Here is a 110,643-nt window from a genome sequence, read left to right as displayed (position 1 = left end):
TCGCAGGGATCATCTACGTCTCCGGGCTGCACGCCGACACCACCGCCGACATGCAGCGCTACGAGCGGCTGCGGGCGCAGGGCGTGCCGTTCGTGCTGGTGGACGGGTTCTCCCCGAGGGTGCAGGCGCCGTTCATCTCCCCCGACGACCGGGCCGCGATGACCCTGGCGGTCACGCACCTGGCGTCGCTGGGCCACACCCGGATCGGTCTCGCGCTCGGGCCGAAGCGGTTCGTGCCGGTGCAGCGCAAGATCGAGGGCTTCGTGCGCGCCATGCAGGACCAGCTGGGGCTGAGCGCGGAGACCGTCGAGAAGGAGCTGGTCCAGCACTCGCTGTACACCCTGGAGGGTGGTCAGGCGGCGGCGACCGCGCTGATCGAGCGGAAGTGCACGGCCGTGGTGTGCGCCAGCGACATGATGGCGCTCGGCGCGATACGGGCCGCCCGGCAGCTGGGCCTGGAGGTCCCCCGGGACGTCTCGGTCGTCGGTTTCGACGACTCCCCGCTGATCGCGTTCACCGACCCGCCGCTGACCACGGTCCGCAAGCCGGTCCCGGCGATGGGGCAGGCGGCGGTGCGCACGCTGCTGGAGGAGATCGGCGGGACGCCCGCGCCGCACAGCGAGTTCGTGTTCATGCCGGAGCTGGTGGTGCGCGGTTCGACGGCTTCGGCGCCGGGTGACCGTCAACGCGGCTGACCGTCGTCGCGGGCCGTCGCGGGCCTCGCGGGTGACCGTAATCGCGGGTGATCGTCGTGAAGGCGGTCCGTGCAGGTCACCGCGTGTGATCACCGGGGGCGTCCTCCGTATGTCGTAGGACATGCGCGGTGAACCCGACCTTGGGATGATCTGTCGAGGAAGCCCTGTCTGGCAGACTTGGTGCCTATGAGTGACTGGACCGTGACAGATTCGGAAGGTCGCGAGGAGGTGGCCGTTCCGCGGGCCGTCACGGGCGAAGGCAGTCAGGGCGTACTGGGCAGGTTGCGCCGGCCGCGGCGGCCCCGGCTGTGGTTCGAAGTCCTGCTGATCGCGGTGAGTTACTGGACGTACTCCCTCATCCGCAACGCCGTCCCGGAGCAGCGGGCCGACGCCCTGCGCAACGCGGACTGGATCTGGCGCCTGGAGCACCATCTGGGCATCGCCGTCGAGGAGTCGGTCAACCACACCGCGAATACGGTGACTTGGCTGATCATCGGCATGAACTACTACTACGCCACGCTGCACTTCGTCATCACGCTCGGCGTGCTGGTGTGGCTGTACCGCCGGCATCCGGGCCGCTACGCGGCGTCCCGGCTGGTGCTGTTCGCCACCACCGGTGTAGCCCTCGTCGGTTACTACCTGTATCCACTCGCGCCGCCCCGGTTGATGCGCGGCGGGGGTTTCGTCGACACGGTCATGGCGCACCACACCTGGGGATCGATGGCCTCGGGCGACCTGAAGCACATGTCGAACCAGTACGCCGCCATGCCGTCGATGCACATCGGCTGGTCGCTGTGGTGCGGGCTGACGATCTTCGCGCTGGCCTCGGTGCCGTGGGTGCGGGTGCTGGGGCTGCTGTATCCGGCGGCGACCCTGCTGGTGATCGTCGGCACGGCCAACCACTTCTGGCTGGACGCGGTGGGGGGCGTTCTGTGCCTGTGCTTCGGGTTCACGCTGGCCCGGGTCTGGTACGGCAGCCTGCCGTACGCGATGCCGAGAGTGGTGGCGGCTCCGGTGGGCGAGCCGGAGCCGGTCGCGGTCAGGTCGTCGTAGCGCGGTCGCTGCGCGTCAGCCCTGGTAGAACAGCTCCTCCACGACCGTGCGCGCCCTGCGCGTGGTGCGGCGGTAGGCGTCCAGCATGTCGCCGACGTGTCCGGCGCCGTAGCCCAGGTAGCGGCCGACGGCGGCCAGCTCGCGGGGCTCGGTGGGGAAGGTGTCCCCGGCCCGGCCCCGGACCAGCATGACCGCGTTGCGCACCCGGCCGGCCAGCACCCACGCCTCGTCCAGGACGTCCGCGTCCTCCGCGGACAGCAGCCCGGCCGCGCGGGCGGCGGCCAGGGCGTCCCGGGTGCGTGTGGTGCGCAGTCCGGGCTCCTGCCAGCCGTGCCTCAGCTGGAGCAGCTGCACGGTCCACTCGACGTCGGAGAGACCGCCGGGGCCCAGCTTGGCGTGCAGTTTGGGGTCGGCGCCGCGCGGGAGGCGCTCCGACTCCATGCGGGCCTTCAGGCGGCGGATCTCGCGGACCGCGTCGTCGCCGAGCCCCTGGCGCGGGTAGCGCAGCGGGTCGATCAGCTCCATGAAGCGGCGGCCCAGATCCTCGTCGCCGGCCACCGGTTCGGCGCGCAGCAGCGCCTGCGACTCCCAGACCAGGGACCAGCGGCGGTAGTACGCCTCGTACGACTTCAGGGTGCGCACCAGCGGGCCCGACTTGCCCTCGGGGCGCAGGTCGGCGTCGATCAGCAGCGGCGGGTCGGCGCTCGGCAGCTGCAGCAGGCGGCGCATCTCGGCGACGACCTTGTTCGCGGCGGCCGCGGCCTCCTGCTCGTCCACGCCCTCGCGCGGCTCGTGCACGAACAGCACGTCGGCGTCGGAGCCGTAGCCCAGCTCGTGGCCGCCGAAGCGGCCCATCCCTATGATCGCGAACCGGGTCGGCAGGGTGTCGCCCCAGCCCTCGCGGACCACCGCGCGCAGCGTGCCGGCGAGGGTCGCGGCGGTGAGGTCGGAGACGGCGGCGCCGACCCTGTCCATCAGGGCGCCCTGGTCCGCCTCGGCGGAGGCGGCCTCGGTGCCGTAGGAGCCGACGATGTCCCCGGCGGCCGTGCGGAACAGCTCGCGGCGGCGCACGCCACGGGCCGCGGTGACGCCCTGCTCGGCGTTCTCGGCGCGGCCCACGGCGGCGAGGATCTCCTGCTCCAGCTGGGCCCGACCGACCGGTTCGAGGCCGCCGGCGCGGCCGACCGTGCCGTCGCCCTCGCCGAGCAGTGCCACCGCCTCCGGGGCGCGCATCAGCAGGTCCGGGGCGAGGCGGCCGGCCGACAGGACGCGGGCGAGGTTCTCGGCCGCCGCGCCCTCGTCGCGCAGCAGGCGCAGGTACCAGGGGGTCTTGCCGAGCGCGTCGGAGACCTTGCGGAAGTTGAGCAGGCCGGCGTCCGGGTCGGCGGAGTCGGCGAACCAGCCGAGCAGGACGGGCAGGAGCGTGCGCTGGATCGCCGCCTTGCGGGTCACGCCCGAGGCCAGCGCCTCCAGGTGGCGCAGGGCGGAGGCGGGGTCGGCGTAGCCGAGGGCGACGAGGCGTTCGCGGGCCGCCTCGGCGCTCAGCCTGGCTTCGCCGGGGGCGAGTTGGGCGACGGCGTCGAGCAGCGGGCGGTAGAAGAGCTTCTCGTGCAGGCGGCGTACGACACCGGTGTGCCGCTTCCACTCGCGCAGCAGCTCGGCCGCCGGGTCGACGCGCAGGCCCAGCGAGCGGCCGAGGCGGCGCAGGTCGGCGTCGGCCTTGGGGACGAGGTGGGTGCGGCGCAGCCGGTACAGCTGGATGCGGTGTTCCATGGAGCGCAGGAAGCGGTACGCCTCGTCGAGGCGGGCGGCGTCCTCGCGGCCCACGTAGCCTCCCGCGGCGAGTTCCTGGAGGGCGTCCAGAGTGGTGCCGCTGCGCAGGGCCGGGTCGGTGCGGCCGTGCACCAACTGGAGGAGCTGGACCGCGAATTCGACGTCCCTGAGGCCGCCCGGGCCGAGTTTGAGTTCGCGGTCGATCTCGGACGCGGGGATGTTCTCCACGACCCTGCGGCGCATCTTCTGCACGTCGGCCACGAAGTTCTCGCGCTCGGCCGCCATCCAGACGAGGGGTTCGAGGGCCTCGACGTAGGCCCGGCCGAGGTCGGCGTCCCCTGCCACCGGGCGGGCCTTGAGCAGGGCCTGGAACTCCCAGGTCTTGGCCCAGCGCTGGTAGTAGACGACGTGGCTGCTGAGGGTGCGGACGAGGGGGCCGTTGCGGCCCTCGGGGCGGAGGTTGGCGTCCACGGGCCAGATGGAGCCCTCGACGGTCGTCTCCGAGCAGATCCGCATCATGTGCGAGGCGAGTTTGGTGGCCGATCCGAGGGCCTTGGCCTCGTCCGCGCCGTCGGCCGCCTCCGCCACGAAGATCACGTCCACGTCGGAGACGTAGTTCAGCTCGTGGCCGCCGCACTTGCCCATCGCGATCACCGCGAGCCGGCAGGCGGCCGCGTCGTCGGGGGCGGCGGCGCTCGCCAGGGCCAGGGCGGCGCGGAGGGTGGCGGTGGCGAGGTCGGCCAGTTCGGCGGCGGTCTGCGCGACGTCCGTGGTGCCGCACACGTCCCGGGCGGCGATGGAGAGCAGGCAGCGGCGGTAGGCGATACGGAGGGTGACGGGGTCGGTGGCCTCGGCGAGGCCCCGCTCGAACTCCGCCACGCCCGGGTGCAGGTCCCGGGGCTCGTAGGTGACCAGGGCCTGCCAGTCGCTGGGGTGGCGGGCGAGGTGGTCGGCGAGTGCGGCGGAGGCGCCGAGGACGCCGAGGAGGCGGTCGCGCAGGGGCTTGGCCGCGATGAGGGTGTCCAGCAGTTCGCGGTGGGCGGTCGCGTCGGGCTGGGCCTCCAGGAGGCGTACCAGGCCGTGCAGGGCGAGGTCGGGGTCGGCGGTGGCGCCGAGGGCCTCCAGGAGGACGGGGTCGTCGCGGACGGCGGACAGCTCGACGCCGTCCAGGAGCCGTTCGGCGGCGGAGGGGTCGGTGAAGCCGTGCCGAAGCAGTCGGGTGAAGGTGCTGCTCCTGCGCCCCGGCGTCATCCGCGGCCTCCCCTGGGATCTCGGTCGTCCTGGCCAGAGCGTAACCGGAATGGGCGGGGAAGGGGGTGCCGGCGGGTGCGGGTACGGGGTCGGCGCGAGTAGTTCACCTGCGAGTAGTTCATCTGCTCTTCATTCGCGAGGTTCACTTCCGTGGGGTGCGGGAATGTTGGCGTGCGCATGCTCTGTCCGCACCGCCAGCCCCGTCCTTCCCCATCGGAGGTTGATGTGTCAGGCAGTTCCGTGTACCGCCGTACGCGCGCCGCAGTGGCGTCCGCCGCGGCTTTCGCGGCCGTCGCGGTCGGTCTGTGGACCGGTCTCGGCAGCGAGGCCGCGCACGCCGCGGGCTCCGTCCCCAGCCCGGACCACGTGGTCGTCGTGGTCTTCGAGAATCACGCGTACAACCAGGTCATCGGTTCTTCCAGTGCCCCGTACATCAACTCGCTCGCCACCGGCGGCGCCAACCTCACGCAGTCGTACGGCATCACCCACCCCAGCCAGCCCAACTACCTCCAGCTGTTCTCCGGCTCCAACCAGGGCGTCACGGACGACAGCTGCTACACCCCCGGCTTCTCCTCCGCCAGGAACCTGGCCTCCGAGCAGCTCGCCGCCGGCCGCACCTGGGCCAGCTACAACGAGACACTGCCCAGCCAGGGTTCGACCACGTGCAGCAGCGGCAAGTACGCCCGCAAGCACAACCCGTGGTTCGCCTTCAGCAACGTGCCGACGTCCAGCGCGAAGACCTTCGCCCAGTTCCCGACGGACTACACGACGCTTCCCCAGATGTCGTTCGTGGTCCCGAACCTGTGCAGCGACATGCACGACTGCTCGGTGTCGACCGGTGACACCTGGCTGAAGAACAACCTGGGTGCCTACGCCACCTGGGCCAAGACCCACAACAGCCTCCTCGTCGTCACCTTCGACGAGGACAACCGGCTCAGCGGCAACCGGATCACGACCGTGTTCTACGGCCAGCCGGTGGCCGCCGGGTCCAGCACCTCGACCACCTACAACCACTACGACGTGCTGCGCACCCTGGAGGACACCCAGGGTCTGACCACGCACGCGGGCAACGCGGCCGGCGCCAAGGACATCACCGGCATCTGGGCGCCCTGACGTGTACGTAGCGGACAGTCGCGCGAGTACGCCGGCGTCCGCGGACGGCGCCGCCCGGCCCCTCGCCGGGCGGCGCCGTGCCGCGCTCGCCCCGACGGTGCTCGCCCTCGGCACGGTCAGTCTGGTCACCGACGTCTCGTCCGAGATGGTCACGGCGGTACTGCCGCTGTACCTGGTGACGGGACTGGGTCTCTCCCCGCTGGGCTTCGGTCTCCTCGACGGCGTCTACAACGGTTTCTCGGCGCTGGTCCGGCTGGTGGGCGGCCACCTGGCGGACCGGGGCGGCGGGCGGCACAAGTGGGTGGCCGGGTTCGGGTACGGCGTCTCGGCGCTGTGCAAGCCGTTGCTGCTGGTCGCGCACTCGCTCACCCCGATCGGGCTGATCCTGGCCGCCGACCGCACCGGCAAGGGGCTGCGTACGGCTCCGCGGGACGCCCTCATCTCGCTGTCCAGCGCCCCGGAGGACCGTGGGCGTGCCTTCGGGGTGCACCGGGCCATGGACACGGCCGGGGCGCTGCTCGGGCCGCTGGTGGCCTTCCTGATCCTGCGGGCCACCGTGGACGGGTACGACGCGGTGTTCACCGTCAGCTTCTGCGTGGCGGTCGTGGGCGTGCTGGTGCTGGTGCTGTTCGTGCCGGGTGGGACAAAGCCGGGCACGCCGAAGGGGAAGGGGCCGGCGGCAACGGACGAACCGTCCGAGCGGCCCACCCTGCGCGCCGCCGTGGGGCTGCTGCGGCGGCGTGATCTGCGCCGGATCACCGTCTGCGCACTGCTGCTGGGCCTCGCCACGGTCAGCGACTCCTTCGTCTATCTGCTGCTGCAGCGCCGGCTCGGGGTCCCGGACCGCTGGTTCGCGCTGCTGCCGCTCGGCACCGCCGCCGCGTTCCTGCTGCTCGCGGTCCCGCTCGGCCGGCTCGCCGACCGGGTGGGCCGGTGGACCGTGTTCCTGGCCGGACACGGCGCGCTGCTGCTGGCGTACGCCCTGCTGCTCACCTCGTGGCACGGCAGCGGACTGCCGTACCTCGTGCTCGTCCTGCACGGCGGCTTCTACGCGGCCACCGACGGCGTGCTGATGGCGGTGGCCTCGGCGGGCGTGCCGGAGGCGCTGCGCTCCTCCGGGCTGGCCGTCGTACAGACGGGGCAGGCGGTGGCCCGGTTCGCCTGCTCGCTGCTGTTCGGCGCGGCCTGGACGGCGTGGGGCGCGCGTTCGGCGCTGGCCGGGGCGGCGGTGGCGCTGGCGGTGTGTGCCGCGTACGCCCTCACCCTGCGCCCCCGGGACGAACGCGACACTCCCCGACCCCGAGACGAACGGGAAGGCACCTCGACCGCATGACCGTACGCACCCGCATCCTCGTGCTGCTCTCGGCCGTCGTCGCGCTGGCGGCGGTCGGGGTGGCGTCCGTGCTGCACGCCTCGGCACGGGCCGACCGCCGCGACCACACCCAGGCGGGCGGCCCGCGGATCACCCCCGGCACGGTGACCCTGACCGGACACGGGCGGATGGTGTTCCGGAACATGGCGTGGGGTCCGCACCGCGACGAGCTGACCAGTGTCCCGGCGTCCGACCCGGCCGGCCCGCGCACCTCCTCCGGCGTGAAGTGCCTGCGCTTCTACGCCGCCGCGGGCACCGGAGTCTGCCTCCAGGCGGTGCACGGCCCGGTGTCGGACACCTACCGCGCCCTGATCCTGGACGCGCGCCTGAAGGAGCGGGACCGCTACGACGTCCCCGGCATCCCCTCCCGCGCCCGGGTCTCCCCCACCGGGCACTTCGCCGCGTGGACGGCGTTCGTGGGCGGTGACTCGTACGCCGGTACGAACTTCTCCACGCGCGCCGCGATCGTGGACACCCGCACGGGTGAGCTGATCCCGTCCCTGGAGACCTTCCGGATCGTCAGGGACGGGCACCCGTACCGGGCGGCGGACGTGAACTTCTGGGGGGTGACGTTCGCGGCGGACGACCGCACCTTCTACGCGACGATGGCGACCAAGGGGACGACGTACCTGGTCCGCGGCGACCTGCGCACGCGCACGGTCACCACCGTGCGCACCAACGTCGAGTGCCCCTCCCTCTCCCCCGACGGCACCCGCGTCGCGTTCAAGAAACGCGTGAAGGGCCTGTCCAAGGACGCCCCCTGGCGCCTGTACGTCCTCGATCTGCGGACGCTGCGGGAGACCCCGCTCGCGGTGTCCCGCAGCGTGGACGACCAGGCCGTGTGGAAGGACGACCGGACGCTCGTCTACGCCCTGCCCGGGGACTTCGGCGCGGACCTGTACGAGGTTCCGGCCGACGGCACGGGCACACCTCGGCGGATCAGCACGGCGGCGGTGTCGCCCGCGTATCTGCGCTGAACGGGGCGGCGGACGGGTCACAGTGGGGGCATGGACGAGATGAACCTTCTGGCCCGGGGGCGGGTGGCGACCAGGCTGCCCGCCCAGGACCTGGTCCGCGCGCGCCGCTTCTACTCCGAGGTGCTCGGCCTGGAGCCCGCCGACGAGCGGCCCGGTGGGCTGCTGTACCGGTGCGGGGGCACGGACTTCGCCCTGTTCCAGTCGACGGGGGCGTCCCCCGGCACCTTCACGCAGATGGGCTGGGAGGTCGAGGACCTCGACGCCGTCGTGACGGAGCTGCGGCGGCGCGGCGTCGTCTTCGAGGACGTCGACGCCCCCGGCTTCCGCACCCGGGACGGCATCGCCGAGATCGAAGGCAACTACCCCAGCAAGGGCGCCCGAGGCGAACGCGCCGCCTGGTTCCACGACAGCGAAGGCAACCTGATCGGCATCGGCCAACCGATCCGCTGACCCGGCGAACGGCAAGGGGCCGGTGTCCTGACCGTCAGTAGTCCAGGCCTGAGTACCAGTCGCCGCGCCCGCCCGGTGTCAGGTCCAGGAGGTGCCAGACGGGGTTGAGCAGGTCGATGCCGCGCTGGTCGATGTCCTCGGCCATGCGTGGGTGAGCGGAGTAGAAGTGGCGGACCGTGCCGTCGGCGTCCCGGGTGAAGACCGAGACGGTGGAGTCCTGTACGCCGTCCTCGTCCTCGCTGCCGAGGTCGTACTTGAAGGTGCTGTCACCGCAGCTCAGCAGACGGAGCCGGGACCAGCCCCGGTCGCGGGCGTGCCGGCGCAGGGCGGGCGGGTCGGCCGCCGCGGCGATGGCGAAGTCGGCGTTCTGGGCGATGTGGTGGGCAACGCCGTTGAAGCCGTCGATCCACAGGGTGCACATCGGGCAGGGGCTGGTCTGCTGCTTGCCGTACATGAGGTGATAGACGATCAGCGGCCGGTCCGGCCCGGTGAACAGCTCGCTCAGGGTGACCTCGCGGACGGGAGTGTCGCCCGCGTCGAGGTCGGCCGGGCCTTCGAGGAAGCGGTAGTCGTCGACGGCGGGACCCTGGGGCAGCGCCCGGCGCTGGTCCGCGACCCTCTCGCGGTGCCGCATGAGCTCGATCTCGGCGAGCCGGAGTTCCTCGCGGGCGGCGAGCTGCTCCTCGGTCTCGCCGGGCAGTCGGGTCTGCCGCAGCATCATGTCCTCCTGGGTGGGAAGCGCCCTACGCCTCCACGGTGTGCCCAGGGGCGAGCGAGCGCCACCGCACCGCCCGGGTGACACACGCGGGGGCCGACGGTCCACGACCACCGGCCCCGTGCGAGGAGAGGCGCCGGCTAGAGCACCGGCAGGTTCTTCCGCAGTTCGAAGGCCGTGACCTCGGAGCGGTACTCCTCCCACTCCTGGCGCTTGTTCCGGAGGAAGAAGTCGAAGACGTGTTCGCCCAGGGTCTCGGCGACCAGGTCGCTGCGTTCCATCAGGGAGAGGGCCTCGCCGAGGTTCTGCGGGAGGGGTTCGATGCCGAGGGCGCGGCGCTCGGCGTTGGAGAGGGCCCAGACGTCGTCCTCGGCGCCCGGGGGAAGCTCGTAGCCCTCTTCGATGCCCTTGAGGCCGGCGGCGAGGAGGAGGGCGTAGGCCAGGTAGGGGTTGGCTCCGGAGTCGAGGGAGCGGACCTCCACGCGCGCGGAGCCGGTTTTGCCGGGCTTGTACATCGGGACGCGGACGAGGGCGCTGCGGTTGTTGTGGCCCCAGCAGATGTAGGACGGGGCCTCGCCGCCGGCGCCGGCGGTGCGCTCGGCGCCGCCCCAGATGCGCTTGTAGGAGTTGACCCACTGGTTGGTGACCGCGGAGATCTCCGCCGCGTGCTTGAGCAGGCCCGCGATGAAGGAGCGGCCGACCTTGGAGAGCTGGTACTCGGCGCCGGACTCGTAGAACGCGTTGCGGTCGCCCTCGAAGAGGGAGAGGTGGGTGTGCATGCCGGAGCCGGGGTGCTCGGAGAAGGGCTTCGGCATGAAGGTCGCGTGGACCCCCTGCTCCAGTGCCACCTGCTTCATGACCAGGCGGAACGTCATGATGTTGTCGGCCGTGGAGAGGGCGTCGGCGTAGCGCAGGTCGATCTCCTGCTGGCCGGGGGCGCCCTCGTGGTGGGAGAACTCGACCGAGATGCCCATCGACTCCAGCATGGTGATCGCCTGGCGGCGGAAGTCCATGCCGACGTTGGTCGGGGTGTGGTCGAAGTAGCCCGAGTTGTCGGCCGGGACGGGACGGGAGCCGTCCAGCGGGCGGTCCTTCAGCAGGAAGAACTCGATCTCGGGGTGGGTGTAGAAGGTGAAGCCCAGGTCGGAGGTGCGGGCCAGGGCGCGCTTGAGCACGTAGCGCGGGTCCGCGAAGGACGGGGAGCCGTCCGGCATGAGGATGTCGCAGAACATGCGGGCGGTGCCGGGGGTCTCCGCGCGCCACGGCAGGACCTGGAAGGTGGAGGGGTCCGGCTTGGCGATCATGTCGGACTCGTAGACCCGGGCGAAGCCCTCGATGGCGGAGCCGTCGAAGCCGATGCCCTCGTCGAAGGCCTGCTCCAGCTCGGCCGGGGCCACGGCGACGGACTTGAGGAAGCCCAGCACGTCCGTGAACCACAGCCGTACGAACCGGATGTCGCGCTCCTCCAAGGTCCGGAGCACGAACTCCTGCTGCTTGTCCATCTTCCGCTTCCCCATCCTTGCTGGTCAGGCCGCCTGTGCCCCCGCGTGGCGGGAGGCGGTCGGGCACCTGAGCATCCCACCACAACACCATTTCATGCGCGTTGCGGACCTTGATCGCGTGAGCGTCCGTGGCCTGAACGCGCCTCGTACGGCAGGTGCACTGCTCTGCCGCCCATCTTGCCTGCTCGCACCGACATCCGTAATGGCCGGTCCGTTTCCACCGTGATCCAGACCACGCCCCGTTAATTTGCATCTCAGATGCCAATTTTCATACGGTGCCGATCAGTCGAGTCGTGAGGAGTCCCGATGCTGTCCGACCAGTCCGCGGCCACCGTCCGCGCCACCCTTCCCGCCGTCGGCGCGGCCCTCGGCGAGATCACCGAGCGTTTCTACGCCCGGCTCTTCGCCGCCCACCCCGCACTGCTGCGGGACCTCTTCAACCGCGGAAACCAGGCCTCCGGTACCCAGAAGCAGGCCCTCGCCGGTTCCATCGCCGCCTTCGCCACGTACCTGCTGGAGCACCCGGACCAGCGGCCCGACGCCATGCTCGGCCGGATCGCCCACAAGCACGCCTCCCTCGGGGTGGCGCCCGAGCAGTACGCGGTCGTCCACGAGCACCTCTTCGCCGCCATCGTCGAGGTCCTCGGCGAGGCCGTCACGCCGGAGGTCGCGGCCGCCTGGGACGAGGTCTACTGGCTGATGGCGAACGCGCTCATCGCCATCGAGAAGCGGCTGTACGAGGAGAGCGGCAGCCGGGGCCCCCGGCGGTGGGAGGTCATCGAGCGCGTCCCCGAGACCGCGGACGTCGTCTCGCTCCGGCTGCGGCCGCTCGACGAGGGCCCGGTGGCCGGCTTCCGCGCCGGGCAGTACGTCTCCGTCCAGGTCGAGCTGCCGGACGGGGCCCGGCAGATACGGCAGTACAGCCTCTCGGGGGCACCGGACTCGACGGTGCGGCAGATCAGCGTCAAGCGTGTGCAGGGCGACGACGCCGCGCCCGACGGCGAGGTCTCGAACCACCTCCACGCGCGCGTGCGGCCCGGTGACGTCCTCGCGCTGTCCGAGCCGTACGGCGACCTCGTCCTCGGCGACGGCGACGACCGGCCCCTCCTGCTCGCCTCCGCGGGCATCGGCGTGACCCCGATGGTCGCGATGCTCGCCGCGCTCGCCGCCGACGGGCACACCGGCCCGGTCACCGTCGTGCACGGCGACCGCTCCCCCGCCGACCACGCCCTGCTCGCCGACCACGAGGCGTACGCCGGCAAGCTCCCGGACGCGTCCGTGCACTTCTTCTACGAGCGCGACGCCGCGCCGGGCACCCGCACCGGCCTGGTCGAGCTCGCCGACGTCACCGTGGCCCTGGGCACGCGCGCGTACCTGTGCGGCCCGCTGCCCTTCATGCGCGCGGTGCGCTCGCAGCTGATCGGCAAGGGCGTGGCCCCGGCCGACATCCACTACGAGGTGTTCGGCCCGGACCTCTGGCTGACGCAGGTCTGAGGAGAGGGGCGGGGGCCCCGTCCGGCCCGGCGGGGACCCCCACCCGACCCCCACGCGACCCCGCATCCGACCCCCACACCCGCTCCCCCACCCGCCCCCGCTCCCGCTGAGCCGCGCTGGTAGAACTCGGCCATGACTTTCCGGTTCGTGGCCCGTGCGGCGGGCGCAGAGATCGATCCCGACGGCGACTTCGTCGAAGCCGGGGTCTCGGAGCGCGAGGACGGCAGCGGCTTCGCCCTGCTCTTCATGTGCGACGGCGGGGAGCCCGACGACCAGGACATTCCCCTGGGGCTCGACACGCACTGCCTGGTCACGGCCGGCCAGGGCACCGCGTACGGGTGTGTCCGGGAGGTGGTGCTGACCGGCAACGTCCTGCGCGTCTCCCTCGACCCTTCCGCGCTGGCGGCGCTGAGGCTGGAGGACCCGGACATCGAGGTGATCCTGGAGGCGCCGGCCGCGGACACGGCCCGGTTCCGCGAGGTCCTCCCCCAGGTGCTGGCATACGGCCGGGAAGAGGCGCGGCCGGTATGCGTCGCCCTTTGACGGATCCCGGGTGCGCTCAGCCGCCCGGAGCCCGGTGCTCTCAGCCGCTCTGCGGGCCTCTGGAGATGTCCAGCAGCAGGGGGCCCGTCGGGTCGGCGACCATGTCCCGCACCGTGACCGGGTCCAGCGCGGCGTAGAACGCCTCCTGGGCCCGGCGCAGGGCGCCCCGCAGGCGGCAGGCGGAGTTCAGGGGGCAGGGGGTCGGGCCCTCGCAGTCGACCACGTCGCCGTCACCCTCGAAGGTGCGGACCACCATGCCCACCGACGCCGAGCGGCCCCGTTCCGTCAGCGACAGCCCGCCGCCCCTGCCGCGCCGGGCGTCGACCAGGCCCAGGTGCTGGAGTTCGGCCACGACCTTCGCGGCGTGCGTGTAGGGCACGTCCATGTCCTCCGCGACCAGGCGGGTCGCGGGGCTGGCGTCGCCTGCGACGGCGAGCCGCATGAGGATCCGCAGAGCCAGGTCGGTGGAGCGCAGCAGCCGCATACCGCGAGGGTAGGTAATACGCATCCACGGTTCAAATTTTCCGGTCGCCCCGCCCCGCTCTTCGGCAGAGACCACCTCGCCCACTACGATCGGTGAGCCCCACCGTTCCCGTCTCTTTCCCCCAGAAGGACACGCCTCATGGGTTCCGGCAACAACAGCAGCAACGCGGCGCGCAAGGCGCGCATCGAGGAGATGCGGCGCGCCGAGCGTGCCCGCGAGCGCCGCAACCGGGTGCTGACCGTCGCGGCGAGCGTGGTGGTCGTCGCCGGTCTCGTCGTCGGCGGCGTGGTCCTCGTGAACTCGCAGTCGGACAAGTCGGACACGAAGATCGAGACCGCGAGCGGCGACGCGAAGAACTCCGGGGACTCCGGGCACTTCACCCTCGGCCCGGACCGCGTGAAGACCTGGTCCGGCAAGCTGTCGCGGACGCACGTGACGACCCGGGTGTCGTACCCGATGCACCCGCCGGTCGGCGGCAACCACAGCCCGGTGTGGCTCAACTGCAACGGCGATGTCTACACCACGCCGGTGCAGGACGAGAACGCCGTGCACGCGCTGGAGCACGGCGCGGTCTGGGTGACGTACACCGGCAAGGCGAGCAAGGCCGACGTGGACGCGCTCGCGGCCAAGGTGAAGAAGACGCCGTACTCGCTGATGAGCCCGTACGAGAACCAGGACGCCCCGCTGGTCCTGTCGGCCTGGGGCCACCAGGTGAACGTGAAGAGCGCGAGCGACCCGGCGGTGAACAAGTTCTTCTCCACCTATGTGCAGGGCCGGCAGACGCCCGAGCCGGGCGCCTCGTGCACCGGCGGGGTCATGAAGTGAGGCGACAGCACGTCGGCTGGGTCGCGGGCGCCGCGGCGGCGGTGCTCGTCGCGGCCGGCGCGATCACGTACGCGGTAGCCGAGGACACCGGCGGACCGGACGGCACGAAGACGCCGGGCGCCGAGTCCGCGGACGCGGGCTTCGCGCGGGACATGGCCGTCCATCACCAGCAGGCCGTCGAGATGTCGTACATCGTGCGGGACCGCACGAAGAACGAGGAGGTGCGGCGGCTCGCGTACGACATCGCGCAGACGCAGGCCAACCAGCGCGGGATGCTGCTGGGCTGGCTGGACCTGTGGGAGCTGCCGAAGGTGTCGGCCGAGCCGCCGATGACCTGGATGGGCATGGGCGACATGGCCTCCGGCAAGGACGGCGCGCTGATGCCCGGCATGGCGACCAACACGGAGCTGAGGAAGCTCCAGTCGCTGAGCGGGAAGCAGGCGGAGGTCTTCTACCTGCAGTTGATGACGGACCATCACAAGGGCGGTATCCACATGGCCGAGGGGTGTGTGGCCAAGTGCACCGTGGGGGTGGAGAAGCGGCTCGCGCAGGGCATGGTCGACGCCCAGCAGTCGGAGATCCAGCTGATGGCCGACATGCTCAAGGCGCGGGGCGCGCAGGCCCGTTGAGAGGCGCGCAAGCCCGCCGGGAAGGCGCGCAGGCCCGTTGAGGGGCGCGCGCAAGCGCGCTCGTAACAGCACCGCCAGGACGAAAACCCCCGTAATCCCTCAAATCTCCCTGGATGACGGTTCCTTGAGCTTCTCTTGACCTTTGCGTTCCCCTGGCATGAACGGTTCATCGTAAGAGTGGCCCCCATCGTGTGATCGCTTCGCCGGCCGCTGCCGCCGCGGGCCGGCTCCCGGATCCACGACGTACCGACCACTACATGCATGCGAACCGCATCGCAGGGGGTTCTATGAGATCCAACCGCGCCACCGTGCGCGCCGGCGTGAGCATGGCAGCGACACTGCCGATGATCGCCGGTGCGCTGGCGCTCGGCATACCCGCGGCGCACGCCGCGGACACCCCGGCCCGTGACTCGCTGGTGGGCACCAAGCCCGCGTGGGCCACGGCCAAGGCGGACAAGGGTGCCACCGCCGACACCGCGCAGGTCACGGCCCGGGTCTACCTGGCCGGCCGGGACCGCGCCGGACTCGCCGCCTACGCCAAGGCCGTGTCCGACCCCAGCTCGCCGCTGTACGGCAAGTACCTGAGCGCCAAGAAGGTGCAGGCCCGCTTCGGGGCCACCAAGGCCCAGGTGGCCGCCGTCAAGTCCTGGCTGACCTCGGCCGGGCTGAAGGTCACCCAGGTCACCCCGCACTACGTCGCCGTCTCCGGTGACGTCGCCGCCGCCGAGAAGGCGTTCGGCACCCAGCTGCACAACTTCACCAAGGGCTCGAAGACCTACCGCGCCCCGGCGAAGACCGCGTCGGCGCCGGCCGGCCTGCGGGGCGCCGTCCTGACCGTGACCGGTCTGGACAACGCCCCGCACAAGTCGACCCACGACGAGCAGCTGCCGCCCCCGGACGCCGTGTTCAAGAACTCCGGGCCGTTCTCCTCGTACTTCGGCTCGAACATCGCGAGCACGCTGCCGGACGCGTACGGCCAGAAGATCCCGTACGCGATCAAGGGCTACACCGGCAAGCAGCTGCGCGCCGCCTACGGCGCGGGCACCTACACCGGCAAGAACGTCCGCATCGCCATCACGGACGCCTACGCCTCGCCGACCATCGCCTTCGACGCCGGCAAGTACGCGGTGAAGAACGGTGACGCGGCCTGGAAGACCGGCCAGCTGCACCAGGTGCTGCCGAAGAACTACACCAAGACCAAGGAGTGCGGCGCGGCCGGCTGGTACGGCGAGGAGACCCTCGACGTCGAGGCCGTGCACGCGGTCGCGCCGAACGCCGACGTCACCTACGTCGGTGCGGCCTCCTGCTACGACGACGACCTGCTGGACTCGCTCAGCAAGATCGTCGACAGCCACCTGGCCGACATCGTCTCCAACTCCTGGGGCGACATCGAGGCCAACCAGACGCCGGACCTCGCGGCCGCCTACGACCAGGTCTTCCAGCTGGGCGCGGTCCAGGGCATCGGCTTCTACTTCTCCTCCGGTGACAACGGCGACGAGGTCGCCAACACCGGTACGAAGCAGGTCGACACCCCGGCCAACTCGGCGTGGGTGACCGCGGTCGGCGGCACCTCGCTGGCCGTCGGCAAGGGCGACACGTACCAGTGGGAGACCGGCTGGGGCACCGAGAAGGCGACCCTCGCGGCCGACGGCAAGAGCTGGACGAACTTCCCCGGCGCGTTCACCTCGGGCGCGGGCGGCGGCACCAGCAAGACCGTGCCGCAGCCGTACTACCAGAAGAACGTCGTCCCGAAGGCGCTGGCCACGGCCAACAACGCCGCCGGCAACCGCGTCGTCCCGGACATCGCGGCCATCGCCGACCCGAACACCGGCTTCCTGGTCGGTCAGACCCAGACCTTCCCGGACGGCACCGAGCAGTACAGCGAGTACCGCATCGGCGGCACCTCGCTGGCCGCCCCGGTGATCGCGGCGGTCCAGGCCCTGGCCCAGGAGGCGCGCGGCGGCAAGGCGATCGGCTTCGCCAACCCGTCGATCTACGCCAAGTACGGCAAGGCGGGCGTCTACCACGACGTCGTGGACAAGCCGACCGGCACCGACCTGGCCGTGGCCCGGATCGACTTCGTGAACGGCTTCGACGCCGCCGGCGGCCTCGCGACCTCGGTCCGCAGCCTCGGCAAGGACAGCTCGCTGTCCGCGGTGAAGGGCTACGACGACGTCACCGGCGTGGGCTCGCCCGCGAACGGCTACGTGCAGTCGTTCCGCCGCCACTGATCGCGCCGGTGACCGGCTGACGCCGGTCCGCTGACGCGGTAGGCGCTCCAGGGGGGCGTGGGGTACGCAACAACACCCCACGCCCCCTATTGCGTCTCTCTGACGATTACACTGACCGCGTGCCTCCGTTGAACTTCTGGTCGATCTATCAGCATGGCTTCGCACGCGTCGCCGCCTGCACGGGCCACACCGTCATCGCCGACCCGCACGCCAACGCCGAAGCGGTCCTGCGCCACGCACGCCGGTGCGCCGAGGACGGGGTCGCCGTCGCCGTCTTCCCGGAGATGGTGCTGTGCGGCTACTCCATCGAGGACCTGCTCCTGCAGGACGCGCTCCTCGACCAGGTCGAGGAGGCGGTCCAGGAGGTGGTGACCGGGTCGGCGGACCTGCTGCCCGTCCTGGTCGTCGGCGCCCCGCTGCGCCACCGCAACCGGATCTACAACTGCGCGGTCGTCGTGCACCGCGGCCGGATCCTCGGCGTGGTCCCCAAGTCGTACCCGCCGAACTACCGGGAGTTCTACGAGCGCCGGCAGATCGGCGACGGCGCCGACGAGCGCGGCGGCTCGATCCGCGTCGGCGGCGAGTCGGTCCCCTTCGGCGTGGACCTGCTGTTCGCGGCCGAGGACGTCCCCGGTCTCGTCCTCCATGCGGAGATCTGCGAGGACATGTGGGTGCCGGTGCCGCCCAGCGCCGAGGCGGCGCTGGCCGGTGCGACGGTGCTGGTCAACCTCTCCGGCAGCCCGATCACGGTCGGCCGGGCCGAGGACCGCAAGCTGCTGTGCCGCTCGGCGTCCTCCCGCTGCCTCGCCGCGTACGTCTACGCGGCGGCCGGCCTGGGCGAGTCGACCACCGACCTGTCCTGGGACGGCCAGACCATGATCTACGAGAACGGCGTGCTGCTCGCCGAGACCGAGCGGTTCCCGCTCGGCGACGAGTACGCCGTGGCCGACGTGGACCTCGACCTGCTGCGGCAGGAACGGCAGCGGCAGGGCACGTTCGACGACAACCGCCGTACGCATCACGCGCGGACGAGTGACTTCCGGACGGTCGCCTTCGAGCTCGACCCGCCGCTCACCGACCTGGGGCTGCGCCGCCGCCTGGAGCGCTTCCCGTTCGTGCCGGCCGACCCCGACCGCCTCGCCCTGGACTGCTACGAGGCGTACAACATCCAGGTCGAAGGCCTCCAGCAGCGACTGGCGGCGATCGGCGGCCCGAAGGTCGTCATCGGGGTCTCCGGCGGCCTGGACTCCACGCACGCGCTGATCGTCGCCGCCCGCGCGATGGACCGCGCCGGCCGCCCGCGCAGCGACATCCTGGCCTGGACCCTGCCCGGCTTCGCCACCAGCGACCACACCAAGGACAACGCACATGCGCTGATGCGTTCCCTGGGCGTCACCGCGGCAGAGCTGGACATCACGCCGACCGCACGGCTGATGCTGAAGGAGATGGACCACCCGTTCGCCTCCGGCGAGCCGGTGTACGACGTCACCTTCGAGAACGTGCAGGCGGGCCTGCGCACCGACTACCTCTTCCGCCTCGCCAACCAGCGCGGCGGCATCGTCCTCGGCACCGGCGACCTGTCGGAGCTGGCTCTCGGCTGGTCCACGTACGGCGTCGGCGACCAGATGAGCCACTACAACGTCAACGGCGGCGTGCCGAAGACCCTGATCCAGCACCTCATCCGCTGGGTCATCAGCAGCGGCCAGTTCGACGAGGAGACCGGCAAGACGCTCGCCGCGATCCTCGACACCGAGATCAGCCCGGAGCTGGTGCCGGGCGAGGAGATGCAGTCGACGGAGTCGAAGATCGGCCCGTACGCCCTGCACGACTTCACGCTGTTCCACGTGCTCCGGTACGGCTTCCGTCCCTCCAAGATCGCCTTCCTGGCCTGGCACGCCTGGCACGACGCCGAGGCCGGCGCCTGGCCCCCGAACTTCCCCGAGGCCAAGCGGGTTGCGTACGACCTGCCGGAGATCCGGCGCTGGCTGGAGGTCTTCTGCCGCCGCTTCTTCGGCTTCGCTCAGTTCAAGCGCTCGGCCATGCCGAACGGCCCGAAGGTCTCGGCGGGCGGTTCACTGTCGCCGCGGGGTGACTGGCGTGCGCCGTCGGACAGCTCGGCGCGGACGTGGCTGCGGGACCTTGAGCGGTTCGATTTGTGAGCAGTCCCGGGGGCCCCGGTTCAGCCCTTGAGTGCGGCGACGAAGGGGGCCCAGGCGGCGGCCGTCACGATGAGGGCGGGCCCGTGGGGGACCTTGGAGTCACGGACGGGGACGAGTCCGGGGAAGTCGCTCGCGATTTCAACGCAGTCGCCTCCGCTTTCATTGCTGTAGCTACTCTTGAACCAGAGAGCGTCACTCAAGTCGATCCGGTTGCTTGCCATTTCGGTAATCCTCTGCCGCTGCCTTGATCATGGCGAGGGACGTGTCTGGTGACAGCGCGACGGCCCTGAGCCGATCGTATGCCTTGCGGTACTGCCCCACGAGGGCTGGATCATCGATGGTGCCTCCGCTGTAGGACGCCTCGGTGTACACCAGCGGCGGGGCATCCGGAAACGTCATGGTCATGATGGAGGCGGCCATCAGGGGGTACGCCTTTTGCTTCCGCGGAACGATCTGCGGAGTGATTCGGCGTCGGTCCGCCAACTCCGTGATGCGGTCCAACTGTGTGGTCATGCCCTCGGCGTCCAGGAGCGGTTGGGTGATCAGCGACTCATGCAGGATCACCCAGTACTCCGGAGTGCGGTGGTCAGACTCGAAGATGTCGGCACGCGCCATCCGGGCACTGACCTTCTCTTCCACCTCGGCGTCGAGAGACAGCGGGAGACCTGCCAGGACCACGGCCCGCGCATAGGCTGGAGTTTGCAGCAGCCCGGGGAAGAGCATCGGGCACCATGCCTCAATGGTCGTAGCACGCTTCTCCGCCTCAAGGACCTTCTCGAAGTACTCAGCGTGCCCTGCTCTCCGCGCCTTCCGCACATCCTCGCAATGTCGCTCGAAGAAGCCGTCGGTGTTGAGCACCCGATCCGCATGCCGAGCCAGGTCGAGCGGCATCCTCCGTTCCCCGCGCTCGATGTCGCTGAGGTAGGTCTTGCCGTAGAAGCTGCCCTCAAGGAAGGCCTCCAACGACATCCCCGCCGACTCCCTCTTCCACCGCAACTCCTTGCCGTAGAAGGTCGGGACGCTCATCGAGCCGTCAATGTCCCTGCGCCGTGCCATGGTTCACCTTCCGCTGTCCCGGTCGCGAACGCGAAACTCCTTTCACGGTAGCGATCCCGACGACACTCTGTGAGGCATTCATCACACACCGCACAGGATGAGAAAGACGCCACCCATGCCTGACCCCTCCCCCTCCCCCACCGCCTACGACGTCTCCTTCAGCGTCGAGGACCTCCGCTCCGCCCTCGCCCTGCACGACATCACGCTGCCCTCCCTCCGCGTGGACCTGCCGAGCTTCGCGGGCAGATACGCACCGCCCGCCAGCCTCGTCGCGCTCGGGAACTGCAACACCGCGACAGCGCGTGCGCTGGCCACCGCCCTCCGGAAGACGGCGGCCGGACAATGACCTTCGCACTCACCTTCCTCGCCACCCCGAAGGCCGTACCGGAACTCCGCCACCACCTCCGCACTCACGACTTCGAAGTCCGCCTGTGCGCAACGGAGTTACTGACGAACGTCATCGACCACCTCGGCGAGGGCACGCTCGTGACGATCCGCGTCACCAGCACGCCCCACGGCCACACCCGCATCGAGGTCACCGACCCCGACCCGAGCGCCCTACCCGCTCCCCTCTCCGCCACCGACACGGCCGAATCCGGCCGAGGCCTGACCCTCGTAGACGCCCTCTCCAGCCGCTGGGGCGTGGACCAGGCCGCGGACCGGAAGACGGTCTGGTGCGAGCTGGCAGCGCCGTCGTGAACAGTGCTACTCGCCCAAGTGGTCTACGGCGCCACGGGATCGCCGTTCCCCAGCTGCAGCCACCACACGTCGTCGTGGTCGCGGCTGAGCTGGAGCGTCTGCCGCTGTCCGTCGCCGAAGTGGAGTTCGACGCCGGCCAGGTTCGGCACGGCGGGGTCCTGCACGATCGCCTCGACCGGTTCACCGGCGTGCGCACCGTAGCGGGCGATCAGCTTCTGTGCGGCCTGGTCCCGTCCCGTGTACCAGGGGGCGCCGAGGTGGGCGAGGTCGGTGGGGTCACCGGCCTCGAGACGCTGGACGTACGCCTTGAGGAGCAGGTCGACGTCGTCGGCGACCTCCGCGGCCTCGGGATAGTCGGACTTCACGGCGTGGACGGTGACCTTCACTTCCGGCGTCTTGCCCAATGCATAGGGGGCAGGCTCGCGAAGCAGCCACCAGGTGAGCACCGCGGTCGCCAGGACGGCCAGCGCCGAAGCCCCCGACCACAGCTTCTTCTTGTACGGGGCGGGCATCAGTACCACCCCGGTACGACGTGGATGATGTCCGCCCAGATGCCCCTGGAACTTCGGAGGTACTCATCCAGAGGCTTGTCCACACGAGTGTGGCTGTGCGCGGTCACCATGGCCTTTCCGTGGACCATCATCCTTCTCCGTTGCCGATCCACCACTCGGCCCCATCGGTACCCGCGATCCAGGCGTCCATGACCTGCTCGATCGCGGGCAGGCCTACCGCGCGGCCGATCGTGACGACGATGAAGCGCAGATCCTGCGGTGCTTCGGCCATGCCCCCGAGATCCCCGACCGCCTTGCTAAGCTCCGCGAACGACTCAGGGCTGAAGTGGCCGTGGCCGGCTGCCTGAATGCACAGGTTCTCTCCCCGCTCGACCACGTCGAACCGACCGTCATCGGCGACCCGCAGCACATCACCTGCCGCGCATCCGAGCACCATGCCGGGACTGCCCGCCAGTTCGAACACGTCCGACCCCACCAACCGCGCCGGCAGCACCTCGAACACCGGGTGCCCGGACGCGGCATGACCAGCCAGAAGTCGTATGTGGGTGCCAGACGGCGGGTGAGGATCGAGTGTCATGCGTGTGATCGTCCCACAGGCCACGTTGACTACCACCTGTGGACGGATGTCAGACGGTAGACCGTGACCCAGACATCCCACTGATCGCTGGGAGAAACTTCAGCGGTGACGCGGTGCCTTGGGCGATGACCCTCCGGGCCACCCGTGACACGCCTCGTCCAGCGCGGGTAAGAAGCGAGCGAGCAGCCCGCCAAATTCAAGCTCAGCGGCCCTCTCTAATCACCATGAATGCATCGTATGGTGGCTCGCCGAGCGCGTGAATGAGACGATTGACCACTTCACCGACAGTGAAGTCCCATCCGGTTAGACGCTGTCCGCTCCAGTTGATCCCTACCCGGAAGTCATCCTTGGCCAGATCCGGCAAAGCCGCGCTTCGCCAATGGTCCAGCGGCATTGATACAGGTCGAAATTGAGGACCCCATAGCTGAGCGGCGCGCTGCGCGCGGGTCTTCGACGACCAATAAGGGAAAGCTGGTTGCCCAGAACTTGAGACCGGGGTGGGACTGCCGTCGTCGTCTCGAACCCACCAAACGGTACGAGTCCGAGCAATCTCACGGAAGAAGGCCGCTGCCTGAGCCCCGCTTGTGCTCACCCGAATGCTCCTGATCGTCCCGTCTTCAGCATCACGCTTGAGCGCGGCACCAGTCGGGCCCAGTCTCCCGCTGGCAGGCCCAGACCGGTACCGCCCGCGCATCGGGCCCGTCTCGGACGCCGTCCGGCGCTTTGCACGGCCCGCAACCGCGCGCCGCGCGTCCTGGCCTTCCTCCCCGCTGCGCTGTAAGCAGCTGACGCCACCGGCAGCCCCCAGGCCCTGAAGGCCGCGAGGGGGTGACGGTCGGGGTTTCAGTTCGCGGTGCCGTCGGTGTAGTCCGCGTCGGCCAGGGCTTGCTGCACGAGATCGGGGCGGTTGCTGATGAACCCGTCGGCGCCACCACGGGCGAACTCGACCGCGCTCCTCGGGTCGTCCACAGTCCAGAGGAAGACCTTCAGCCGCTGCCCGTGCGGGCCCTTCAGGGCGTGGGCCGCCTGGAAGTACGCGGGAGTGACCTTCAGGTACTTCATGTTGATCTGGTCGGCCACCTCAGCCAGCCGCGCCAGGTCCTTCGCCGTCGGTTCGCGCGACAGCAGGGCGGTGCGCACCTCGGGGGCGCGGGCGCGCACGGTCCGCAGGGTGCCGGTGTCGAAGGCCTGGACGATCAGCCGGTCGGTGACCCGGTCGCCCTCGAGCCAGCCCAGCCTGCCGAGTTCCTTCACGGTGTCCTCGGCGAGTCCCGGATAGATCTCCGGCCACTTGATCTCCAGCACCAGCTTCTGGCCGTTGCGGTCCACGCGGCGCATGTACTGCTGAAGAGTCGGTATCTTCTCCCCCGCCCACTGCCGGCCCTTCCAGCTGCCGGCGTCCAGCGTGGATATCTCCGCCCAGGTGAAGTCCCCCACCTTCCATGGCGCACGCTTCGGGAACTTCGCCTCGACATCGGTGGTGCGGGCCAAGGTCTTGTCGTGAATGACGACCAGCTTGCCGTCCTTGGTGCGCTGGACGTCGTTCTCCAGCCACTCGATGCCCTGCGCTCGCGTCGTGTCCATCGCGACCAAGGTGTTCTCCGGGGCCGCGTCGGCGCCGGCCCGGTGGGCGACACTCACCACACCCCCGCGGTCCGTCGCGTCCGTCGCCGTGGAAGTCACCAACAGCACCGCGACCAGGCTCAGGACCATCCCTGCCACGCATATGGAGATGCGCGCGAGCATCCACTCTCCTCATGGGTCGATGACACAGATGCTCACGGAGCAGCTGAGACAGCCGGTAGTCCTGGGACAGGAGAGAATACCTACGGCAGGCGGTGGGCTCGCGGGACCGGTTGGGACACGCCGGGCAGGTTCGGCGGGCGGGGACGCAGGGCGAGCACCCCCCGAGTGCACCTCCTGCGTCACAGGTGACACAAGCACCTCACCCGTTCCCCACTCAGGCAGCAATTGGAGGAATTGGGCCGGGGAGCCGAGGGAAGTCCGAGGTCAGGCACATGCCGGGAGCCGCACCTCTTTGCCCGTTCCTTCCAATCACCGACGCGCACCCCCGCACCCACCGGCCGCACGCCGCCAAACCCAGCCGGCGTGCAGGCGAGACGCGACCGCGTCCCCTCCGCAAGGGGCCGCCACACAGCGCGCCCAAGGGCCCAACCCCGGCAAGACGCCCACTGCTCCCCCGGCCGCCCGCTCGCTTCTCACCCGTGCTGGAGCGAGCCGAGTCAAGGGTGGCCCGGAGGGCCATCGCCGAAGGCGACGCGACCGCAGGGAGCGCCCTTTACTCGGCTCGCGGAAGCACGACCATCGCCAAGAAGCGGGCGGCCCCACGGCAACTGGTCAGCTCCTGGCTCCGCGAAGCTCAGTGGCCTGCCGCGCCTCCACCCGGCCTACTTGACCAGTCGGAAGCCCGGCCGGCCGACCCAGGCTCGCAGGAATTCCGCCGTGCCCAGTGCCGTCCCGTCTTCGTCCGCGAGCCCCAGCAGCCCTGGAAGGCCGGCGACGACCGAGGCCTGGCCGTCCAGCAGTTCGGCCTTGGCCACGCCTCCGATGACGTCCATGACGGTTGCGGTCAGCAAGGCCGTGGCCACGTGGTCGATCTCCCGGTTGCAGCAGGCACTGACATTGACGGCATGGGTCGGCCTGAAGCCGAGGACAGCTTCCACCTCGGGCTCGTCCGCGTGCTCGGCCTCGAAGATGTCCTCGTCACCGACGCCCGGGCCCATCAGGTAGACCAGGAAGGGCCGGCGCCAGTCCTCGCGCTGTGGATTGAAGCCGACCAGGGCCTTGAGTTCCTCGTCCACGCAGGTGGTGCCGAGGAGGGGAAGCGGGTACGGCTTCCGCCAGTCCGCTTCTCGCCTGTCCTCGACGCCCAGTCGCTCAGCGGGCACGTTGACGTCGAAGGAACCCGGTCGCTCCTCCTTGAAGTGGGAGGAGAGCCCCACCATCAGCGCGCGGAACTCCCCCATGGTGGACGGGGGTACAGGCTCCGGCAGATCGATCACCAGCGTCGGACCAGACATGCCGGGAGCCTAGACGAGTAAGGCCGAAGCGCTGGTCAGCGGTGCAGGGCGCCGCGGCGGGTTTCGACCGGGATCTGGTCGCCAAGAGCCTGGGCATGGTTGACGCCGCCGAGTACGAGCGGCGTTCGGGAACACGCCAGCGGATGAGCTTCCGTCAGGGATGGACGCCTGCTTCGTAGCATGAGCGGATGATCACGTCCGACGGACAGCGCCCCCGGCAGCCGGGCGAGCGGCAGAAGGCGATGCGCCGGCATCGCCCGTTCGCCCTCGGCCTGGCCGGGACCGGCGTGGCGGTCGTTGCGGCGTTCGGGTGCAGCGCCGGCCCCGAGAAGTCAGCCTCCATCGGCTCCGCCCCGACCCCTCTGCGCACGACCCGGACCACGGTGTCCGGTGCGCCGGCGCCACCGCATCCTGCCGGCAATGTACGGATCGCCGCCGTGGGAGACATCGTGATGGGCTCGCTGCCGGACGCCCTGCCGCCGGATGACGGCGCCTCGTTCTTCGACCCTGTCGACGACCTGCTCACCGGCGATGTGGTGCTCGGGAACCTGGAGACCACACTCGCCACCGACGGCTCCAGCAAGTGCGACGACATCGACGGCCCGAACTGCTTCGCGTTCCACGCCCCGCCGTCCTACGGCCGCCGGCTCAAGAAGGCCGGGTTCACGGTCATGAACGTGGCGAACAATCACATCGACGACTTCGGGGCGGACGGGCGGCGCGAGACGTTCGCCGCCCTGCGCTCCGCGAACCTGCCGTACACCGGCCGCCTGGGCCAGATCACCGTCCAGCGGGTACACGGCCTCCGGGTCGCAGTGGTCGGGTTCGCTCCCGACCGAGGGTCGAACGACCTCACGGACATCCCTGCCGCACAGCGACTCACCGCCCGCGCCGCGGCGATGGCGGACATCGTGATCGTCACGATGCACGCCGGCGCGGAGGGCTCGGACCGCACCCATGTGGAGCCCGGCACCGAGTACTTCCTCGGCGAGGACCGCGGCGACAGCTACCGATTCAGCCGTGCGGTGATCGACGCCGGCGCCGACCTGGTCGTGGGCAGCGGACCGCACGTGATGCGGGGAATGGAGTTCTACAAGGGGCGGCTGATCGCCTACAGCCTGGGCAACTTCTCGGGCTACAAGGTGCTCGGCCTCGGCGGCACGCTCTCCACCAGCGGCGTGCTACAAGTGACCCTCCGCGCCGACGGCACCTATGTGTCCGGGCGCCTGCGCCCGACCCAGATCGTGGCGCCCGGTACGCCGGAGCCGGGCGGCGACGCGATCGACCTCGTCTCCAGCATGTCGGAGGAGGACTTCGGCTCACACGCCGCCCAGATCTCGGCGGACGGTACGATCCAGCGCCCCTAGGGCCTGCGGCTGGAGGGCTGTCCGATCCCCACCAGCGGAGCCCCTGCACCCCCGCCCCAGGGAACGGAGCCCCCTACGTCAGGAGTGCAGGACGCCGGACTGCTCCGGTACGTGAGCAGCGACGACGCGGCCCACACGGGCAACCTCCCGGCGCCGGTCCACCCCGTACGCCACACCGGCCACTCCGAGCCCCAGCACCGCCAGCGCAGCCCCGGCAACCGCAGGAGACGTGACCCCGAAGCCTGCCGCCAGCGCCAATCCCCCGATCCACGCGCCGCCCGCGTTCGCCAGGTTGAAGGCGGCCTGGTTGGCCGAGGAGGCCAAGGACGGGGCAGCCGAGGCCTTCTCCATCACCATCAGCTGCAGCGGGGAGCCGGTGACGAACGCCGCCATGCCGAGCAGGGCCACCGCGAGGGCCGCGCTCCACTCGGCGCGCATCAGCAAGGGGAAGAGCAGGAGCACCGCGCCCAGCGAGGCCAGTCCGGCGAACAGGGTGCCCCGCATCGACACGTCCGCGAGCCGGCCACCCAGCAGGTTGCCGGCCGTCGCGCCGACGCCGAACAGCGCCAGCAGCACCGTCACGCTGCCCTCGGCGAAACCGGCGGAGTCCGTCAGCATCGGGGTGACGTAGCTGTAGGCCGCGAAGAGCGCGCCGAAGCCCGCCACCGTCGTACCCAGAGCCAGCCAGACCGGCACCGACCTCAGCGCGGCAAGCTCGCCGCGCAGGCCCGTCGTGGGGGCGGAGACTCGGGCGTGCGGGATCAGGAGGGCCAGCGACGCTATCGCCGCCAAACCGATTGCGCTCACGCCCAGAAACGTCGCCCGCCAGCCGAGGTGCTGGCCCATGAGCGTGGCGACGGGGACGCCCGCGACGTTGGCGACAGTCAGGCCGAGGAACATCAGGGAGACCGAGCGGGCCTTGCGCTCCGGCGGGACCATCGCCGTGGCGACGACCGCGCCCACGCCGAAGAACGCGCCGTGCGGCAGGCCGCTGAGGAAGCGGGCGGCGAGGAGGGAGTCGTAGCCGGGGGCGAGGGCCGAGAGGGCGTTGCCCGCCACGAACAGGGCCATCAGGCCGATCAGGACCGTGCGGCGGGACATGCGGGCCGTGAGCGCGGCCAGCAGCGGGGCGCCGATGACGACGCCCAGCGCGTACGCCGAGACCAGGTGTCCGGCGGTGGGGATGGAGATGTGCAGGTCGTCCGCGACGTCGGGCAGCAGGCCCATCATCACGAACTCGGTGGTACCGATACCGAAAGCGCCGACGGCCAGGGTGAGCAGGGCCAGAGGCATGAAGGGCCTGTGCCTTTCGAAGTCAAGGAGAGGAGAGAGCGGAGTTCCGTCACCAGTGTATGTTCAGGTGCGGAACAAAGTCTCCCAGGCCCAGTATTCCGGCCGGTTACGAGGACGTGTCCACCTTCACACGGGCAGCCACCGGAAGGTGGTCGCTGTCGGTGCGCGGCAGGGTCCAGGAGCTCTGCGGATCGACGCCCCTGACCATGATCTGGTCGATCCGTGCCATCGGGAACGACGCCGGCCAGCTGAACCCGAAGCCGTTGCCCGCCGCGCCCTGCGTGGAGCGCAGCTGCGAGGTGACGGCCTTGAGGGAGCGGTCGTTCATCGTGCCGTTGAGGTCGCCCAGCAGGACGACCCGCGGCAGCGGCTCGTCGGCGATCGCCTCGCCGAGCGCGTCGGCGCTCTTGTCGCGCTGCCGCGCGGTGAAACCGGCCTCGACCTTCACCCGCACCGAGGGGAGATGGGCGACGTAGACGGCGAGCGGACCCTTGGGGGTCGTCACGGTCGCACGCATCGCGCGCTTCCAGCCGAGCTTGATGTCGACGTCCTTGACGTCGGTCATCGGGTACTTGCTCCACAGGCCGACGGTGCCGACGACCGCGTGGTGCTTGTACGTCGTCCCGAGCGCCTTCTCGTACACCGGGACGGCGGACGCGGGCAGTTCCTCCAGGGCGAGCAGGTCGGCGCCGGAGGAGGCGACGTCCCGGGCGGTCGCGGCCGGGTCGGGGTTGTCGGCGTTGACGTTGTGGGTGGCCACCATGAGGTCGCCGCCGCCGCCCGTCTTGTCGGTGAGCAGTCCGCCGAAGAGGTTCAGCCACACGATCGCCGGGAGGAGGACCGCGATCAGCGCGGTCGCCGACTTGCGCAGCACGCCGAGGAGCAGCAGCACCGGGATGGCCAGGCCCAGCCAGGGCAGGAAGGTCTCCGTGAGGCTGCCGAGGTTGCCGATCCGGTTGGGGATGCGCGAGTGCAGCAGCATCACCAGGGCGAGGAGCAGGCCGAGCGCCGCGAGAATGATGCCGCGGCGCCAGATGCGTGGATCGCCGCGCCAGCCGGCGAGCAGGCGGTGCGCCAGGCGCCGAAGCCGGGATCCCGGTCGCTCGGGCCCCGAGCCGCCGTTGTCCGTCTCCGTCATGTACGCCTGCTGCGCCATACCGTCTGCCTCACTGCCTGCCGTGCACTCCGTCGTCCCCCCGTGTTCATCCGACCCTAGGGGATGATCGGCTCCGATCCCGCCGTCCCATGACGGCCGTACGGAAGTCGAGGACGAACGAGGTGGGGCCGGGGGTTCCGGTTACCCCCGGGACGGGCGGCGTCTGTGACGAAACGCGCACATACGGGCTACGAGACTGTCGAGCTGACGGGGCGTAGGCCGGCGAGGACCGTGTCGACGATCTCCTCGGGCAGCCCCTCGGGCAGGTCGGCGTCGGGGCGCATCACGGAGCGGACGAGCATGGGGCCCATGAACATGTCGTTGGCCAGCTCCAGGTCGACGTCCGGCCGCAGTTCGCCGTCGCGCTGCCCGCGCCGCAGCACCTCCAGGGCGAGGGCGCGCCGGGGCGCTATGACGCAGGTGTGGTAGGCCGACCAGACCTTGGGGCTGCTCTTCATCTGGGCGTAGACGTTGTGCAGGATCGCCGACGAGCGGCTGGCGAGGCCGCGCCGGCGCAGGGACTCCAGCAGGACGACGAGGTCGTCGCGCATGGAGGTGCCGGGGAGGACCGGGTCGGGGGGTTCGGCGGCGCGCATGACGTCGACGAACAGCTCCTCCTTGCCGCTCCAGCGGCGGTAGATGGTCGCCTTGCCGACTCCGGCCGTGCGCGCGACGCGCTCGATGGAGAGTTCGGCGAGGGGTACGCCGTCCTCCAGGAGCTTCATCACGCCTTCCATGATGGCGCGTTCCACGGCCTCGCTGCGGGGCCGGCCCCTGGCGGGACCGTCCGGGCGCGGCCGGCTTTCGGCAAGGCTCACGGCAATCCGTCCTCTCGGTGTGCTGCGGGAATTGTCCCGCAGCAGCCTCCTTCCCCCGTGCTGACGCCTACGGTCTTCAATCAGCCTTCAGTCGTCCTTCAGTCGGCCGCCGCCACCAACTCCTTCTCCTTCTTCTCCTCCTGACTGGCCGGCGGCTTGCCCGGCAGGAAGAGGGCCGTCACCACGGCGCCGACGAGCGCGACGCCCGTTCCGCACAGGGCGGTGATGTGCATGGCGTGCAGGAAGGCGTCGTGGGCGGGGGTGACCAGGCCCTGGCCGCGCGGCCCGAGCTTGTCGGCGATGCCGAGGGTGGCCTCGATGGACTCGCCGGCCGTGTCGCGCAGGCCGGGCGGCAGCAGGCCGAGCTTGTCCTCGATGCCGTTGCGGTACGACGTGGAGAGCACCGAGCCGAGGACGGCGATGCCGAGGGCGCCGCCGACCTGGCGGAAGGTGTTGCTGAGCGCGGAGGCGGAACCGGCCTTCTCGCGCGGCAGCGCCTGCATGATGACGACGGAGGTCGGCGTCATGATGTGCGCCATGCCGGTGCCCATGAGGAAGAAGACGACCTCGAGCAGCCAGATCGGCGTGTCGGCCTCGAAGCCGGCGAACGCGGCCAGGGTGGCGGCGATCAGCACCAGGCCGGCCGTGGTGGTGGCCTTGTTGCCGAACCGGTCGACCAGCAGCCGGGCACGCGGCGCGAAGATCATCTGTGCGGCGGCCAGCGGCAGCATCAGCACGCCGGACTCCAGCGGCGAGTAGCCGCGCACGCTCTGGGTGTAGAAGACACCGAAGAACGTGACGCCCATCAGCGCGAAGAAGACCAGCGCGATGGCGCTCATGGCGGCCGAGAAGACCTTGTTCTTGAAGTAGGTGACGTCCAGGGACGGGTGGTCGCTGCGCTTCTCGAAGACGACGAACGCGGCCAGGACGACGAGCCCGGCGAGGATGGTCGCCAGCACCTTGGCGTCGGTGAAGTCGGCCAGCTCGCCGCCCTTGATGATGCCGTAGACGAGCAGGACCAGGCCGACCACGGACAGCACGACGCCGACGGGGTCGAGGCGGCCGGGGTTCGGGTCGCGGGAGTCGGGCACCAGCCACACCATCAGGGCGACCGCGAGGATCACGATCGGGACGTTGATGAGGAAGACCGAGCCCCACCAGAAGTGGTCGAGGAGCGCGCCGCCGGTGATCGGGCCGATGGCGATGGCGAGGCCGACGCCGCCCGCCCAGATGCCGATGGCCTTGGGCTGCTCCTCGCGCTCGAAGACGTTCATGAGGACGGCGAGGGTGGCCGGCATGACGAACGCGGCGCCGAGGGCCATCAGCGCGCGGTAGGCGATCAGCTCGCCCGGGGAGCCGGACTCGGCGGCCAGGGCCGAGCCGATGCCGAAGACGACGAGACCGCCGAGCAGGACCTTCTTGCGGCCCAGGCGGTCGCCGATGAGGCCGGCGGTGAAGAGCAGGCCGGCGAAGACGAGGGTGTAGGCGTTGATCGCCCACTCGATCTCGCTCTGCGTGGCGCCGATGCCGGTGGGCGCCGGGGTGGAGATCGTCTTGATGGCGACGTTCAGGATCGAGTTGTCGAGCACCACGATGAGCAGGCTCAGCATCAGCACGCCGAGGATCGCCCAGCGGCGCCGGTGCACCGCTTCCGGTATCCGGGGGGCAGGGACGGGACTTGTCATGTGTTCGATCGTAGGACCATTTCAATACGGCACCGTCTCGTATCTGAATACCTTTACCGAGGCATTACACAGCCGGGCCACAAGCGCAAGCGGAGACCCTTCTGAGGGGTCCCGGAGGAGTCCCAGAGGGATCACAGGGGTCCCCCCTGGCCGTCGGTGGCACGAGGTGCCACCATGGAGACGATCCGGGGACGCCGTCAGGGCGCCTCGAGATGACTGAAGGAGCCGTTGCCATGACGCAGCTTTCGGCTGCCCAGACCAAGCCTTCCGACGGCAGCAAGGCGCTGTACGGAGGGAAGGGCACCCGCCGCATCACCGTCCGCGACATCGCCCTCGCCAAGGAGCGGGGCGAGAAGTGGCCCATGCTCACCGCCTACGACGCGATGACCGCGTCCGTCTTCGACGAGGCCGGGATCCCGGTGCTCCTCGTCGGCGACTCGGCGGGCAACTGTCACCTCGGGTACGAGTCGACCGTGCCCGTCACCCTCGACGAGATGACCATGCTGTCGGCGGCCGTCGTACGCGGCACGCAGCGCGCGCTCATCGTCGGCGACCTGCCGTTCGGCTCGTACCAGGAGGGCCCCGTGCAGGCGCTGCGCTCGGCGACCCGGCTGGTGAAGGAGGCCGGGGTCGGCGCGGTCAAGCTGGAGGGCGGCGAGCGCTCGCACGAGCAGATCCGGCTGCTGGTGGAGTCCGGCATCCCGGTCATGGCCCACATCGGGCTGACCCCGCAGTCCGTCAACGCGATGGGGTACCGCGTGCAGGGCCGGGGCGAGGAAGCGGCGGCCCAGCTGCTGCGGGACGCGAAGTCCGTGCAGGACGCGGGCGCGTTCGCGGTGGTGCTGGAGCTGGTTCCGGCGGAGCTGGCGGCCGAGGTGACACGGGTGCTGCACATCCCCACGGTCGGTATCGGCGCGGGGCCGGAGACGGACGCACAGGTGCTCGTGTGGACCGACATGCTCGGGCTGACGTCGGGGCGGGTGCCGAAGTTCGTGAAGAAGTACGCGAACCTGCGTGAGGTCATGGGGAACGCGGTGAAGGAGTTCGCGGAGGACGTCGTCGGCGGGGCGTTCCCGCTGGAGGAGCACTCCGTCCACTAGCCATTGCGGAAACACCCCGGGCAGCCCGCCGATCTTCCCCCGTCGGCGGGCTGGCCCTTTTTTGCGCCTAAACCGGCGCCGCTCTCGCGGAGATGGTTGCTCGCCGTCGTGGTTGCTCAATTGATGGTTGCGGTGGTCGTCGGGGATTTGTCGGTGGTGTCGGTCGCCTGTCGGTGGTTTGTCGGTGGGGCCTGGCACCTTCATGGGCATGACGCGAATCGATGACAACCCCGTCGGCGGACGCTCCGCCGTGACCGTGCGGGGGCTGGTCAAGCACTACGGCGAGACCAAGGCGCTCGACGGTGTCGACCTGGACGTGCGCGAGGGCACCGTGATGGGTGTCCTCGGGCCGAACGGCGCCGGCAAGACCACCCTCGTACGGATCCTGTCCACCCTGATCACGCCGGACGCCGGCCAGGCCACCGTGGCCGGGTACGACGTCGTACGGCAGCCCCGCCAGCTGCGCCGGGTCATCGGCCTGACCGGGCAGTACGCCTCGGTGGACGAGAAGCTCCCGGGCTGGGAGAACCTGTACATGATCGGGCGACTGCTGGACCTGTCCCGCAAGGACGCCCGGGCCCGCGCCGACGAGCTGCTGGAGCGGTTCTCGCTGACGGAGGCCGCCAAGCGGCCGGCGAGCACCTACTCCGGTGGCATGCGGCGGCGCCTCGACCTGGCCGCCTCGATGATCGGCCGCCCGGCGGTGCTGTTCCTGGACGAGCCGACCACCGGACTCGACCCGCGCACCCGCAACGAGGTGTGGGACGAGGTCAAGGCCATGGTCGGCGACGGGGTCACCGTGCTGCTCACCACCCAGTACATGGAGGAGGCCGAGCAGCTCGCCTCGGAGCTGACCGTCGTGGACCGCGGCAAGGTCATCGCGAACGGCGGCATCGAGGAGCTGAAGGCCAGGGTCGGCGGGCGCACGCTGCGGGTCCGGCCGGTGGACCCGCTGCAGCTGCGGCCGCTCGCCGCGATGCTGGACGAGCTGGGCATCACCGGGCTCGCGACCACCACCGTGGACACCGAGACCGGGACGCTGCTGGTGCCGATCCTCAGCGACGAGCAGCTGACCGCCGTGGTCGGCGCGGTCACCGCGCACGGCATCACCATCTCCTCCATCACCACCGAACTGCCCAGCCTGGACGAGGTGTTCCTGTCCCTCACCGGCCACCGTGCCAGTGCCCCGCAGGACGCCACGCCCGCCGACACCCTGGAAGAGGTCGCCGTATGAGCGCCGTCACCCTCACTCCGGCCGCAGCCGCTGCCAAGGGCGACGCGCCCATCCCGCTGCGCGCCCACCTGCGCCACACCGGGGCGCTCATCCGCCGCAACCTGCTGTGGATCCGGCAGGACCCGGAGTCGATGTTCGACGCCATCCTGTTCCCGGTCATCTTCACCCTGCTGTTCGTGTACGTCTTCGGCGGCTCCATCGGGCAGTCCCTGGGCGGCGGCCAGGACCAGTACGTGCAGTACGTCGTGCCCGGCCTGATGGCCATGATGGGCATGAACATGGCCCAGGGCGTCGGAACCGGCTTCAACCAGGACTTCAACTCCGGTGTCATGGACCGTTTCCGGTCCCTGCCGATCGGGCGCGGCTCCGTGCTGTTCGCCAAGATCGCGGTGGAGCTGATGCGCATGCTGTTCGCGACGGTCGTGCTCGTGATCGTCGGCGTTCTGGTGGGCTTCGACATCACCAGTTGGCCGGGGCTGCTCGCCTCGGTGGGCCTGTCCGCGCTGTTCGGCTCGGCCCTGATGTGGGTGTTCCTCACCCTCGGCGTGGTGATGAAGAACGCGCAGTCCGTGCAGGCCATGGGCTTCCTGGTGCTGATGCCGCTGCAGTTCGGCTCGTCGATCTTCGCGCCGACCGCCTCGATGCCGGGATGGCTGCAGAACTTCACCGACTACAACCCGCTGTCCGCCCTGGCGGACGCCGCGCGCGGCCTGATGGTCGGCGGACCGGTCGCGCACGGCCTGTGGGTGACCCTGATCTGGTCGGCGGCCCTCACCGCGGTGATGGCCCCGGTCGCCATCCACAAGTTCCGTACGAAGAGCTGACGTTCCGTACGAAGAGCCGGCGTCGGCCGGCTCAGACGAGGGCGGTGGCCTCCGCGAGGGAGAGGTCACCGCCCTCGGCGTACGCGGCCTCGTACGCCGGCCCGTCGAGGGTCTCCCGGATGCGGGCCTCCGTGAGGTCCTGGACGCGGCGCTCCAGGCCGGAGGTGACGTGCTGGGGCGGCAGCAGGGCCTGGGCGGCCCCCATGCAGCGGGCGGCGTCCGCGGCGCGGCGGCCGCCGTCGAGTCCGGCCAGGGCCATGGCGGCGACGGTGAGGCAGATGGAGGGCATGTGCGGGGTGATCGCCTCGGACAGCGGGTCGCCGGAGAGCCGCATCGCCGTGCGCACGCGGGCCAGGGCCTCCTCCGAGCGGCGGTCCAGGGCCTCGAGCCAGGCCTCCTGGCTGAGAATCATGGCGTCGAACACGACGAAGTGCGCGATCTCGAACTCCTCGCGCAGCATCCGCAGTTGCTCGCGCGCCTCGGGGATGCGGTCGGTCACGGAGAGCCAGCCGGCGAGGAAGAGCCGGGCCGCGGGCATGGCCTCGTTGCCGATGCGGTCCTGGCCGGCGAGGACCTCGCGCAGCAGGCTCTCGCCGCGGTCCGCCTCGCCCGCTTCCATGAGGATGTTGCCCAGCCGGGCGCCGAGCACGGCCATCTGGGCGCGGGCGCCGAGGCGTTCGGCGTGCACGGTCGCGGCCTCGTAGTCGGCGGCGGCCTCGCGGTAGGCGCCCTTGCGCTCGTGGGCCTCGCCCCGGGCGGACAGGGCCTCGGCGGTGCCCCACTCGTCGCCGAGCCTGCGGTAGATCTCCAGCGCCTCGTCGGCGTCGCGGGAGGCGTCGCCCGCCCAGGCGGCGCGGTTGGCGAGGAGGTTGGCGCGCAACTGCAGGGCGCCGGCCAGCTCCCACTCGAAGCCGGGCGTCTCCCGACAGGTCGTCACGGTGGCGTCGATGATCGTGCGCAGCCGGCCCATGCCGTGAGTCAGCATCTCGGCGAAGAACCACAGCATGCCCGGCGGCCGGCAGGTCTGCGGCATGCCCGGCTCGTAGACCTCGGTGATGACCCGCAGCTTGGCCTTGGCCTCGGGGGTCTGCCAGGCATCCAGCTCGGTGTCCATGGAGGCGACATGGGCGAGGTGGAGGCCGCGCCGGGCCTCGAGGAGGACGTCGCCGGAGTACGGGGGCGGGGTGTCGGTGCAGCGACGCCACACCGGGCGGGCCCGCTCGGCCGGCTCGGCGAACGGGTCCGGGCCGAGCGCCATGACCTCCCGGCACCAGGTGCGGATCTCCATACGCTGGTCGCGCATCTGCCAGAACCACTGCAGGGACAGCACCAGGCAGATCGCCTCCTGCTCCTCGCGCAGGGCGACGGCGTGCCGCAGGGCGGTGCGCAGGTTCTCGTACTCCAGCTGGATCCGGTCGATGGCGGCGCGCTGGCCGGGGCCGCGCAGCAACGGGTCGGTGGTGCGGGCGAGTTCGCGGTAGTACGTCAGATGGGCGCGCTCGGCCTCGGCCCGGCGCCCGGCCTCGTCCAGCCGTTCGGCGGCGTATTCGGCGACGGTCTCCAGCAGCCGGTAGCGCATCCCGCCGTCCGCCGACGGGGAGGCCACCACCAGGGACTTGTCGACCAGGGAGCCGAGCGCGTCCAGGGCGGCCGGGCCGCACACGGCCTCGGCGGCGGCGAGGTCGCAGCCGCCCGCGAAGAGCGACAGCCGGGACAGGACGTCCCGTTCGTCCGCGTCGAGCAGGTCCCAGGACCAGTCCACGACGGCGCGCAGGGTCTGCTGGCGGGGCAGCACGGTGCGGCTGCCGCTGGTGAGCAGCCGGAAGCGGTCGTCGAGCCGGTGGGCTATCTGCCGGGGTGTGAGCATGCGCAGCCGGGCGGCGGCCAGCTCGATCGCGAGGGGCAGTCCGTCGAGCCGCCGGCAGATCTCGGCGCACGCCTCGGGGTCGTCCTCGACCCGGAAGCCGGGCCGGGCGGCCGTGCCCCGGTCGGCGAGCAGCCGCAGCGCGACCGGCTCGGGCAGCGGCTCCACGGGCCGCAGCAGCTCCCCCGGCACGCCGAGCGGTTCGCGGCTGGTGGCGAGCACGGTCAGCTGCGGGCACCGCGCGAGCAGCCGCTCGGCCAGCTGGGCGGCGGCCTCGATGACGTGCTCGCAGTTGTCGAGGATCAGCAGCATCCGGCGGCGGTGACAGTGCTCCACGAGCCGGTCGACGGGGTCGTGCACCTCGGTGATCGCGCGGATGGTCTCGGCGCCGGCGCCGTGCAGCACGGTCTCGCGGCCGCCGATCGCCGTCAGCACGGCCTGCGGCACGGCGTCCGGGTCGTCCACGGGCGCCAGCTCGGCCAGCCACACCCCGTCCCGGGCGGTGTGCCGTACCGCCTCGGCGGCCTCCTGGGAGAGCCGGGTCTTGCCGGCCCCGCCGGGCCCCAGCAGGGTGACCAGCCGGGCCGCCGCGAGGTCGGCGCCGATGGCCGCGATGTCGGACTCGCGGCCGACGAAGGAGGTGAGCCGGGCGGGCAGGTTGCCGGGGACGGGAGCGCCTGGCGCGGCGGGCACGGTCCGCGGCCGCGGCGGGACCTCGACCGCGGCCTCGGTCTCGGTGAGCAACTCGGTGTGCAGGGCGCGCAGTTCGGGTCCCGGGTCGGAGCCGAGCCGGTCCGCGAGGTGCCGGCGTACGTCCTCGTAGGCGGCCAGCGCCTGGGCGGGGCGGCCCGCGTCGCGCAGGGCGCGCAGCCGCAGCGCCTGGAGCGGCTCGTCCAGCGGGTGGGCGTCGCAGAGGGCGGCCAGCTCGGGCAGGGACTGCTCGGCGTGGCCGAGGGCGAGGGCGGCGGTGTGCCGGGCGCGCAGGGCGTCCAGGCGGCGGGTCTCCCAGCGGGCGGCCTCGGCGGTGTGGTCGGGCAGGTCGGCGAGGGCGGGGCCGTGCCACAGGGCGAGCGCGTCGTCCAGGACGGCCGCCGCCTTGGCCGGGTCGCCGTCGGCCAGGGCGCCCAGGCCCTCGCCGGTCAGCCGGTCGAAGCGGGTGAGGTCGACGTCGTCGGGGGCGGCGGCGAGCCGGTAGCCGCCGTCGGCGGAGGCGACCGCGTCGGCGCCGAGCGCCCGGCGCAGCCGGCCGACCAGCGCCTGCAGCGCGCCCGTGGCGTCGGCGGGCGGGTCGGCGCCCCACACCTCGTCCACCAGCAGATCCGTCGGCACGGTCCGGCCGGCCCGCAGCGCGAGCACGCTCAGCAGCGCGCGCAGCCGCGCCCCGCCGACCGGGACGGGCGTGCCGTCGGGGCGGAGTGCCTGGGTGGGACCGAGGAGGCGATAGCGCACGGGGTCCATTGTCACCGGAGCGGTCACCGGAGCGATCAGGAGGCGGCGCCGGGTCGCGGCGGCGTGGCGTCCGGGACCTCCAGGGTGACGAGGGCGCCGACGGTACGGCGGACGCGGTGCGGACCCCGCTGCGGCACGGGCTCCTCCCCGAACCACTTCGGGCAGCGGTCGACGGACTCCAGAGTCCGCGTCCCGGGAACCGGTTCGAGACCTCGCCCGGTCGAGACGATCGTCACCTTCCCGGGGACGGGCTCGACGGGCTCGGGAACGTGCGTGGCCGTGTATTCCTGGTGCACCAGGTCGATGGCGCGGACCCGGCCGGCGGTCGTGTGCCTGCTGTCGCCGTGGTTCTCCACCCACGCCTCGGCGCCGTACCACTGGCCGTTACGGGCTTCCTCCCCGTCGACGGCGACCAGCGGCCAGTCGACTTCCTGGCCCACGCCGAACCGCGTGCCGCAGCACCCCATCTGCCAGTCCTCGTAGAACACCCTCATCAGTGTCATTCCCCCACCCTTCAGGAACCGGACGGCCACCGCGAGACGTTTTCCTGGCGAGTCCCGGCCGGTACGGTCGGCCTTCCGACCGTACTCGCCCACAGGAGCCGCTCATGACGACCGCCACCACCAGCCGCGGCGACCGCCGGATCAGTCCCGTGTTCCTCGGGATCGCGGCCGTCACGGCGGTGACCGGATGGGCGACCTGGACGGGGTTCGCGGCGCAGCCGGGTGTCGCGGTGTTCCTGTTCGTGACGGCCGCCTGGATCGTCTCGCTGTGTCTGCACGAGTACGCGCACGCGCGCACCGCCCTGCACAGCGGGGACATCACGGTCGGTGCGAAGGGCTACCTCACGCTGAACCCGCTGAAGTACACGCACGCGCTGCTGAGCATCGTGCTCCCGGTGGTGTTCGTGATCATGGGCGGGATCGGCCTGCCGGGCGGTGCGGTCTTCATCGAGCGGGGCCGCATCCGGGGCCGCTGGCGGCACAGCCTGGTCTCGGCGGCGGGCCCGCTGACGAACGTGCTGTTCGCGGCGGTGTGCACGGCGCCCTTCTGGCTGCACGCGCTGGACGGCGTCCCCCTCGTCTTCCGGTACGCGCTGGCGTTCCTCGCCCTGCTCCAGGTGACGGCGGCGATCCTGAACTTCCTGCCGGTGCCGGGCCTGGACGGGTACGGGGTGATCGAGCCGTGGCTGTCGTACCAGGTGAAGCGGCAGGTGGAGCCGTTCGCACCGTTCGGGCTGCTGTTCGTGTTCGCGCTGCTGTGGGTGCCGGCGGTCAACATCGCGTTCTTCGACGCGATCGACGCGATCCTGCGCGGGCTGGGTGTCGACGACTTCTCCCGCGCCTGCGGGCACGAGCTCTACCGCTTCTGGCGCGACACCCCGGAGGTCTGCACGCTCAGCGCATGACGGAGCCGGTCCGCATGCTCAGCCCGTGACGGAGTCGCGGCGCGCCGCGGCGGCCCGGCCGCGCCTGGCGTAGTACCAGCACATGTTGGACGCCAGGCCCGCCAGCAGCACCCAGACGATCCCCAGCCAGCTGCCCTGGGCGAACGAGACGACCGCCGCGGCCACGGCGAGGACGCAGACGACGAGGGCGTAGAGGGCGATGCGGGGCATGGGGTCGGCTCCTGTCGGGGACACTGCTCGGAACTGCTTCGCCGACCAGTGTCCCCCATGGCCACCGCGCGTGGCCCCCGTGGTCTCACACGTCGGTGACGCGCAGCCCCGCGTGTGCCTTGTAGCGGCGGTTGACCGAGATCAGGTTCGCGACCAGGGACTCCACCTGGTGGGCGTTGCGCAGGCGGCCCGCGAAGATGCCGCGCATGCCGGGGATGCGGCCGGCGAGGGCCTGCACCATCTCCACGTCGGCCCGGTCCTCCCCGAGCACCATCACATCGGTGTCGATCTCCTCGATCTCCGGGTCCTGGAGGAGGACCGCCGACAGGTGGTGGAAGGCGGCGGCGACCCGGGAGTCGGGCAGCAGCGCGGCGGCCTGCTGGGCGGCGCTGCCCTCCTCCGGCTTCAGCGCGTAGGCGCCCTGCTTGTCGAAGCCGAGCGGGTTGACGCAGTCCACGACGAGCTTGCCGGCGAGTTCCTCGCGCAGCGACTCCAGCGTCTTGCCGTGGCCCTCCCACGGCACGGCGACGATCACGATGTCGCTGCGCCGCGCGGCCTCGGCGTTGTCGAGGCCCTCGATGCCGTGGCCGAGTTCGTCGGCGGCGGCCTGCGCGCGCTCGGCGGCCCGCGAGCCGATGATCACCTTCTGGCCGGCCCGGGCGAGCCGGTAGGCGAGGCCCTTGCCCTGCGGTCCGGTGCCGCCGAGCACGCCGACGACGAGCCCGGAGACGTCGGGCAGGTCCCAGGGGTCCTTGGCGGGGGCCTTCGCGGGCGCCTTCGCGGCGGTCTGTGCGCTGTCGGTAGAGGTCATGGGCCGACTCTACGTCCGTGCGGGGCACGGCACAGGGCCGGGTGAGCCGTGCCGTGTCCGCCCGCACGCGGAAGGGCGGAGCCGCCTGATGCCGGCCGGTGACAACTCGCGTCCGATGACGGGGGTTCATCCCCAAGTTGAGCGAATCCGGGGTGAACCCCCCGTCATACGTGACCGGTTGGGGCAGGATGCGGTCGCATGGACGCCGTACGGGTCGCGTTGCTGCGCGAAGTGCTCGCCGGGACCGAGTGGTTGGGGGCCACGCGGAGGTTCGCCGGGGTGCTGCGCGGATCGGTGGTGGCGCACGGGGGCGGGCTGCTCCTGGTGGGCACGCCCGCGTACGAGCCGTGGCATCTGGCGGCCCACCTGGTGGACGAGGCGGCCTGGTCGGGCACGCCCGAACTGGCCCCCACGCTCGTACGCCACCACGCGCGCCCCTCCGACCCCGCCCACCTGGCCGTCGGCCCCGGCAGGATCGAGGAGGCCCGGCGCGGCGAGACCCTGCTGGTCGTCGCCCCCGAGGAACCGGCGGAGCTGCTGGAGCGGGTCCACGCGGCCCGCCGGGCCGGGGTCACCGTCCTGACGCTCGGCGCGGGCGGGGCCGAGCTGGCGGCCATGGCTCACGAGACACTCGCCGTCCCCGACGGCGCCGAACTGGACCTGGACAGCGTGCAGCACCTGGTCAGCGCGGCGGCCGGCGAGAACGGCGCCGGGGTCTCTCCGAGGGCTCGCCGAGGCTTCCGCGACCGCCTCTCAAGACTGGCCGAAATCCTGACAGCACCGCCGACCGCCCCTTGGTGAGCTGCCCAGCGGGGTCCGGGGCGGAGCCCCGGCCGGTGCGTGGAAAAGCGGTTGCCCCAGCCAACGGCCCGGCGGAAACATGCCTCGGTGCGCGCAACCCTCCTCCCCGATCTGACCCCGTGGAAGCGGTCGGCAGACTTCCGCCGGCTCTGGTTCTCGGGCCTGATCAGCAACTTCGGCAGCTTCCTGACCTTCGTCGCCCTCCCGGTCCAGCTGAAGGACCTGACGGACTCGGCGGCCGCCGTGGGCGCGATCGGCGCCGTGGAACTCGTCCCGCTCATCGCCTGCGGACTCTACGGCGGCGCCCTCGCCGACGCCCTGGACAAGCGGCAGCTGATCATGTGGACGGAGGCCGGCCAGGGCCTGCTCAGCGCCGCCCTGCTGCTGAACGCCCTGCTCCCCCGCCCCGCCGTGTGGCCGCTCTACGTGATCGCCGCGCTCTCCTCCGCCCTGGGCTCCGTCCAGCGCCCCGCCCTGGACTCCCTGCTGCCGAGGATCGTCGCCCACGAGGACCTCCCGGCCGCCGGCTCGCTGAACTCCCTGCGCTGGACGGTCGGCGGAGTCGCCGGCCCGGCGGTCGCGGGCGTGGTCGTCGCCTACGCGGGCCTCGGCTGGGCCTACGCCGCCGACCTGCTGACCTTCGCCGTGTCCCTGGCGTACATCGTTCGCATCGCCCCCTCCCCCGCCTCCCACGAGGCGGCCAAGCCGGACCTGCGGGCCGTCGCGGAGGGCGCCCGCTATGCCTGGAGCCGCAAGGAACTCCTCGGCACCTACGCCGTCGACCTCGCCGCGATGTTCCTGGCCATGCCGCTCGCCGTGCTGCCGTTCCTCGCGGACGACCTGCACGCCGCCTGGTCGCTCGGCCTGATGTACGCGACGTTCCCCCTGGGCGCCCTGCTGGTCAGCCTGACCAGTGGCTGGACCTCACGCGTGCACCGGCACGGCCGCATGGTCGTGCTGTCGGCCGCGCTGTGGGGCCTGTCGGTCGCGGCGGCCGGGATCGTCGGCAACGTGTGGCTGGTCCTGTTGCTCCTGACCGTCGCCGGCGGCTGCGACATGGTCAGCGGGGTCTTCCGGGGCGCGATGTGGAACCAGACCATTCCCGACGAGCTGCGCGGCCGCCTCGCCGGGATCGAGCTGCTGTCCTACTCGGTGGGCCCGCAACTGGGCCAGGTCCGCTCCGGCGGGGTCGCCGCGTGGGCCGGGGTGCGAGCGTCCGTGTGGTCGGGCGGCGTGCTGTGCGTGGGCGCGATGGGGCTGCTGGCCCTGTGTCTGCCGGGGCTGATGACGTACGACGCCCGCACCAACGAACACGCCGTACGACTGCGCGAACAGCGCACCGCCGCCACGCCCACGCCGGGGTGATCAGTCCTCGTCGGCGGCCGTGTCCCCGCCCGGCTGGGCGTCGTGCCAGCGGGGGTCGGTCTCCCATTCGAGGTTGCGTTCGCGGGCGGTCTCCATCGCGTGCTGGGCCTCCTCCCGGCTCGCGTACGGCCCGAAGCGGTCCTTGCCCGGACAGTCCGGGCCCTCTTCGACCTTCTTGTGCTCCAGGCAGTAGTACCACTCGCCCGGCTTGCCGACCGTGCGCTTCTTGAACAGGGCCATCGACCGCTCCTCTCGCCAACCACATGTTCCCCCATGCCCGCTGGTTAGACTCGCTGGCATGTCTGGCCAGTCGTTGCTCGTACCAGGGGAGCTGTCTCCCACCCGTTCGGTGCCCGGAAACATCCGCCGCCCCGAGTACGTCGGGAAGCCCGCGCCGGCGCCGTACACCGGGCCGGAGGTGCAGACTCCGGAGACCGTCGAGGCGATGCGGGTCGCCGGCCGCATCGCCGCACAGGCGATGGAGGAGGCGGCGAAGATCATCGCCCCCGGCGTCACCACCGACGAGTTGGACAAGGTCGCGCACGAGTACATGTGCGACCACGGGGCGTACCCGTCCACGCTCGGCTACCGCAGCTTCCCGAAGTCGCTGTGCACCTCGGTCAACGAGGTCATCTGCCACGGCATCCCGGACTCGACGGTCCTCAGGGACGGCGACATCGTCAACCTGGACGTGACGGCGTACATCGGCGGCGTGCACGGCGACAACAACGCCACCTACCTGGTCGGGGACGTGGACGAGGAGTCCCGGCTGCTGGTGGAGCGCACCCGGGAGGCCCTGAACCGGGCGATCAAGGCGGTCAAGCCGGGGCGGCAGATCAACATCATCGGCCGGGTCATCGAGTCGTACGCCAAGCGCTTCGGCTACGGGGTCGTGCGGGACTTCACCGGGCACGGCATCAACACGTCGTTCCACTCCGGGCTGATCATCCCGCACTACGACAGCCCGCACGCGACGACCGTCATGCAGCCGGGGATGACGTTCACCATCGAGCCGATGCTGACGCTGGGCACGCACGAGTACGACATGTGGGACGACGGGTGGACCGTCGTCACGAAGGACCGCAAGCGGACGGCCCAGTTCGAACACACGCTGGTGGTCACCGACGCGGGGGCGGAGATCCTGACCCTGCCGTAGCGCCGCGCCCGGTTTCGGCCCGCTCTCCTCGGAGGGCGGGCCCTTTTCATGCCACTTTCACGCCACCGTTTCAGCCCATCGTGTTTTTCCGACAGCCTGTCGGTAAACTTACCGACAGCAGGTCGGCAAAACCGGGAGAGTCCGAGGAAGCCCGAGGAGAGTCCATGGAGTCGTTCTCGACCCTCATCCGCTGCGCGTCGCACGAGCAGCACGTGGAGGCGGAGACCTCGACGTTCATGAGCGACCTGCTCGGCGGCCGGCTGGGCGTGCGAGCGTACGCGCGCTACACCGAGCAACTGTGGTTCGTCTACGAGGCGTTGGAGAGCGGGGCCGAGCGGCTGGCGGTGGACCCGGTGGCCGGGCCGTTCATCCGGCCGGAGCTGTTGCGCCTGCCCGCTCTGGAGCGGGACCTGGCGCATCTGCGGGGCGCCGGCTGGCGGGCGGGCCTGTCCGCGCTGCCCGCGACCCGGGCGTACGCGGACCGGATCCGGGAGTGCGCCGAGCGCTGGCCCGGCGGGTACGTCGCCCACCACTACACCCGCTACCTGGGCGACCTCTCCGGCGGCCAGATCATCCGCGACCGCGCGGAGCGGACGTGGGGCTTCACGCGGAAGGGCGACGGGGTCCGCTTCTACGTCTTCGAGGGGATCTCCAACCCGGCCGCGTTCAAGCGGAGTTACCGCGAGCTGCTGGACGCGGTGGCGGCGGACGAGCTGGAGCGGCAGCGGATCGTGGCCGAGTGCAGGCGGGCGTTCGCCCTGAACACCGAGGTGTTCAGGGCACTGAGCGAGGAGTTCCCGCTGAGCGCTTAGCGCTCCAGGAACACCCGGCCGCCGACCTCCACCCACCCGTGCGGCTGCGGTGCGGTCAGGATCTGGGAGCCCCTGCCCTGGGTGATGTTCAGGGCGCGGCCCAGCTGCTCGGTGAGGAGGAGGGCCGCGGCGCCGGTCGCCTCGTCCTCGTCGATGCCGTCGTCGCGGCCGGGGAAGGCGCGGGCGCGGACGCGGCCGGCCGCCTCGTCCTCCCAGGCCCAGGCGTAGATCCACTCGCCGGGCGGGGGCACGGGCAGGGCGTCGACCTCGGTGGCGCTCGGGTACTGGCGCAGGGTGCGCGGCGGGGCCCATTCGGCGCGGGCCTCGATCCAGCTGAACTCGCCGTCCAGTCGGGCGCCGACCACCCCGGCGGGGGTGACCAGTTCGGGTACGTCCAGGAGCCAGGCCGTGCCGACGCAGGGGTGACCGGCGAAGGGCAGACGCAGGGTGGGCGTGTAGATGTCGATCACGCCGCGCTCGGGGTCGTCCACGAACACGGTCTCGCTGAAGCCGAGTTTCGCGGCGAGCTCCTGCCGGTCGCTCCGCTCGGGCAGCACCGAGCCGTCGCGGACGACACCGAGTTCGTTGCCGTAGCCGCCGTTCGGCCCGCAGAAGACGCGGAGTACGTCGTAGTCAGTCACCTGAAAATTGAAACATCGCGGCGCCGGCCAGTTCGCGCCAGGCGCGGGCACCGCCGGGGAGGGGCCAGGTGCGGAGGGACGACGGCTCGTACGGGAGGCCGGCCATGGCGTCGCCGTAGCCCTTGTCGAGCGCCGCCTGTTGGCGTTCGGTCCCCGGGGCGGCGGGGCGCGCCGCGAGGCGTTCCCCGTGGTGCCGGTGGCCTTCGGTCAGGGCCTCGGCGTCCCGGCGCCACAGCTCCTCGTCCCGCAGCCGGGTCAGCACCACGCAGGGCGGGGTCCGGCCCTCGGCGAGCGCGGCCACAGCGCGGTCGTGCCCGTCGAGGAGCAGCCAGCCGTCCAGGGACGGCACCCACCACAGCAGGACGGGGGCGAGGGTGCCGTCGCGGGCGTGCTTGCGGTACGCCTTCACGCGGGCGGCGTCCGGCGGGGACAGCTGCCGCAGGGGCAGGACGCCGTGCCAGCCGCCCCCGCAGTACAGCTCCAGGCTGCCGCCGGGCCAGTCCCGGACGAGGTCACTGGTCCAGATGTACGGCGGGAGGGTGGTGCGCAGGGCGAGCTCCCAACGGCCGTCGTACAGCGGGGACTCGTCGGCCTCCTCCAGCCGACGGGCGTAGGCATGGACCGGGTTGACGGCTGATCGCATCGCCGCCGAACCGATGGGCGGCAGCGGTGAGCGGTAGGTGTCGAGGCGGTGCAGGCGCAGGTCGTGACAGCATCCCTCGCCTGTGAGTCCGCCGAGCAGCACGGTGCGGTCCCGCTGGCGGAGCAGCCGCAGTCCCCCGTCCTCGGTGGCCTCGAAGCGCAGCGGAGGCGGGCCGGGCCGGTCGTCGATCTCCAGCACCACCCGGTCCGGTCCCAGCAGCTCCCTGCGCGCGTTTCCCATGCCCCCACCCTCCCACCGCTTGACTCGCCCTTTACCGTTTATTGACGTCGCTTTTGAGCCGTCGAGATCAAGCCGTGCCTGTGATCTTTCCGTGAGAGCTGAATCACGACCCGGGTGGGTATCGGTAAGGGAAGCCTCAGGTAAGTTAGGCCAGCCTCACCAGACCAGATCCGCTTGGAGCCTGCATGCGAGCCGCCCGACTGACCGTCACCGCCACCGTCGCAGCGGCGGCCTTGACCGCCCTCTCGGCCTGCACCGCGAAGAGCGACGCCAAGGACGGGGACCACGTGGTCAACGTGGCCGCCTCCGACGACAAGTGCGAGATCGACAAGAAGGAAGTGTCCGCCGGACACCTTGAGCTCGCCATCCAGAACAAGGGCTCCAAGACCACCGAGGTCTACGTCCTCTTCCCGGACGACCGCGTCGTCACCGAGCGCGAGAACATCGGCCCCGGCACCAAGCAGCGGGTCACCGCCGAGCTGAAGGCCGGCGACTACCAGATCGCCTGCAAGCCGGGCATGAAGGGCGACGGCATCCGCCAGACCCTCAAGGTCACCGGCGGCAGCGCCGCCAAGCGCGACCCTCGCCTGGACAAGGCCGTGGCCGAGTACCGCGCCTACGCGCAGGCGCAGGCCGACGAGACGCTGCCGCTGGCCGAGGCCTTCGCCAAGGCCGTCAAGGACGGCGACATCGAGGCGGCCAAGAAGGCCTACGCCACCTCCCGCATCGGCTGGGAGCGCACCGAGCCGGTCGCCGAGTCCTTCGGAGACATCGACCCGAAGGTGGACGTCCGCGAGGACGGGCTGGAGGACGGCCAGGACCCGGAGAAGGACTGGACCGGCTGGCACCGGCTGGAGCGCTCGCTCTGGAAGGACAAGAAGCTCACCGACCACGACAAGCAGCTCGCCGACCAGCTGGTCACCGACCTGAAGGACTGGCAGAACCGGGTCGGCAAGGCCGAGATCACCCCGACCTCCATGGCCAACGGCGCCAAGGAGCTGCTCGACGAGGTCGCCACCGGCAAGGTCACCGGCGAGGAGGAGCGCTACTCGCACACCGACCTGGTCGACTTCAAGGCCAACGTCGAGGGCGCGCAGAAGTCGTACGAACTGCTCAAGCCGGTCGCCAAGGAGAACGACGCGGCCCTGGTCACCGAACTCGACAAGCAGTTCGGCGCGCTGAACACGCTGCTCGACAAGTACCGCTCGGACAAGAACTCCTACGACTTCGAGTCCTACGACAAGGTCGGCAAGGACCAGCGCAAGGAGCTGTCGGACGCGGTGAACGCGCTCGCCGAGCCGCTGTCCAAGCTCGCCGCCGCGGTTGCGAAGTAAGGCAGGGGACAGGGCGATGACCGACATCCAGGAGACACAGGACACCCCGGGCACCGGGGACACCGGGAGCGGCAACCCGTCGCGCCGCTCGCTGATCGGCTGGGGAGGCGCCGGGCTCGCGCTCGGTGCCGCCGTGGCCGGCGGCGCGGTCGCGATGACCCGGTCCGGCGACGACATGGACCCGGTGGCCGCCGAGACCGGCGCCGCGGTGGAGTTCCACGGCGCCCACCAGGCGGGCATCGCCACGCCGGTGCAGGACAGGCTGCACTTCGCCGCGTTCGACGTGAAGACGGACGACCGCGACGAGTTCGTGCAGATGCTCAAGGACTGGACGGAAGCGGCCCGGCGGATGACCGCCGGCAAGGCGGTCGGCGAGGGAGCGTACGGCGGTCTCGCCGAGGCCCCGCCGGACGACACCGGTGAGGCGCTGGGGCTCAAGCCGTCCCGGCTGACGCTGACGATCGGCTTCGGCCCGTCCCTCTTCGACAAGTTCGGCCTCGCCGACCGGCGGCCCGAGGCCCTCGTCGACCTGCCCAAGTTCCCCGGCGACAACCTGGACCGCACCCGCACCGGCGGCGACCTGTGCATCCAGGCCTGCGCGGACGACCCGCAGGTCGCCGTGCACGCCATCCGCAACCTGGCCCGCATCGGCTTCGGCAAGGTCGCCATCCGCTGGTCGCAACTCGGCTTCGGCAAGACCTCCTCGACCACCCCGGACGCCCAGACGCCCCGCAACCTGATGGGCTTCAAGGACGGCACCCGCAACATCGCGGGCACGGAGACCGACCGGCTGAAGAAGTTCGTGTGGGTGGACGGGAAGGACGGTTCCGACTGGATGACCGGCGGCTCGTACCTCGTCGCCCGCCGGATCCGGATGAACATCGAGACCTGGGACCGGACCTCGCTGCAGGAGCAGGAGGACGTCTTCGGCCGCGACAAGGGCGAGGGCGCCCCGGTCGGCAAGGCCAAGGAGCACGACAAGCCGTTCCTGAAGGCGATGAAGCCGGACGCGCACGTGCGGCTCGCCCACCCCGACTCCAACGGCGGGATCACCATCCTGCGCCGCGGCTACTCCTTCACGGACGGCACCGACGGCCTCGGCCGCCTCGACGCGGGCCTGTTCTTCCTGGCCTACCAGCGGGACGTGCGCAAGGGGTTCATCCCGCTGCAGCGGCAGCTGTCGGCGAAGGACGCCCTCAACGAGTACATCCAGCACGTGGGTTCCGCGGTCTTCGCGGTTCCGCCCGGCGTCCGCGACAAGGACGACTGGTGGGGCCGGACGCTGTTCTCCAAGGAGGCGTAGCCCGTGTTCTCCAACTACCTGATCGGCCTGCGCGAGGGTCTCGAGGCGTCCCTGGTCGTCTGCATCCTCATCGCCTACCTGGTGAAGACGGGCCGCAAGGACGCCCTGAAGCCGATCTGGATCGGCATCGGCATCGCGATCGCCATCGCCATGGGCTTCGGCTGCGCCCTCGAATTCGGCTCGCAGGAGCTGACGTTCGAGGCGCAGGAGGCGCTCGGCGGCTCGCTGTCGGTCATCGCGGTCGGCCTGGTGACGTGGATGGTGTTCTGGATGCGGCGCACCGCCCGGCACCTGAAGTCGGAGCTGCACGGCAAGCTGGACGCCGCCCTCGCGATGGGCACGGGCGCGCTGGTCGCCACGGCGTTCCTGGCCGTGGGCCGGGAGGGCCTGGAGACCGCGCTGTTCGTGTGGGCCTCGGTGCACGCGGCCAGCGACGGCACCCCGCGCCCGCTGATCGGCGTGGCCCTGGGTCTGGCCACCGCGGTGTTCCTGGGCTGGCTGTTCTACCGGGGCGCCCTGAAGATCAACCTGGCCAAGTTCTTCACCTGGACCGGCGGCATGCTGGTCGTGGTCGCGGCGGGCGTGCTGGCGTACGGCTTCCACGACCTGCAGGAGGCCAACTGGATCCCGGGCATCTCCGACCTGGCCTTCGACATCAGCGACACCATCCCGCCGGACAGCTGGTACGGCACGCTCCTCAAGGGCGTCTTCAACTTCCAGCCGAACCCGACGGTCATCCAGATCACGGTGTGGGCTCTGTACCTGATCCCGACGCTCGCGATCTTCCTCGCCCCGGTAGGGTTCGCCTCCGGGAAGGGGAAGGTGAAGGCACCTCATGACCAGGGAACGCAGCCGTCGAAGGCTTCGTAGGCGGGACCGGAACGCACTCATAGCGGCTTCGCTGGCCGCTCTGTCGATGACGGCGAGCGGGTGTGTGGTGGTGCACGGGGAGCGCGAGATGCTCCCCGCCACCACCCGCGCCGAGGCCGCCAAGGCGCTCCAGAGATTCACGGACGCCTACAACAAGGCCGACAAGGCGTACGACAGTTCCCTGGACGCGGACTACGTCACCGGCGCCCTCGCCGACATCGACTCCGCCCGGCTGAAGGCGGGGCACGCCAACAGCCCGGCCGGCAACGCGAACCACACGTCGCTGAAGCTGACGGACGCGAAGTTCACGATCCCGAAGAAGGCCGGCTGGCCCCGCTGGTTCGTCGCGGACGCCAAGGGCAACAAGGGCGGCTCGGCCCGCTGGCTGCTGGTGTTCACCCGAAGCGACCTCGGCCGGCCCTGGCAGGTGGCGTTCCTGACGCTGGTCGCGCCCGGTGCCGTACCGGAGTTCAAGAAGGACAAGGACGGCTGGGCCGAGGCCGTCCCCGCCGACGCCACGGGGCAGGCCGTGCCGCCGGGCGAGCTGAGCAGGGACTACGCGGGCTATCTCAAGAACGGCGGGAAGACCTTCGCGGACGGCCGCTACACCAGCGTCTGGCGCGCGGACCGCGAGAAGCAGGCGCAGAAGCCGGGCCTGGTCCGCCAGTACATCGACGAGCCGCTGACCCACGACGACTACGCGCCGCTCGCGCTGCGCACGACGGACGGCGGGGCGATGGTCTTCTTCGCCTCGCACCACTACGAGAAGCGGACCGCCGCTCCGGGCACCTCCGTGTCGGTGCCGAACAAGGACGTGCAGGCCCTGACCAAGGGCGAGGTCAAGCAGTCGCTGACGCTGGAGTTCGTCTCCAACGAGGTCGCCCTGGACCCGGCCGGCAGCGGTCCGGTGTCGGTCGTGGGACGGGTTCTGGGGCTGACGGCCGCGCAGGGCGAGTAGGCGCGCCCCGGCACACGGGTCTCGGGGGCGCAGTGGGTCGCTGGGGCGCAGTGGGTCTCAGCGGTGCAGGGGCCAGGCCGAGCCCGCGTGGCCGGCGTCCGAGCCCGCGTGCCGGGCGCAGGCGTCCGTGAGCGCCTCCAGCAGGGTCAGCGGGTCGGGCAGCGGATGCTCGGGGCCACGGACCCAGCGCACCTGCTGCTCGTCGTCGCCGGGCAGCCGCGCGGGCGGTACGAGAACGTAGGAGCCCCGGCAGTGCCAGCGCAGCCCGGGGTGCTCGTCCATGGTCTCGGGGCGGCAGTCCAGCTCGCAGGGCCACCACTCGTCCTCGTCCTCGGGGGTGCCCCGGGTGAGGGTGAAGAACAGCATGCGGCCGTCGTCGCTCTCGGCGACCGGGCCGACCTCCACACCGGCGCCGAGCAGCCGCTCCAGCGCCTCCCGGCCGGCCTCCAGGGGCACGTCGAGGACGTCGTGCACCATGCCGGTGGCGGTGATGAAGTTGGCCTGCGGCTGGTGGCGGGCCCAGCGCTCGATCTGGGCGCGGTCGGTGGTCGACTGGGTCTGCCACGCGAACGACAGCGGGTGCCGGGCCGGGGTGGGACAGCCGACGCGGACGCACGAACAGCGGTAGTCCGGGGTGGGGTGCGCGGCGGGCGCCAGGGGCAGTCCCGCCTCGGCGGCGGCGAGCAGCAGGGCCTCACGGCCGCCGTCGCCGGCGGCTTCCTCCTTCGGCCGGCGTCCGCGCAGCCACTGGGAGAGTCTGCCCTGCCGGCCGGACCGGCCGCCGAACGTCCCGCTCATCTATCGCCTCGCCTCGCTGTGGTCCCGACAGCATGCCTCATCGTCCCATCTTCCCGACGTCCGGGGGTCCACAGCCCGAATCAGAAGGAACCGGACGAGACGTGCCTCACATGAGCGGACCCGTGGTCGCTGGGAGCGTCAGCGGGGGGTCAGGCCGTGCAGGGCGTAGTCGATCAGGGTGTCCGTGTAGGCGTAGGAGATGGGGGCCGTGCGCTGGAGCCAGCGCTGGGCCAGCGGGGAGACGAACAGCTCCAGCGCGATGCGGGGGTCGATCTCGGGGCGCACCTCGCCGGCGTCCTGGGCGGAGCGCAGACGGTCGACGTACAGCTGGAGCGAGGGTTCGAGGAGCTTGGTGACGAACTCGCGGCCGAGCTGCTCGTTGACCACGCCCTCGGCGGCCAGCGCGCGGGCGGGCACCTCGAAGCGGGGGTCGAGGAGCTCGTCCACGGTGGCCCGCAGCACCGCCTTGAGGTCGGCGGCGAGATCGCCGGTGTCCGGGATGGCGTACGGTTCCTGCCCCGCCGCCTGCGCGGCCTGCTCGCCGAGGTCGAGGAACGCCTCCAGCAGCACGTCCGCCTTCGACCCCCACCACCGGTAGATCGTCTGCTTGCCGACGCCGGCGCGGGCGGCGATCCCCTCGACCGTGGTCTTCGGGTACCCGACCTCGCCGACCAGGGCGAGGGCGGCGGCGTAGATCGCCCGGCGGGACTTCTCGCTGCGACGGGCGGCGTCGGGGGCGGGCTTCCTGACCGTGCCGGGGGCGGGCTTCTTGACCATGTCCTTGTCGGGGGCGGGCTTCTTGACCATGGGGTGACGCTAACAAGCCCCGCCGGCTACGCGGTCGCGTCCTCCGGCGGCCAGGCGTCGCCCCAGTCGGCGTCCCGGGCCGCCTTGTACAGGTCGCCGTGGCGCTTGGTGACCGTCGTACGGCGCAGCCGCTCGTCCGCCTCGCACAGGTCGAGGAGCACCTGGCCCTTGCGGATCTGCGGGCGCCGGACCACCCGGGCGGGGGCCGGCCGCGCGGGCAGCCGGGTGGCGGCGACGTAGCTGAACTTCTCGTCCTCGTAGGCCAGGGAGCCGCCCTTGACCTGGCGGTGCAGGGAGGAGCGGCTGACGCGGGCGGAGAAGTGGCACCAGTCCGTGCCGGGCACGATGGGGCAGGTGGCGCTGTGTGGGCAGGGGGCGGCGATCCGGAATCCGGCGCGGATGAGGCGGTCGCGGGCCTCGATGACGCGGTCGTATCCGGCGGGGGTGCCGGCCTCCACGATCACGACGGTCTGCGCGGCGGCCGCGGCCGCGTCGACGAGCGCGGCGCGGTCGGTCTCGGCGAGTTCGTTGAGGACGTACGACACCGTGACGAGGTCGGTGTCCTCCAGGGTGAGCGTGCTGCCGATCCGGGCGCGCTGCCAGCGGGCGTCCCGCAGGGCGGGGTTGGCGGCGGCGATCTCCCGGCCGAGGGCGAGGGCGGGCTCGGCCCAGTCCAGCACGGTGACGCTGCGCTCGCCGGGCCAGGTGGCGGTGACGGCCCAGGTGGCGGCGCCGGTGCCGCCACCGACGTCGATGTGGCTGCGGGGGGTCCAGTCGGGGGTGGTGTCCGCGAAGGCGGTGAGCGCCGAGTGGACCGCTTCGAAGGTGGCGGGCATGCGGTAGGCGGCGTACGCCGCGACGTCGGCGCGGTCGCGGAGGATCGGGGTGTGGGTCGGGGTGTCGCCCCGGTAGGTGGCGATCAGCCGTTCCACGGCGCCGGCGGCCTGCGTTGGCGGTAGCCCCGCGAGCAGATCGGCAAGGGAGGCGCGGAGTTGCTCGGCCGGGCGTACGGGGTCGTTCACCCGGCGATTCTACGGCGCCCGGTGCCGGTGCTGGCCTTGCTGGGGGGCTCCGCCCCCCAGACCCCCCGCCTTCCCGCCCACCCACCCGTCTCGGAAGGCTGGAAGGGCACCGTCCCGGGATCCGGCTCGGGCGGCCGAGAAGGCACCGTCACAAGGCGCCGTCACAGGGCTGACCCACCCGGCCAGGAGGCAGGTCTCAGATCACCGCCCTGGCCAGGTGTGTTGCCAGGGTGGCTCTGGGGGTGCTGTTCGGGGGGCGGCGGCGGGGGTGGACGGTGTTGGCCAGGAGGACGAGGAACGTGTCCGTGGCCGGGTCCAGGACCAGTGACGTGCCGGTGAAGCCTGTGTGGCCCGCCGCGCCGGCGCCCGCGAGTTCGCCCATGAACCAGGGCTGGTCGACGGCGAAGCCCAGCCCCGGCGGGGTCAGCAGGAGCTCGACGAAGTCGGGGCCGAGGATGCGCGCGGGGCCGTACGCGCCGCCCGCCAGGAGGGCGCGGCAGAAGACGGCGAGGTCGCGGGCGGTGGAGAAGAGGCCCGCGTGGCCGGCGACGCCGCCGAGCGCCCAGGCGTTCTCGTCGTGGACCACGCCCCGCAGCATCCCCCGGTCCGCCTTGGCCCACGGCCGCCGCTGGTCCTCGGTGGCGGCGGCGCCGGGGCAGGGGCCGAAGGCGGTGGCCGTCATCCCGAGCGGGCGGGTGATGCAGTCCTCGATCAGGGCGTCGAGGGTGCGGCCGGTGACCCGCTCCAGCACGAACTGGAGCAGGAGCATGTTCAGGTCCGAGTAGAGGTGGACGCCGGGTTCGCCGGTGGGCGCCTCGGCGCGCAGCAGGGCGAGGCGGGCCGTGTCGTCGGGGCAGTCGTACAGCGGGAGCTCGGGGCGCAGCCCGGAGGTGTGGGTGAGCAGCTGCCGTACGGTGATGCCGCTCCTGGCGGCGGCCGTGAACTCGGGCAGGTAGGCCCCGACCCGGGCGTCGATGCCGAGGGTGCCGCGTTCGATCTGCTGCACGGCGGCGACGGACGTGAACAGCTTGGTGAGCGAGGCCAGGTCGAAGGGGGTGTCGAGGGTCGCCGGGACCCGGGCGGCGGGCGGCAGTTCGACGCCGGTGTCGGTCTCGGGGTCGTAGGAGGCGTACCGGACCGCCCAGCCCGCGGCCTCGGCGACGGCGATCACGGGTCCGCGTCCGGCCATGACGACGGCGGCGGCCGCCCAGGGGCGCGGTCCGCTCGTGAGGGCGTGCACCTCGCCGACCAGGTGCGCGAGTTCCGTGGGGTCGAGTCCGGCCCGTTCCGGAGTGTCGGCGCGCAGTCTCGGTGCGCTCAGTTGTCGTCTCCCTCCGACCCCGCGCTTGCGTTCCAGGGACGGCACATTCCCACGAAGCAGGCCGTCGCGACCAGTGCTCCGGCGAGTTGGACGACCGCCATGGGCACGGCGGTGTGTTCTCCGGCGACGCCGACGAGCGGCGAGGCGACCGCGCCGACGAGGAAGGAGGAGGTGCCGAGCAGCGCGGAGGCGGAGCCGACGGCGTGCCGGGTGCGCAGCAGGGCGAGGGACTGGGTGTTGGGCAGGGTGATGCCCATCGCGGACATCAGCACGAACAGCGCGGCGGCGACCGGGGCCAGGCCGACCTCGCCGAAGGTACCCGCGGTCATCAGCAGCAGGGCGGTCGCGGCGAGCACGATCAGCGCGAGGCCGGTGGCGAGCACCTTGTCCAGGCTGACCCGGCCGACCAGCACCTTGCCGTTGATCTGCCCGGCGATCATCAGCCCGACGGAGTTGATGCCGAAGAGCAGGCTGAAGGTCTGCGGGGAGGCGCCGTAGATCTCCTGGATGACGAACGGGGAGGCGGATATGTAGGCGAACAGCGCGGCGAAGGCGAAGCCGCCGGCGAGCATGTAGCCGGTGAAGGGCAGGTCGGCGAGCAGGCCGCGCATCGCGCGCAGGGCCTCCCCCACTCCCCCGCCGTGCCGGCCGGCGGGCGGCAGGGTCTCGGGCAGCCGCGCCCAGACGAGCGCGGCAAGCGCCAGTCCGATCACGGTGAGGACGACGAACACGCCCCGCCAGTCCGTCACCCGGAGGATCTGACCGCCGATCAGGGGCGCCACGATCGGCGCGACCCCGGAGATCAGCATCAGGGTGGAGAAGAAGCGGGCCATGGCGACGCCGTCGTAGAGATCGCGTACGACGGCCCGCGCGATGACGATGCCGGCCGAGCCCGCGAGGCCCTGCGCCAGCCGGAAGGCCACCAGGGTCTCGACGTTCGGCGCCAGCGCGCACAGGGCGGTGGCGAGGAGATAGACGGCGAGGCCGGTCAGCAGCGGGCGGCGGCGGCCCCAGCGGTCGCTCATCGGGCCCACGACCAGCTGCCCGAGCGCCATGCCGGCCAGACAGGCGGTGAGGGTGAGCTGGACGGTGGCGGCGGGCGCGTGCAGGGAGCGGGTGACCTCCGGCAGGGACGGGAGGTACATGTCCATCGCGAGCGGGGGCGTGGCGGTGAGGCCGCCGAGGACGAGGGTGACGAGCAGGCCGGTGCGGCGGGCGGCGGCCCCGGGCCGCGCGGTGGCGGACGTGTGCCCCGTTCCCGGAGCCGGTTGCCCCGTTCCCGGAGCCGGTAGCTCCGCTCCCGGAGCCGGTTGCTCCGTTCCCGGAGGCGGTGCCGCCGCAGGCTCGGGCATGTGTCCCTCCCTCTCGTCGTGAATCGGCCTCTATGCTCGCAGCTCGTACACACTGCCGGGGCACACATGAACGAGGGCGGGGCGGGATGGGGCAGCAGAGCGTGCGGTGGGGGATCCTGGCGACCGGCGGGATCGCGGCGGCCTTCGCGGCCGACCTGGTCGATCTGCCGGACGCGGAGATCGTGGCGGTGGCCTCGCGCCGTAAGGAGTCGGCGGACGCGTTCGCCGAGCGGTTCGGGGTGACGCGGGCGTACGGCGACTGGGAGTCGCTGGCCGCGGACGCGGACATCGATGTCGTGTACGTCGCCACCCCGCACGCGGCGCACCGGGCCGCGGCCGGGCTCTGCCTCGCGGCCGGGCGGAACGTGCTGTGCGAGAAGGCGTTCACGCTCAACCTCCGCGAGGCCGAGGAGCTGGTGGCGCTGGCGCGGGAGCACGACCGCTTCCTGATGGAGGCGATGTGGATGTACTGCAATCCGCTGGTCCGGCGGCTGAAGGCGCTGGTGACTGACGGGGCGATCGGCGAGGTGCGCACCGTGCAGGCCGACTTCGGGCTGGCCGGTCCCTTCCCGCCGGCACACCGGCTGCGGGATCCCGCGCTGGGCGGCGGGGCCCTGCTGGACCTCGGGGTCTATCCGGTGTCGTTCGCACAGCTGTTGTTGGGCGAGCCGGACGGGATCGCGGCGAGCGCGGTGCTGTCCGACGAGGGTGTCGACCTGCAGACGGGCGCGTTGCTGTCGTGGGACAGCGGGGCGCTGGCCTCGGTGCACTGCTCGATCGTCGGGGGTACGGCGGTCACCGCGTCGGTCACCGGTTCGCGCGGCCGGATCGACATCCCGTCGGGCTTCTTCCACCCCGACCGTTTCGTCCTGCACCGCGACGGGCGTGACCCCGAGGAGTTCACCGCCGACCCCGCCGACGGGCCGCGCACCAGCCTGCGGCACGAGGCGAAGGAGGTCATGCGGGCGCTGCGGGCGGGCGAGAAGGAGTCGCCGCTGGTGCCGCTGGAGGGCAGCCTGGCGGTGATGCGGACGCTGGACGCGATACGGGAGCGGATCGGGGTGCGGTATCCCGGGGAGGCCGCCACGGCAACGGCGACCGTTTAGCCGTATGGCGGACACCTGATTCCGCATGGCGGACCTCCCGCCTACGCTGCGGAACCATGACTGACACGCAATCGAAGATCGCGGTGGTGACCGGCGCCGGTTCGGGCATCGGGCGTGCCGTCGCCGTGGAGCTGCTGCGCAACGGCTGGTCGGTGGCGCTGGCCGGCCGGCGCACCGAGACGCTGGAGGAGACGGCGACGCTGGTGCCCGGGGCGCCCTGGCTCGCCGTGCGCACCGACGTGTCCCGGCCGGAGGACGTGGAGGCGCTGTTCACCGCGACCGTCGAGCGGTTCGGGCGGGTCGACCTGCTGTTCAACAACGCGGGCACGTTCGGCCCGGGCGGGGTGCCGGTCGAGGACCTCCCCTACGACGCCTGGCGGCACGTGGTGGACACCAACCTCAACGGGGCGTTCCTGTGCGCGCAGGCGGCGTACCGGCGGATGAAGGAGCAGGACCCGCAGGGCGGCCGGATCATCAACAACGGTTCCATCTCGGCGCACACGCCCCGCCCGCACTCGGTGGCCTACACCGCGACCAAGCACGCGCTGACGGGCCTGACCAAGTCACTGTCGCTGGACGGGCGGCCGTACCGCATCGCGGTGGGTCAGATCGACATCGGCAACGCGGCCACCGACATGACGGCCCGGATGCAGACCGGGGCGCTCCAGGCGAACGGCGAGGTCGCCCCGGAGCCGGTGATGGACGTGGCCGACGTGGCGCGCACGGTGCGGCACATGGCCGAGCTGCCGCTGGAGGCGAACGTGCAGTTCGCGACGGTACTGGCGACGGCGATGCCGTACATCGGGCGGGGCTGATGCCGCACATCGGGCAGGACTGAGAAGCCCCGAAGCCCAACCCCCCAACCGGCACAAGTGGAATTTGAACATCCGTGGTATTGCGGCCGGTCGTGCGCGTATGCTCAACTTTCCTCCACAAGAGCTTCACACTTGGAGCACGGGAGTTCCGCAGCCACATCCAAGGGGGGAGGCGGCGGCCGTTCCACCGGACCGGAGTTGGGGGTGGACCTCGCGTGGGACCGCGGGGTACGCACCGGTCGGTGGAACGGTCGCCGCACAGTCGTGTGCAGCCATGTGCCTCAGCGCCGGTGTCTGCCGCCGGACTCCGCCCGCTCCGATGCCGGCGTACCCGCCGGCGCCTCCGTTTCCGCCGCCGCCTCCGCTGCCGCCGACGTGACCCGTGCCCGGCGTCGCCGCACGACCGTCCACACGCCCGCGCCGAGCAGTGCCGCCGTTCCCGCGGCGCCCTCCGCCAGCCGCCACGGCGAGGGTCCGCCGGACACCGGACCCGCCGCTCCGGCAGCGGCGTGGGCTTGGTCCGCCTTCCCTTCGGGCGCGTGGCTCGCGCTCGCGGGTGCCCCGCCCTCGCTGAGCGGTTCGACGAGCGTGCCGACCGCCCGGGCCGAACGCCCTTGCCCGAAGCCCCAGTCGAGCAGCGCGCGGGTCTGCTCGTAGACGGCGTTGCTGCCCTCGGTGGGATGCATCACGGTGACCAGGAGGGTCCGGCCGCCCCGGGTGGCGGCTCCGGTGAAGGTGTTGCCGGCGTGGCTGGTGTAGCCGTTCTTCACACCGATCAGGCCCTTGTACGTGCCGAGCCCCCAGGCACCGGTGAGCAGGCGGTCGGTGTTCTGGATCTGGAAGGTCTTCTTGCCGCCCGCCGGGAAGTCCGCGGTCCGCGTGCCGCAGTAGCCGCGGAAGTCGGGGTTCTTGAGGCCGTGGCGGGCGAACAGCGTGAGGTCGTACGCCGAGGAGAGCTGACCCTTGTGGTCGAAGCCGTCGGGACTGACCACATGGGTGTCCAGGGCCTGCAGGTCCTCGGCCCTGGCCTGCATCTCCGCGACGGTTTTGGCGATGCCGCCGTTCATGTGGGCGAGCACGTGGACCGCGTCGTTGCCGGAGCGCAGGAACACGCCCTGCCACAACTGCTCGACGGTGTAGGTGATGCCCGGCTTGATGCCGACGAGGCTGGAGCCGAACGGGATGTCGGCGAGGTCCGCGTCGGTGACCTTGTACCGCTCGGTCCGCTCGAACCTGCTCAGCACGGTGTCCGCGAACAGCATCTTCAGCGTGGACGCGGGCGGGAGCCGGCGGTGCGCGTTGAACGAGGCGAGCACCTCCCCGCTGGCGCCGTCGGCGACGACCCACGAGCGGGCGGTGAGCTTCGTCGGCAGTCCGCCGGCGCCGCGCACCTGGATCCCGCCGCGGGCGAGCCGCTCACCGCCGATGACGGTGGCCTCAGAGGCGGCGGCGGTGCCGGTCGCGGACAGGGGCAGGGCGGCGGCCGTCAACCCGAGGACGGCGCGTCGGCTGAGCTGGGAACATTCGCGCACCAGGGGACGGTACACCGACGCCGGTGACGAAAATGTGACCGAGAACTCCCAGCTCCCAGCCCTGGCACATCCTTTACCGTTCCCGGCGTTGCCGGCCGGCGTTGACCGGCGTCGGCCGGTGTTGACCGGCATTGACCTGTGTTGGCTGATATTGACCGACATTGACTGATGTCGACCGAACTGCCCCACCCGGACCGGAGATCCGATGGCCCTCCGAACGATCCTGAGCTCTACGCCTGCCCGGTCTCGAACCGCGAGATCCGCCCGTCGTCCTCGACGATGAAGTCCCACTTGGTGCGCATCTCGCCCCAGGTGTCGTTGCTGTAGCGGGCGACCAGGGAGCGGCCGCCGTTGGACTCCTTGTCGACCTCCATGTGGCCGTGGGTGGAGAAGATCTCCCGGTCGATCCAATCGGCGAGGTCGCGGTCGGCGCCGTCGTCGGCCATGGTCGCGCCGGGGGCGAGGAGGGACATGAAGCCCTCGCGGTCGTGGGAGTTGACGGCGTTGACGAAGGCCCGGACGGCCGGGTCGCTGAGTCTGGCTGGCTGAATCGGCATGGCGCCAGGCTCACACCACTCCCCCGGGCCCGCCACCCGAACGCCGTCCTGGGAGGGCCGACCGGGGCGCGGGATGCGACGGTGAAAGGGCGGAAGAGGACCTCTATGCACGCCGATGAGGAGTGACCGTGAACTGTTACGACCGACGCGATCTGGGCCTGCTGCTGCTCCGGCTGGGGACGGGCGGGGTGCTGGCCGCGCACGGCACGCAGAAGCTGTTCGGCTGGTTCGGCGGACACGGCCTGGAGGGCACCGGCCAGTTCATGGAGTCCGTCGGCTACACGCCCGGCAAGCAGAGCGCGACGGCGGCGGGCCTGGCGGAGGCGGGCGGCGGCACGCTGCTCGCGCTGGGCCTGGCGACCCCGGCGGCGGGCGCGGCGGCGGCCGGCGCGATGGCCGGCGCGGCGGCGGTCCACATGCCCAACGGCTTCTTCGCCCAAGAGGGTGGCTACGAGTACGCGGCCACCCTGGGCCTGGCCGCGGCCGGCCTGGCCGTCGCGGGCCCGGGCCGCCTCTCCCTCGACCACGCCTTCGGCCACGTCTTCGACCGCGGCTGGATGGTCCCGGTGGCCCTGGGCGTCACGGCCGCGGCCACGGCGCTGGTGGTGGGCGCACGGAACCGTCGGGTGCGGGCGAAGACGGAGGGGGAGCAGGAGGTCCTGTTCGAGGACTGACTGCCCGAAGTTCCGAGGACGCCACCAGCCCGCTCGCCCTCGTCGTACCCGACGCGAGGGCGAGCGCGGCAAGGCGGCGGCCGGGGCAGCGGCGGGGCTACGGCAGCTTCACGAAGGGGGACAGGAAGGCGCGGGCGCCCGGGGTGTCCAGGCGGTAGGCGACGTTGGTGGCGTAGCAGGGGGTGTCGCCGGTGATGGTCGTGGCCGCGAGGACGTTTTTGCCGCCGACGACCGCGAAGTTGGGGCCGCCCGAGTCGCCGTAGCAGGCACCGCCGTTGCCCTGGGGCTCGGTCATCCCCAGGCGCACCCAGGCGTTGTTGAGGGCGTTGAAGCTCACGGGCGCTTTCATGCGGACGCCGCCGCCCGGATGGGTCTGTCCGCCCGGGCCGTTCACGGCCTCCTGGGTGCCGTATCCGGCGACGAACCAGTCGGTGGAGTTCAGCCCCTGCGGTCCGAGGTCGCCCCACTGGTTCGCGGTCGGCAGCGTGGCCGGGGTGAAGGACCAGCGGGATTTGACCTGGGCGGCGGGCAGTTCGACGACGGCGATGTCGTGCGGGTCGGAGGCGGGCCCCGGGTAGTCGGGGTGGCTGTGGGCCGTGCCTTCGACGGCGACGGCGCGGGCCTGGGCGGCGGGGTCGCCCGGGTACTTCTTGGCGGCCGCGTCGAGCCCGGACTGCACGTCCTGGCCGAGGGAGACGTAGAACCTCACGTCGGCCGGCCAGTCCGTGGTGCAGTGCGAGGCGGTCAGGAAGGTGTCCGCGTCGATCATCGTGCCGGAGCAGACCCAGTCGACCCGATCCGGGGTCGCGGGATCGCCGTCGTTGTCCCAGGTGGCGATGAGGGCACCGACCTCGGTGCGCTCGGGTGCGGGTGTCGCGTTGTAGGAGTTGATCGCGGAGGAGGGCAGCGCGGCGGCGAGCACGGTGGCGCAGGCCGCTGCGGTGATGGCGGTGGCACGTACGGCGGTCAAGAAGAACCCCTTCGACGGATGTGAGGCGGGCGTTCTCCTGTGGGAGGTGAGGGAATTCAACCGCTTTGAACTGTCCGCGACAAGGAGGAGTTCTCGGGGCAGAGCCCTGATGGCAGACGAGTCGGGCTGTACGCCGGGTTCTGTTCCCCGGGTTCCTCGCGGAGCCCGGGGCGACGGCCATCCATCTAGGGCCGACGTTGCCGCCGGCCTCGTGCGGTCTACCCGCGGACTCGGGCGGGCAGCCCTCGAACGTCCGCGCAGAGCGCTTTTTACGGCGCTCCTCTTGACCTTGCTCCGGGTGGGGTTTACCTAGCTGCCCAGGTCACCCTGGGCACTGGTGGTCTCTTACACCACCGTTTCACCCTTACCGAGGGCCGAGGCCCCCGGCGGTCTGCTTTCTGTGGCACTGTCCCGCGGGTCACCCCGGGTGGCCGTTAGCCACCACCCTGCCCTGTGGAGCCCGGACGTTCCTCGGGAAGCCCCCTAGGGGGACTCCACGCGGCCGCCCGCCCGGCTCGTCTGCCGTGTCGACCATGGTACCGGGCGGGAGGGCCGGCGCGGACCGGTGGCGGCGGTCGCCAGGACCGAGCCCGCCAGGATCAGGGAGAAGGCGACGAGGATGCCCGCCGTCAGCGGTTCGTCCAGGAACAGGGCGCCTGCCGCCACCGCCACCGCCGGGTTGACGTACGTGATGACCGTCGAGCGGGTCGGGCCGACCTCCTTGATCAGCTCCAGGAAGGCCACGAAGGCCAGCGCCGTGCAGATGACGCCCAGGCCCGCGAGGGCGGCCAGGACCGAGGAGGAGGGCAGCTCGGCCGGCCAGGTCGCCGCCGCGGCGGGGGCGTAGACCAGCGCCGCCAGCGCCAGGCAGGGGGCCGTGAGGTGCAGCGACGGGACGTCCTTCAGGTGCCGTGCCGCGATCAGGGGGGCCGTGGCGTAGCCCAGGACGGTCAGGAAGACCTCGGCCAGGGAGCGGGCGTCGCCGCCGGTCAGGTGCGGGACGGTCAGGACACCGACACCCGCCAGGCCCAGTGCCAGGCCCGCTGCCCTGCGTATGCCCAGCCTTTCCGAGTCGCCGAGGCCGAAGAAGCGGGCCAGCACCACGCCGACGATCGGGACGCCCGCGATCAGCAGGCCGGCGGTCGAGCTGGACAGGTGGCGTTCGGCGTCCGTGAGGGTGAACCACGGGCCGATGATCTCGATGCACGCGAAGGCCAGCATGGGGCGCCAGTGGGTGCGGACGGTCGTGAGGAGGCCGCGTTGGCGCAGGGCGAAGGGGAGGAGCAGGGCCGCGCCGAGGGCGCAGCGGGTGAACACCACAACCGGCGGGGACACCGCGTCCACCGCCACCTTGATCATCAGATAGGGGATTCCCCAGACCACTCCCATCAGGGAGAACAGGAACCAGCCGCGTGCAGTCATGCGGCGAGTTTCGGCCAGGTCAGCGGCGGGAGTCTTGAACGCTGTTGCGATAGGCCGCCGGGGTCACCCCGAGCACCCGGCGGAACCAGCGGGTCAGGTGCGCCTGGTCGGCGAAACCGACGAGGGGGGCCACCTCGGCGGGGCGCAGCCCGGAGGCGAGCAGCGCGCGGGCGCGGGTGACGCGGTACTGGGCGAGCCAGGCGTACGGGGGTATCCCCATCGTCGTACGGAAGGCCCGCAGGAGCTGGTAGCGGGACAGGCCCAGGTCGGCGGCAAGGGAGGAGAGGGTCGGCGGGGCGGTGAGCTCGTCGGCGAGGCGGTCGCGGACCGTGAGGGCGATGCTGCCCGCGCCGGGTATCAGAGCGGGCGCGGATCGGGCCGTGGAGTGGCGGTGGGCCAGGGCCGTCAGCAGCCAGGGCAGGCGGGACTCGGCCTCCAGTGGGTCGGGGCAGGCGCTGAGTTCGGTGTGGGCGAGGCGGAGCGCGGCGGCGAGTTCGGGGTCGTCGACGACGGGTTCGCGGAAGTGCGGGAGGCCGCCGAGGCTGCCGTCGGCGAGCAGGGACGGCTCGGCGTACAGGGCGCGGTAGGCGTAGCCGTCGGTGGGGGTGCCGGGCCCGCCGGTGTGCATCTCGCCGGCTTCGAGGACGACGATGGTGCCGGGGCCCGTGCGGATGTGGCCGCCCCGGTAGTCGATGACCTCGGAGCCGCCGACGCAGACGCCGACCGTGTACTCCTCGTGGGCGTGCGGGGCGTAGACGTGCCGGCGGAAGTTCGCGGTCAGGAGGTCGAGCGGAGGGCCGCAACGGCCCAACCGTGCCCTGGTCCACAGCGCCTGTTCCGCCACCGAAGTCCCCCTCGTCGTGCCACGTCCGCGTCCTGGCCTACGGGTACAACGCCCTCAGCCCCCGCTTCCATGCCGCGTCCGGGTCTGCGCCGTCGGGCGACCGGCGGTGGGTCTCCAGGATCACCATGCCGTGCGCGAAGGCCCAGGCGGCCCGGTCCACGTCCGCGAGGGCTCACGCGGGGACGAAGAGGATCTTCGTCGTGCCGGGCTCCGCTCGGGTGAGGCGGACGCGGAGGCGGGCGCCGAGCTCCAGGTGGTCGCCCTCGACGCGGCCGATGACGGCCGGGGTGTCCACCTGGACGGTGCCGACGGTCGGCCGGGTCTCCGACACGTCCACCACACAGCCGTCGAAGACGTCCCCGACCCGGTCCTTCAGCAGGGCGGCCTCGACGATGTCGACGCACTCCCGTTCCACCGTGCCCGCGATCCGGGCGCCGTCGGCCATCCGCCGGGGCAGCGCGTCGAGCCCGGCGAGCACCCAGTCGGGCGGGGCCTCACCGGCGACGGTGGCGAGGCAGATCTCGGCGGCGTAGCGGTCGGCGAGCCGACGCAGCGGGGCCGTGCAGTGGGCGTAGGGGGCGGCGACGGCGGCGTGCGTGGTGATCGCGGGAAGGGCGCCGTCCCGGAAGACCGAGTAGCCGGCGCCGCGCAGCAGGGTCGTGCACTCCTGGAGGAAGGCCGCGTGGTCGGGGCGGTGCGGGTCGAGGGTGCGGATCAGCTCGGCGTACGAGACATGGTGCGGCCAGTCGATGTGCAGCGCGGTCGCGGTACGGCGCAGCCGGGCCACGGCTCCGTCGGGTGCGGCCGGGAGCGTGCGCAGGATGCCGGTGCCGGCGGCGATCATCAGGTCGGCCGCGGCCATCCCGGTGAGCAGGGAGAGCTGCGCGTTCCAGCCGTCGGCGGGCAGCGGGGCGCGGTAGGACAGCTCGTAGGTGTGGTCCCGCTCGGTGATCTCCTGCTCGGGCACGTTGAGGGAGATCCCGCCGCGCTCGGACTCCTGCTTCTCCCGGGCCCGGCCGATCTCCGCGAGCAGCGCGATCGGCTCCTCCGCCGTCCCGCCGTCGATCTGCCGCTGCACGCCCGCGTAGTCGAACCTGGCCCGGCTGCGGACGAGCGCGCGGCGCACGTCGACGGCGAGGGTGCGGCCCTCCGCGTCCAGGTCGATCGTCCACAGCACGGCCGGCCGGTTCCGGTCGGGCAGCAGGCTCGCGGCGCCCTCGCTGAGCACGGTGGGGTGCAGCGGGACCTTCTCGTCCGGGAAGTAGAGCGTGTTCACCCGCCGGTGCGCCTCCGCGTCCAGGACTCCTCCGGGTACGACGAAGGAGGCGACGTCGGCGATGGCGTACCGGACCCGGTAGCCGGTGCCCTGCCGGGACAGGTGGATGGCCTGGTCGAGGTCGGCGGCGCCGGGCGGGTCGACGGTGAAGAAGGGGAAGTCCGTCGCGTCGTACGAGAGCGGCGCGGGCGCCTTCGCGGACCGTTCGGCCTCCGCCTGCACCTCGGCCGGGAAGGCCTCCGGAATGCCGAGTTCCGCGCGGAGCGCGGCGAGGGCGACCCGGAGCGGGGCCTCGGGGGCTCCTCTCACGCGGATCCTGCGGCGGGGCATGTGTCGAGCGTAGGTCGAAGGGGCCGGTGCAGCACCCCGTACCCTGGCGCAGACCGCCAGTCGGCAGACCGCTCGTCGAAGGAGTACCCGTGCTTGTCCTGCTGCCGCCCTCGGAAGGCAAGGCGTCCTCGGGCCGTGGTGCCCCGCTGAAGCCCGAGTCGCTGTCGCTTCCGGGGCTGACCGACGCGCGGGAGGCCGTGCTCGGGGAGCTGGTCGAGCTGTGCTCCGGGGACGAGGAGAAGGCGCGCGAGGTGCTCGGGCTGAGCGAGGGACTGCGCGGCGAGGTCGCGAAGAACACCGGGCTGCGCACGGCCGGCGCCCGCCCCGCCGGGGAGATCTACACCGGTGTCCTCTACGACGCCCTGGGCCTGGCCTCGCTGGACCCGGCCGCGAAGAGGCGTGCGGCGCGCTCGCTGCTGGTCTTCTCCGGGCTGTGGGGCGCGGTACGGGTCACGGACCGCATTCCCTCCTACCGCTGCTCGATGGGCGTGAAGCTGCCGGGGCTCGGCGCGCTGGCCGGGCACTGGCGGGCGCCGATGGCGTCGGTGCTGCCCGAGGCCGCCGGGGACGGGCTGGTGCTCGACCTGCGGTCCGCCGCGTACGCCGCCGCCTGGAAGCCGAAGGGCGAGGTCGCCGGGCGCACGGCGACCGTACGGGTGCTGCACGCGCCGACCCGGAAGGTCGTCAGCCACTTCAACAAGGCGACGAAGGGCCGGATCGTACGGAGCCTGCTCACGGAGGGCGTCGCACCGAAGGACCCGGCCGCGCTGGTGGAGGCGCTGCGGGACCTCGGGTACGTGGTGGAGGCGGAGGCGCCGGGGAAGGGCGGGACGGCGTGGTCGCTGGATGTGCTGGTGGAGGAGATCCACTGAGTCGGCTGCGCGCGCCGCCGGGCCGCGCGCATTGCAGCATGTGCAACGACCTTTGCGCAGGCTGCACACGCTGGGCACGATGAGGGCATGACCTCACCGTTGCCCCCCGTTTCGCCTGCCTCCGTGCTGGATCTCGCGCCCGTCGTGCCCGTGGTGGTCGTCGCCGACGCCGCCGACGCGGTACCGCTCGCGCGGGCGCTGGTGGCGGGCGGACTGCCCGCGATCGAGGTGACGCTGCGGACGCCCGCCGCGCTGGACGCGATCCGGGCGATCGCGGGCGAGGTGCCGGACGCGGTGGTCGGGGCGGGCACGGTCATCACGCCGGACCAGGTGGCGCGGTGCGTGGCGGCCGGGGCGCGATTCCTGGTCAGTCCCGGGTGGACGGACGCGCTGCTGACGGCGATGCGCGGGTCCGGGGTGCCGTACCTGCCGGGGGTGTCGACCACGTCGGAGGTCGTCGCGCTGCTGGAGCGCGGGGTGCGGGAGATGAAGTTCTTCCCGGCGCAGGCGGCGGGCGGCACGGCCTATCTGAAGTCGCTCGCCGGTCCGCTGCCGCAGGCCCGCTTCTGCCCCACGGGCGGAATCGGCCCGGCGACCGCGCCGGAGTATCTGTCCCTGCCCAACGTCGGCTGCGTGGGCGGGAGTTGGATGATCCCGGCGGACGCGGTGGCCGCCGGGGACTGGTCCCGGATCGAGAAGCTGGCGCGAGCCGCGGCCGGACTGCGGGGCGCGGGTGGACCCGGGGGTGCGGGTGGGCCTGGGGGTGCCGGTGGGGTCAGGGACGCAGGTGGGACGTGTCGTTGAACAGCCGTACGCTCGCGTTGCCGTCGGCGTAGTACGCCACCGCCGAGAGGGACGCCGCCGAGAGTTCCATGCGGAACAGGGACTCGGGTGGGGCGCCGAGGGCGAGGCGGACGAGGGTCTTGATCGGGGTGACGTGCGTGACCAGCAGGACCGTACGGCCCTGATACGCCGCGACCAGCTTCTCCCGGGTGGCCTCCATCCGCGCGGCGGTCTCCGCGAAGCTCTCACCGCCGCCGGTGGGGTGGGCCTCGGGGTCGGCGAGCCAGGCGTTGAGGTCGTCCGGGTGGCGCTCGCGGACCTCGCCGAAGGTGAGGCCCTCCCAGGCGCCGAAGTCCGTCTCCCGCAGACCCTCTTCGATCGTCACGTCCAGGCCGAGGCGGGCGGCGACGATGCGCGCGGTCTCCTGGGTGCGGGCGAGGGGGGAGGCGACGATCGCCTGGATGGTGCCTCGCTTGGCGAGTGCCTCCGCGACTCGGCGGGCCTGTTCGCGGCCGGCGTCCGAGAGGGAGGGGTTGGTGCCGCCGCTGCCGGAGAAGCGCTTCTGGGGGGTGAGGGGGGTTTCACCGTGGCGGAGGAGGACGAGGGTGGCGGGGGCGCCCAGGTCGGGGGCGGCGCTCCACCCGGGGGTTTCCTGGGCTCGGGTCGTGGTCGGCTGCGGCTCGGTGGGGGTGACGGGGGTAGTGGGCCGCTGCTCGCTGGGAGGTGCCGCTTTCTGTGGGACGGGCGCCGCCCCAGCGGCACGACTGCCCGCAGCTACGTTGCCTGCGGCCTCCGCCATGGCCGCTCGGGCCTTGGCTGCGCCCGCTGCAGCGTCGCCCGGGGGGCCCGACGGCACCGGGATGGCCGACGGGGTGTCCAGGGCGGCGCGGGAGGTGGAGGGGGACCATTGGGTGCCCTTGGCGCCCGCGTCCATGGCTTCGTTGGCGAGGCGGTCGGCGTGTTTGTTGCGTTCTCGGGGGATCCACTCGTACGTGACCTGCCCCGGAGGGAAGACGCGTTTCGCCTCGGCGGCCAGGGGCTTCATGTCGGGGTGCTTGATCTTCCAGCGGCCCGACATCTGCTCGATGACGAGCTTGGAGTCCATGCGGACGTGGATCCGGGCGGCGGGGTCCAGGGCGTGCGCGGCGCGCAGGCCGGCCAGCAGGCCCCGGTACTCGGCGACGTTGTTGGTGGCGATGCCGATGTACTCGGCCGCCTCGGCCAGGGCCTCCCCCGTCGCCGCGTCGCTGACCACGGTCCCGTAGCCCGCAGGCCCCGGGTTGCCCCGCGACCCGCCGTCGGCCTCGACGATGAACTCCCGCACGCCCGACGCCCCTTACCGCGGCCTACAGGCCCGACTCGGCCGTACGCACCAGGATGCGGCGGCAGTTCTCGCAGCGCACCACGGTGTCCGGCGCGGCCGCGCGGATCTCGTTCAGCTCGGTGATCGCCAGCTCCTGGCGGCAGCCCTGGCAGGTGCGGGCGTACAGCTTGGCCGCGCCGATGCCGCCGCCCTGCTCGCGCAGCTTGTCGTAGAGCTTGAGCAGATCCGCGGGGACGGACCCGGCGACGACCTGGCGCTCCTTGGTGACCGAGGCGACCTCGCCGTCGATCTCCTGGAACGCGGCGTCCCGGCGGCCGGACGCGTCGTCGATCTTCGCCTGGACGGAGCCGACCCGCTCGGTCAGCTCGTCGACCCGCGCCTGTGCGGCCTCGCGGCGCTCCATGACCTCCAGGACGACGTCCTCCAGGTCGCCCTGCCGCTTGGCGAGGGAGGCGATCTCGTGCTGGAGGTTGGACAGGTCCTTGGGCGAGGTGACCGCGCCGGAGTCCAGGCGCTGCTGGTCGCGGGCGGCGCGCTGGCGCACCTGGTCCACGTCCTGCTCGGCCTTGGTCTGCTCGCGGGCGGTGTCGCTCTCCTCGGTCTGCGCGGCCACCAGCAGGTCGCGCAGCTGCGTGAGGTCCTTGGTCAGCGACTCGATCTCGGCGTGCTCGGGCAGGGACCTCCGCTTGTGCGCGAGCTGCTGCAGGCGGACGTCGAGGGCCTGGACGTCGAGGAGTCGGATCTGGTCGGCAGGCGCGGCGTTCAGTTCGGGGCTCCCATTAGCTACTAGTGGTGACGGAGGACGCCGCGTGGGCGGTCCAGGGGTCGGTGACCGTCTTGGAGACGTGGACCCGAAGGTCCCATCCGTGCCGGTCGGAGATCTCGTCGAGCTGGGCTGCGGCCAGCTCGCACCAGGGCCACTCGGTGGCCCAGTGCGCCGCGTCGAGCAGCGCGAGAGGACTGTGGGCCACGGCCTCGGAGGCCGGGTGGTGGCGCAGATCTGCGGTGAGGAAGGCGTCGACGCCGGACGCGCGGACCTGGTCGAAAAGGCTGTCGCCGGAACCGCCGCTGACGGCGATCGTGCGGACGACGGCGTCGGGGTCGCCGGCCACCCGGATGCCCTGCGCGGTGGCGGGCAGCCGCTCGGCGGCGCGGGCGGCCAGCTCGCGGACGGTCAGCGGGTGGTCGAGTTCGCAGACGCGGCCGAGGCCCCGGCGGCCGTCCGGGTCGGTGGGGTCCGGCACGAGCGGTCGTACGACCCGCAGGTCGAGCGCGCCCGCGAGCGCGTCGCTCACACCCGGGTCGGCGGTGTCGGCGTTGGTGTGGGCGACGTGCAGGGCGATGTCGTTCTTGATGAGGGTGTGGACGACACGCCCCTTGAAGTGCGACGCCGCGACCGTGGTGGTCCCGCGCAGATAGAGCGGGTGGTGGCTGACCAGCAGGTCGGCGCCGAGCTTCACCGCCTCGTCGACGATCTCCTGGACGGGGTCGACGGCGAACAGGACCCGGGTGACCTCCTGGTCGGGGTCGCCCACGACCGTGCCGACCGCGTCCCAGGACTCGGCCCGCTCAGCGGGCCACAGGTTCTCCAGCGCGGCGATGACTTCTGACAGACGGGGCACGTGGGCAAGGCTACCTGGCTGTTCTGCCGGGCTGTACCGCATCCGCTTCACCTGGTCCCGCTCAGCACATACGCCCCGGTTTCCTCGGAGGAATCGCTTCTGCACCACCCGTATGTGTGAAGTGGGGGTCGGGCCGTCCCACGGCCGTGCGTGCGAAAACTAGCTTCGTCGCAGGAGGTGACCGAACCATGACGGCCTGTGCGATCGAACCCCCGTCGACCGGCGAGTCGGGGGAGTCCGCCGAGTCGAGTGTGTCCGGCGGGTCGAGTGAGTCCGGCGAGTCTCTTGAGTTCCCGGGCGCGGGCGCGGAGATGGGGTACGCCATCACGGCGGACGGCGCGTACGCCGCCCGTCTCGCGCTGGACGGCGAGTCCTGGTTCCCGGAGCGCTGGACGCTGGACGGCCCGGAGCCGTACGCGGTGCCGCTGCCCGGCAACCAGCCGGAGGAGCCCGGCACCCAGGTGCAGCCGATGGGGGACGGGCGGGTGCTGATCCACCGACGGGTGGAGCGGCGGCACACCTTCTCCTTGCTGTACCCGACCGGCCCCGGTACCGGCGAGCTGCCGCTGGGCGCGGTGGAGTGCCCGGAGCCCGGCACCCGGCTCGGGCTGCTGCCTCCGGCGCCGGGCGGCACGCGGGCGTACGCCCTCGCCGTCGGCCCGCGCTCCACGGCCGTGTGGCTGGTGGCGGGCGATGTCTTCGGGCCCGAGCACCTGGCCGAGGTCCCGGGCCGCTGCTCGGGCGGGGTCTGGCTGGACGGCGGCGGGCGGATGCTGGCGCTGGACCGGGAGCTGGGCGGGCGGACGAAGACGGTCGTGGTGGATCTGGAGCGGGGCGGGGAGATCTCGCCGCTGCTGCAGATCGCGGCGCACAGCGACGACCGGCTGCTGCTCGCCGACCCGGACAGCGGGCTGCTGGTGATCTCCTCGGACGCGCCCTCCCCCGGGCAGGAACGATTGGGCTGGGGGGTCATGGGCAGCACGCTGCCGGTGCGCTTCCCGGAGTGTCTGCGGCTGCCGGGCTGTGTGGTGACGCCGTTCGCGATCCAGCCGGGGCAGGTGCTGATGCCGGAGAGCTGCGCGGTGGCGCTGCGGATCGACGGCCCGTTCGGCACCTGGGTCGGCATCTGGCGGCCGGCCGAGCGGCAGGTGTGTCATCTTCCGGCGCCCGAGGGCTGGTTGGCGGGGACCGGGCTGTGGACGCGGGACGGGGTGCTGCGGCTGCCGTACGCCACAGGGGAAGTCCCCTGTGGCGTGGCGGAGTTGACGGTGCCCAGGGGGGAGACGGGAGCCGCGGGTGCTGTGACCGCCGCGGCTCCGGGGGAAGGGGAAGCGGGGGGACCGGGGGACGCGGGTCTGGAGGATCCGGTCCGGGACGGCACGGCTGCCGAGGTGCTCAACGCACCCCGGGAGCCGTCCGAACCGGATCCTTCGGAACCGGTGGTGGCGCGTCCGGTGCCGCTGGCACAGGCGCCTCTGGGACGTCTTGTAACGAAGTAGTGCCGGTTGGCGTGTGCGCCTGGATTCGGCCCGTGGTGTGCTGGTTACACTCGCCCGGCTGTAAAGGATCATGTTGACGGGGTGAATTCTTCCGATGAGCGACACCAGCACGACTCAGCCGCTGTCTGCCGACTCTCAGGACGCGGCCGGGCACGGCCGGCACCGGGGCCCGATCGCGGCCCAGGAGACCGAGACGGCTCCGCACGGCCGGCACCGCAAGCCGGCCGAGGAGACGGTCGAGGCGGCCGCCTGACGGTAGTGGGAAGTGAATGAGGGGGTGCCCGTCGGACGACGGGCACCCCCTCTCTCGTTTCTCGTTCGCTTCAGTCCCGTCTGAGGCCCAGCACCTCTGCCGCCGCGAACGTCTCCCCCGACGGCCGGTCCGCGTAGTGCGGGGTGAGCAGCGCGTCGAGTTCGTCGTACGTGAACGTCTCCTGCTTGCTGTCGAACTTCGCCCGCACCCGCGGCCGTTCCACGACGGCGACCATGCCGCCGTGCACGACGAGCAGCTGGCCGTTGACCCGGGCGGCGGCGGGTGAGGCCAGGTAGCCGACGAGCGGTGCGACGTGCTCGGGGGCGAGCGGGTCGAGACCGTCCTCGTCCGGCTCCTGGAAGCCCGCGAAGACGTCCTCCGTCATCCGGGTCCGGGCGCGCGGGCAGATCGCGTTCGCCGTGACGCCGTACTTGGCGAGGGCCAGGGCGGTGGAGGTGGTCAGGCCGACGATCCCGCCCTTCGCCGCCGCGTAGTTGGGCTGCCCGGCGGACCCGGCGAGGAACGCCTCCGAGGAGGTGTTCACGATCCGCCCGTACACCGGTCCCCCCGCCGCCTTGGAGCGCTCGCGCCAGTGGGCGGCGGCGAAGTGGGTGGTGTTGAAGTGGCCTTTGAGGTGGACGCGGATCACCGAGTCCCACTCGTCCTCGGTCATGGAGAAGACCATGCGGTCGCGCAGGATGCCCGCGTTGTTGACGAGGATGTCCAGCCTGCCGAACTCGTCGACGGCCAGCCGGACGAGTTCGCCGGCCTGCCGGAAGTCGGCGACGTCCCCGGTGTGGGCGAGGGCCCGGCCGCCGTGGGCGCGTATCTCGGCGGCGACCTCCTCGGCGGGTCCGGCCGAGGCCTCGCCGGAGCCTCCCCCAAGCTCTCGGCTTCGCTCGAGCTCGGGGGGACCCCCATCGACCCGGCTGCCGTAGTCGTTGACGACGACGGCCGCGCCGAGCCGGGCGAGTTCCAGCGCCTCGGCCCGGCCGAGCCCGCGTCCGGCGCCGGTGACGACGGCGGAGAGTCCCTCGAGTGGCAGTGCCAGTGCCATGCGTGTCCGCCTCAGATCTCGATGCACGTACGCAGGGCCGTCCCGGTACGCATCTGGTCCAGTGCCTCGTTGATCTCCGCCAGCGGCACCCGGTGGGTGATGAGGCCGGCGAGGTCGATGCGGCCCGCGCGCCACAGGGCGATGGTGCGTTCGTAGGAGCGCAGGACGTCGCCGCCGCCGTACATGGACGGCAGGATCCGCTTCTCGTCGAAGAACAGCTCGAACATGTTGAGCTGGAGGAAGTCGTCCATGGCGCCCGCGCCGACCACGACGAGGGTGCCGCCGCGCCGGGTGTTCTCGTAGGCGGTGCGGGCGGTGGCGGAGCGGCCGACGACCTCGAAGACGTAGTCGAAGCCCTCGCCGCCGGTGACCTGCTGCTTGGCGTCGGCCAGTTCCTCCGGCGAAACGGCCTTCGTGGCGCCGAACCTGAGCGCCGACTCGCGCCGGGAGGCGACCGGGTCGACGGCGACGATCTCGGCGGCGCCCTTCAGCCGCGCCCCTTGTACGGCGGAGATGCCGACGCCGCCGCAGCCGATGACGGCGACCGACGAACCCGCCTCCACGTCGGCGGTGTTGAGGGCGGCGCCGAGTCCGGTGGTCACCCCGCAGCCGATGAGGGCGGCGATGTCGAAGGGCACGTCGTCCGGTATCGGTACGGCGCAGCCCGCGTCCACGACGACCTCCTCGGCGAAGGTGCCGGTGCCCGCGAAGCCGAAGACATCGGACGTGCCGCCGCCGGGGCGCCTGAAGTTGGGGGTGCCCGCGTTCATGAACCCGGCCAGGCACAGCTCGGTCTGCCCGCGCCTGCACGCGGGGCAGGCGCCGCAGGCGGGCAGCCAGCAGATGACGACCCGGTCGCCGGGCTTCAGGTTCCTGACGTTCTCGCCGACTTCGAGGATCTCGCCGGCGCCCTCGTGGCCGGGCACGAACGGGGCCGGCTGCGGCAGCACCCCGCTCATCGCGGACAGGTCCGAGTGGCACAGTCCGGTCGCCCGCACCCGGACCCGCACCTTGCCGGGCCCGAAGCCCACCGCCTCGACGTCGTCGAGGACCTCCAGCTTTTCCTGGCCGATCTCGTGCAGTACGGCTGCGCGCATGGTGCGGCTCCCCTCGGAAGGACGGGACGGGTTCTACGAGTGCTGTACGACGGTGTCGGCGAGGACCGGCGCGTCCTCCCGTTCGACCGCGCTGACGGCCACGCGGACGCTCCCCTCCTCCCGCCACATGCGGATGCGCAGGGTCTCGCCCGGGTACACGACTCCGGCGAACCGCGTGGTGTACGACCGCACCCGGCTCACATCCCCGCCGAGCAGCGTGTCCACGACCGCCTTGAGCGTGATGCCGTAGGTGCAGAGCCCATGCAGGATGGGCTTCTCGAACCCGGCGCGCCGGGCGAACTCGGGGTCGGCGTGCAGCGGGTTCCAGTCGCCGGAGAGGCGGTAGAGGAGGGCCTGGTCCTCGCGGACCCGGCGCTCGACGGTCCGGTCGGGGTCGCCGGTGGGGGGATCGAGCCGGGTGGAGGGGCCCCGGTCGCCGCCCCAGCCGCCTTCCCCGCGTACGAAGATCTGGGCGTCGTTGGTCCACAGGGGGCCGTCGGCGTCGGCGACCTCGGTGCGCAGGACCAGGATGGCGGCCTTGCCCTTGTCGTAGACGGCGGCGAGCCGGTTGGTCGCGGTCGCCGTGCCCTCGGCCGGGATGGGGCGGTGGATCTCCAGCGTCTGCCCGCCGTGCAGGACCTTGGCGAGCTCGACCTCCACGCCGGGCATGGACAGCCCGCTGATCACGCCGGGGGCGCCGGAACCCGCGACGGTGGCGAAGCTCGGCAGGACGTGCAGCCGGGACTCCAGGGTGTAGCGCAGCTCGTCGGGGTCGGTGGCGGGGACGCCGGCGCCGATACCGAGGTGGTAGAGCTGGACGTCCTTGGTGGTCCAGGAGATCTCACCGGTCCGGGGTTCGGCCGCGAGGGCTTTCGCTGCGTCGATGGGCATGGGGCTCCTGACAGGTCTCAAGACCTCGGTGCGGACGTCCGCACCGTCGGCCGCACCGAGGTCGTCCACGGGCGGATCTAGAACGCGTTCCAGTCCGGCGCCCCCTGTATAGCCCAGCGCTCCGGAGTTGTGAAGGCTCCTGACGCCGTGTCAGCTCGGCTGCGGGCGGTGCGGCAGTGACATATGTACTGCGGGGGTCCGTACATCCGCCTCTCCCGCTCACCGGGTCCGGGTGCCTAGCGTTGCGGTCATGACACAGACGCAGAGCGCCGTGTCCTTCACGGGGGCGGTCAAGACGTACGGCGCCGTCCGCGCCGTGGACGGCATTCACCTGGACATCGCAAGCGGCGAGACCGTGGCCCTGCTGGGCCGCAACGGCGCCGGCAAGTCGACCACGCTCTCCCTGCTGCTCGCCCTGCTGGAGCCCGACGCCGGCACGGTGAAGCTGTTCGGCGGCGAGCCGGAGCGGTCGGTGCGGGCCGGCCGGGTGGGGGCGATGCTGCAGGAGGCCCGCCCGGTGCCCCGGGTCACCGTCGGCGAACTGGTCGGCTTCGTCGCCTCCCGCTACCCGGCGCCGATGCCGGTGGCGCGGGCCCTGGAACTGGCCGGGATCGCGGACCTGGCCGGGCGACGGGTGGACCGGCTGTCCGGGGGGCAGGTCCAGCGGGTGCGGTTCGCGGTGGCGCTGGCGGGCGACCCCGCCCTGCTGGTGCTGGACGAGCCGACGGCGGCGCTGGACGTGGAGGCCCGGCACGCCTTCTGGGACTCGATGCGCGCCTACGCCCGGCGTGGCCACACCGTCCTGTTCTCCACCCACTACCTGGAGGAGGCGGACGCGTACGCCGACCGGATCGTGGTCATCGACCGAGGGCGGATCGTCGCCGACGGCACCGGCGAGGAGCTGCGCCGCGCGGCGGGCGGCAATCTGGTCTCCGTCGACCTGGCCGGGCTCGACCCCGAGGCGCTGGCCCTGCTGCCCGGCGTCCGGTCGGTGGAGGTACGCGGGGGCCGGGCACGGATGCGCACCGACGACTCCGACGCGACCGTGATCGCCCTCGCCCGGCTGGACGCGATCCGCGCCCTGGAGGTGGCCCCGGCCTCGCTGGACGACGCGTTCCTCGCCCTCACCTCCCGCGACCGCCACGGCGACGCGGAGACCGGCCGAGACCTCCACCGTGCCGTGGAGGACGGCCACCACCGTGACGTGGCGGGCGACCACCAGCGTGACCTGGAGGAGGTGTGATGCTCGCCTATGTGCGCCTGGAGGTCCGCCGCACCCTGCGTGACGTGGGCTTCGTGATCGGCGGGATCGCGATGCCGGTGATGATGTACCTGCTGTTCACCAACCTCGGTGAGAGCGACGGCAGTTGGCGGACCGCCTCGATGGTCGGCATGGCTGCCTACGGCGCGGTCGGCTCGGCGCTGAACACCGGCGGCGCGGTCGCCGAGGATCGGGCGACGGGCTGGCTGCGGCAGTTGCGCGTGACGCCGATGAGCCCGCGCGCGGTGGTGACCGGGCGGGCGTTGACCGGCGCGGTGACCGTGCTGCCCGCGATCGTCGCCGTGCTCGCAGCGGGCGGCCTGGTCAACGGGGTGCGGCTGGCGCTCTGGCAGTGGGCCGCGGTCACGCTGCTGCTGTGGCTCGGCTCGCTCCCCTTCACGCTGCTGGGACTCGGCAACGGCTACCGGCTGACCGGGCCCGCCACCGGCGTGGTCAACATGGTGTGCAACCTCGGGCTCGCGGTGATCGGCGGTCTGTGGTTCCCCATCGCCCTGTTCCCGCACTGGCTGCGCACCCTGTCCGCGTACACCCCCACCCGCCGCTTCGCCCAGCTCGGCACGGCGGTCGCCGAGGGGCACGGACCCGCGCTCGGTGCGATCATCGTGCTGACCATGTGGCTGCTGGCGTTCGGTTCGTACGCTGTGCTGTCCTACCGCCGCCGGGCGGGGACCATCTGATCGGGGGAACAGAGACATGTCGTGGTGGGCGCAGGCGAAATGCCAGATCCAGGCCGTGCGGGCGGAGCGCGCGCGATGGCGGGCGGACATCGAGCGCTTCCGGGCCGCGCAGCGAGCCGCCCGGAAGAACGGAAAGGCCCCGGCCGTCGACCACCCCGGCCCACCGCCCAGCGGCTTCACCCTGCTGCCCTGGCTGCTGATGGGCATGGGGGCCTTCTCCAACCTCCTGCAGGGCCGGACCTCCAACCCGTGGATCGGCGGCCTGGGCCTGCTCACCTTCAACTCCCTGTACATCTACGTCACCTTCCGCTCCTTCGACCGGGACAGGCGCCAGGCGCCCTCCACGCGGGTGGCCCTGGGCCTGATGGCCCTGCTGACCACGGGTCTGGGCGTCGGGTACGGCGGCAACTGGCTGATGTTCTTCCCGCTGCTGGGCCTCGCGACCGGCGCCACGCTGCGCGGCCCGTGGCTGGGCCGCATCGGCGTGCTGCTGGCGCTGTACGCGGGTGCCGTCTCCGGCGTCCGTGACGGCTGGGGCGACGCGACGAACATCGGCTACGCGACCTTCATCTCGAGCATGGTGACCGCCGCGATCCTCAGCCTGGCCGAGACGGTGCGGGAGTTGCGCGCCGCCCGGGAGGAACTGGCCCGGCGGGCGGTGGAGAAGGAGCGGCTGCGCTTCTCCCGCGATCTGCACGACCTGCTCGGGCACACCCTGTCGGTGATCGTGGTGAAGTCGGAGGCGGCCCGGCGCCTCGCCCCGCGCGACATGGACGCGGCGCTCGGGCAGATCGGTGACATCGAGTCCGTGGGCCGGCAGGCGCTGACCGAGATCCGCGAGGCGGTGACCGGCTACCGCGAGGGCAGCCTGGCCACCGAACTGACCCGGGCCCGCTCGGCGCTGTCCGCGGCGAGCGTGGAACCAGTGGTGCGTCAGTCCGGGACACCGCTGGACCCGCCGACCGAGGCGCTGCTCGGCTGGGTGGTGCGCGAGGCGGTCACCAACGTCGTCCGGCACAGCGACGCCACCCGCTGCGAGATCACCGTCGACGGCACCGCCGAGCGGGTCCGGCTCACTGTCACCGACAACGGCACCGGCAAGGCCGTGGCGCACCCCCGCGAGGGCATCGGCGGCACCGGCCTGACCGGCCTGACCGAGCGCCTCGCGGCGGCGGGCGGCTCGCTCACGGCCGGCCGGTCGGCCCGCGGCGGCTTCACGGTCACCGCCGAACTCCCGGTGGAGCCTCCGGAACTGGCCGCCGCGGGGGTGGCTATGGCGCCCAGGGCGAGCTGACCGCCCAGGTGACGTCGGCGGCCCATGAGGTGCCGCTGTCCCAGGCGTTGGAGCCGCCGTTGCTCGCTATGTAGACGGTGTGGTCGTAGTGGCGCAGGTACCTCGTCGGGTAGTTGTACGAGGCGAACGAGGTGCCGGTGCCGCCCTTGCCGGCTCCCGGGCAGAAGGTGGCGTCGGCCCGGAACTGGCTGCTGCCGTCCATGGGCTGCCGGTACAGCCGGAAGTTGTAGTGGCGCAGGAAGTCACCGGGATAGTTGCGCGACTCGAAGGAGACACAGGCGCTGTCGGCCAGCCCCCGGCGCACGATCCAGGTCGCGTCGTTCTTGTCGAGGGACGAACTGCTCGACGTCACCGGGGAGATGACGGTCGCGTCGTACTGGTGGCGGACGTACTCGGTGGTGCAGCAGGCGGTCGTCGCACGCAGCGAGATCTCCGAGCCGGGGCTGAGCGTGCCGGTGCTGCCGGTCGGGCCGCCGTAGCCGACGGAGACGATGTTGGCCTGGACCGCGTCGTCGGCGGCGTCGGTCGGGATGCCGGAGGTCATCACACCCTCGAAGAAGGACCCGATGGAGCCGTTGCTGTTGTCACCGCCGGTGCCGAGGACGATCGCGCCCTCCTGGTGCATCGGCGAGTACCCGCCGGCGGTCGGCTCACCACCGGAATAGGTCGTCGTCAGTCCGCCGGATTGGGCATTTCCGTATTTCAGCGCGAAATGGTTCTGCCCGTTGTTCTTCAGCAGCGCGGTGACGAACGGTATCGGCCCGGTGCCGGTGTTGGAGGTGTTCTTGCTGTATCCGGCGTCGGACTGGAACAGCCCGTTCTCCAGGTCGGCCTGGACCCAGGGTCCCTGCCCGTAGCAGGGCGAGAACCAGCACTCGGTGCCGAAGTTGATGGCGTCCATGTGGCCGTTGCCGGTGTCCAGGTTGTTGGTCTCGGCGTTGCCGTAGTCGAAGCAGCAGCGGTTGTTGACGTGGGTGCCGGAGGTCACCATGTACATCCCCTCCGCCTGCCCGTTCACGGCCACGCCCGAGGTGGAGTTGTCCCGGTAGCCCATGCCGGCGGAGATCTCCAGGCCGTAGACCTGGTGCCCGCCGACGGTCACCGGGAGCGCGTCCGCGGGCGCCCCGACGTCGGCGGCCCCGGCGCCGCCCGCGCCCTCGACGGTGAGGTGGTTGTGGCGCGGGGACTGGTCGTAGATCTCGGTGATGATGCAGGTCGTGCCGGAGCAGAAGGAGTCCTGGGCGGCCACGTTGGCGTACCCGCCGGCGGCCAGCAGGCCGATGTTCGCGGTGGCGCCGTCGGAGGCCCGCTTCACCTGGTAGAGCGCGCCGTTGTACGACGAGTACAGCGCCCGCACGAGGCTGTGCGCGGCGACGCAGGGGGTGCCCGCGGCGGCGTAGACGTCGCAGGGCAGTGCACTCGCGGCGGCGGCCTGCGGCGCGGCGGTGCCGAGCAGCAGCGCGGCGAGGGTCGCGCAGACGGCGAGGACGGAGAGGACGGCGCTTCTCACCCGCCGGGAGCGGGGCCGGGGACGGAGAGGTTTGGGGGGTGTGGGGAACACGTGCACCTCGGGTTCGTCGTAGGACAGTGCGGATCGTGCAGGACCTTCGCGGACGTTCGAGATACCGGACGTTGTTCGATCGAAATACCGAACCTATTCGGCGGTGAATTCTGCCGGGGATTCGGGAAATGCAGGGGCGATTGTTTTCGCACCACCGACGACCGTCAACCCCTGCGGAACGAATCCATGAAAACTCTTTGGCCGGCCGGAATCGGACGGTGGCCGTCGTCGCGTTCGCCGTGGACCTCGGCGAGTTCGTCGTGCACCTCGGCGAGTTCGCCGCGGAGCCCCGTCACGGATGCCCCGGGGCACGGCGGGAGCGCTGCGCGCGCCGCACCCGCCGCCGAGCCGGCCCGTCGGCCGTAGCCTGGGTCAATGGACGATGAGATGCCCAGAGACCACCGCCCGGCCAAGTCCATCCGGGTGCTGCTCGCCGAGGACCAGGGCATGATGCGCGGCGCGCTCGCCCTGCTGCTCGGGATGGAGGACGACATCGAGGTCGTCGCCCAGGTCTCGGCCGGGGACGCGATCGTGGATGCGGCGCTGCTGCACCGGCCGGACGTGGCTCTGCTGGACATCGAGCTCCCGGGCATCAGCGGCCTGGACGCGGCGGCACAGCTGCGCGTGCAGGCGCCCGACTGCCGGGTGCTGATCCTGACCACCTTCGGCCGGCCCGGCTATCTGCGCCGGGCCATGGAGGCCGGGGCGGCCGGGTTCCTCGTCAAGGACGGGCCCGTGGAGGAACTGGCCGTGGCGATCCGGCGGGTGCTCACCGGGGAGACGGTGGTCGATCCGGTGCTGGCCGCGGCCGCGCTCAGCGCCGGGCCGAATCCGCTGACGGCTCGGGAGTGCGAGGTGCTGACGGCGTCGGTGGACGGGGCGACCGTCGCCGACATCGCCACGAAGCTGCACCTTTCCGAGTCGACCGTCCGCAACTATCTTTCCTCGGCGATCGGCAAGACGGGCACACGGAACCGCGCGGAGGCGGTACGGGAGGCCCGGCAGCAGGGGTGGCTGTGAGCTACTGGGGTCCTACTTCGTCACCTCCGCCGATTCATAGGACGTCCCCGCCGGTGCCGTGCACACGAACCAGTTGGCCCCCTGGAAGCCGTCGACCGAGCGGATCGCCACTCCCAGATCGTCGACGGAGTAGCCCTCGACCCGGTTGGCCACGGCCGACGTGCCGTCCTTCCAGCGGCAGGTGACCTGCCGGGCGGTCTTGGCGACCATACCGATCACCAGTCGGCCGGAGCTCTCGCCGCCGTGTCCCAGACGGGTCGCGATGGACTGCATGTCCGTGCCCGAGAACCGCTCGAACTTCTCGACCGTGTTGAACATCACCTGCTGCGGCCCGCCGTCGCCCCAGCCCCGGGTCGCGAAGTACGAGAGCTTGCCGATCAGGTCGGCGGGCTTGCGCGCCTCCGCCGGTGACAGGCCCCGCTCGGCCATGGCAGCGAACTGCCGGTCCGCCTCGGCCTCGTTGCGCGGCGCTCCCCACACCTGGACGCTGACGCTCCACTCCTTGCCCTGGTAGGTCCCGCGTCCCAGCTCGGTCCGCTGCGGCTCGTACACATGCCGTGCCTCCGGCGAGGACGGCGGCTTCGCCACGTTCGCTCCGCGGTCCCCCTGCCCGGGCAGGCCGGCGAAGGCGAGCGTCGCGCCCGTCGATCCCGCCAGGACCAGTGCCGTGGCCGCCGCCACCGCCCAGCGGCGCGCTCTGCGGCGCCGACCGGCCCGGATGACCGCCTGGACGGGGGCTATACCGATCTCGACCTCGTCCGCGGCGTCCGCGAGGAGGAAGGCGATGTCCGTCTGTGTCATGTCGTGGTTCCTGTTCTGGTCCGCGCTCATCACTTCCGCCCTCCCTGCGTCACCATGTCGGCCAGTCCCGGTATGGCGCGGAGTTTCGCGATCCCCTTGGCCGCGTTGCTCTTGACCGTGCCGACCGAGCAGCCCATCGCCTCCGCCGCCTGAGTCTCCGTCAGGTCCTCCCAGTAGCGCAGCACCACCGCCTCCCGCTGCCGGACGGGTAGCTGGGCGAGCGCCTTGAGCAGGGCGCTGCGGTCGTCGGCCTGGGCGATCCGGTCGCCCGTGTCGGGCACCTCGTGCACCAGGCCGGAGTCGTCCCTCGGCGCGAGGAACTCCTTGAGCCTTCTTCTGTGTTTGCGCGCGTGCGCGTTGATCATCACGCGCCGTACGTACGCCTCCGGATCGTCGGCCGTGCCGACCCTGCGCCAGGCCACATAGGCCTGTTCGAGCGTCGACTGGACCAGGTCCTCGGCGGCGTGCTGCTCCCCCGTGAGGAGAAATGCCGTACGCATCAGCCGCGGCCAGCGGCCGACCATGAAGCTCTGGAACTCCTCGTCCCGAGCCTGCTTCCGATCCCCCATGGGCACCTCCTTGATGTCAAAAGGAGTCCATGAGCCCCCCGGACCGTTGCCTCACCCCGCGGAAGATTTCGCGGCCGACCCCGTGGAGGATTTCGCGACGGCCGCGGACGCCGCCCTCGGCAGCCACAGCCGCATCAGCACCGCCCCGCCCACCAGCAGGGCCGTGCTCGCGCGGAAGGCGAGCGCGTACCCGTCCGTCAGCGCCTCGGCCCCGCCGTCGCTGCCCGTCCCGGCCGCCGCGATGGTCGACATGACGGCGAGCCCGAGCGAACCGCCCATCGTGCGCGAGGTGTTGACCAGACCCGACACCAGCCCGGCCTCCCCCGGTGCCGCGCCGGAGGTGGCCAGCGCGGCCAGCGGGGTCCCGGCCAGGCCCCCGCCGAGCATCATCAGGATGCCCGGGAGCATGATCCCGGTGACGTAGGCGCTGTGCGCGCTCATCGTCGACTGCCAGCCGAACCCGGCGACGGCCACCAGCGTGCCCGCGGTCGCCACCGTGCGTGCCCCGGCCGACCGCATCAGCCGCGGTGCCAGCTTCGAGCCCACCACCACCGCCAGCGAGCTGGGCACCAGGGCGAGTCCGGCCTCCAGCGGCGAGTAGTGGAGCACGTTCTGCGCGTACAGCGTCATGAAGTACCACATGCAGAACATCGCCGAGCCGCAGACGAACATCGCCGCGTTCGCCGAGGCGACCGAGCGCAGCCGCAGCAGGCCGAGCGGCATCAGCGGCGCCGCCGTACGCGACTCGACCAGCAGGAACAGACCGATCAGCGCCAGCCCGGCGCACAGCGGCACCAGCGTGGCCGCGGCCGTCCAGCCCTCCGCCTCGATCTGCACGATGCCGTAGGCCAGCGTCCCGAGGCCCGCCGTCACCAGCAGCGCGCCCGGCAGGTCCAGCCGCCGGCCGTCCCCCGCACGGCTCTCCGTCAGCCAGAACACGGCACCGGCCAGGACCGCCGCGCCCACCGGCACGTTGATCAGCAGCACCCACCGCCAGGACAGCAGGTCCACCAGCACCCCGCCGACCACGCCACCCGCGGCCCCGCCCCCGGCGCCCACCGCGGTCCAGGTCGCTATCGCCCGCGCCCGGGCCGCCCCCTCCGGCACCGCCGCCGTCACCAGGGTCAGCGTCGAGGGCGCCAGCACCGCCGCGCCCAGCCCCTGCACGGCCCGCGCCAGCAGCAGCTGCCAGCCCTCCTGCGCCAGTCCGCCGCCCAGCGAGGCCAGCGTGAACAGGCCGAGCCCGACGAGGAACATCCGCTTGCGGCCGTAGAGGTCGCCGGCGCGCCCGCCGAGCAGCATGAACCCGGCGAAGGCGATGGAGTAGGTGTTCACCACCCACTGCAGGCCGCTCGCGCTCAGCCCGAGGTCGGTCCGCATCGACGGCAGGGCCACGTTCACCACGGACACGTCGAGCACGACCAGGAACTGCCCGGCACAGGCCAGCGCGACCACCAGCCAGGCCGGGGGCGTGGTGCGGCGGGATGTCAGGGGTGTGGTGCCGACGGCTTCGAGCATGGGCGTCATGCTCTCAACCCGCCCACGGTCCTTGCATCGGCATTTCGGACCACCGGGACCTGGTTCGTGCGACCTAGACCGACCGCAGCAACGTCACCACCGCCGCGCCGCCCAGCCCGATGTTGTGCGCGAGGCCCACGCGTGCGCCGGGCACCTGCCGCTCCCCCGCCTCGCCGCGCAACTGCCAGACCAGTTCGGCGGCCTGGGCGATGCCGGTCGCGCCCAGCGGGTGGCCCTTGGAGATCAGCCCGCCGGACGGGTTCACCACCCAGCGTCCGCCGTACGTCGTCGCCCCCGACTCCACGAGGCCGCCGGACTCCCCCGGCTCGCACATGCCGAGCGCCTCGTAGGTCAGCAGTTCGTTGACGGAGAAGCAGTCGTGGAGCTCGATGACGTCCACGTCCTCGATGCCGAGTCCGGCGCGGTCGTACGCCTGCCGGGCCGCCTTCCGCGACATCGGCTGTCCGACGACGTCGATGCACGAACCGGACGCGAAGGACTCCTCGGTGTCGGTGGTCATGGCCTGGGCGACGATCTCGACCAGGCCGGTCAGGGCGCGCTCCTCGGCGAACCGCTCGGACACCACCACGGCGGCCGCCGCGCCGTCCGAGGTCGGCGAGCACTGGAGCTTGGTCAGCGGCCGGTGCACCGTGCGCGCGGCGAGGATGTCGGCGATCTCGTACACGTCCCGGAACTGGGCGTAGGGGTTGTGCGCCGAGTGGCGGTGGTTCTTGGCCGCGACCGCGGCGAGCTGGGCCTCGGTGGTGCCGTACTTCTCCATGTGCTCGCGGGCCGCGTCGCCGAAGATCTGCGCGGTGGGCGGGGTCATCTCGAAGCCGTGCCGGGCGGCCATGACGCCGTAGTGCCGCGCGACGGGAGATGTGGCGAAGTCTCCGCCGTCGGCGCCTCCCCCGAGCGCGCCCTTCTTCATCTTCTCGAAGCCCAGCGCCAGCACGCAGTCGCAGGCGCCGCCCTCGACCAGCTGGCGGGCCAGCATGAGGGCGGTGGCGCCCGTCGCGCAGTTGTTGTTGACGTTGTAGACGGGGACGCCGGTCAGGCCGAGTTCGTAGGCGGCGCGCTGACCGGCGGTCGAGGGCTGGAAGCAGTAGCCGACGGGAACCTGTTCCACATCGCTGTAGGAGATCCCGGCGTCCGCGAGTGCAGCGCCGCCCGCCTCCCGCACCATGTCCCAGTACTGCCATTCACGGGTCTCGGGCTTCTCGAACCGCGTCATCCCGACCCCGGCGACATAGGCCTTCATGGCGCGCCAGAGTAGAACGTGTTCCACCAACAGACCAGACCCTGACGGAAGATCAGAAACCCATGGAAGGGTCAAGGTTTCATTAGGGGCCCGAAGCAACGGAATAGTTGCCTGTGCATACGAGGTTCACCTGACACTTGTCCACACGGGGGGAGCCTCACCCAATGACCCACACGACGACCGACCGACCCGGCCGCAAGGCAGGCGGGACCGTGGTCCCGGTGCTCGCCTTCGCGGGCATCGTGGTCGCGGTGATGCAGACCCTGCTCGTGCCGGTCATCAAGGACCTGCCGCAGCTGCTGGACACCGCGCCCAGCAACGCCACCTGGGTCCTCACCTCGACCCTGCTGTCCGGCGCCGTCGCCACCCCGATCATGGGCCGGCTCGGCGACCTCTACGGCAAGCGGCGCATGCTGATCCTCAGCCTCGCCGTGATGGTGGCCGGCGCCCTCGTCAGCGCGCTCACCAGCCAGCTGCTCACCATGATCGTGGGCCGTACGCTCCAGGGCTTCGCCATGGGCGCGATCCCGCTCGGCATCGGCCTGATGCGGGACATGCTGCCGCGCGAGCGGCTCGGCTCCGCCATGGCCCTGATGAGCTCCTCCATCGGCGTCGGCGGCGGCCTCGCGCTGCCCGCCGCGGCCCTGGTCGCGCAGCACACCGACTGGCACGCCCTGTTCTACGGCGCCGCCGGCCTCGGCGCGCTCGCCATCCTCCTCACCCTCCTCGCCGTACCGGAGTCCCCGATGCGCGCCGAGGGCTCCTTCGACCTGCTCGGCGCGCTCGGTCTGTCCACCGGTCTGGTGCTGCTCCTGCTGCCCATCACCAAGGGCAGCGACTGGGGCTGGTCCTCCGGCACGACGCTCGGCCTGTTCGCCGCGTCCGTGGTCGTGCTCGTCCTGTGGGGCGTGTACGAGCTGCGCGTCCAGGCACCCCTGGTCGACCTGCGCACCACCGCCCGCCGCGAGGTGCTGCTCACCAACCTCGCCTCGATCATGGTCGGCGTCAGCTTCTACGTCGTCTCGCTCGTCCTGCCCCAGCTGCTCCAGCTGCCGAAGGCGACCGGCTACGGCCTCGGCCAGTCCATGGTCGTCGCGGGCCTGTGCGTGGCGCCGCTGGGCCTGACGATGATGTTCACGGCGCCGGTGTACGCCCGCCTGTCCGCACGCTACGGCCCCAAGACCACCCTCATCCTCGGCCTCCTGATCATCGCCGTCGGCTACGGCGGCGGCCTCGGCCTGATGGACGCGGCCTGGCAGACGATCGTCACGTCCGTCGTCCTCGGCGCGGGCATCGGCCTGGCCTACTCCTCCCTCCCCGCGCTGATCGTCGGCGCGGTCCCGGCCTCGGAGACCGGCGCGGCCAACGGCCTCAACACGCTGATGCGGTCCATCGGTACGTCCGTCTCCAGCGCCGTCATCGGCATGGTGCTGGCCAACACGGCGAACAACGTGGGCGGCATCGCGGTCCCGACCATGCACGGCTTCCGAGTCTCCTTCCTCATCGCCACGGCCGCCGTCGCGGTCGGGCTGCTGCTGGCGGTGTTCCTGCCGAAGGCGGGCCGCCCGGCTCAGCACGCTCAACTGCGGGCGAGCAGTGAGGAGGACGCGGTGCTGGAGCGCGCGGAGGAGGTGCTGCGGGGCTTCCGCGGGCGGGTCCTGGACGCCGAGGGCACCCCTGTCGCACGGGCGAAGGTCACGCTGATCGACCGGCGGGGCCGGCAGGCGGGGGCGACGCTCTCCGAGGCGGACGGCAGCTATGTCCTGGCGGTGCCGGCCGGCGGTGCGTATGTGCTGGCCGCACGGGCTGCGGGGTACGCGCCGCTTGCCTCTTCGGCGACGCATTCCGGTGACGAGCGGGCTGTCGATCTGGATCTTTCGTTGCCGGGGGAGATTGTGAGCGCGTAGAGCTCGGGTAGGACTGCCGTCTCGCGTCTGCCGCGCCGTCGTGGCTGGTCGCGTAGTTCCCCGCGCCCCTTTTGTGCGCACCCCTTGTCGATAAGTGACCCGGGGTGCGGCAGCATGGGCGGCCGGAGAGTCGTACGACCGAAAGGCGCCCCATGCCCGCCACCGCTCCCAAGCCCGAGATCCTGGCCGCTTTCGAGGCGGCGAAGGGATTCATGCCCGTGGACGAGGGGCTGGCGCTGTACGCGGCCGCAGTGGAGGCGGGGCGGCTGGGGCTGCCGCTGCTGGAGGTCGGCACGTACTGCGGGCGCTCCACGATCCTGCTCGCGGACGCGGCCCGGGCAGCCGGTGTGACCGCGCTCACCGTCGACCACCACCGCGGCAGCGAGGAGCAGCAGCCGGGCTGGGACTACCACGACCCCGAGACGGTCGACCCCGAGATCGGCCTGATGGACACGCTGCCCACGTTCCGCAGGACGCTGCACAAGGCGGGCCTGGAGGAGCACGTGGTGGCGCTGGTGGGCCGCTCTCCCCAGGTGGCGAGGATCTGGAACTCCCCCCTCGGGTTCGTCTTCATCGACGGCGGCCACACCGACGAGCACGCCACTGCCGACTACGAGGGCTGGGCGCCGCATGTCGCCGACGGCGGTCTACTCGTCATCCACGACGTCTTCCCGCACCCCGAGGACGAGTTCACCGGCCAGGCGCCGTACCGCGTCTACCTGCGCGCGCTGGAGTCGGGCGCGTTCACCGAGATCTCCGTCACGGGCTCGATGCGGGTACTGCGGCGAACGGGGACGGGGACGGGGATCTGACCTGATCTCTCCCCGATCACCGGGGAATGGTCGGCAACGGGCGCAAGGGGCTCGGCCGGGCCATCGGGGTCGGGCTGTACCTGGCCGTGCTCGCGGTCGCCGGGTGGCTGATCGTCGGCAGCCTCTGAGACGGCTCGCCCACCGGCCCGGCCACCGGGACAGCCACGGGCCCGACCACCGGCCCCGCCACCCGCTCGGCCCTCTCGGCCGTGTGAAGGACTTGTGTGGCCGCTAGGGTGGCAGGCGTGTCGTACGTAGGCCCGGACTTCGAACCGCCGCAGCCCCGCCGCCCCCGGCGAGGGCCGCTGACCGTCGCGCTCGCCGCGCTCGTGCCCGGCGCGCTGCTGGGCTGGCTGGTGTACGAGGCGGTGGGCGGGCCCGGAGGCTCGGGCGGCGGCTCGGACACGGCGGGCGGGCGGGCCTCCGCGGCCTCGTCCTCGCCGAGCACCGCAAAGCCGGGGTCGGCAGGGGCCGGTGACGACGCCAAGCAGGCGAGCCCGACGCCCACCCCGTCCGCATCCGCCTCCTCCCCCGTCTCCGGCTCCGGCTCCGGCTCCCTCAAGGGCAAGGTCGTCGTCATCGACCCGGGCCACAACCCCGGGAACTACAAGCACACGACCGAGATCAACCGCCAGGTGGACGTCGGCAACGGTCACAAGGAATGCGACACGACCGGGACGTCCACCAACGACGGCTACACCGAGGCCAGTTTCACGCTCGACGTCGCCCACCGGCTGCGCACGCTCCTGGAACAGCAGGGCGCCACGGTGAAGTTGACGCACGACGGGGACAGCCCGCCCTGGGGTCCGTGTGTGGACGAGCGGGCGCGGATCGGCAACACCGCGCGCGCGGACGCGGCCATCTCCATCCACGCCGACGGCGTGGCCGAGGGCGAACGCGGCTTCCACGTCATCCTGCCCGGATCCGTGAACGCCGGTGCCGCCGACACCCGTCCGATCCTCGACTCCTCCCGCGACCTCGGCGAGCGCGTCGCGGGCAACTTCCTGCGCGTGACCGACGAGCCGCCCTCCAACTATGTCGGCGAAGGTACCGGTCTCGTCACACGTACGGATCTGGGTGGTCTCAATCTGTCAACGGTTCCCAAGGTGTTCATCGAGTGCGGCAACATGCGGGATAGCAAGGACTCGGCACGCCTGACCAGTGGCACCTGGCGGCAGAAGGCCGCGCAGGGGATCTCTGAGGGAATCGTGAGTTTCCTGCGTGAGTCGTGACCGGTGGGCGGAACCGACCGGACAGGCGGATCTTGCGGACGATAGTGTCTACCGACGACGAGACGACCTACGAAGGACCTGAAGTGAATATCCGCTCCCTCACTAGGGGCGACGGCGTGGTGATCGGAGCAGCGGTGTTGCTGTTCATCGCGTCGTTCCTCGACACGTTCGACTCCTCCGGCAGTGATGTGCCCAACGCCTGGGACAACCTCGGCCTGGTGATGAGCATGTACGTCGGCGGCATCATCGGTGCGGTCCTCATCGTCGTCGGCCGAGCCCTCCCGCAGCCTCGCAAGGTCGCCGGCCTCGAACTGGGCCAGGTCGGCGTCGCCTTCACGCTGTTCGCCGCGTGGACCTCGTTCTGGTCGATCCTCGATCCGCTGGGCGCCTTCAGCGACGAGTTCGGCAGCGCGAACGTCGACGCCGGTTCCGGCCTCATCCTCGGCCTGATCGCCGCGCTCCTGCTGGCGGCCGCCGCCATCGCCACCCCGCTGGTCCCCGCCCTCCAGGCCGGCCTGGTCCCGGCCGCCAAGCCGGCCGCCCCGGCGCCCTACGGCGCCCAGCCGCCCGGTGGTTACGGCTACCCGGGCGCCCCGGCCCAGCAGCCGTACGGTGCCCAGCCGGGGCCGGGTCAGCCGTACGGGGCGCAGCCGCAGGCGGCCGCGCCGCAGGGTGCGCCCGCGCCCGCACCGCAGCCGGCCGCCGGCGACTTCTCGCCGTTCTGGTTCGCCGTGCCGGTGGCCCGCCCGCTGTTCGGGGAGGACGGCTCGCCGAACCCGATCGCCGAACTGGCGCCCGGTACCTGGTACTTGGCCGTCGAGCAGCGCGGTGCCGCGCTGGTGGCCCAGACCCAGGACGGCCGCCGGGGCGTGCTCCAGGACACCTCGGGGATCCAGCGCGGCTGAGCCGCGGACCCTCGGCACACGGCCCCTCGCCCTTCCGGGCGGGGGGCCGTTGTCGTACAGTCGGCCCCCGGCAAGCTAACTGACGACTCGTCAGGAGACAGGAGACAGGAGGCAGGCATGCGGCTCGGTCTCGCACTCGGCTACTGGGGACGCGGTCCGGACGCCGGTCATGTGCCGCTGGCCCGCGAGGCGGAGCGGCTCGGCTACCACTCGGTGTGGACGGCCGAGTCCTGGGGCTCGGACGCCTTCACCCCGCTCACCTGGATCGCCGCGCGGACATCAACGATCATGCTGGGTACGGGCGTTGCCCAGATGGCCGCCCGCACCCCGACCGCGACCGCGATGCACGCGCTCACCCTGGACCACCTCTCCGGAGGGCGGATGATGCTGGGGCTGGGCCTGTCGGGGCCGCAGGTGGTGGAGGGCTGGTACGGCCGCCCGTTCCCGGCGTCGCCGCTGACCGCGACCCGGGAGTACGTGGACGTCGTACGGCAGGTGCTGCGGCGGGAGGCGCCGGTGGAGTCGGACGGGCGGTTCCATCCGCTGCCGTACCGGGGGCCGGACGGCACGGGCCTGGGCAAGCCGCTGAAGCCGATCACGCATCCCCTGCGCCGCGACCTGCCCGTCCTGCTGGGCGCGGAGGGGCCGAAGAACGTGGCGCAGACGGTCCGGATCGCCGACGGCTGGCTGCCGCTGTACTGGGCGCCGAGCCGGCCCGAGGTGTACGGGGAGGCGGTACGGGAGGTGCCCGAGGGGTTCATGGTGGCCCCTCTGGCGAGGGTGAAGGTCTGTGACGACGTGGCCGAGGGGCTGCTGCCGGTGAAGGCCATGCTCGGCTTCTACATCGGCGGGATGGGCCACGCGGCGCGCAACTTCCACGCCGACCTCATGGCCCGCATGGGGTACGAGGAGGAGGCGCGGCGGATCCAGGAGCTGTTCCTCGCCGGACGGCGCGAGGAGGCCGTGCTGGCGGTGCCGGACGCCTTCGCCGACGAGATCTCGTTGGTGGGCCCGCGTGAACGCATCGCCGAGCGGCTGGAGTTGTGGCGCAAGGGCCCGGTGACGGACCTGCTGGCCCTGTCACCGGAACCGCACACCCTGAGGGTGCTGGCGGAGCTGAACTCGTAGCACCGGCGCGCGGCCGGGTCAGCCCTTGGAGAGCTCGGAGGCCGAGGGCACCTGGTCCTTGACCGGGGCGCCGGCGCTCTTGCCCGCTTCCTTCACCTTGTTGATCAGGTCGTCGTAGGTGTCGGGCGCTTTGTCGTCGCCCTTGCGCAGCTTGGACGGGAGGTCCTTGAGGGAGTTGATCCCCGCCGTGAGCGGTGCGAGGGCCTTCGCGAGCTGCGGATCGCCCTGGGCGTTGTGCTGGGCCGCCTTGAGCCGGTTGTAGGCGAAGGCGCCGGCCAGACCGGCCTTCACCAGGGCCGTCTTGCGGCCCTTGGCGCCCTTCTTGAACTTGCCGGCCTTCCAGGGCTTCACGATCCACTGGTAGGTCGCGCCGGCCGCGAGGCCCGCGTTCGCCACGAACCGGGTCTTCGCGAACTTCTGGCGTTCGGCGGACGTGCTCGGGCTGGGTGTGGCCGCTTCGGCGGCCACCGCCGAGACTTCCTTCGTCGTGGTCTTGTCGCCGCTGCCGCAGGCGGTGGAACCGGCCATGAGGGCGCAGCACAGGGTCAGCGCAACGAAGAGGCGCCGTATCGGGACGGGCACGGGGTCCTCCGGACGTGTCTCCCCGAGCGGGTATTTCCTCCGGCAGCCTCACCCGGCGCGGAGGCGTGCGCCACCTGGGCGGCTCCGTCCGGGTTCCCGCCCGGGGAGACCACGTTTCACCGCCCGGGAAGTCCCGGCATCGCCCTTCGGGAAGTCCCGGCTCCACCCTCCGGGAAGTACAGGTTTCACCTTCCCAGAAGCGGCAATCCGGAAGACATGTTCCGATATCGCACCGGTGCGAATCCGGCCGGGAGGGTCGTCGCGACCGCCGCCGACGTCATGGCCCTCATCCTCGGCCTGTGGATTCTGCTGTACCTGCTGGGCGCGAACCGGGCCAACGACGTGGTCCGGTTCGTGCACGACGCCGCCACCTGGCTGGCCGGCTGGTCCCTCCACATCTTCACCCTCGACAAGGCCTGGGCCCAGGTGATCGTCGGCTACGGCATCGCCGCCGTGGTCTACCTCTTCGTGGGCCACGCCATCGCCAACCGGATGGGCCACCGGCACTGACCGCTCAGCCGCAGCAGTCGGGGTCGAGGCCCGTCGGCAGATACTCCCCGCCGAAGACCGCGCAGGTGGCGTCGTGGCCGCCCAGCGCCGCCACCGCCAGCAGCAGGGAGCCCGCCGTCCACGAGGTCAGCTCGCGAGGCCAGACGACCTGGTCCTCGAAGACATAGCCCGTCCAGTACAGGCCGGTCTCCGGATCGCGCAGGTGCTGGATGGACTGGAGGATCTCCAGCGCACGGTCGGACTCGCCCATCGCCCACAGCGCGAGGGCGAGTTCGCTGGACTCGCCGCCGGTCACCCACGGGTTGGGGACGACACAGCGCACGCCGAGGCCGGGGACGACGAAGCGGTCCCAGTCCCGCTCGATGCGCGCCTTGGCCTCCGGTCCGGTCAGAGCGCCGCCGAGGACCGGGTAGTACCAGTCCATCGAGTAGCGGTCCTTGTCCAGGAAGCGCTCGGGGTGCCGGCGGATCGCGTGCCGCAGCGCGCCCACCGCCAACTCCCAGTCCGGCTGCGGCTCTTCACGCTGCTCGGCGAGGGCGAGCGCGCAGCGCAGCGCGTGGTGGATCGAGGAGCTGCCGGTGAGCAGGGCGTCCGCGGTGGGCGTGCCGTCGTCCTCGCGGCGCCAGCCGATCTGCCCGCCGGGCTGCTGCAGCCGCAGCACCCACTCCACGGCCGCGTAGACGGTCGGCCACATGCGGTCCAGGAACGTGTCGTCCCCGGTGGACAGGTAGTGGTGCCAGACGCCGACGGCTATGTAGGCGACGAAGTTCGACTCGCGGGCGCGGTCGGTGACGTCGTCGTGGGCGCCGTCGGCGTAGGCGGCGTACCAGGAGCCGTCCTCGTTCTGGTGGGCGGCGAGCCAGTCGTAGGCCCGCTCGGCGGCCTCGTGCTCGCCGGCCGCGTCCAGGGCCATCGCGGCCTCGGTGTGGTCCCAGGGGTCCAGGTGGTGTCCGCGGAACCAGGGGATCGCGCCGTCCTCCCGCTGCACGGCCAGGATGCCGTGGACGGTCGCGGCGGCCTGCTCGGCGGTGAGGACCCCGGGCAGGACGAGGTGTTCTGTCCGGGGAGTCGTCACTTGGCGTCCACCCGGGGCAGGTGCGGCTTGGTCGCGTAGGCCACGAAGCTCTTGCCGATCAGCGGGTTCAGCGCCTGCTCGGCGACCCGGGTGGCCAGCGGCTTCTTCATGATGTCCCAGACCAGCAGCTTGTGGTACGCCCGTACCGGCAGCGCCTTGTCGTTGTCGACGCCGAACGCGCACTTCAGCCACCAGTACGGGGAGTGCAGGGCGTGCGCGTGGTGGGTGCCGTACGGCTTCAGGCCGGCCTCGCGGATCTTGGCGAGCAGTTCGTCCGCCTTGTAGATGCGGATGTGGCCGCCCTCGACCTCGTGATAGGCGTCGGACAGCGCCCAGCAGACCTTCTCGGGGCCGTAGCGGGGCACGGTGATGGCGATCCGGCCGCCCGGCTTGAGCACGCGGACCATCTCGGCGAGGACGCCTTTGTCGTCGGGGATGTGCTCCATCACCTCGGAGATGATGACGACGTCGAAGGACTCGTCCGGGAACGGCAGCGCGAGGGCGTCGCCCTCCATGGCCGTGGCGGTGGCACCCGCCGGGGCCTCCCCGGCCTCCTTCATCGCCGCGAACCACTTGGCGACCTCGCGGATCTCCTCGCCGTTCTGGTCGAGGGCCACGACGTGCGCGCCGCGCCGGTAACACTCGAAGGCGTGCCGGCCGGCCCCGCAGCCGAGATCCAGGACACGGTCGCCCGGGGCGAGCGGGAACCGGGAGAAGTCGACGGTCAGCACGTGGCCCTGCTTTCGGGGTTGGAATCGACGGTCACGGGGGCGGGGGTGACGGGTTGGGCGGTCACTTGACGGCTTCGGTCAGTCGCGCGCTCTGGGGCGCCCTGTCGGCCTGAGTCACCTCGTTGGCCAGGGTCGCTATCTCCGGCTCGCTTTTTGGTACGGCCGCGGAGCGGTGGGGAGCGGGGGCGGCCGCGGAGCGGGCGATGGCCTCGCGGTAGCGGGCGACCGTGCCCTCGGCGGCTCGGGCCCACGTGAAGTGCCGTAGGACGCGCTCACGGCCCGCGGCGCCCAGTCGGGCCCTCAGCCCGGCGTCGCCCAGCAGCCTGCCGAGCCCCGCCGCCAGCGCCCCGGAGTCTCCCGGCGGTACCGCGAGGCAGGTCTCGCCGTCGCGGCCGGCGACCTCGGGGATCGCTCCGCCGGTGGTGGCGACCAGCGGGGTGCCGGTGGCCATGGCCTCGGCGGCGGGCAGCGAGAAGCCCTCGTAGAGGGAGGGCACGCAGGCGACCTCGGCCGAGCGGATCAGGTCGACCAGTTCCGCGTCGGAGATGCCCTTGACGAAGTCGACGGCGCCTTCGAGGCCGTACCGCTCGACCGCCTGGGCGACCGGGCCCTCGGTGGGGCGCTTGCCGACGACGACGAGATGGGCGTCCGGGTGCTCGGTGCGGACCTTCGCGAGCGCCTCCACGAGGAAGACGAGGCCCTTGAGGGGCACGTCCGCGCTGGAGGTGGTGACGATCCGGCCGGGCACCTCGGCGACGGCGGGATTCGGCGCGAAGAGGTCGGTGTCGGCGCCGATGTGGACGACGTGGATGCGGTCGTCCCGGACGCCGAGGTGGTCCACGATCTCCTGGCGGGAGGTGCCGGAGACGGTGAGCACGGAGGGCAGCCGGCGGGCGACGCGCTTCTGCATACGGGTGAAGGCGTACCAGCGGCGCACCGAGTAGCGGCGCTGCCAGCCCTCGGCCGCGTCCAGCTCCAACTGCCGGTCGACGGTGATGGGGTGGTGGATCGTGGTGACCAGAGGGGCACCGACGTCGCCGAGCAGGCCGTAGCCGAGCGTCTGGTTGTCGTGCACGACGTCGAACTCACCGCGCCGGGCCCGCAGATGGCGGCGGGCGCGCAGGGAGAACGTCAGCGGCTCGGGGAACCCGCCGGTCCACATGGTGCCGACCTCGAGCGCGTCGACCCAGTCCCGGTACTCGTCCCGCTTCGGGGTGCGGAAGGGGTCGGGCTGGCGGTAGAGGTCGAGGCTGGGCAGCTCGGTCAGCGTCAGCCGACCGGCGTAGTCCTCGTGCTCGTCCAGGACGGGATACGGCTGCGAGCCGATGACCTCCACCCGGTGACCGAGGCGGGCCAGCTCGCGCGACAGGTGCCGTACGTAGACACCCTGGCCGCCGCAGAACGGGTTCCCTTTATAGGTGAGGAGTGCGATGTCGAGCGGTCGCTCGCCGTCGGCAGCCAGGTCCTTCCGGGGACCCGCCTGACTGGCCTCAGCGGTCACTCTGGGCCCCTCTCTGCCTGCACTGTCCCGCGAGACTACGACGGGACGCTAATCTAGAACAAGTTTCAGACTTGATCGTTCAAGAGGCTCTGAATCTACCGGCAGGTAGGGGTGCTGTGAGCAGTGGATCAGGTGATTCACGCCACGGCGCGAGCCCCGCTCGGCCAGTCTGATCACATGCCCTACAGATGCCCTCACCGACTGTCACGGAGCGGGACCCATGCCTGCGGAATCCAAGGTGGAAGCCAGTAGCGCCCGGCCCCTGTCGGCGCCGCTCACCGAGCGTCAGGAGGCCCGCCGGCGGCGGATCCTGCACGCGAGCGCGCAGCTGGCCAGCCGGGGCGGTTTCGACGCCGTGCAGATGCGCGAGGTCGCCGAGTCCTCCCAGGTGGCCCTCGGCACGCTGTACCGCTATTTCCCCTCGAAGGTGCATCTGCTGGTCGCCACCATGCAGGACCAGTTGGAGCACATGCACGGCACCCTGCGCAAGAAGCCCCCGGCGGGCGAGCGGCCGGCCGAGCGGGTCGCCGAGACCCTGATGCGGGCCTTCCGCGCCCTGCAGCGCGAGCCGCACCTGGCCGACGCCATGGTCCGTGCCCTCACCTTCGCCGACCGCAGCGTCTCCCCCGAGGTCGACCAGGTCTCCCGGCAGACCACGGCGATCATCCTGGACGCGATGGGCCTGGAGCACCCGACCCCCGAACAGCTCTCCGCCGTCCGGGTCATCGAGCACACCTGGCACTCGGCCCTGATCACCTGGCTGTCCGGCCGTGCCTCCATCGCACAAGTGAAGATCGACATCGAGACGGTGTGCCGTCTGATCGACCTGACCGACCCCCGCGCCTCGGGCTGACGCACAGCTGTGACAAGGGTGTGACGGCGGCAGGTTGTTCGCTGTCGGTGCACTTGTGATGATGGGCCGCATGTCTGAACACGGGGGCGGGGCAGACGAGGCACCGCGCGACGACGTTCCCAGGTCACGACTGTACGACTATGCGGAGATGACGGTTCCGTCACGGGAGGAGCCGGAGTCGTCGCAGGAGCGGGCGGTCCCCTCGGCGGGCGCTTCACAGGAGCGGGTCCCTCCCGGAGCGGACGAAGCCGAAGTCCGCAGACGGGAGTTCGCCGCCCTGCTCGGCGAGTTCCGCCGCACCCCCGTCCTGGTGCCGTTGGGCGACGGCCCGGCCCCGGACTCCGAACGCGGTCTGCTGACCGCCGATCTGGGCGGGATCCGCTTCATCCTGGCCTTCTCCGACGAGCGGGCGCTGGCCCGTTACGCCGTCGCGCGCGGCGAACCGGCCCGCGAGTGGACGTATCAGACGATCCTCGGCGCACGCCTGCTGGACGTGGCCGTGCCCGCGGCCGGGGTGCCGTGCGGAGTGGCTCTGGACTGCGCGGACGGCGAGGAAGGCATGGTGTTTCCGCCCGTGCGCGGGATCGTGCCGGACGAGGTGGCGGTGGACGTCGACAAGGGGACGGGGGACGCGAGGTGACCGACGGCGGCAAGGACCTGAAGACCGACGGGCTCGGCCTGATCGCCAAGGGTCTGACCGAGGCGCTGGGCGAGCTGAAGGAACTCGGCATGGTAGGCGAGGCCGGGGCCGGGCGCGGCTTCGGTGACATCGCCCTGTCCGGGCTGGAACTCGGCCACGAGGGGCTGACGGGTGAGTTCAAGTCGTTCTGCGAGCGCTGGGAGTGGGGCGTGCGGTCGCTGATCAACGAGGGAAACGGCTTCGCCGAGAAGACGGGCCTGGCGGCGGGCACGTACTACGAGACCGACAAGTACGTCGAGGGCACCTTCAAGGTCGTCACCAACGCGGCCATCGGCAATCCGTACGCCTCCGAGGAGGACGTCGAGAAGATGGGCTGGGGCGACATCGCCACGTCCGGTGTCTACGGCGGCAACGTGGACTACAGCAAGGAGTCCTTCGACCAGGCCCTGGCCAACAGCGGGCAGGGCTGGAAGGACGCGGGCCGGGACGTGATGACTTCGCGCACCATCGGAGTGGTGCCGGGCCTGAACCCCGAGAACCTGCACGGCGCGATGGGAGTGTCGGACCAGGAGTACAACCAGTTCCTGGACGACACCTTCGGCCCGTCTCCCGAGGCCCGCGCCAAGGCGGCCGGGCAGGAGGGAGGTGAGGGCTGATGGGGCTCGGAGACCTCACCAACTCGCTCCTCGGCGGTGCGGAGGACCTCTACGACGCGGGCAAGAAGAAGCTCGGCGAGGGCGTCGACTGGGCCACGGACAAGGTGGGCGAGGGCCTGGACTACGTCGGTGCGCACGACTGGGCCGACAGCGTGGAGGACTGGGGCGACGAGGTCGCCTCCGACCTGGGTGCCACGCCGGGTGAGCAGCAGCTCGGCCAGACCGAGGAGGCCGACGAGCTCGTCCATGGCAAGCCGGACAAGATCCGCGAGAGTGCCAAGCACCTGCGGGACTTCCACGGCGCCTTCGACAAGGTGAGTTCGGGGCTGAGGAAGGTCGACTCCTCCGGCTGGCAGGGCAAGGGCGGCGACACGTTCCGGGAGAAGTTCGGCGTCCATCCCGCCAAGTGGGCGCAGGCGGCCGAGGCCTGCGACGCGGCGGCGGGGGCGCTGGAGTCGTACGCGGGCACCGTCAAGTGGGCGCAGGGCCAGGCCAAGGAGGCCGTGGAGCTCTACAAGAAGGGCGTGAAGGCGTCCAAGGACGCGGCCGACGCGTACAACAAGAAGGTCGACGCCTACAACGCCAAGATCAAGGCGAACGAGGACCCGGGCCCCAAGCCCGAGCCGTTCAAGGACCCCGGCAAGGCCGACATCAAGGCCGCGGCCGAGAAGCTCGCCGAGGCCCGCAAGCAGCGCAACACGGCCGCCTCCGAGGCGCAGGGCAAGGTCAAGGCGGCTCTCGCGCACGCACCCGCCGAACCCCCGCCGCTGGAGCGCCTCGGCAACAACCTCTCCGACGGCTACCAGGCCGTCAACACCGAACTCACCCATGTCGTCGGCGGCGCCCTCAAGGGCACGGCGGGCCTGCTGAACTTCGTCCGGGGCCTGAACCCCACCGACCCCTACAACCTCACCCACCCGGCCGCCTACCTGCAGAACGTCAGCATGACGCTCTCCGGCCTGGTCTCCACGGCCACGCATCCCGAACGGGTCGTCCAGGCCGCCGTGGACGGCTTCAAGAAGGACCCCTCGGAGTTCGTCGGCCGCCTCATCCCCGAGCTGATCGGCACCAAGGGCGCCGGCCTCGCCCGCGGCGGACTGCGGCTCGGCCTGCGGACGGCGACGAAGGAGGGCCTGGAGTCGGCGGCGCAGCGCGGAGTGCGGGAGGGCCTTGAGCGTCAGGCCGCCAGAGGCGCCGGGGACCCCATGCCCGAGCGTGCCGACGTCATGCAGGCGCTGCGCGACTCCAACCCGCAGATACTGGACAAGAAATGGCCGGACACTGATGGCCGTTACTATGCGGACCGGGTGCTCGCCGGTGGCCGCCCGGACGGGGAGAAAGTCTTCGCAGGGCATGGCTATCTCAAAAGCAGGGCCGGCGAAACCGTGGTTCCCGAGGGAACCACCATATCTTTCTACGTGCAACACGGAGAACCACTTCCGGGACTCAACGGCCTGACCGTCGAGCGAGGTGTCTACCCGGGAGGTTACGTGGAGACATTCGGACCGGGCGACGTAATTCCGAACTACACGCTGGGGCCTCCCGCTTCCACGGGCGGCGGAGGTTTCAGTGTGTTCGAGAATTCGACGACCGTCGGCAAGGAGACCGCCCTGAGCGAGCTGTTGAAGCCCGGCATGGGAAATGTTCACTGGGCGGCGTGCCGTGAGCTCAAGTAGAATGTCCCAACCTATGAGGAGTTATACATGCCTGTAACAAAAAAACGCCACTGGGTGTTGACGGATGTGTCACTCGTCGTCAAGGGACGCGATCTCCAGCCCGAGGAGATCACATCCTTCCTTGGTATCGAGCCCACTGGTGTGCGCAACCCGGGACCCAGCAAATGGGGTCGCCCGGGCGAGATCGACGGAGAGTGGGGGATCAACTGCGACTCGAACGTCAGCCGGGACTTCCACGAGCAGTTGGGCAACATCCTTTCCACTGCAGAAAGCAAGCGGACCGAGCTCGCGCAATTGGTCGAGCGGGGATACAAAGTGATCATCGACATCTACGGATTCGCCGGGAACGACTGCTCCCTCACCCTCCAGCCGGAGGAACTCAAGCGAATCGCACGTCTAGGCTTCCCCCTCTGGGTCGCGGCCAATATGAACGAACGCTGAAAGAACAGTCATGGAACATGGAGCGAAGTTGAAGCCGTGGGGCAACTTGAGCACGTCCCTGGTCGTATCAGGCCAGGAAGTGAATTCCGATTCCCTGCTTGCGGAGTTGCAACTCGCCGACAGTGAAGAGTTCTCTTCATCCGAAGGCGTGGGCGTCTATTCCGGCCCCGGCTGGGCCACTCTCACCGTTGACGAGCGGCACTCGAAAAGCCCCGATGAACAGGCCACGGAACTTATCGGATTCCTCAGCTCCCGCAAGCCGGTGCTCGACGCGCTGAAGGAGGCGGGAAATTCGGTGAAGGTCGATCTGGCAGGCATTGCCGAATCATCAGGATTGGGGCTCTACCTCTCGCCGGACGTTCTCGCCGGTCTTGCAGAGCTGGGAGTCCCTGTCACCTTCACGACGGTCCGGGAATCCGGGGAGGACGAGGAAGACCCGCTCGCCTGGCTCGACTGAACAAGCCTGTTCCTCAAGGGGAACCGCTACTCCTCGGGCGGGAACACCGGCTCCCCGCTCCCCGTCAGCGTGATGACGATCGCCTCCACCGGGCAGCTCTCGGCCGCCTCCAGGATCTGTTCGCTCGCGTCGGTGTCCGGATCGACGGGGTGGGACTGGCGGGCGGAGTCGAGGCGGAAGCCGTCCGGTGCGTGGTGGCGGCACTGGGCCGAGCCGATGCACACGGACCGGTCGACCTCGACGTGCCAGCGGTCGCCCATCCCTACGCCCCCGCCGGCAGGTGGATCATCTTGTGTTCGAGGTACTCGCCGAAGCCCTCGGGCCCGAACTCCCGCCCCAGGCCCGAGTTCTTGTAACCGCCGAACGGGCCCAGCATGTCCAGGCTGAACGTGTTGACCGAGTAGGTGCCGGTACGGACCTGCCGGGCGACCTCGATGCCGTGCTCGACGTCGGCCGTCCACACGCTGCCGGACAGGCCGTACTCCGAGTCGTTGGCAATCTTCACCGCTTCCCGCTCGTCGCCGTACGGCAGGAGGCAGATCACCGGGCCGAAGATCTCCTCGCGGGCGATCCGCATGGAGTTGTCGACGTCGCCGAAGAGGGTCGGTTCGACGTACCAGCCCTTCTCCAGGCCCGCCGGGCGGCCGCCGCCGGTGAGGATCTTGGCGCCTTCCTCCTGGCCGATGCGGATGTAGTCGAGGCTGCGCCGCTGCTGGCGCCGGGCGACCAGCGGGCCGACCTGGGTGGCGGGGTCGAGCGGGTCGCCGACCTTCAGGGCGCTCGCGGCCTGTGCGAAGGCGTCGGCGAACTCGTCGTAGCGGGCGCGCGGGACGAGGATGCGGGTCTGCGCGACGCAGGCCTGGCCATTGTTCATCCAGGCCGCCGGGACGATCCCCGACACGGCCGTCTGGACGTCCGCGTCCGGCAGCACGACCGCCGCCGACTTGCCGCCCAGCTCCAGCGTGACCCGGGTGAGATTGCGGGCCGCCACCTCCATCACCCGCCTGCCGGCCGCGACCGAGCCGGTGAAGGAGACCTTGTCGACGCCGGGGTGCCCGACCAGGTACTCGCTGACCTCGCGGTCGGCGGGCAGGATGGAGAGCACACCCTCCGGCAGCCCGGCCTCACGGGCGATCTCGCCGAGGACGTACGCGTCCAGCGGGGACTCCGGGGACGGCTTCAGTACGACCGTGCAGCCGGTCAGCAGCGCGGGCGCGAGCTTGGCGGCGGCGACGAACTGCGGGACGTTCCAGGGGACCACGGCCGCGACCACGCCGACCGGTTCGCGCCGCACGAGAATCGGGCCGAGCACACCGTCCCTGCGCTCCTCGTAGGTGAAGTCCCGCGCGACCCTGATCGCCGAGTCCCACACCATCATCGCGCCGAGCGCCTGCGCGAGGACACTCCAGGAGTACGGGGAGCCGTTCTCGGCGGAGATCACCCGGGCGATCTCCTCGTGCCGGGCGAGGATGCCGTCCTTGATCCGGGTGACGACCTCGATCCGCTCCTCCAGGGAGGCCTGCGGCCAGGGTCCCTCGTCGAAGGCGCGCCGCGCCACGGCCACCGCCCGGTCGACGTCCGCCCGGGAGGCGTGCGGCACCCGGCCGATGACCTCCTCGGTGTGCGGAGAGATCACCTCGATGACGTCCCGCCCCAGCGGGTCGGTCAGCTCCCCTCCGATGAACAGCTGTCCGTGTTCCACGAGTTCGCTCATGACCGCCTGCCTCCCGCCGCCGTACCCCCGCCACGGTTTCTGACGCTGCCTCAGAACTGATACCAGTTCTAGTTATAGTGGGCAATGGTCGTGGGGCAGCGGTGTCGTGGGGTGGAGGGCGTATGGAACGCATGGCGGGGACGTTCGATCACGGCGGGGGCGTGCGGTCCGTCCAGGTGCCCATCCCGGACAATCCCCTCGGGCACACGCTGGTGTACGTCGTGGACACCGACCGGGGTCCGGTGCTCGTGGACACGGGGTGGGACGATCCCTCGTCCTGGGAGACGCTGGTGGCCGGACTGGTCGCCTGCGGTACGTCCGTCGCGGAGGTGTACGGGGTGGTCATCACCCACCACCACCCGGACCACCACGGGCTGTCGGCACGGGTACGGGAGGCCTCCGGGGCCTGGGTGGCGATGCACGCGGCGGACGCGGCGATCGTGCGCCGGGCACGGGAGACGCGTCCGGAGCGCTGGTTCTCGTACATGGCCGACAAGCTCACGGCCGCCGGGGCGCCTGCCGAGCACGTCGGCCCGCTGCGTGCGGCGCGTGGCCGTCGTACTCTTCCCGGCCTCTCCCCCGCCCTGCCGGACCGCGAGGTCGTCCCCGGCGAACTGCTCGACCTGCCCGGCCGCCGGCTGCGCGCGATCTGGACCCCGGGCCACACCCCCGGCCATGTCTGTCTGCACCTGGAGGAAAAGCATCCGAGCCAACTGCCCGGTCATGGACGGCTGTTCAGCGGCGATCACCTGCTCCCGCAGATCACTCCGCACATCGGTCTGTACGAGGATCCCGACGACGCGACGGTCACCGATCCCCTCGGTGACTACCTGGACTCCCTGGAGCGGGTGGGCCGTCTCACCCCCGCCGAGGTGCTTCCCGCACACCAGCACGCCTTCACCGACGCCGCGGGCCGGGTACGGGAGTTGCTCGCCCATCACGAGGAGCGCCTCACCGGACTGCTGAGCCTGCTCTCCGAGCCTCTCACCCCGTGGCAACTGGCCGAGCACATGGAGTGGAACCGGCCCTGGTCCGACATCCCCTACGGCTCCCGGAACATCGCCGTCTCGGAGGCCGAGGCCCATCTGCGGCGCCTGGTGAAGCTGGGCCGGGCGGAGGCGGTGCCGGGGAGTGAGCCGGTGGCGTATGTGGCGGTGTAAAGCGTTCGCCGTGTCGTGATCTCGGGTGTTAGACAGCCGCATGGGCTCTACGAACTCGATGAACTCGATGAACTCGGTGGATTCAATGGGCTCTACGGGGTCTGCGGGCTCGTTGGAGCTGCTTCTCGCCGAGCGGGCCTGTGAGCGTCTGATCCTGGACTTCGTCCACCGGCTCGACCTCGGGGATCCAGGCTCCGTGGCGGAGCTGTTCACCGAGGACGGCAGCTGGCAGTGGCCGGAGGGCGAGCGGCGGATCGAGGGGCGCGCGGCGCTGCGCGCCTACTTCGGCTCCCGTCCCGCCGACCGGCTCTCCCGGCGCCTGATGTCCAACGTCCTGGTCACGGTGGCCTCCGAGGACACGGCGGACGCCGTCTCGTACTTCTCGACGCACCGGGTCGACGGTTACGGCGGCGGAATCGTGCCGGCGGGGCCGCCCGTCCAGGTCGGGCACTACGAGGACCGGTTCCGCCGGGTGGACGGGCGGTGGCTGATCGCGTCCCGGACCCTGCACCTGCCCTTCGGCGGTCCCACGCCCAAGGCGGCGGCACGGTAAGGGCGCTGGTCAGGCCCGTGCGGTGTTGCTGCCCGCGCCCGCGCCCGCCGTGTCCCGGTCCGAGGTGATGATCATCTCGGCGAGGTCGGCGAGCGTGGCGAGCTGGCGGGCGTTCATCTGGGGGGCGCGGGCGGCGAGCCGGACCAGGCCGCTCTCGCGCAGCCGCAGCAGCGGGTCCGCCTCCGCCTCCAGGCTCTGCAGCACCGGCTGCAGAGCCTCCCACAGCGCCTCCTGCTCGTCGGCGGTGAAGAAGCCCGCCGGCAGCCCGAAGAACCTGCGCAGCCGGTCGGCGTGTTCGAGGCTCGGCATGCCGCTCTTGCGCCACTCGCTCAGCCACTGCCTGCTGGTCCCGGCGATCCGGGCCAGCTCGTCCAGCGAGTACCGCTTGCCGTCCGGGCGGCGCCGGGTCTCACGGATGAAGTCCAGCCGCTGGCGCACCCGTTGGGCCAGGTCGGCCTCGGGTGCCCGGCCGCCGGTGAGCAGGTCGACGACGACGCCGACCGGGACGCCGGAGCGGTGGGAGAGGTCGGCCACGTCCAGGGCCTCCGCCAGCCGTCCGGGCCGGCCGGTCAGCTCCCCGAGCCGGTCCAGCACGTCGGCGAGCGGGGTAGAGGCGTCACTCACCGAGGCCCCCTGGGTGTGTCGTCCGTTCCTTGACCGAGTCCACGCGAGGCTACCCGCTCACCTGCTCGCCCACCAGACATGACAACGCCTCCTGCCGAACCAGGCAGCAATCGTTGACAGTTGAGGGTGCGCCGGGTGAGGATCACGACACAGAGAGCAAGCTCGGAGCGCGAGCTCCGGCCGGCTCGCCCCGGGTGCCGCCTATGGGGGAGCAGCATCCGGGGCGTTCTGCTGTCCGCCTTCTCCCCGCGAAGGTGAGGCCGCCGATGCCGCAGCCCGTCCTCCTCCTCGGGACCGGCCGCCCGGGGACGTACGGCGCTTTCGCGCTGGCGCGGATCGCGGCGGTCCACCCGGTGGTGCTGGTCGAGGCCGCCCCACCCGCCTGGGCGCGCCCTTGGCTGACCGGGCACATCGCGGCCGACCCGGGCGCGGTGTCGGCCGGGGTGGTCGCGCGGTACGCGGCCCGGCACTCGGTCCGCGGTGTGCTGACCTGGGACGGGGAGCACCTGGTCGCCGCGGCGCGGATCGCCGCATGGCTCGGAGTCCCCGGCATTCCGGAGGAGGCGGCCGCCGCCTGCGCCGACCCGGACACGTTGTCGGCGCTGCTGGCCCGCCACAAGGCGCCGCCGGCCTGCCCGGAGGACACCGAGGGGCCACTGGTGTGCGCCGAGACCGTCGTCCTGGACGACGAGGTCCGCATCGCCGCTCTCACCCGTACGACCCTGGGCCCGCCGCCCGCCCGGCAGCCGTTGCGGCACTCCGTGCACGCGCACGACGCGCTGCTGCACAACCCGTTCCTGCGGCAGACGGTGGAGCGGACCGTGCGCGCGCTCGGCCTCGCCCACACCGTCGTCCACATCGGGCTACGACTGACCGACCGCGGCCCCCGCGTCACCGGCGTCGCCCCGCACCTGCCCGGCGATCTGATCCCGCTGCTGGTCGAGCGGGCCACCGGAGTCGATCTGGCCGTGGCCGCCGCCGCGCTGGCCACCGGCCGGTCCCCCGCCCTGACCCCCAGCCGGCAGCGCGCCGCCTCGATCCAGTTCGCCTACCCGCTCACGACCGGACTGCTGGCCCACCTCACGGTGGACTCCGCCGCCGCGCCCGAGCCGTCCGCCGGGGGCGTGGTCCTCACCCGGCGGCCCGGCGACCGGGTCAAGGCCGCCCCCTACGCGGGCCCGGCCGACCGGCTCGCCCACTGGGTGGCGGAGGGCGCGTGCCCGGAGGAGTGCGAGCAGGAACTGCGCCGGACGGCCGACTCCCTGAGCGTGGTCGTCACACCGTCGGCCAGGAGACGTGTGGCTTAGGGCCGGAGGGACTGCCGAACCCCTGTGCGTCAGCCACTTCTCCTCGCGGGAGTTGCCCCACCGCACGGATCAACTCCTCGGCATCGCCCAGCAGTTCGACCTCGTTACGGCTCATCGTCGGATTGGCCGCCCGGCGTCGCAGGGCCTCGGTCAGGCCCGCCTCGGTCAGGTCCGACGGGTCGGCGAGGAGTGCGGTGAGCGTCTCATGGGCGAGGGCGGCGAACTCCTCTCCCCCGACGGCGACCTGGGCGAGGATCACCGCGCTCATGCCCCAGTCGAGGCCCGGGTCGCCGTCCTCGGCATTGGACCAGTCGATGACCTGGGGCCCGTCCGGCGTGAGCATCACGTTGTCCGGATGCAGGTCCAAGTGGAGCACGCGGGCGCCCGGATGGTCCGCGTCCCGCCCCGGTACGGCGTGCAGCCGCCGCAGCAGCGAGGCGAGCAGCGCGCCCACCTCCGCCGGGTCGATCCGGCCCTCCCCGAACGCGGCGAGCATCGTCGGCCCCGACAGCCGCTCCAGCACCAGGTCGGTGCGCGAGCCCGAGGGCCGTACCCGGGGCACCGGATACCCGTGCTGTCGTACGTACGCCATCACGGCCCCCTCGGCGGCCGCGTCGCCCCAGCCCTCGCGGTCCCGGCGCAGCACCCACGCGTCGTCGATCTCGTACACGTCGGCCGAACGCCCCGAGCCCAGCAGTCTTCCCGTCCCCGTCATGGGACCCCCTCCCCGTCATGGGATCCCTTCACGTCATGGAACGACTGCCCGTCATGGGATCCCTCCCCGTCATGACACGTGAGCCTAGTCACCGAGTGCCTGTGCTCACGGCCACTCCCCGGGCCGTGCGCGGCTGCCGGTAAAGTGGCGGCGTCGTCATCACACCCGTACGGGGGGAAGCCGGTGCAATTCCGGCGCTGACCCGCAACCGTGAGCCGTCCGCCCGACGGTGAGCCGGACCACCCCGCACGGGACGTTGACCGGCTCGCGTGCACGGCGGCCCGCCGAGCACGGCACCGTCGAGGTTTACGGAGCCGAGCCGCCCGGGGGTATCCCGTGCGCTGCCGGCTCCCCGCAGGAGAGGCAGTCGCCGACCATGAACGTCCGCCGCAGTGCCGCGGCTCTCGCCGCCGTAGGCGTGCTGGCCGCCGCCGCGCCCGCCACGGCCGCCGACGCGTCCCCGTCCGCGTCCCCGAAGGTGTCGCTTCCCGCCGGGCTGTTCGGCAAGGCCGACCCGACGTACGACGGTGTCTGGCGCCAGTCGCTGGCGCTGCTCGCCCAGCGGACCGCCGGCGAGCGGTCGGCCGACTCGGCCGTCGGCTGGCTGGCGGGGCAGCAGTGCGACAACGGCGGCTTCGCCGCGTTCCGGGCGGACACCGCGAAGCCCTGTGGGGGCAAGAGCGGCGCCCAGCCCGACACCAACAGCACGGCCGCCGCCGTCCAGGCCCTGCAGGCGGTCGGCGGGCACGACGGCGAGGTCCGCAAGGCCGTGACCTGGCTGAAGGGGATTCAGGGCAAGGACGGCGGCTGGGGTTACTCGCCGGGCGGCCCGAGCGACACCAACTCCACGTCGGTCGTCATCGGCGCCCTGGCGTCCGCCGGGGAGGACCCCACCCGGCTGCACACCGCGGGCAAGACCCCGGAACAGGCGCTGACCGGGCTGTCCCTCGCCTGCTCCGCGGACGGCGGCGGCGCGTTCGCCTACCAGCCGGACAAGAAGGGCACGCTCGTCGCCAACGCGGACGCGACCGCCGCCGGTGTGCTGGGCGCGCTCGGCAAGGGGTTCGTGGTGACGGCCGGCAAGCTCCGTGACAAGGCCCCCGCCTGCTCCTCCTCCGGCAAGGCCACGCCGGCCCGACTGGCGGACAACGCCTCCGCGTACCTCGCCGGTGCCGTCGCCAAGACCGGCCACCTCATGTCCGCCATGCCCGGCGCGACGGACCAGCCCGACGTCGGCAACACGGCCGACACCGTCGTCGCGCTCGCCGCGGACGGCTGGACCGAGCAGGCGAAGAAGCCGTACGCCTGGCTGGAGAAGAACGGGGTTGCCTGGGCCGAGCAGACCGGCCCGGCGGCCTACGCCCAGCTGATCCTCACCGCGCACGCGATGGGCGAGCAGCCGCGGAACTTCGGCGGCACGGACCTCGTGCAGGCGCTCGACAAGCTGGGGCCGGCTCCGCAGCAGTGGAAGAAGGCCGGCGAGCACGAGCAGACGGCCGAGAAGAAGGACTCCGGCTCCGGCGCCGGCGTGTGGTGGATCGTCGGTGTCGGTCTCGTCGCCGGTATCGGCATCGGTTTCCTGCTCAGCGGCCGGAAGAAGCGGCAGCCGTGATCGCCGTCCGCCGTGCCGCGACCATGCGTGCCGCGGCCGTGCGTGCCGCGGCCGTGCGTGCCGCGGCCGTACTGGTCGCCGCGTTCGTCGTCGTGGCCGGTGCGGGTGGCGCCCGGGCGCATGCCACCGGGTACCGCTACTGGTCGTTCTGGGAGCGTGCCGGCGGTCACTGGACCTACGCCACGCAGGGTCCCTCGACCGCGCGTCCCGACGACGGCGCGGTGCAGGGTTTCCGGTTCGCGGTCAGCGCGGATTCCGCGGACGCGAGCAGGCCGCGCGGCACGGCGGACTTCGCGGCCATCTGCGCGGGGACGCCCGCGAAGTCGGGTACGAAGCGGGTGGCCCTGGTCATCGACTTCGGCACGCCCGCGGACGCGCCGTCCGGCGAGACGCCGCCCGCCCACCGGCGCACAGCGTGCGCGCGGGTCGCTTCCGGCGCGACGACGGCGGAGGCGCTGGCCTCGGTCGCCAAGCCTCTGCGGTACGACACCAACGCCCTGCTGTGCGCCATCTCCGGGTATCCGCGCAACGGGTGCGGGGAGCAGGTGTCGTCGGCGGACGGGGCGTCGGGCAAGCAGGGCGCTGCCGCGAAGGAGGCGCAGGAGGCGCAGCCGAAGAAGGGGCAGGACTCGGACGGTGGTCCCTCGCTGGGGCTGCCGATCGGCATCGGCGTGGTCGCGCTCCTGGCGGGCGGGGCGGTGTGGCAGGCGCGGCGGCGCGGGAATGCGTAGCCGCGCCGCGCGGTCAGGCCGTCGCCTGACCGCGGGTGAGGAGTGGCCGCTCGCGCCCCGCGGCGCAGCCGCTCACGAACAGGGTCCCGCCCCCCTGGGGAGTCACAGCGCGGCAGGCCGGGAAGGCTCCGCGGCCACTGGCCCGCAAGCGGGCGCTGTTCTCCATGCCCGCGCAACCGCGGGCAGTCGTGCCGCCGGGGGCAGTCGTGCCGCCGGGGGCAGTCGTGCCGCCGCGGGCAGTCGTGCCGCCGCGGGCAGTCGTACCGCCGGGGCGGCGCCCGTCCCGCGGCAGGCGGCACCCGCTCGGCGTGGCGAGCGGCAGGCCCCCACCGGCCCTCGCAGGCGCCGCGAGCCGCTGCACCCCGGTGCCTGGTGGCTCTGGTCACTGGGGCTCGGCACGGCGGCCACCCGCACCACCAACCCCCTCCTCCTCGCCCTCCTCATAGCCGCCGCGGGCTACGTCGTGGCCACGCACCGCGCCACCGCCCCCTGGTCCCGCTCCTACACGGCCTTCGCCAAGCTCGCCGTCGCCGTCCTCCTCATCCGCCTCGTCTTCACGGTCGTCCTCGGCTCGCCCATCCCGGGCACGCACGTCCTGTTCACCCTTCCCGAAGTCCCCCTCCCCCACTGGGCGCAGGGCATCCGTCTCGGCGGCCACGTCACCGCGGAGGCGCTGCTCTTCTCCGGGTACAACGGCCTGAAGCTGGCCGCCCTCCTCATCTGCGTCGGCGCCGCGAACGCCCTCGCCAGCCCGGCCCGCCTGCTGAAGTCGCTGCCCGGCGCCCTGTACGAGGCAGGCGTGGCCGTGGTCGTCGCGCTCACGTTCGCGCCGCATCTCATCGCCGACGTCCAGCGCCTGCGGGCCGCGCGTCGGCTGCGCGGCCGTCCCGACCGGGGTGTGCGCGGCCTGCTCCAGGTCGGACTGCCGGTCCTGGAGGGCGCGTTGGAGCGCTCGGTCGCGCTCGCCGCCGCGATGGACGCGCGGGGCTACGGCCGTACCGCCGACGTCCCCGCCCCCGTACGCCGTACGACGACCGCGCTCACCCTCGGCGGCCTGCTCGGCGTGTGCGCGGGAACGTACGGGCTGCTCACCGCGGAGGGCGGCACGTACGGGCTTCCGGTGCTGCTCGCCGGGGTCGCCGCCGCGCTGGCGGGGCTGCGGCTCGGCGGGCGCCGCTCGCCGCGCACCCGGTACCGGCCGGCGCCGTGGGGTGCCCGGGCGTGGCTGGTCGCGGGCTCGGGTGCCGCGGTCGCCGCGCTGCTCACGCTCGCGTCGGTGCGTGATCCGGACGCGCTGAACCCAGGGGTCGTCCCGCTCGTCGCCCCCGCCCTTCCGCTGTGGCCGGCCGCGTCCGTCCTGTTGGCCCTGCTGCCCGCCTTCGTCGTCCCCCAGGACTCCAAGCACTCCAAGGAGCCGTCGTGATCCGCTTCGAGGAGGTCAGCGTCACGTACGAGGGCGCGGCCGAACCGACCGTCCGGAACGTGGACTTCGAGGTGCCCGAGGGTGAACTCGTGCTGCTCGTCGGGCCGTCCGGGGTCGGCAAGTCGACCGTGCTGGGCGCGGTCAGCGGGCTGGTCCCGCACTTCACCGGCGGCACCCTGCGCGGCCGGGTCACGGTGGCCGGCCGGGACACCCGTACCCACAAGCCGCGCGAACTCGCGGACGTGGTCGGCACGGTGGGGCAGGACCCGCTCGCGCACTTCGTGACGGACACGGTGGAGGACGAACTCGCCTACGGCATGGAGTCGTTGGGGCTCGCCCCGGAGGTGATGCGGCGCCGGGTCGAGGAGACCCTGGACCTGCTGGGCCTCGCCGACCTCCGCGACCGCCCGATCGCCACGCTGTCCGGCGGGCAACGGCAGCGGGTCGCCATCGGCTCGGTCCTCACCCCGCACCCTCAGGTGCTGGTCCTGGACGAACCGACCTCGGCCCTCGACCCGGCCGCCGCGGAGGAGGTGCTGGCCGTCCTGCAGCGCCTGGTCCACGACCTCGGTACGACCGTGCTGCTCGCCGAGCACCGCCTGGAGCGCGTGATCCAGTACGCCGACCAGGTCGTCCTCCTCCCCGCCCCCGGCGCGGCCCCTGTCCTCGGCTCCCCGTCCGAGGTGATGGCCGTCTCCCCCGTATGCCCCCCTGTGGTCGAACTCGGCCGCCTCGCCGGCTGGTCCCCCCTCCCCCTCACCATCCGCAACGCCCGCCGCCAAGCCACCGACCTCCGGGACCGCCTGGCCGCCCGAGTGCCAACCCCGGCACGCGATGCACGGCTGACCCCATCGACCGAGTCGGCGTCGAATCCGGTGGCCGGGGTGGCGTCGAAGTCGGTGGCTGGGGTCGCGCGGAAGTCGGTGGCGGAAGTGGCGTCGAAACCGGTGACCGACGTCGCGTCCGAGCCGGTGACCGGGGCGGCGTCGAAGCCCGAG

At 71.8% G+C, this 110,643-nt stretch carries 108 protein-coding genes, 1 other RNA gene, 1 pseudogene and 1 riboswitch (1 of these 111 running past the window's edge); of the genes and pseudogenes, 57 read left to right on the top strand and 53 right to left on the bottom strand.

Translation table 11 applies throughout. The features are described 5' to 3' along the window. Both ABZ865_RS03270 and ABZ865_RS03265 read left to right on the top strand, forming a co-directional pair. A protein-coding gene (locus ABZ865_RS03270) for a LacI family DNA-binding transcriptional regulator (protein ID WP_361222958.1) crosses the window boundary here: on the top strand, positions 1-695 show its 3' portion. The gene continues 340 nt to the left of window position 1, outside the view; 695 of the gene's 1,035 nt are visible here — the last part of the coding sequence; its start codon lies beyond the left edge, outside the window; the stop codon is at positions 693-695. 186 nt (positions 696-881) lie between these two features. Further along, complete coding sequence (locus tag ABZ865_RS03265) at positions 882-1,748, top strand: phosphatase PAP2 family protein (RefSeq protein ID WP_361222955.1); 867 nt, start codon at positions 882-884, stop codon at positions 1,746-1,748. A gap of 15 nt (positions 1,749-1,763) precedes the next feature. On the opposite strand, the gene ABZ865_RS03260 is transcribed toward ABZ865_RS03265, so the two are convergent. Next, the gene (locus ABZ865_RS03260; RefSeq protein WP_361222952.1) at positions 1,764-4,772 is read right to left on the bottom strand and encodes a bifunctional [glutamine synthetase] adenylyltransferase/[glutamine synthetase]-adenylyl-L-tyrosine phosphorylase; all 3,009 of its coding nucleotides are present in this window, start codon (positions 4,770-4,772) and stop codon (positions 1,764-1,766) included. Between the two features lie 225 nt (positions 4,773-4,997). Here ABZ865_RS03260 and ABZ865_RS03255 point away from each other — a divergent pair, with 225 nt between their 5' ends. Genes ABZ865_RS03255 through ABZ865_RS03240 form a run of 4 tightly spaced genes read left to right on the top strand, consistent with a single transcriptional unit; the run spans position 4,998 to position 8,684 of the window. Further along, on the top strand, positions 4,998-5,885 hold the full coding sequence (locus tag ABZ865_RS03255) for an alkaline phosphatase family protein (RefSeq protein ID WP_361222950.1): 888 nt from the start codon (positions 4,998-5,000) through the stop codon (positions 5,883-5,885). Between the two features lies 1 nt (position 5,886). Continuing rightward, on the top strand, positions 5,887-7,218 hold the full coding sequence (locus ABZ865_RS03250; protein WP_361222947.1) for an MFS transporter: 1,332 nt from the start codon (positions 5,887-5,889) through the stop codon (positions 7,216-7,218). Continuing rightward, positions 7,215-8,234, top strand: a complete 1,020-nt coding sequence (locus ABZ865_RS03245; RefSeq protein ID WP_361222944.1) for a TolB-like translocation protein — start codon at positions 7,215-7,217, stop codon at positions 8,232-8,234. Before ABZ865_RS03250 ends, ABZ865_RS03245 begins: the two co-directional genes overlap by 4 nt. Before the next feature lie 39 nt (positions 8,235-8,273). After that, positions 8,274-8,684, top strand: coding sequence for a VOC family protein (locus tag ABZ865_RS03240; RefSeq protein WP_361224354.1), 411 nt, complete (start codon positions 8,274-8,276; stop codon positions 8,682-8,684). A gap of 34 nt (positions 8,685-8,718) precedes the next feature. Here ABZ865_RS03240 and ABZ865_RS03235 read toward each other — a convergent pair whose 3' ends face one another. Together ABZ865_RS03235 and glnA are read right to left on the bottom strand one after the other, a co-directional pair. Next, a complete protein-coding gene (locus tag ABZ865_RS03235; protein WP_361222942.1) occupies positions 8,719-9,405 on the bottom strand; it encodes a DUF899 family protein in 687 nt (228 codons plus the stop codon). A gap of 134 nt (positions 9,406-9,539) precedes the next feature. Further along, positions 9,540-10,901 carry a type I glutamate--ammonia ligase gene (gene glnA, locus ABZ865_RS03230; RefSeq protein ID WP_361222939.1) on the bottom strand — a complete coding sequence of 454 codons (1,362 nt, stop codon included), beginning with the start codon at positions 10,899-10,901 and terminating at the stop codon, positions 9,540-9,542. Between the two features lie 306 nt (positions 10,902-11,207). Here glnA and ABZ865_RS03225 point away from each other — a divergent pair, with 306 nt between their 5' ends. Continuing rightward, a complete protein-coding gene (locus tag ABZ865_RS03225; protein ID WP_361222936.1) occupies positions 11,208-12,395 on the top strand; it encodes a globin domain-containing protein in 1,188 nt (395 codons plus the stop codon). Positions 12,396-12,527: 132 nt separating this feature from the next. Continuing rightward, complete coding sequence (locus ABZ865_RS03220; RefSeq protein ID WP_361222932.1) at positions 12,528-12,938, top strand: Imm10 family immunity protein; 411 nt, start codon at positions 12,528-12,530, stop codon at positions 12,936-12,938. Positions 12,939-12,978: 40 nt separating this feature from the next. Here ABZ865_RS03220 and ABZ865_RS03215 read toward each other — a convergent pair whose 3' ends face one another. Further along, positions 12,979-13,422 carry an Rrf2 family transcriptional regulator gene (locus ABZ865_RS03215; protein WP_361222929.1) on the bottom strand — a complete coding sequence of 148 codons (444 nt, stop codon included), beginning with the start codon at positions 13,420-13,422 and terminating at the stop codon, positions 12,979-12,981. 138 nt (positions 13,423-13,560) lie between these two features. Here ABZ865_RS03215 and ABZ865_RS03210 point away from each other — a divergent pair, with 138 nt between their 5' ends. From ABZ865_RS03210 to ABZ865_RS03195, 4 genes are all read left to right on the top strand, one after another. Continuing rightward, a complete protein-coding gene (locus ABZ865_RS03210; protein ID WP_361222926.1) occupies positions 13,561-14,247 on the top strand; it encodes a DUF3105 domain-containing protein in 687 nt (228 codons plus the stop codon). Next, positions 14,244-14,876 carry a DUF305 domain-containing protein gene (locus tag ABZ865_RS03205; RefSeq protein ID WP_361222923.1) on the top strand — a complete coding sequence of 211 codons (633 nt, stop codon included), beginning with the start codon at positions 14,244-14,246 and terminating at the stop codon, positions 14,874-14,876. The genes ABZ865_RS03210 and ABZ865_RS03205 overlap by 4 nt, the downstream gene beginning before the upstream one ends. Before the next feature lie 287 nt (positions 14,877-15,163). Next, positions 15,164-17,107, top strand: a complete 1,944-nt coding sequence (locus ABZ865_RS03200) for a S53 family peptidase (RefSeq protein ID WP_361222920.1) — start codon at positions 15,164-15,166, stop codon at positions 17,105-17,107. A 119-nt stretch (positions 17,108-17,226) separates the two neighbouring features. Then, positions 17,227-19,266: an NAD(+) synthase gene (locus ABZ865_RS03195; RefSeq protein ID WP_361222917.1), complete on the top strand. Its 2,040-nt coding sequence runs from the start codon at positions 17,227-17,229 to the stop codon at positions 19,264-19,266. 20 nt (positions 19,267-19,286) lie between these two features. Here ABZ865_RS03195 and ABZ865_RS03190 read toward each other — a convergent pair whose 3' ends face one another. Both ABZ865_RS03190 and ABZ865_RS03185 read right to left on the bottom strand, forming a co-directional pair. Then, entirely contained in the window at positions 19,287-19,487 is a 201-nt protein-coding gene (locus ABZ865_RS03190; RefSeq protein ID WP_361222914.1) for a DUF397 domain-containing protein, read from the bottom strand. After that, on the bottom strand, positions 19,459-20,322 hold the full coding sequence (locus ABZ865_RS03185) for a helix-turn-helix transcriptional regulator (protein ID WP_361222911.1): 864 nt from the start codon (positions 20,320-20,322) through the stop codon (positions 19,459-19,461). Before ABZ865_RS03185 ends, ABZ865_RS03190 begins: the two co-directional genes overlap by 29 nt. 115 nt (positions 20,323-20,437) lie before the next feature. Between ABZ865_RS03185 and ABZ865_RS03180 the strand changes: the two genes are divergently transcribed. Next, on the top strand, positions 20,438-20,668 hold the full coding sequence (locus ABZ865_RS03180; protein ID WP_361222908.1) for a hypothetical protein: 231 nt from the start codon (positions 20,438-20,440) through the stop codon (positions 20,666-20,668). Continuing rightward, positions 20,665-21,021: an ATP-binding protein gene (locus ABZ865_RS03175; RefSeq protein ID WP_361222905.1), complete on the top strand. Its 357-nt coding sequence runs from the start codon at positions 20,665-20,667 to the stop codon at positions 21,019-21,021. Before ABZ865_RS03180 ends, ABZ865_RS03175 begins: the two co-directional genes overlap by 4 nt. A 23-nt stretch (positions 21,022-21,044) precedes the next feature. Here ABZ865_RS03175 and ABZ865_RS03170 read toward each other — a convergent pair whose 3' ends face one another. The 5 genes from ABZ865_RS03170 to ABZ865_RS03150 all read right to left on the bottom strand — a co-directional run bounded on the left by ABZ865_RS03170 (position 21,045) and on the right by ABZ865_RS03150 (position 25,151). Continuing rightward, the gene (locus ABZ865_RS03170) at positions 21,045-21,533 is read right to left on the bottom strand and encodes a hypothetical protein (protein ID WP_361222902.1); all 489 of its coding nucleotides are present in this window, start codon (positions 21,531-21,533) and stop codon (positions 21,045-21,047) included. A 127-nt stretch (positions 21,534-21,660) separates the two neighbouring features. Continuing rightward, entirely contained in the window at positions 21,661-22,110 is a 450-nt protein-coding gene (locus ABZ865_RS03165) for a DUF4265 domain-containing protein (RefSeq protein ID WP_361222899.1), read from the bottom strand. 202 nt (positions 22,111-22,312) lie between these two features. Next, on the bottom strand, positions 22,313-22,804 hold the full coding sequence (locus tag ABZ865_RS03160; protein ID WP_361222895.1) for a DUF2750 domain-containing protein: 492 nt from the start codon (positions 22,802-22,804) through the stop codon (positions 22,313-22,315). 149 nt (positions 22,805-22,953) lie between these two features. Next, complete coding sequence (locus tag ABZ865_RS03155) at positions 22,954-23,856, bottom strand: glycerophosphodiester phosphodiesterase family protein (protein ID WP_361222892.1); 903 nt, start codon at positions 23,854-23,856, stop codon at positions 22,954-22,956. Positions 23,857-24,518: 662 nt separating this feature from the next. Then, positions 24,519-25,151, bottom strand: coding sequence for a DUF6368 family protein (locus tag ABZ865_RS03150; protein ID WP_361222889.1), 633 nt, complete (start codon positions 25,149-25,151; stop codon positions 24,519-24,521). A gap of 188 nt (positions 25,152-25,339) precedes the next feature. Between ABZ865_RS03150 and ABZ865_RS03145 the strand changes: the two genes are divergently transcribed. Further along, positions 25,340-26,518, top strand: coding sequence for a CapA family protein (locus ABZ865_RS03145; RefSeq protein ID WP_361222886.1), 1,179 nt, complete (start codon positions 25,340-25,342; stop codon positions 26,516-26,518). A gap of 78 nt (positions 26,519-26,596) precedes the next feature. Here the strand turns inward: ABZ865_RS03145 and ABZ865_RS03140 are convergent, their stop codons facing one another. The 4 genes from ABZ865_RS03140 to ABZ865_RS03125 all read right to left on the bottom strand — a co-directional run bounded on the left by ABZ865_RS03140 (position 26,597) and on the right by ABZ865_RS03125 (position 31,470). Beyond that, positions 26,597-27,811: an MFS transporter gene (locus tag ABZ865_RS03140; RefSeq protein ID WP_361222883.1), complete on the bottom strand. Its 1,215-nt coding sequence runs from the start codon at positions 27,809-27,811 to the stop codon at positions 26,597-26,599. 106 nt (positions 27,812-27,917) lie between these two features. Beyond that, positions 27,918-28,967 carry an endonuclease/exonuclease/phosphatase family protein gene (locus ABZ865_RS03135; RefSeq protein WP_361222880.1) on the bottom strand — a complete coding sequence of 350 codons (1,050 nt, stop codon included), beginning with the start codon at positions 28,965-28,967 and terminating at the stop codon, positions 27,918-27,920. 188 nt (positions 28,968-29,155) lie between these two features. Beyond that, positions 29,156-29,785 carry a TetR/AcrR family transcriptional regulator gene (locus tag ABZ865_RS03130; protein ID WP_361222875.1) on the bottom strand — a complete coding sequence of 210 codons (630 nt, stop codon included), beginning with the start codon at positions 29,783-29,785 and terminating at the stop codon, positions 29,156-29,158. Positions 29,786-29,883: 98 nt separating this feature from the next. Next, complete coding sequence (locus tag ABZ865_RS03125; RefSeq protein ID WP_361222872.1) at positions 29,884-31,470, bottom strand: MFS transporter; 1,587 nt, start codon at positions 31,468-31,470, stop codon at positions 29,884-29,886. Positions 31,471-31,703: 233 nt separating this feature from the next. On the opposite strand from ABZ865_RS03125, the gene panB reads away from it, so the two are divergent. From panB to ABZ865_RS03110, 3 genes are all read left to right on the top strand, one after another. Beyond that, positions 31,704-32,570: a 3-methyl-2-oxobutanoate hydroxymethyltransferase gene (gene panB / locus ABZ865_RS03120; RefSeq protein WP_361222870.1), complete on the top strand. Its 867-nt coding sequence runs from the start codon at positions 31,704-31,706 to the stop codon at positions 32,568-32,570. 208 nt (positions 32,571-32,778) lie between these two features. Then, complete coding sequence (locus ABZ865_RS03115) at positions 32,779-33,804, top strand: ATP-binding cassette domain-containing protein (RefSeq protein ID WP_361222868.1); 1,026 nt, start codon at positions 32,779-32,781, stop codon at positions 33,802-33,804. After that, on the top strand, positions 33,801-34,628 hold the full coding sequence (locus ABZ865_RS03110) for an ABC transporter permease (RefSeq protein ID WP_361222865.1): 828 nt from the start codon (positions 33,801-33,803) through the stop codon (positions 34,626-34,628). The genes ABZ865_RS03115 and ABZ865_RS03110 overlap by 4 nt, the downstream gene beginning before the upstream one ends. Positions 34,629-34,659: 31 nt before the next feature. Here the strand turns inward: ABZ865_RS03110 and ABZ865_RS03105 are convergent, their stop codons facing one another. Both ABZ865_RS03105 and ABZ865_RS03100 read right to left on the bottom strand, forming a co-directional pair. Further along, the gene (locus tag ABZ865_RS03105; protein ID WP_361224351.1) at positions 34,660-37,950 is read right to left on the bottom strand and encodes a BTAD domain-containing putative transcriptional regulator; all 3,291 of its coding nucleotides are present in this window, start codon (positions 37,948-37,950) and stop codon (positions 34,660-34,662) included. 26 nt (positions 37,951-37,976) lie between these two features. After that, a complete protein-coding gene (locus ABZ865_RS03100) occupies positions 37,977-38,444 on the bottom strand; it encodes a DUF6578 domain-containing protein (protein ID WP_361222862.1) in 468 nt (155 codons plus the stop codon). 104 nt (positions 38,445-38,548) lie between these two features. On the opposite strand from ABZ865_RS03100, the gene ABZ865_RS03095 reads away from it, so the two are divergent. Beyond that, a complete protein-coding gene (locus ABZ865_RS03095; protein ID WP_361222859.1) occupies positions 38,549-39,349 on the top strand; it encodes a site-2 protease family protein in 801 nt (266 codons plus the stop codon). An 18-nt stretch (positions 39,350-39,367) separates the two neighbouring features. Here the strand turns inward: ABZ865_RS03095 and ABZ865_RS03090 are convergent, their stop codons facing one another. Both ABZ865_RS03090 and npdG read right to left on the bottom strand, forming a co-directional pair. After that, on the bottom strand, positions 39,368-39,559 hold the full coding sequence (locus tag ABZ865_RS03090; protein ID WP_361222856.1) for a hypothetical protein: 192 nt from the start codon (positions 39,557-39,559) through the stop codon (positions 39,368-39,370). 85 nt (positions 39,560-39,644) lie between these two features. Further along, entirely contained in the window at positions 39,645-40,370 is a 726-nt protein-coding gene (gene npdG, locus ABZ865_RS03085; protein WP_361222853.1) for an NADPH-dependent F420 reductase, read from the bottom strand. A gap of 198 nt (positions 40,371-40,568) precedes the next feature. Between npdG and ABZ865_RS03080 the strand changes: the two genes are divergently transcribed. Both ABZ865_RS03080 and ABZ865_RS03075 read left to right on the top strand, forming a co-directional pair. Further along, positions 40,569-41,171: a hypothetical protein gene (locus tag ABZ865_RS03080; protein ID WP_361222850.1), complete on the top strand. Its 603-nt coding sequence runs from the start codon at positions 40,569-40,571 to the stop codon at positions 41,169-41,171. Positions 41,172-41,258: 87 nt separating this feature from the next. After that, positions 41,259-42,536, top strand: a complete 1,278-nt coding sequence (locus tag ABZ865_RS03075; protein WP_361222847.1) for an MFS transporter — start codon at positions 41,259-41,261, stop codon at positions 42,534-42,536. Here the strand turns inward: ABZ865_RS03075 and ABZ865_RS03070 are convergent, their stop codons facing one another. After that, positions 42,537-42,776, bottom strand: coding sequence for a hypothetical protein (locus ABZ865_RS03070; protein WP_361222845.1), 240 nt, complete (start codon positions 42,774-42,776; stop codon positions 42,537-42,539). Between the two features lie 58 nt (positions 42,777-42,834). Here ABZ865_RS03070 and map point away from each other — a divergent pair, with 58 nt between their 5' ends. Together map and ABZ865_RS03060 are read left to right on the top strand one after the other, a co-directional pair. Continuing rightward, positions 42,835-43,692 carry a type I methionyl aminopeptidase gene (map, locus tag ABZ865_RS03065; RefSeq protein ID WP_361222842.1) on the top strand — a complete coding sequence of 286 codons (858 nt, stop codon included), beginning with the start codon at positions 42,835-42,837 and terminating at the stop codon, positions 43,690-43,692. 164 nt (positions 43,693-43,856) lie between these two features. Continuing rightward, a complete protein-coding gene (locus ABZ865_RS03060) occupies positions 43,857-44,504 on the top strand; it encodes a biliverdin-producing heme oxygenase (RefSeq protein ID WP_361222839.1) in 648 nt (215 codons plus the stop codon). Here ABZ865_RS03060 and ABZ865_RS03055 read toward each other — a convergent pair. Together ABZ865_RS03055 and ABZ865_RS03050 are read right to left on the bottom strand one after the other, a co-directional pair. After that, positions 44,501-45,145: a PhzF family phenazine biosynthesis protein gene (locus tag ABZ865_RS03055; RefSeq protein WP_361222836.1), complete on the bottom strand. Its 645-nt coding sequence runs from the start codon at positions 45,143-45,145 to the stop codon at positions 44,501-44,503. The two genes, ABZ865_RS03060 and ABZ865_RS03055, sit on opposite strands and share 4 nt — an antisense overlap. Then, positions 45,138-46,028 (bottom strand): hypothetical protein, encoded by an 891-nt coding sequence (locus ABZ865_RS03050; RefSeq protein WP_361222834.1) that lies wholly within the window; start codon positions 46,026-46,028, stop codon positions 45,138-45,140. Before ABZ865_RS03050 ends, ABZ865_RS03055 begins: the two co-directional genes overlap by 8 nt. A 185-nt stretch (positions 46,029-46,213) precedes the next feature. On the opposite strand from ABZ865_RS03050, the gene efeO reads away from it, so the two are divergent. Genes efeO through ABZ865_RS03030 form a run of 4 tightly spaced genes read left to right on the top strand, consistent with a single transcriptional unit; the run spans position 46,214 to position 50,493 of the window. Further along, the gene (gene efeO, locus ABZ865_RS03045; RefSeq protein WP_361222832.1) at positions 46,214-47,362 is read left to right on the top strand and encodes an iron uptake system protein EfeO; all 1,149 of its coding nucleotides are present in this window, start codon (positions 46,214-46,216) and stop codon (positions 47,360-47,362) included. A gap of 16 nt (positions 47,363-47,378) precedes the next feature. Further along, positions 47,379-48,665: an iron uptake transporter deferrochelatase/peroxidase subunit gene (gene efeB, locus ABZ865_RS03040; protein ID WP_361222829.1), complete on the top strand. Its 1,287-nt coding sequence runs from the start codon at positions 47,379-47,381 to the stop codon at positions 48,663-48,665. 3 nt (positions 48,666-48,668) lie between these two features. Next, positions 48,669-49,535, top strand: coding sequence for an iron uptake transporter permease EfeU (gene efeU / locus ABZ865_RS03035; protein ID WP_361222827.1), 867 nt, complete (start codon positions 48,669-48,671; stop codon positions 49,533-49,535). Further along, a complete protein-coding gene (locus ABZ865_RS03030) occupies positions 49,501-50,493 on the top strand; it encodes a hypothetical protein (RefSeq protein WP_361222824.1) in 993 nt (330 codons plus the stop codon). The genes efeU and ABZ865_RS03030 overlap by 35 nt, the downstream gene beginning before the upstream one ends. Positions 50,494-50,550: 57 nt before the next feature. Here ABZ865_RS03030 and ABZ865_RS03025 read toward each other — a convergent pair whose 3' ends face one another. From ABZ865_RS03025 to ABZ865_RS03005, 5 genes are all read right to left on the bottom strand, one after another. Then, positions 50,551-51,291 carry a bifunctional DNA primase/polymerase gene (locus tag ABZ865_RS03025; RefSeq protein WP_361222821.1) on the bottom strand — a complete coding sequence of 247 codons (741 nt, stop codon included), beginning with the start codon at positions 51,289-51,291 and terminating at the stop codon, positions 50,551-50,553. Positions 51,292-51,429: 138 nt separating this feature from the next. Next, on the bottom strand, positions 51,430-52,068 hold the full coding sequence (locus ABZ865_RS03020) for a TetR/AcrR family transcriptional regulator (protein WP_361224348.1): 639 nt from the start codon (positions 52,066-52,068) through the stop codon (positions 51,430-51,432). Between the two features lie 56 nt (positions 52,069-52,124). Continuing rightward, a complete protein-coding gene (locus ABZ865_RS03015) occupies positions 52,125-53,120 on the bottom strand; it encodes a small ribosomal subunit Rsm22 family protein (RefSeq protein WP_361222818.1) in 996 nt (331 codons plus the stop codon). Between the two features lie 196 nt (positions 53,121-53,316). Then, positions 53,317-54,486: a serine hydrolase domain-containing protein gene (locus ABZ865_RS03010; protein WP_361222816.1), complete on the bottom strand. Its 1,170-nt coding sequence runs from the start codon at positions 54,484-54,486 to the stop codon at positions 53,317-53,319. Further along, positions 54,438-55,793 carry a multidrug effflux MFS transporter gene (locus tag ABZ865_RS03005; RefSeq protein ID WP_361222813.1) on the bottom strand — a complete coding sequence of 452 codons (1,356 nt, stop codon included), beginning with the start codon at positions 55,791-55,793 and terminating at the stop codon, positions 54,438-54,440. The genes ABZ865_RS03010 and ABZ865_RS03005 overlap by 49 nt, the downstream gene beginning before the upstream one ends. A gap of 86 nt (positions 55,794-55,879) precedes the next feature. On the opposite strand from ABZ865_RS03005, the gene ABZ865_RS03000 reads away from it, so the two are divergent. Next, positions 55,880-56,899 carry a Gfo/Idh/MocA family oxidoreductase gene (locus tag ABZ865_RS03000; protein ID WP_361222811.1) on the top strand — a complete coding sequence of 340 codons (1,020 nt, stop codon included), beginning with the start codon at positions 55,880-55,882 and terminating at the stop codon, positions 56,897-56,899. 56 nt (positions 56,900-56,955) lie between these two features. Next, on the top strand, positions 56,956-57,714 hold the full coding sequence (locus ABZ865_RS02995) for an SDR family oxidoreductase (RefSeq protein WP_361222808.1): 759 nt from the start codon (positions 56,956-56,958) through the stop codon (positions 57,712-57,714). A 281-nt stretch (positions 57,715-57,995) separates the two neighbouring features. Here ABZ865_RS02995 and ABZ865_RS02990 read toward each other — a convergent pair whose 3' ends face one another. Beyond that, positions 57,996-59,246, bottom strand: coding sequence for a serine hydrolase (locus ABZ865_RS02990; RefSeq protein ID WP_361222805.1), 1,251 nt, complete (start codon positions 59,244-59,246; stop codon positions 57,996-57,998). Between the two features lie 230 nt (positions 59,247-59,476). After that, positions 59,477-59,803 carry a nuclear transport factor 2 family protein gene (locus ABZ865_RS02985; RefSeq protein WP_361222802.1) on the bottom strand — a complete coding sequence of 109 codons (327 nt, stop codon included), beginning with the start codon at positions 59,801-59,803 and terminating at the stop codon, positions 59,477-59,479. Positions 59,804-59,931: 128 nt separating this feature from the next. On the opposite strand from ABZ865_RS02985, the gene ABZ865_RS02980 reads away from it, so the two are divergent. Then, positions 59,932-60,477, top strand: coding sequence for a DoxX family membrane protein (locus ABZ865_RS02980; RefSeq protein ID WP_361222799.1), 546 nt, complete (start codon positions 59,932-59,934; stop codon positions 60,475-60,477). Between the two features lie 97 nt (positions 60,478-60,574). Here the strand turns inward: ABZ865_RS02980 and ABZ865_RS02975 are convergent, their stop codons facing one another. The 5 genes and pseudogenes from ABZ865_RS02975 to ABZ865_RS02955 all read right to left on the bottom strand — a co-directional run bounded on the left by ABZ865_RS02975 (position 60,575) and on the right by ABZ865_RS02955 (position 65,319). Then, complete coding sequence (locus tag ABZ865_RS02975) at positions 60,575-61,447, bottom strand: trypsin-like serine protease (protein ID WP_361222796.1); 873 nt, start codon at positions 61,445-61,447, stop codon at positions 60,575-60,577. A 113-nt stretch (positions 61,448-61,560) separates the two neighbouring features. Further along, positions 61,561-61,965, bottom strand: an RNA gene (gene rnpB / locus ABZ865_RS02970) — RNase P RNA component class A. Positions 61,966-62,083: 118 nt separating this feature from the next. Beyond that, positions 62,084-62,806 (bottom strand): annotated as a pseudogene (locus ABZ865_RS02965) (DMT family transporter); the annotation flags it as partial. A gap of 82 nt (positions 62,807-62,888) precedes the next feature. After that, the gene (locus tag ABZ865_RS02960; RefSeq protein ID WP_361222793.1) at positions 62,889-63,713 is read right to left on the bottom strand and encodes an AraC family transcriptional regulator; all 825 of its coding nucleotides are present in this window, start codon (positions 63,711-63,713) and stop codon (positions 62,889-62,891) included. A gap of 172 nt (positions 63,714-63,885) precedes the next feature. Continuing rightward, a complete protein-coding gene (locus ABZ865_RS02955; RefSeq protein ID WP_361222790.1) occupies positions 63,886-65,319 on the bottom strand; it encodes an RNB domain-containing ribonuclease in 1,434 nt (477 codons plus the stop codon). Between the two features lie 89 nt (positions 65,320-65,408). Between ABZ865_RS02955 and yaaA the strand changes: the two genes are divergently transcribed. Together yaaA and eda are read left to right on the top strand one after the other, a co-directional pair. Then, positions 65,409-66,191 (top strand): peroxide stress protein YaaA, encoded by a 783-nt coding sequence (yaaA, locus tag ABZ865_RS02950; protein WP_361222787.1) that lies wholly within the window; start codon positions 65,409-65,411, stop codon positions 66,189-66,191. Between the two features lie 87 nt (positions 66,192-66,278). Then, positions 66,279-66,995, top strand: coding sequence for a bifunctional 4-hydroxy-2-oxoglutarate aldolase/2-dehydro-3-deoxy-phosphogluconate aldolase (gene eda / locus ABZ865_RS02945; protein WP_361222784.1), 717 nt, complete (start codon positions 66,279-66,281; stop codon positions 66,993-66,995). Here the strand turns inward: eda and ABZ865_RS02940 are convergent. Genes ABZ865_RS02940 through ABZ865_RS02930 form a run of 3 tightly spaced genes read right to left on the bottom strand, consistent with a single transcriptional unit; the run spans position 66,967 to position 69,920 of the window. After that, complete coding sequence (locus ABZ865_RS02940) at positions 66,967-68,298, bottom strand: bifunctional RNase H/acid phosphatase (RefSeq protein WP_361222781.1); 1,332 nt, start codon at positions 68,296-68,298, stop codon at positions 66,967-66,969. The genes eda and ABZ865_RS02940 overlap by 29 nt on opposite strands. Positions 68,299-68,320: 22 nt before the next feature. Then, the gene (locus ABZ865_RS02935; protein WP_361224345.1) at positions 68,321-69,064 is read right to left on the bottom strand and encodes a C4-type zinc ribbon domain-containing protein; all 744 of its coding nucleotides are present in this window, start codon (positions 69,062-69,064) and stop codon (positions 68,321-68,323) included. A 13-nt stretch (positions 69,065-69,077) separates the two neighbouring features. Beyond that, positions 69,078-69,920 carry a Nif3-like dinuclear metal center hexameric protein gene (locus ABZ865_RS02930; protein WP_361222777.1) on the bottom strand — a complete coding sequence of 281 codons (843 nt, stop codon included), beginning with the start codon at positions 69,918-69,920 and terminating at the stop codon, positions 69,078-69,080. A gap of 188 nt (positions 69,921-70,108) precedes the next feature. Here ABZ865_RS02930 and ABZ865_RS02925 point away from each other — a divergent pair, with 188 nt between their 5' ends. Both ABZ865_RS02925 and ABZ865_RS02920 read left to right on the top strand, forming a co-directional pair. Beyond that, positions 70,109-71,419, top strand: a complete 1,311-nt coding sequence (locus ABZ865_RS02925) for a hypothetical protein (RefSeq protein WP_361222774.1) — start codon at positions 70,109-70,111, stop codon at positions 71,417-71,419. A 94-nt stretch (positions 71,420-71,513) separates the two neighbouring features. Next, positions 71,514-71,672: a hypothetical protein gene (locus tag ABZ865_RS02920; RefSeq protein WP_361222771.1), complete on the top strand. Its 159-nt coding sequence runs from the start codon at positions 71,514-71,516 to the stop codon at positions 71,670-71,672. Positions 71,673-71,742: 70 nt separating this feature from the next. Here the strand turns inward: ABZ865_RS02920 and ABZ865_RS02915 are convergent, their stop codons facing one another. Genes ABZ865_RS02915 through ABZ865_RS02905 form a run of 3 tightly spaced genes read right to left on the bottom strand, consistent with a single transcriptional unit; the run spans position 71,743 to position 74,717 of the window. After that, positions 71,743-72,723 carry a 3-oxoacyl-ACP reductase gene (locus ABZ865_RS02915; protein ID WP_361224342.1) on the bottom strand — a complete coding sequence of 327 codons (981 nt, stop codon included), beginning with the start codon at positions 72,721-72,723 and terminating at the stop codon, positions 71,743-71,745. 17 nt (positions 72,724-72,740) lie between these two features. Continuing rightward, positions 72,741-73,826: a Zn-dependent alcohol dehydrogenase gene (locus ABZ865_RS02910; RefSeq protein WP_361222767.1), complete on the bottom strand. Its 1,086-nt coding sequence runs from the start codon at positions 73,824-73,826 to the stop codon at positions 72,741-72,743. Positions 73,827-73,859: 33 nt separating this feature from the next. Next, entirely contained in the window at positions 73,860-74,717 is an 858-nt protein-coding gene (locus ABZ865_RS02905; RefSeq protein WP_361222764.1) for a MaoC/PaaZ C-terminal domain-containing protein, read from the bottom strand. A gap of 250 nt (positions 74,718-74,967) precedes the next feature. Here ABZ865_RS02905 and ABZ865_RS02900 point away from each other — a divergent pair, with 250 nt between their 5' ends. From ABZ865_RS02900 to ABZ865_RS02890, 3 genes are read left to right on the top strand one after another with little or no spacing between them, the layout of a single operon-like run. Then, positions 74,968-75,960: an ABC transporter ATP-binding protein gene (locus ABZ865_RS02900; RefSeq protein WP_361222761.1), complete on the top strand. Its 993-nt coding sequence runs from the start codon at positions 74,968-74,970 to the stop codon at positions 75,958-75,960. Beyond that, a complete protein-coding gene (locus ABZ865_RS02895; protein ID WP_361222758.1) occupies positions 75,960-76,676 on the top strand; it encodes an ABC transporter permease in 717 nt (238 codons plus the stop codon). Before ABZ865_RS02900 ends, ABZ865_RS02895 begins: the two co-directional genes overlap by 1 nt. Before the next feature lie 16 nt (positions 76,677-76,692). Continuing rightward, complete coding sequence (locus ABZ865_RS02890) at positions 76,693-77,970, top strand: sensor histidine kinase (protein WP_361222755.1); 1,278 nt, start codon at positions 76,693-76,695, stop codon at positions 77,968-77,970. Here ABZ865_RS02890 and ABZ865_RS02885 read toward each other — a convergent pair. Beyond that, on the bottom strand, positions 77,948-79,480 hold the full coding sequence (locus ABZ865_RS02885) for an alpha-L-arabinofuranosidase B (protein WP_361222752.1): 1,533 nt from the start codon (positions 79,478-79,480) through the stop codon (positions 77,948-77,950). The genes ABZ865_RS02890 and ABZ865_RS02885 overlap by 23 nt on opposite strands. Positions 79,481-79,918: 438 nt before the next feature. Between ABZ865_RS02885 and ABZ865_RS02880 the strand changes: the two genes are divergently transcribed. Beyond that, on the top strand, positions 79,919-80,551 hold the full coding sequence (locus ABZ865_RS02880; RefSeq protein WP_361224339.1) for a response regulator transcription factor: 633 nt from the start codon (positions 79,919-79,921) through the stop codon (positions 80,549-80,551). A gap of 12 nt (positions 80,552-80,563) precedes the next feature. On the opposite strand, the gene ABZ865_RS02875 is transcribed toward ABZ865_RS02880, so the two are convergent. The 4 genes from ABZ865_RS02875 to ABZ865_RS02860 all read right to left on the bottom strand — a co-directional run bounded on the left by ABZ865_RS02875 (position 80,564) and on the right by ABZ865_RS02860 (position 84,700). Then, complete coding sequence (locus ABZ865_RS02875; RefSeq protein WP_361222750.1) at positions 80,564-81,352, bottom strand: hypothetical protein; 789 nt, start codon at positions 81,350-81,352, stop codon at positions 80,564-80,566. A 29-nt stretch (positions 81,353-81,381) separates the two neighbouring features. Next, positions 81,382-81,921 carry a SigE family RNA polymerase sigma factor gene (locus ABZ865_RS02870; protein ID WP_361222747.1) on the bottom strand — a complete coding sequence of 180 codons (540 nt, stop codon included), beginning with the start codon at positions 81,919-81,921 and terminating at the stop codon, positions 81,382-81,384. Between the two features lie 51 nt (positions 81,922-81,972). Continuing rightward, positions 81,973-83,439 carry an MFS transporter gene (locus ABZ865_RS02865; RefSeq protein WP_361222745.1) on the bottom strand — a complete coding sequence of 489 codons (1,467 nt, stop codon included), beginning with the start codon at positions 83,437-83,439 and terminating at the stop codon, positions 81,973-81,975. Positions 83,440-83,512: 73 nt separating this feature from the next. Next, positions 83,513-84,700, bottom strand: coding sequence for a beta-ketoacyl synthase N-terminal-like domain-containing protein (locus ABZ865_RS02860; protein ID WP_361222742.1), 1,188 nt, complete (start codon positions 84,698-84,700; stop codon positions 83,513-83,515). Between the two features lie 164 nt (positions 84,701-84,864). Here ABZ865_RS02860 and ABZ865_RS02855 point away from each other — a divergent pair, with 164 nt between their 5' ends. From ABZ865_RS02855 to ABZ865_RS02835, 5 genes are all read left to right on the top strand, one after another. Beyond that, the gene (locus tag ABZ865_RS02855; RefSeq protein WP_361222739.1) at positions 84,865-86,607 is read left to right on the top strand and encodes an MFS transporter; all 1,743 of its coding nucleotides are present in this window, start codon (positions 84,865-84,867) and stop codon (positions 86,605-86,607) included. A 152-nt stretch (positions 86,608-86,759) separates the two neighbouring features. Further along, a complete protein-coding gene (locus tag ABZ865_RS02850; protein WP_361222736.1) occupies positions 86,760-87,419 on the top strand; it encodes a class I SAM-dependent methyltransferase in 660 nt (219 codons plus the stop codon). A 245-nt stretch (positions 87,420-87,664) separates the two neighbouring features. Continuing rightward, positions 87,665-88,651, top strand: coding sequence for an N-acetylmuramoyl-L-alanine amidase (locus ABZ865_RS02845; RefSeq protein WP_361222733.1), 987 nt, complete (start codon positions 87,665-87,667; stop codon positions 88,649-88,651). 83 nt (positions 88,652-88,734) lie between these two features. Then, positions 88,735-89,556: a hypothetical protein gene (locus tag ABZ865_RS02840; protein ID WP_361224336.1), complete on the top strand. Its 822-nt coding sequence runs from the start codon at positions 88,735-88,737 to the stop codon at positions 89,554-89,556. 117 nt (positions 89,557-89,673) lie between these two features. Then, a complete protein-coding gene (locus tag ABZ865_RS02835; protein WP_361222730.1) occupies positions 89,674-90,684 on the top strand; it encodes an LLM class F420-dependent oxidoreductase in 1,011 nt (336 codons plus the stop codon). A gap of 18 nt (positions 90,685-90,702) precedes the next feature. Here the strand turns inward: ABZ865_RS02835 and ABZ865_RS02830 are convergent, their stop codons facing one another. Then, a complete protein-coding gene (locus ABZ865_RS02830) occupies positions 90,703-91,266 on the bottom strand; it encodes a hypothetical protein (RefSeq protein ID WP_361222727.1) in 564 nt (187 codons plus the stop codon). 216 nt (positions 91,267-91,482) lie between these two features. Here ABZ865_RS02830 and ABZ865_RS02825 point away from each other — a divergent pair, with 216 nt between their 5' ends. After that, the gene (locus tag ABZ865_RS02825; RefSeq protein WP_361222725.1) at positions 91,483-91,776 is read left to right on the top strand and encodes a hypothetical protein; all 294 of its coding nucleotides are present in this window, start codon (positions 91,483-91,485) and stop codon (positions 91,774-91,776) included. A 4-nt stretch (positions 91,777-91,780) separates the two neighbouring features. On the opposite strand, the gene ABZ865_RS02820 is transcribed toward ABZ865_RS02825, so the two are convergent. The 3 genes from ABZ865_RS02820 to ABZ865_RS02810 all read right to left on the bottom strand — a co-directional run bounded on the left by ABZ865_RS02820 (position 91,781) and on the right by ABZ865_RS02810 (position 95,083). Continuing rightward, a complete protein-coding gene (locus ABZ865_RS02820) occupies positions 91,781-92,851 on the bottom strand; it encodes a prenyltransferase/squalene oxidase repeat-containing protein (RefSeq protein ID WP_361222722.1) in 1,071 nt (356 codons plus the stop codon). Beyond that, on the bottom strand, positions 92,848-93,582 hold the full coding sequence (locus tag ABZ865_RS02815) for a class I SAM-dependent methyltransferase (protein ID WP_361222719.1): 735 nt from the start codon (positions 93,580-93,582) through the stop codon (positions 92,848-92,850). The genes ABZ865_RS02820 and ABZ865_RS02815 overlap by 4 nt, the downstream gene beginning before the upstream one ends. Before the next feature lie 61 nt (positions 93,583-93,643). Beyond that, entirely contained in the window at positions 93,644-95,083 is a 1,440-nt protein-coding gene (locus tag ABZ865_RS02810) for a glycosyltransferase family 4 protein (RefSeq protein ID WP_361222716.1), read from the bottom strand. A 220-nt stretch (positions 95,084-95,303) separates the two neighbouring features. Here ABZ865_RS02810 and ABZ865_RS02805 point away from each other — a divergent pair, with 220 nt between their 5' ends. The 6 genes from ABZ865_RS02805 to ABZ865_RS02780 all read left to right on the top strand — a co-directional run bounded on the left by ABZ865_RS02805 (position 95,304) and on the right by ABZ865_RS02780 (position 99,806). Next, complete coding sequence (locus ABZ865_RS02805; RefSeq protein WP_361222713.1) at positions 95,304-95,936, top strand: TetR family transcriptional regulator; 633 nt, start codon at positions 95,304-95,306, stop codon at positions 95,934-95,936. A gap of 148 nt (positions 95,937-96,084) precedes the next feature. After that, positions 96,085-96,576 carry a hypothetical protein gene (locus ABZ865_RS02800; protein ID WP_361222710.1) on the top strand — a complete coding sequence of 164 codons (492 nt, stop codon included), beginning with the start codon at positions 96,085-96,087 and terminating at the stop codon, positions 96,574-96,576. Beyond that, a complete protein-coding gene (locus ABZ865_RS02795) occupies positions 96,573-97,232 on the top strand; it encodes a hypothetical protein (RefSeq protein ID WP_361222707.1) in 660 nt (219 codons plus the stop codon). Before ABZ865_RS02800 ends, ABZ865_RS02795 begins: the two co-directional genes overlap by 4 nt. Beyond that, positions 97,232-98,908 (top strand): putative T7SS-secreted protein, encoded by a 1,677-nt coding sequence (locus ABZ865_RS02790; protein ID WP_361222705.1) that lies wholly within the window; start codon positions 97,232-97,234, stop codon positions 98,906-98,908. The genes ABZ865_RS02795 and ABZ865_RS02790 overlap by 1 nt, the downstream gene beginning before the upstream one ends. A 27-nt stretch (positions 98,909-98,935) precedes the next feature. Then, complete coding sequence (locus ABZ865_RS02785; protein ID WP_361222702.1) at positions 98,936-99,349, top strand: DUF4279 domain-containing protein; 414 nt, start codon at positions 98,936-98,938, stop codon at positions 99,347-99,349. Between the two features lie 10 nt (positions 99,350-99,359). Then, positions 99,360-99,806 (top strand): hypothetical protein, encoded by a 447-nt coding sequence (locus ABZ865_RS02780; RefSeq protein WP_361222699.1) that lies wholly within the window; start codon positions 99,360-99,362, stop codon positions 99,804-99,806. 26 nt (positions 99,807-99,832) lie between these two features. Here ABZ865_RS02780 and ABZ865_RS02775 read toward each other — a convergent pair whose 3' ends face one another. Together ABZ865_RS02775 and ABZ865_RS02770 are read right to left on the bottom strand one after the other, a co-directional pair. Then, entirely contained in the window at positions 99,833-100,066 is a 234-nt protein-coding gene (locus ABZ865_RS02775; protein WP_361222696.1) for a ferredoxin, read from the bottom strand. Between the two features lie 2 nt (positions 100,067-100,068). Continuing rightward, positions 100,069-101,520 carry an aldehyde dehydrogenase gene (locus ABZ865_RS02770; protein ID WP_361222693.1) on the bottom strand — a complete coding sequence of 484 codons (1,452 nt, stop codon included), beginning with the start codon at positions 101,518-101,520 and terminating at the stop codon, positions 100,069-100,071. 131 nt (positions 101,521-101,651) lie between these two features. On the opposite strand from ABZ865_RS02770, the gene ABZ865_RS02765 reads away from it, so the two are divergent. Then, positions 101,652-102,680: an MBL fold metallo-hydrolase gene (locus ABZ865_RS02765; RefSeq protein WP_361224333.1), complete on the top strand. Its 1,029-nt coding sequence runs from the start codon at positions 101,652-101,654 to the stop codon at positions 102,678-102,680. 85 nt (positions 102,681-102,765) lie between these two features. After that, entirely contained in the window at positions 102,766-103,233 is a 468-nt protein-coding gene (locus ABZ865_RS02760; RefSeq protein WP_361222690.1) for a nuclear transport factor 2 family protein, read from the top strand. 9 nt (positions 103,234-103,242) lie between these two features. Here ABZ865_RS02760 and ABZ865_RS02755 read toward each other — a convergent pair whose 3' ends face one another. Next, complete coding sequence (locus ABZ865_RS02755) at positions 103,243-103,857, bottom strand: XRE family transcriptional regulator (RefSeq protein WP_361222687.1); 615 nt, start codon at positions 103,855-103,857, stop codon at positions 103,243-103,245. 266 nt (positions 103,858-104,123) lie between these two features. Between ABZ865_RS02755 and ABZ865_RS02750 the strand changes: the two genes are divergently transcribed. After that, the gene (locus tag ABZ865_RS02750) at positions 104,124-105,164 is read left to right on the top strand and encodes a hypothetical protein (RefSeq protein ID WP_361222685.1); all 1,041 of its coding nucleotides are present in this window, start codon (positions 104,124-104,126) and stop codon (positions 105,162-105,164) included. Here the strand turns inward: ABZ865_RS02750 and ABZ865_RS02745 are convergent. Next, positions 105,133-105,879, bottom strand: a complete 747-nt coding sequence (locus ABZ865_RS02745; RefSeq protein ID WP_361222683.1) for a phosphotransferase — start codon at positions 105,877-105,879, stop codon at positions 105,133-105,135. The two genes, ABZ865_RS02750 and ABZ865_RS02745, sit on opposite strands and share 32 nt — an antisense overlap. Positions 105,880-106,052: 173 nt before the next feature. Then, positions 106,053-106,124: riboswitch (cobalamin riboswitch) on the top strand. 131 nt (positions 106,125-106,255) lie between these two features. Here ABZ865_RS02745 and ABZ865_RS02740 point away from each other — a divergent pair. The 4 genes from ABZ865_RS02740 to ABZ865_RS02725 form a co-directional block, all read left to right on the top strand. Beyond that, a complete protein-coding gene (locus ABZ865_RS02740) occupies positions 106,256-107,491 on the top strand; it encodes a prenyltransferase/squalene oxidase repeat-containing protein (protein WP_361222681.1) in 1,236 nt (411 codons plus the stop codon). A 23-nt stretch (positions 107,492-107,514) separates the two neighbouring features. Beyond that, the gene (locus ABZ865_RS02735) at positions 107,515-108,222 is read left to right on the top strand and encodes an SCO2322 family protein (RefSeq protein WP_361224330.1); all 708 of its coding nucleotides are present in this window, start codon (positions 107,515-107,517) and stop codon (positions 108,220-108,222) included. 355 nt (positions 108,223-108,577) lie between these two features. After that, positions 108,578-109,645, top strand: a complete 1,068-nt coding sequence (locus ABZ865_RS02730) for an energy-coupling factor transporter transmembrane component T (RefSeq protein WP_361224327.1) — start codon at positions 108,578-108,580, stop codon at positions 109,643-109,645. Next, positions 109,642-110,643 (top strand): ABC transporter ATP-binding protein (locus ABZ865_RS02725; protein WP_361222679.1); only part of this gene is annotated, 1,002 nt, incomplete at its 3' end. The genes ABZ865_RS02730 and ABZ865_RS02725, both read left to right, overlap by 4 nt.

This window comes from Streptomyces sp. NPDC047085 (genome assembly GCF_040643735.1).
GTDB lineage: Bacteria > Actinomycetota > Actinomycetes > Streptomycetales > Streptomycetaceae > Streptomyces.
This window is presented reverse-complemented; position numbering and strand designations above follow the sequence as displayed.

Bases quoted from the DNA above. Each gene is read 5' to 3' on its own strand.
- ABZ865_RS02870 (WP_361222747.1), bottom strand. From the start codon at position 81,921: ATGGGGGATCGGAAGCAGGCTCGGGACGAGGAGTTCCAGAGCTTCATG.
- ABZ865_RS02900 (WP_361222761.1), top strand. From the start codon at position 74,968: ATGACACAGACGCAGAGCGCCGTGTCCTTCACGGGGGCGGTCAAGACG.
- ABZ865_RS03080 (WP_361222850.1), top strand. From the start codon at position 40,569: ATGGACGCCGTACGGGTCGCGTTGCTGCGCGAAGTGCTCGCCGGGACC.
- ABZ865_RS03160 (WP_361222895.1), bottom strand. From the start codon at position 22,804: ATGCGCGGGCGGTACCGGTCTGGGCCTGCCAGCGGGAGACTGGGCCCG.
- ABZ865_RS02805 (WP_361222713.1), top strand. From the start codon at position 95,304: ATGCCTGCGGAATCCAAGGTGGAAGCCAGTAGCGCCCGGCCCCTGTCG.
- ABZ865_RS03190 (WP_361222914.1), bottom strand. From the start codon at position 19,487: ATGGCAAGCAACCGGATCGACTTGAGTGACGCTCTCTGGTTCAAGAGT.
- ABZ865_RS02770 (WP_361222693.1), bottom strand. From the start codon at position 101,520: ATGAGCGAACTCGTGGAACACGGACAGCTGTTCATCGGAGGGGAGCTG.
- ABZ865_RS02790 (WP_361222705.1), top strand. From the start codon at position 97,232: ATGGGGCTCGGAGACCTCACCAACTCGCTCCTCGGCGGTGCGGAGGAC.
- efeO (WP_361222832.1), top strand. From the start codon at position 46,214: ATGCGAGCCGCCCGACTGACCGTCACCGCCACCGTCGCAGCGGCGGCC.
- ABZ865_RS03095 (WP_361222859.1), top strand. From the start codon at position 38,549: ATGACGACCGCCACCACCAGCCGCGGCGACCGCCGGATCAGTCCCGTG.
- ABZ865_RS02855 (WP_361222739.1), top strand. From the start codon at position 84,865: ATGACCCACACGACGACCGACCGACCCGGCCGCAAGGCAGGCGGGACC.
- ABZ865_RS03155 (WP_361222892.1), bottom strand. From the start codon at position 23,856: ATGCTCGCGCGCATCTCCATATGCGTGGCAGGGATGGTCCTGAGCCTG.
- ABZ865_RS03240 (WP_361224354.1), top strand. From the start codon at position 8,274: ATGAACCTTCTGGCCCGGGGGCGGGTGGCGACCAGGCTGCCCGCCCAG.
- ABZ865_RS02895 (WP_361222758.1), top strand. From the start codon at position 75,960: ATGCTCGCCTATGTGCGCCTGGAGGTCCGCCGCACCCTGCGTGACGTG.
- ABZ865_RS03170 (WP_361222902.1), bottom strand. From the start codon at position 21,533: ATGCCCGCCCCGTACAAGAAGAAGCTGTGGTCGGGGGCTTCGGCGCTG.
- ABZ865_RS02745 (WP_361222683.1), bottom strand. From the start codon at position 105,879: ATGACGGGGACGGGAAGACTGCTGGGCTCGGGGCGTTCGGCCGACGTG.
- ABZ865_RS03025 (WP_361222821.1), bottom strand. From the start codon at position 51,291: ATGAGCGGGACGTTCGGCGGCCGGTCCGGCCGGCAGGGCAGACTCTCC.
- npdG (WP_361222853.1), bottom strand. From the start codon at position 40,370: ATGACCTCTACCGACAGCGCACAGACCGCCGCGAAGGCGCCCGCGAAG.
- ABZ865_RS02825 (WP_361222725.1), top strand. From the start codon at position 91,483: ATGTTCCGATATCGCACCGGTGCGAATCCGGCCGGGAGGGTCGTCGCG.
- eda (WP_361222784.1), top strand. From the start codon at position 66,279: ATGACCTCACCGTTGCCCCCCGTTTCGCCTGCCTCCGTGCTGGATCTC.
- ABZ865_RS03105 (WP_361224351.1), bottom strand. From the start codon at position 37,950: ATGGACCCCGTGCGCTATCGCCTCCTCGGTCCCACCCAGGCACTCCGC.
- efeB (WP_361222829.1), top strand. From the start codon at position 47,379: ATGACCGACATCCAGGAGACACAGGACACCCCGGGCACCGGGGACACC.
- ABZ865_RS02865 (WP_361222745.1), bottom strand. From the start codon at position 83,439: ATGCTCGAAGCCGTCGGCACCACACCCCTGACATCCCGCCGCACCACG.
- ABZ865_RS03265 (WP_361222955.1), top strand. From the start codon at position 882: ATGAGTGACTGGACCGTGACAGATTCGGAAGGTCGCGAGGAGGTGGCC.
- ABZ865_RS02880 (WP_361224339.1), top strand. From the start codon at position 79,919: ATGCCCAGAGACCACCGCCCGGCCAAGTCCATCCGGGTGCTGCTCGCC.
- ABZ865_RS02905 (WP_361222764.1), bottom strand. From the start codon at position 74,717: ATGCCCATCGACGCAGCGAAAGCCCTCGCGGCCGAACCCCGGACCGGT.
- ABZ865_RS02740 (WP_361222681.1), top strand. From the start codon at position 106,256: ATGAACGTCCGCCGCAGTGCCGCGGCTCTCGCCGCCGTAGGCGTGCTG.
- ABZ865_RS02890 (WP_361222755.1), top strand. From the start codon at position 76,693: ATGTCGTGGTGGGCGCAGGCGAAATGCCAGATCCAGGCCGTGCGGGCG.
- ABZ865_RS03090 (WP_361222856.1), bottom strand. From the start codon at position 39,559: ATGCCCCGCATCGCCCTCTACGCCCTCGTCGTCTGCGTCCTCGCCGTG.
- ABZ865_RS03115 (WP_361222868.1), top strand. From the start codon at position 32,779: ATGACGCGAATCGATGACAACCCCGTCGGCGGACGCTCCGCCGTGACC.
- ABZ865_RS02750 (WP_361222685.1), top strand. From the start codon at position 104,124: ATGCCGCAGCCCGTCCTCCTCCTCGGGACCGGCCGCCCGGGGACGTAC.
- ABZ865_RS03140 (WP_361222883.1), bottom strand. From the start codon at position 27,811: ATGCCTCTGGCCCTGCTCACCCTGGCCGTCGGCGCTTTCGGTATCGGT.
- ABZ865_RS02785 (WP_361222702.1), top strand. From the start codon at position 98,936: ATGCCTGTAACAAAAAAACGCCACTGGGTGTTGACGGATGTGTCACTC.
- ABZ865_RS03180 (WP_361222908.1), top strand. From the start codon at position 20,438: ATGCCTGACCCCTCCCCCTCCCCCACCGCCTACGACGTCTCCTTCAGC.
- ABZ865_RS02995 (WP_361222808.1), top strand. From the start codon at position 56,956: ATGACTGACACGCAATCGAAGATCGCGGTGGTGACCGGCGCCGGTTCG.
- ABZ865_RS03050 (WP_361222834.1), bottom strand. From the start codon at position 46,028: ATGGGAAACGCGCGCAGGGAGCTGCTGGGACCGGACCGGGTGGTGCTG.
- ABZ865_RS03220 (WP_361222932.1), top strand. From the start codon at position 12,528: ATGACTTTCCGGTTCGTGGCCCGTGCGGCGGGCGCAGAGATCGATCCC.
- ABZ865_RS03210 (WP_361222926.1), top strand. From the start codon at position 13,561: ATGGGTTCCGGCAACAACAGCAGCAACGCGGCGCGCAAGGCGCGCATC.
- ABZ865_RS02760 (WP_361222690.1), top strand. From the start codon at position 102,766: ATGGGCTCTACGGGGTCTGCGGGCTCGTTGGAGCTGCTTCTCGCCGAG.
- ABZ865_RS03020 (WP_361224348.1), bottom strand. From the start codon at position 52,068: ATGGTCAAGAAGCCCGCCCCCGGCACGGTCAGGAAGCCCGCCCCCGAC.
- ABZ865_RS03185 (WP_361222911.1), bottom strand. From the start codon at position 20,322: ATGGCACGGCGCAGGGACATTGACGGCTCGATGAGCGTCCCGACCTTC.
- ABZ865_RS03260 (WP_361222952.1), bottom strand. From the start codon at position 4,772: ATGACGCCGGGGCGCAGGAGCAGCACCTTCACCCGACTGCTTCGGCAC.
- map (WP_361222842.1), top strand. From the start codon at position 42,835: ATGTCTGGCCAGTCGTTGCTCGTACCAGGGGAGCTGTCTCCCACCCGT.
- ABZ865_RS02850 (WP_361222736.1), top strand. From the start codon at position 86,760: ATGCCCGCCACCGCTCCCAAGCCCGAGATCCTGGCCGCTTTCGAGGCG.
- ABZ865_RS02925 (WP_361222774.1), top strand. From the start codon at position 70,109: ATGACGGCCTGTGCGATCGAACCCCCGTCGACCGGCGAGTCGGGGGAG.
- ABZ865_RS02920 (WP_361222771.1), top strand. From the start codon at position 71,514: ATGAGCGACACCAGCACGACTCAGCCGCTGTCTGCCGACTCTCAGGAC.
- ABZ865_RS03235 (WP_361222942.1), bottom strand. From the start codon at position 9,405: ATGATGCTGCGGCAGACCCGACTGCCCGGCGAGACCGAGGAGCAGCTC.
- ABZ865_RS02875 (WP_361222750.1), bottom strand. From the start codon at position 81,352: ATGACACAGACGGACATCGCCTTCCTCCTCGCGGACGCCGCGGACGAG.
- ABZ865_RS03200 (WP_361222920.1), top strand. From the start codon at position 15,164: ATGAGATCCAACCGCGCCACCGTGCGCGCCGGCGTGAGCATGGCAGCG.
- ABZ865_RS02765 (WP_361224333.1), top strand. From the start codon at position 101,652: ATGGCGGGGACGTTCGATCACGGCGGGGGCGTGCGGTCCGTCCAGGTG.
- glnA (WP_361222939.1), bottom strand. From the start codon at position 10,901: ATGGACAAGCAGCAGGAGTTCGTGCTCCGGACCTTGGAGGAGCGCGAC.
- ABZ865_RS02775 (WP_361222696.1), bottom strand. From the start codon at position 100,066: ATGGGCGACCGCTGGCACGTCGAGGTCGACCGGTCCGTGTGCATCGGC.
- ABZ865_RS02835 (WP_361222730.1), top strand. From the start codon at position 89,674: ATGCGGCTCGGTCTCGCACTCGGCTACTGGGGACGCGGTCCGGACGCC.
- ABZ865_RS03175 (WP_361222905.1), top strand. From the start codon at position 20,665: ATGACCTTCGCACTCACCTTCCTCGCCACCCCGAAGGCCGTACCGGAA.
- ABZ865_RS02910 (WP_361222767.1), bottom strand. From the start codon at position 73,826: ATGCGCGCAGCCGTACTGCACGAGATCGGCCAGGAAAAGCTGGAGGTC.
- ABZ865_RS03245 (WP_361222944.1), top strand. From the start codon at position 7,215: ATGACCGTACGCACCCGCATCCTCGTGCTGCTCTCGGCCGTCGTCGCG.
- ABZ865_RS03225 (WP_361222936.1), top strand. From the start codon at position 11,208: ATGCTGTCCGACCAGTCCGCGGCCACCGTCCGCGCCACCCTTCCCGCC.
- ABZ865_RS03150 (WP_361222889.1), bottom strand. From the start codon at position 25,151: ATGTCTGGTCCGACGCTGGTGATCGATCTGCCGGAGCCTGTACCCCCG.
- ABZ865_RS03030 (WP_361222824.1), top strand. From the start codon at position 49,501: ATGACCAGGGAACGCAGCCGTCGAAGGCTTCGTAGGCGGGACCGGAAC.
- panB (WP_361222870.1), top strand. From the start codon at position 31,704: ATGACGCAGCTTTCGGCTGCCCAGACCAAGCCTTCCGACGGCAGCAAG.
- ABZ865_RS02780 (WP_361222699.1), top strand. From the start codon at position 99,360: ATGGAACATGGAGCGAAGTTGAAGCCGTGGGGCAACTTGAGCACGTCC.
- ABZ865_RS02860 (WP_361222742.1), bottom strand. From the start codon at position 84,700: ATGAAGGCCTATGTCGCCGGGGTCGGGATGACGCGGTTCGAGAAGCCC.
- ABZ865_RS03005 (WP_361222813.1), bottom strand. From the start codon at position 55,793: ATGCCCGAGCCTGCGGCGGCACCGCCTCCGGGAACGGAGCAACCGGCT.
- ABZ865_RS03070 (WP_361222845.1), bottom strand. From the start codon at position 42,776: ATGGCCCTGTTCAAGAAGCGCACGGTCGGCAAGCCGGGCGAGTGGTAC.
- ABZ865_RS03165 (WP_361222899.1), bottom strand. From the start codon at position 22,110: ATGACACTCGATCCTCACCCGCCGTCTGGCACCCACATACGACTTCTG.
- ABZ865_RS03110 (WP_361222865.1), top strand. From the start codon at position 33,801: ATGAGCGCCGTCACCCTCACTCCGGCCGCAGCCGCTGCCAAGGGCGAC.
- ABZ865_RS03100 (WP_361222862.1), bottom strand. From the start codon at position 38,444: ATGACACTGATGAGGGTGTTCTACGAGGACTGGCAGATGGGGTGCTGC.
- ABZ865_RS02735 (WP_361224330.1), top strand. From the start codon at position 107,515: ATGCGTGCCGCGGCCGTGCGTGCCGCGGCCGTGCGTGCCGCGGCCGTA.
- ABZ865_RS02955 (WP_361222790.1), bottom strand. From the start codon at position 65,319: ATGCCCCGCCGCAGGATCCGCGTGAGAGGAGCCCCCGAGGCCCCGCTC.
- ABZ865_RS03125 (WP_361222872.1), bottom strand. From the start codon at position 31,470: ATGACAAGTCCCGTCCCTGCCCCCCGGATACCGGAAGCGGTGCACCGG.
- ABZ865_RS03215 (WP_361222929.1), bottom strand. From the start codon at position 13,422: ATGCGGCTGCTGCGCTCCACCGACCTGGCTCTGCGGATCCTCATGCGG.
- ABZ865_RS03145 (WP_361222886.1), top strand. From the start codon at position 25,340: ATGATCACGTCCGACGGACAGCGCCCCCGGCAGCCGGGCGAGCGGCAG.
- ABZ865_RS02800 (WP_361222710.1), top strand. From the start codon at position 96,085: ATGACGGTTCCGTCACGGGAGGAGCCGGAGTCGTCGCAGGAGCGGGCG.
- ABZ865_RS02985 (WP_361222802.1), bottom strand. From the start codon at position 59,803: ATGCCGATTCAGCCAGCCAGACTCAGCGACCCGGCCGTCCGGGCCTTC.
- ABZ865_RS03135 (WP_361222880.1), bottom strand. From the start codon at position 28,967: ATGGCGCAGCAGGCGTACATGACGGAGACGGACAACGGCGGCTCGGGG.
- ABZ865_RS03000 (WP_361222811.1), top strand. From the start codon at position 55,880: ATGGGGCAGCAGAGCGTGCGGTGGGGGATCCTGGCGACCGGCGGGATC.
- ABZ865_RS03060 (WP_361222839.1), top strand. From the start codon at position 43,857: ATGGAGTCGTTCTCGACCCTCATCCGCTGCGCGTCGCACGAGCAGCAC.